Here is a 115,343-nt window from a genome sequence, read left to right as displayed (position 1 = left end):
TTGTGCATCATCGACGTCAGCAAGCAACTGTATAGCCCGCTCATAAAGCTGCTCTCCTTCACCTGTGAGCAAAACGCGTCTGGTGGTCCGGTGCAGAAGGCGCACTCCGACACTGTCTTCCAGGGCGTTAATCGCGCTTGTCACACCGGGACGAGTCAGCCGCAAAGCTTCCGCAGTCCGGGCAAAGCTGCGTTGCTCTGCAACACCGACGAAGATCCGAAGCTGTTGAATAAAATCCATGCTCGACACCTTAATTGTTATCGATACTCATAACAATGAAATCAGGATATCGGCGGTTCTGATCCAGGGATGACGCGCCTAGATATGTGTGAGATGGCGGCCTCCGCCGCCACATTTTCTGACTCTACGTCCTGAGAGGAGAGAACGCGCCATGTCACGTGTTGTCCGTTTCCGCGAATTTGGTGATGCAGATGTTTTGCATATCGAGGACATCGACGTTGCGCCGCCAGCTGCCTATGAAATCCGGATCGCCGTCAAGGCGATCGGATTAAACCGCGCCGAAGTGATGTTCCGGCGGAACGCCTATGTCCAGAAAGCGGCATTTCCGAGCCGACTCGGCTATGAAGCTGCGGGCACAGTCGAGGCAGTTGGAGACAACGTTACCGGGTTTTCCATCGGTGATGCGGTCAGCGTCATTCCGACCGAAGACATGGCCCGCTGGGGTACGTATGGGGAACTCATCAACATTCCAGCCCGCCATGTCGTGAAGCATCCCGCCAATCTGTCCTTCACGCAGGCGGCCGCTTCATGGATGATGTATGTCACAGCCTGGGGCGCGTTGATTGAGCAGGCGAAGCTGACAAGCGAGGATTTCGTGATCGTCTCAGCAGCGTCAAGCAGTGTCGGCATAGCGTCATTTCAGATTGCTCATGCCGTGGGAGCCAAGATCATTGCAACGACGCGAAGTAGCGTAAAACGTCAGGCATTGCTCGATGCTGGTGCTGATCACGTCATCGCCACGGCAGAAGAAGATCTGGTCACAACTGTCATGGCACTCACGAAGGGTAAGGGCGCGCGCGTCGTATTCGATCCTATCGGCGGGCCGGAAATCGCCATTTTGACAGAAGCAATGGCTCACCGAGGCATTCTGCTCGAATATGGCGCCCTTAGTCCGGATACGGGGATATTCCCGCAATTCACAGTTCTCGGCAAAAGCCTTACTTTAAAGGGCTATCTCTACAATGAAATAGTCGATGATGACGATATGCTTGCGCGCGCAAAGACATTCATTCTTTCTGGCCTTGGAAACGGCTCCCTGAACCCGTTGATCTCGAAAACTTTTCCTTTCGATGAGATTCAAAATGCCACCCGCTTTCTTGAGTCAAACGAACAGATTGGAAAGATCGTCGTCATCGTCTGACACCCGAGATGTCAGCTTCGAGGACAAAGCAGGCGTATTCAAACACACCATCACCCCATAAAAAAGCCCACGACGCAGCAAAGCGTCGCAGGCCCGACAACCACGGAGAAGAGCGCCGCCCTCCCCCGCCGGATGTGTCTTAGTTCTTCGCCTTGTCGACCAGCTTCGACTTCGCGATCCACGGCATCATCGCGCGCAGCTTCTCGCCGACGACTTCGATCTGGTGCTCGTTGTTGCGGGCGCGGATGGCCTTGAAGCCGATGTTGCCGGACTGGTTCTCCAGCAGGAAGTTACGAACGAACGTGCCGTCCTGAATGTCGGTCAGAACGCGCTTCATCTCCGCCTTCGTCTCCGCCGTGATCAGACGCGGGCCGGTGACGTACTCGCCGTATTCGGCGGTGTTGGAGATGGAGTAGTTCATGTTCGCGATGCCGCCTTCATAGATCAGGTCGACGATCAGCTTCACTTCGTGCAGGCACTCGAAATACGCCATTTCGGGAGCGTATCCGCCTTCGACCAGCGTCTCGAACCCGGCGCGGATCAGATCGACGAGGCCGCCGCACAGAACCGCCTGCTCACCGAACAGATCCGTCTCGACCTCTTCCTTGAAGGTGGTCTCGATGATGCCCGCGCGGCCGCCGCCGTTGGCCGAAGCATAGGACAGAGCGATTTCGAGCGCGCTGCCCGAAGCGTCCTGCGCCACCGCGACGAGGGAGGGCACGCCGCCGCCGCGCTGGTACTCGGAACGCACCGTGTGGCCGGGGCCCTTCGGCGCGATCAGGAACACGTCGAGGTCAGGACGCGCCTCGATGATGCGGAAATGGATCGACAGACCATGCGCGAAGGCGATGGCGGCGCCCTGCTTCAGGTTCTTCTCAAGCGAGTCCTTGTAGAGCTGGCCCTGCCCCTCGTCCGGCGTCAGAACCATGACGACGTCGGCCCACTTCGCCGCCTCGTCCGGCGTCATGACCTTGAAGCCGGCGCCTTCGGCCTTGGCGATCGCCGTGGAGCCCGGACGCAGACCGATGACGATGTCCTTGACGCCGCTGTCCTTCAGGTTGTTGGCGTGGGCGTGGCCCTGGCTGCCGTAACCGAGGATCGCGACCTTCTTGGACTTGATCAGGTTCACATCGGCGTCGCGATCATAATAGACACGCATCTTCATTCTACCTTTCGTTGAAAATCTTCACGAGGCGGCGCAGGGAACGCGTCCCGCGCCGTCAGTCGTATGGGTGTATCCTCAGAGCGAGCGCGGCCCTCTGGTCAGGGCTGCGACGCCGGTGCGGGAAACCTCGGCCAGCCCGAGCGGGCGCATCAGCTCGACAAAACTGTCCAGCTTTTCCGATGCGCCTGTCAGCTCGAACACGAACGAACTTGCGGTGGTGTCGACGGCGCGGGCGCGAAACGCCTCGGCGATGCGCAGGGCTTCCGTGCGCGCCTCTCCGGTGGAGACAACCTTCACCAGAACCATTTCGCGGGCGATGTGCGGGCCAAGCGTCGTCAGATTGGCGACGCGGCAGACAGGCACAAGGCGATCGAGCTGCGCGCGAATCTGCTCGATGATCGCGGGCGTGCCGGAGGTGACGATGTTGATGCGCGAGCGGGCGCCGTCATCTTCGACCGGAGCCACGGTCAGGCTCTCGATATTGTAGCCGCGGCCGGAGAAAAGACCGACCACGCGGGCGAGAACACCGCTTTCGTTGTCGACCAGCACGGAAATCACCGCGCGGTATTCGTCGTTGTCACGTCCCGAAGGAGAGGTGGAGGTCGTCGCTGACGACGCCCCTGCTGCGTGTTTCATCGTTTTGATCCGCGATCCGCCCCGCGACGAGAATTGATGGCCTGTACTCGCCACGGCGGCAAAAGAAAAGGGCGTCCCGGCGCGGAAACCTGCCGCGCGCGGGAGGGAAGCCCGACGGCGACGGTCCAACACCGACGCCGCAAGGCGATGCCTGCGACTATGTCAGACGAGCATCTTGCCCTCGTTCGTCACGACAGCGCCCTGCGCCTCCTGCTCCGGCCCAAGGATCATTTCGTTGTGAGCGGCGCCCGACGGGATCATCGGGAAGCAGTTCTCGCCCTCGGCCACGCACAGATCGACCACCACAGCGCCGTCATGCGCCAGAGCCGCGCGGATGGTGTCGTCGAGTTCCGCCATCGTGCGTGCGCGGAAGCCTTTCGCATGGAAGCTTTCGGCCAGCTTCACGAAATCAGGGAGCGCAGAGCTGTAGCTTTCCGAATACCGCGAACCGTGCAGCAATTCCTGCCACTGCCGCACCATACCCATATACTGGTTGTTGATGATGAACAGCTTCACCGGCAGGCGGTACTGCGCGATCGTGCCCAGTTCCTGAATGTTCATCAGGGTGGAGGCCTCGCCCGCGACGTCGATGATCAGCGCATCCGGATGTGCGAGCTGCGCGCCGACCGCCGCGGGCAGGCCGTAGCCCATCGTGCCGAGGCCGCCGGAGGTCAGCCAGCGGTTTGGCTGCTCAAACTTGAAGAACTGCGCCGCCCACATCTGATGCTGACCGACTTCGGTAGACACATAGGTGTCGCGCCCCGTCTCCAGAGCCAGTTCGTAGATGCGCTGAATCGCCTTCTGCGGCTTGATGATCGCGTCTGGCGCCGGGTCCTGCGTGAACCGCAGGCAGTCCAGCGCGCGCCATCCCTCGATATGCTCCCACCAGTTCTTCAGGGCAGCGGCATCGGGCGCCGGGCCTTCGGCTCGCTCCCATTCCTCGATCATCGCTGCGATCGTCCGACCGGCGTCGCCGATGATCGGGATGTCGACGGTGATGATCTTGTTGATCTGCGACGGGTCGATATCGGCGTGAATCTTGAAGGAACGCGGCGAGAACGCATCGACGCGGCCCGTCACGCGATCATCGAAACGCGACCCCAGAGCGATCAGCACGTCGCAATCATGCGTGGCGAGATTCGCCTCGTAAGTTCCGTGCATGCCGAGCATGCCGACGAACTGCGGGTCGCTGGAAGGAAACGCGCCAAGGCCCATCAGCGTGGACGTGCAGGGGAAGCCGGTCATGTGCACAAGGCGCCCCAGCGCCTCGCACGCCTCCGGTCCCGCGTTGATCACACCGCCGCCCACATAGAAGAGCGGACGCTTGCTTTTACGCATCGCCGCGACCGCTTCGCGCACTACCTCACGGTCAGGCTCGACCCGCGGCTGGTAGGACCGGCGACCCTGCGTCGAAGGCGGCGCATAAGGGGCCGGACCAACGGTGATGTTCTTCGGCAGATCGATCAGAACCGGACCCGGCCGACCGGAACGGGCGATCTCGAACGCCTCATGCACCGTGCGGGCCAGATCTTCCGGCTTCTTCACAAGGTAATTGTATTTCGTCGCGGGTCGCGTGATGCCGGTGGTGTCGGCTTCCTGAAACGCGTCGTTACCGATCAACTGCACCGGCACCTGCCCCGAAAGGCACACCAGCGGCACGGAATCCATCAGCGCGTCGAGCAACCCCGTCACGGCGTTGGTCGCGCCGGGACCGCTGGTCACCAGCACGACGCCCACGCGGCCTGTCGAACGGGCGTAGCCTTCCGCCGCATGCACGGCGGCCTGCTCGTGGCGGACCAGAATGTGACGAATTCGGTCCTGCTGGAACAGGGCGTCGTAAATCGGAAGGACTGCGCCGCCAGGATATCCAAAGACGACCTCGACGCCCTGCTCCTCAAGCGCGCGCAGAAGCACTTCGGCGCCGGAGAGCGTCGTGCTTGCGTTGGGCTGGGCGGCGGTCGTCTGAGTGGCGGCGTTCATTGTCCTCTGGCTCCCCCGACGTTCGACGGCGCGTCTGATTGCGCTGACGTTCATTCGGTATCTGGCCCGGCGCGCCTCTCCATCCGGCGGCGCCATGGCGATTTGACCTGCCGGAAAACCCGACAGGGAGCGCGGGTTTAACCCTGCTCCCCGGCCGCGTCAATCGCCTCTTTCGCAAAAGATACAATCGACGTTATTTTTCTTTCCATAAATTGCGCGTCATCGCCAATTCTCTTTTCGATTGTAATCACATCACCCTCGCTCGCCAGAGCGTGATGGTTAAACCACGTGGCCTGACGCCTCGTGTAACGCCCAGTAGCCAGCACTGCGCGGTCGCGCGCTTCGGTCACGTCGAACTCGCCCCGCAACATCGCCGTCAGTTCCGGCACGCCATGCGCCCGCATGACCGGGCAGGCCGGGTCGAGTCCGAAAGAGAGCAGACGCTGCACTTCCTCCACCGCTCCCGCCGCGATCATCACATCGAACCGCCGGGCGATGGCGGCGCGAAGCTCACTGCGATCCGGGTGCAGCCGCACCGCAAGAAAACGGCACTCCGCAGGGGGCAGGCCGGGTTGACCTCGCCACCAGGCGAGGCCACGCCCTGTAGAACGCCAGACCTCCCAGGCGCGCGCCAGACGCTGCGCATCGCTCGGACGCAGTTCCCCACCAGTCTCCGGATCGACCTCAAGAAGGCGCGCATGCAGCGCCGCCGGTTCAAGCGCGAGGAGGCGCGCCTCCTCGCGCGCCTCCGCCGTCGGCGCGGGCACTTCGGCGAGCCCCTCGATCAGCGCACGCAGATACATTCCCGTGCCGCCGCACAGCACGGGCGTCCGGCCTTCGGCCCAGGCAGCTTCCATGGCGGCGAGGGCTTCGGTCCGCCACCACGCGACGCTACCGACATCCCTTGCAGGCAGCACTCCGTACAGCCGATGCGGAACCCGCGCCTCTTCCTCTGGCGTCGGACGCGCAGTCAGAATGCGAAGTTCGCGGTAAACCTGCATCGAGTCCGCGTTGATCACGACGCCGGGCAATCGCTCCGCAACGCCGAGCGCCAGAGCGGATTTGCCCGAACAGGTCGGCCCGGCGACGATCAGCGCGACGCGCGCACGCGATCCAGAGCTATCCGACCGCGAAACGTTCTCGGGTTTGTCGCCTTGCCTCACACCGCCATCCCTGCCACACGCATTTTTACCATGGACTGCATTTTGACTCTGGTCGCCGACCGGCGAACGACCGCTCTCTCCACCGCCGACATCGACACTGCCCTTGCTCTCAGCGAAGGACGCAGGGATCGCACGCTGTCAGCCGAAGAGGCGGAGGACATCGCCTGCCCCCGCCTGCCACACGACCGTTTCGAAACGATTCGCGCCGCGCTGGCCTCCCGTCGGATCGACGTTCTGATGACGCCCGCCGACGGGCGGCGCAAGCAGCTTCTCGTTGCTGACATGGACAGCACCATGGTGGCGAACGAAACGCTGGACGACATCGCAGCCCACGCAGAGGCGTTGCGCCCCGGCGTGGGAGAAGACGTCGCCGCCGTCACCCGCCGGTCCATGAACGGCGAAATCGACTTTGCGACCGCCTTGCGTGACCGGGTCGCGGTGCTGGCAGGACTGCCGTCCTCCCTGCTGGAAGAGGCTTGGAAGAGCCTGCGCCTTAATGAAGACGCCCGCACGCTGGTCGCCACCATGAACGCGCACGGCGCGCGCACGGCCCTCGTCTCCGGCGGCTTCACGTTTTTCACCGCACGGGTCGCGAAGCTGTGCGGCTTTTCGGAACATCACGCCAACCGGCTGGTCGTAACCGGAGACCAACTGGACGGAACCGTGGAGGACCCCATCCTCGGCCCGGATGCCAAGCTGGCGCAATTGCGACGCCTTCTGGCTCTCGACGGGCGGTCTGACAGCGCCGCCCTCGCCATCGGCGACGGGGCGAACGACCTGCCAATGTTGCGGGCGGCGGGACTTGGTCTGGCTTTCCACGCAAAGCCCGTCGTGCGTCAGGAAATCGGCAACCGCATCGACTACACGTCTTTGCGGACGGCCTTATTCGCACAGGGCTACGCAGTTTCCGATTTCGTTCTGGACTGATATCGGAGTGAACGGCGCGGCCCAATGCCAGCGACGCCATCCGGCATCGAACGCGGACAATGAATGCAAAGCGAAACAGAGCCGTATGGGCGCCCCAAACCGGCCGACGCTTTTAGATAGCACAGCGCATTTTTCGTCGCCGCGACGGGCTCACGCAACAAACACGCACAAGCCCTTCCATCCCGGCTGAGATATACAATTAATCTGGACTTTTGTGCGGACCAAAAAATCGAAAATTTCTATACAACACAAGGATAGACGTACGAAATGACGTGATACAAATTCAGTAGGCAATCGTCTTTGCACGCCACTGAATGACATTTTCATGACGCCACGATAAGTATTCGCATGAACGAATATGATAAAATTAAGGCAATCCTTGCCAGAAGCGTCCATCATTATCAAAACTTAATTCGAGACGAAATAACGCGCCTCGTGTTACGGGTGCCGCAGCCGCTCTCTACCGGTCGACACTCGCGATCGTGGGCTTTCGACTCCCGAGCAGGCGCTGTATTTTGGAGACTATCATGAAGTCAACTCGTCTTTTCGCCGCGCTCTCCCTGATCGCCATGACCGGCGTCGCTCCGGCTTTCGCTCAGACCGCCACGGATCCGACCGCTGCTGCGACGGCGCCTGCGGCCAGCGCTCCCGCTGAGACTGCGCCTGCGGCCACAACCCCCGCTGCGCCGGCCGAAGCGACGACGGCTCCGACGGCAACCGACGCCGCCGCGCCAACGACCAAGAAGCACCACAGCAAGAAGCACCATCACCACAAGAAGAAGGCTGCTTCCTCGACAACTCAGAGCAACTGATCTCCGTCGAGATCGACCCGGTCAACCGGGCCATGTGGGAAAAAAGCCGGCTCGTCCGGCTTTTTTCTTTTTGAGCGGACTACGTTACGCGCACTGCCGCAGACAATAGTCGATCGGGACTTTGCGTTCAAAACAGAGAGTTCTCTGATCCATCTGAACGACCGCCCTAAAAGACAGGACGGCGAAACAACCAACACCCTGCCCCACGAAAGAAAATACCCGACTCCTTCAGGCGAAAATCGCCGCCGTCAGATATTCTTTCGCCCCTCATTGCACCCATACTTTCGAAAACAGTAACTGATAGACATTCGTATAGAAATAGTTACCCAAGCGCGGAGAAGTCAGCGACACGGCGTTGATCTCGATAATAGGCGCGATGGGAGAGGCCCGCATCAAACGGGCGTCAGCCTGCCTCCAGAGCGCCAGCGTGCGCTCAGGTGTCAACGTAGCGTCAGATCTCGCCTGATCCATGATCTCCTGAATGGATTTGTCGCAAAATCCCGGCATGTTGATCGAACTGTCCGACCCAGGGTGAAAATTTTCACACCCGAGCAAATCGTCGAGGAAGTTCGAAGGTGACGGATAATCCGCCGCCCAGGATTTGATCGAAATTTGCACATGATTTGAACTATTCTGGATATATGAGAACATGACGCCTGGACTGAGCGCCCGCACGGAAGCCTGATAGCCGATATCCTGCAATGTATTGCGCAGGTAATTCCCCATCGCGAGATCGACAGTTCCGTTCCCGACCACAACAATCACTTTCTGCCCTGCCGTGCCGCTTTCACGCACCAGTGCGCGCGCTTTGGCGATATCGGGCGCAGCCCAACGTGGCGCGGGGTGATCGAAGTCCGCGCCTGCCGAATAAGGGCAGGCGTCCGTGTGCCCATCGATCGACGAGGGGATCATATCGCACAGCGGACGCGCGAGCGCCGGACCGCCATAGAAAATGACCATCGCCTTGCGTCCCATGGCGTAGTTGACCGCCTGTCGCGCCTTGTCGTTGTCAAATGGAGGAATATTGACGTTCATCGGGGCGAAAAACGCCATCGGGTGTGGATCGACATGCGTCTGCGCGGTATGCCGCGCGCCCAGTTCCCCGAGACGATCCAGCGGAATCGGGTCGTACATCCAGTCGTACTGACCGTTCTCGACTGCCGTCACCGCCGCTTCGTCTGGCACGCCGAACGTATAGAGAATCGCGTTCGCATATCCGTCCGGCTGCGCTTCCTCGTCCCACAGCTTGAAAAATGAATTGCGCTCAAGCTTTAGAAACCTGTTTGGGTCGTAGGAAACGACCCGATAAGGCCCGGTCCCCGGCGCAGGCGTGTTGCCGAGGTCATGCGGCGGCGTATCGGCAGGAAGAATGCTCGCGTGCGTAAAGGCCAGTTTCTGAAGAAACTCCCCGTCGGGCTCCTTCAGGTGAAAGGTGATGGTGCGTGCGGCCGCATCGCCCACGACGCCCCCGTCCAGCGTGCAGCGTGCGGTGTCTCGCAGGCACGTGTCGGCGCCGACGATACTCGAATAGAACGATCCTGCGGTGGGAGACCCGACAAGGAAAATACGTCGCATCGACGCAACGACGTCATCGACCGTCACCTCCCGCCCATCGGAAAACTTTACCCCGCGCCGCAGTGTGAAAACCCAGGTTCGCCCGCCATCCTGCGGCGCAGGCAGAGCTTCGGCAAGGTCCGCGACGACCCCGTCCCCACCGCCGCCCCGCACTTTGCGAAATCCTGTCAGCCCATCGTAAACCCCTGCGAAAAGGTCTATATATTGCGCCGAATATCCGATCTGCGGATCGAGCGTCCCGCCAGAACTCGCCGCGACAAGCCGCAAGGTCCCGCCCCGGTGAGAATCGCCGGCTCCCGCGCCAGAAGCAGGCCAGGCCAGCGACAGCGCAGCGAATAATCCTACGCCATATAAAGACTGTTTTCTACGCACGCTCGTCATTCACCTTTCCCGCACGCGGGCATCCAGATTCATTCCACGATAATCCGTTCGACGCGCACGGCAGATTCTGGCCGCCATGCCACCGCAACAAGCACACGCGCTGAATCACCCGATCATCATCAACTGCGCGTTGCCGCCCGCCGCCGTCGTATTCGTGCTGATCGTACGCTCCTGCAAAAGCCACGCGGAGGGCGTCAACCGTTCCGCCGAACAGCGGAACACCGGCGTTATCGACCCATCGCGCATGGCCACGCGCTGCGTCAGAGTCCGCAAATCGTCGTCTTCGCCAGAGAAAAGAACAAGATCGAACGGTTCGCTCTCGGGGTTTGCACTGACGATGACTCCGTCGCGCGCGCCCTCGGGCAACAGAGCGTTATCAGCCATCAGCGCGCGATTGCCGGTGCGGGCGCAGCGTTCGATTTGCGCGGCGAGATCTTCCGCCGTCGCTGCGACGCACAGAGCCACCCCGCGCCCCCGCGTCCGGTAGCGATTTTCTTCGCCCACAGGGCCGGGCATTAACAAATCCCCCTCCGTCGCCGTGAAGTCTGACGGAGCCTGCGCCAGCAACCGCACCAGATACAGCGGCCCGCCCGCCTTGGGCCCGGTGCCTGAGAGGCCATGCCCGCCGAAAGGCTGACTGCCCACGACGGCGCCCACGGTGTTTCGATTGACGTAGATGTTTCCGGCGTCCGTACGCGCCGTAACGTGACGGATCGTCCCGTCTATCCGCGTATGCAACCCGAAGGTCAGACCATAACCTGTCTCACGGATCGCCGCCAGAACTGCATCCAGCTCTTCGCGCACGTAGCGCCGAATATGCAGGACCGGCCCGAACACTTCCCGCTTCAGATCGCCCACGCGTCCGATTTCTATCAGCGTCGGCGGCACGAAAAAACCATCTGCGCAGGAAGCAGGCAGAGCGACCTGAAACACCTCGCACCCCTTGGCCCGCATTCGTTCAATATGCGCGTTAATCCCGTCGCGCGCCTCAACCGAAATGACGGGCCCTATATCGGTGGCGAATCTGTCTGGTCGCCCGACCGACAACTCCTCCATCGCGCCTTTCAACATTTCGACGACGCGATCCGCCACGTCTTCCTGCACGCACAAAATGCGCAAGGCGCTGCATCTCTGCCCCGCACTGTCGAACGCAGAAGTCAGAACGTCCTGCACCACCTGCTCCGGGAGCGAGGATGAATCGACAATCATCGCATTCTGTCCGCCAGTTTCCGCGATCAGCGTCACAGGGGACCCATCGGGGTTAACCCGATCAGCGAGCGTTCTTTGGATCAGACGCGCCACTTCGGTCGATCCCGTAAACATGACGCCGTTGACACGATGATCCGCAACAATCCTCGCTCCGACATCGCCACTGCCCGGCAGCAGACGCACCGCATCCTCCGGCGCCCCTGCCTCGACAAGAATCGCCACCGCCTGCGCGGCGATCAGGGGCGTCTCCTCCGCGGGTTTCGCGATGACAACGTTACCCGCCGCCAGCGCGGCGGAAACCTGTCCCATGAAGATCGCGAGGGGAAAATTCCACGGACTGACGCAAGCGACGACACCCAGAGGACGATGCGCGTCGTTGGAGAATCCGGTTCTGACCTGTTCCGCATAATAGCGCAGGAAATCGACAGCCTCCCGAATCTCGGCGACTGCGTTGGCCAGCGTCTTGCCCGCCTCCCGCATAATCAGGCCGAGCAGAACCGGCGTGCGTTCCTCCAAAAAAACGCTGGCGCGATCAAGAACCACCGCCCGCTCTTCCGGCGATCGGCTGGCCCATCCGGGTTGCGCCTGCGCTGCCGCGATTAACGCGACGTTGACAGCTTCCGGCGTCGATTCAACATAATGGCCGACCACGTCGGAGAGATCTGCCGGATTTAATGTCTCCCGCATCGGCGTTCCGACTTCAGCCCCCAGAGGCGTAGCGCTCCACGAAAGCTCCACAGCGCCCGCGAACGTATCAGCCAATCGGGCGAGCACGCCCTCGTCCGCGCTGTTGACGCCGCGGGAATTTTCCCTTCCGGGACGAAAAAGATCGGAAGGCTTCGCGATACGCTCGTGCGGCGCCCCGACAGGGTCCGCCGCCGCGACGACGGTCGCCGGATCGGCAGTCAGTTCCGCGATCGAGACCGCCGGGTCCTGCAAACGGTTCACGAAGGATGAGTTCGCGCCGTTTTCCAGCAAACGCCGGACTAGGTAAGCCAACAGCGTCTCATGAGAGCCTACCGGCGCATAAATCCGACACGGACGACGCAGCTTATCGGCGCCGACGATCTCCTCGTACAACGGTTCGCCCATGCCGTGCAGGCACTGGAATTCGTAATCGCCCGGCTTGAACCCTTGACCCGCCATACGCATGACAAGCGCCGCCGTGTAGGCGTTGTGGGTGGCGAACTGAGGAAACACGGCGTCCCGCGCAGCGAGAAGTTTCCGCGCGCACGCGATGTAAGACAGATCCGTATGGACCTTTCTGGTGAAGACCGGAAAGCCCTCCACGCCATCAACCTGGGCGCGCTTGATCTCGCTGTCCCAGTATGCGCCCTTGACCAGCCTGACCATCAGGCGACGACCGGTGCGACGCGCCAGATCTATGACCCAGTCCAGCACGAACGGCGCGCGCTTCTGATAGGCCTGCACGACGAAGCCGACGCCTCCCCACCCTGCAAGACCTTCTTCGAGGCAAAGGGTTTCGAGGATATCGAGGGACAGCTCCAGCCGGTCGGCTTCCTCCGCGTCGATGTTGAGCCCGATGTCGTACCGCCGAGCGAGAAGCGCCAGCGCCGTGACGCGCGGCGCCAGTTCCGCCATGACCCGCGCGCGTTGCGACCGGGAGTAACGCGGGTGCAACGCGGAGAGCTTGATCGAAATTCCCGGTCGCTCGTATGGGCCCGCACCTTTCGCCGCTCGCCCGATCGCGTGAATCGCCGTCTCATACTCGCGGTAATAACGCGTCGCGTCCTGAGCCGTCATCGCCGCTTCGCCAAGCATGTCGTAGGAGTAGCGAAAGCCCTTCTCCTCCATCCGGACGCTGCGCTCCAGCGCCTCCTCGATGGTGCGGCCTGTCACGAACTGCTCGCCCATCATCCGCATCGCGAAGTCCACGCCACGCCGGATCAGCGGCTCGCCGCCACGCGCGATCAGGCGCGTCAACGCCGCCCCAAGCCCTGCTTCGTCAACAGTGGTCGTGAGCTTGCCTGTAACGACCAGGCCCCATGTCGCCGCATTGACGAAAACCGAACGCCCTCGCCCGACATGCGCGCGCCAGTCGCCCCCGGCGACCTTGTCGCGGATCAGCGCGTCGCGCGTCGGTGAATCCGGGATGCGCAGCAACGCCTCCGCCAGACACATCAACGCCACGCCTTCCTGACTCGAAAGATCGTATTCACGAACAAGAGCCTGAACCGCGCCGCGTCCGCCCTTTTCCCGCAATGCGCCAATCAGCCGAGCGGCGAGCCCCCGCGCCTCCTCGACCACAGAAGGGGGGAGCGTCGCCTGTGGCAACAGGCGGCCGACGCAATCCGGTTCCGACGCAAGATAATGGTGCGTAATCGCCTCGCGAAGGGGCGACGACGGGGGAACGCTGTCGAGAAACGCAGAAAACGGCGCGTCGGGCGGCATTGTTGTTTAAACTCCGGAACACACGGCCAGAAACTAATTCCATTCCGTATTGGAGTTTACAATGATCTCCGCGCGGAATTCGAAGGACGCGCCGATCTCACTTGTTGGACGTCATGATTTACGGCAGAAGGGAAAAATGTTTCACAGGAGGAACAGCCGAACAATGCGTGACAGGCGAAGGGACGTCCCCCGGAAAGCGGCGTCCGCTCTATTCTTCCGCCTGCTTGCGCCGCGGCTCGTTTTCGCAACCTGCCTCGGCGCCGCATTGTTGTCCTCCACAACGCACGCGCGCGCCGAAGAGCCGGTTCTTCAGACAGAACAGAGCGATATCGCCAAACTCCCCCCAGCCGGGCCGCACCGTATCCTCGTTATGGACGCGGATTACCCGCACGCGAAGGACGGGCGCGTCTATGTCGTCGACGCAGATGCGGGCAAGCTGCTTGGCATGGTGCAGGCCGCTTATAACGGCAACATGGTGCAGGCGCCGGACGGCCGCTTTTTCTCCGTGGCCGAGACCGTCTGGTCGCGCGGCAATCGCGGCGACCGCGCCGATCTGCTCGCCACCTATGATCCCTCGACGCTGACCATATCCAACGACGAAGTCCTTCCCGGCCGTGCGCTCGTGACGCCGAAGGCGAACGATCTGGCGATCAGCGCCGACGGCGGGCGCATCTACGTCTATGACATGATCCCCAGCAACGCCGTCCATGTCGTCTCCACGGCCACGCACATGGTCGAGACCAATGTCGACATACCAGGTTGCGCGCTGATCTACCCCTGGGGCCCGGCGGGCTTCTCCTCCCTGTGCGCAGATGGCGGCCTGTCGAATGTCAGCCTCTCGGCAGGCGGCGCGCCAAAGGTCACGCACACGCCATCCTTCTTCGCTCCCGACCGGGACCCGGTATTCGAAAACAGCCCGAGCGTCGCCACGGACGGCAGCGCGCTGTTCATCGCCTATTCCGGCCTTGTCTACCCGGCCAAACTCGGCGCGAACTCCACCATCGGGACGCCGTTTTCGATTCAGGAGGCCGCTGGAATGAAGCGCGCCTCCGACGCTTCGGCGCCGTTCGAGACGACGTGGCGGCCGGGAGGCTGGCAACTCGCCGCGTATCACAAGGCGACGGGCCATCTCTATGTGCTGATGCACAAGGGAACATTCTGGACGCATAAGGAACCGGGAACCGAGGTCTGGGAGATCGACGTCGCCGCTCGCAAGCTCGTTCGCCGTATTTCTCTGCCCGCCCCAAGCGCGATGATCGGCGTCACGCAGGACGCCTCGCCGCTGCTGTTCACCACGAACGACACCGGCGACTTCTTCATCCTCGACGCCGCGACGGGCAAGTTGCGCCGCAAGATGGACCGACTGGGCACATCGCTGGTCTTCACCTTGGCGCCAGGCCAATGAACGGCGCTGCTTCCGACGTCGCCTCTGTCGCCCTCAACGTCGCTGGCGGCGTAGCAGGCGGCGCTGTCGGGGCGCTGTTTCTCGCCGCCAGCGTCTCCAAAATGCGCGACCGCGACGGCTTTCTCGGGCAACTCGCAGCTTACCGCCTGCTACCAGATGCGCTGCTGACGCCCGTCCTATGGCTTCTCATCGGAGCTGAAACGCTGCTCGGAGCGGGGCTGCTGTCCGGCGTCGCGCCGACAGCGTGCGGTCTGGCGAGCGCGGCGCTGTTGCTGGTCTTCTCGGCAGCAATGGCGATCAACGTCATCCGTGGACGGACTTCCATTTCCTGCGGCTGCCTGCCCGGCTCCGGCGGCGAAACGCTGTCATGGCGCAGCGTCGCACGCAGCGTGGCGCTGGCCGTCGCCGCCCTCTTTGTCGCCGCAGCGGGCGCGCCCGACTCGCTCGCCCTGCGCGTACAGGGCGCCATAACCGGCGCCTGCCTGCTGGCTCTGGCCATCGCGGCCAGCCGCCTGACGCTCCTTCCCGCGCCACGTCAGGAACAGACGCCATGATGACAACACTCGTGATTTCTGAGGCGCTGCTCATGGTCGCGGTGGTCGTCCTCGCGGTCATCGTTTTCGCGATGGCGCGCCAGATCGGGGTGCTGCACGAACGGCTCGCCCCCATCGGCGCGCAGACCGCCGCACCGGCGCTCTCCGTGGGGCAGGCCATCCCCCGGATCAGCATGACCACTCTGGCGGGAACCGCCTTTCCGATCGGCGAGTCCCTGAACGCGGACGCCGTACGCATGGTCCTGTTCGTCGCCCCGGACTGCCCGATCTGCAAACGCGTGATCCCGGCCGCGAATGACGTCGCGGCGTCGTCACCCGGCCTCGAACTCGTGCTGGTGGGCGACGGCGCGCTACCGGAGTTGCAGTCCATGCGCGAGCGGCTTGATCTGGGCGGCGTGCCATTCGTCACCGGGCCTGAACTCGCTCTGGTGCTGCAGGTCGCGCGCCTTCCGACGCTCGTTTTGCTGGACGAGCGCGGCGTGCTGCGCGCGCGCGAAATCGTCAATACGCGGGGGCAGATCGAAGCGATGATCGCCGCCGTGCGCGGCGGAGAAAGCAGCGCCGCCGTCAACGGGAGCGAGAAGGAACTTCTGAATGCGGTCTGATCGACGCCCAGCCGCCGCCGACGCGCCGCTCATGGACCGGTTGGTGGAAAGGGCGCTGCGCGCACTCGCCGGTCGCGCGTCCCGTCGCGGCGTCATCGCCCGGATCGGCGCCGGAATCGTCGCGGCGCCCGCTCTGCCGCTGTTACCCGCCGCGCGCGCGCACGGTCCGTCGGCCCAGCCGGCAACCGTCAGGAAAACGACGAACGAGGGCGCCAGGACGCCATTCGCAGCACAGGCGCAGGTCTCCGACGACACGAAGTGCGACTACTGGCGCTATTGCGCGATCGACGGGAACCTGTGCTCGACCTGCGGCGGCGGCGTGCATACCTGCCCGCCCGGCACGGCCCCTTCGCCTACGTCGTGGATCGGGACGTGTTTCAACCCCCATGATCGCCGTTCCTACATCGTCGCCTACCGCGATTGCTGCGGTCAGGACGCCTGCAATCAGGTCAGCTGCCTCAACACCGACGGCGATCAGCCGAGTTACAGGCCGCAGGCGAATAACGACATCATCTGGTGTTTCGGAACGACGTCACTCGTCTATAACTGTTCTACTGCCGCAATTGTTGGAAGCGCTTCATGAAGTTCAAGACTCTCGTTCTCTGCTCCGCTCTTACCGCCGCCGCGACCTTTCAGGCGCACGCGGCTCGCGCCGCTGACGGCGCGGCTCTGTACGGCGCGAACTGCGGCATCTGCCATCAGGCCGACGGAATGGGCGTTCCGGGGCAGTTCCCCACACTGAAGGGCCGTATTGGCAAGATCGCCGGCTCACCCGAAGGCAAAACTTACGTTGAGCACGTCGTCCTCAACGGGCTGACCGGCTCCATCACCGCCGGCGGCGCGAGCTACGCCGGTTACATGCCCACCTTCTCCAGCCAGTCTGACGACGACCTCGCCGCCATTCTGACCTATGTGGCCTCCCTCGGCGGCACTGGCGCGACTCCGACCTTTACGGCTGCTGAAATCAAGGCCGCACGCGCCACGCCAGTCGCCGCTCCGGCTCTGGTCGACGAGCGCAAGGCTCTGGACGCCAAGCATCCTCTCCCCTGAGACTCGCGCGCCAGAAGTGGCGCGCCCGGCAACGTTCCGCCGAGTGCGCTAACAGACGCCATGAGACCATCAAAGAATAACGCACAGCGCCTTACAAAGCCGTGTCGGCGGCTCCGTAAAGCGCTGTCGGGTCTCGCCATTGCGATCACGCTCGCGGGCGGACCTGCACTTCGCGACGCGTGCGCGCTCGACCGCACGCAAACCGCCTATCTCACCCACTGCGGCGGCTGCCATGGAATCGAGGGCAAGTCGCGCCCGAGTTTCGTGCCGTCGTTGCGTGATACTGTGGGTGTGTTCACGTGCACACCGGAAGGACGGGCCTATCTGGTGCGTGTGCCCGGCGTGTCGATGTCGCTGATTCGCGACGATGCGTTGCTGGCCGACGTGATGAACTTCGTCGTCTTTCGTCTGGGCGGCAAAAGCACGCCTTCGGGCGTCGCCCCCTACACCCCCGGGGAAGTTCATGCCCTGCGGGAACACCCTGTCGAATCGACCGACCTGCTGACCCTTCGGGGACAGATTCTCGGGCGCGCCCTGCCGAAATGCCCACCGGCGGGTTGATCGCCCGAATCTCAGCCAAAAAACGCTGGACTCCGCCATTTCGACGCCCTTCGACAGAACGGGTTTGACAATGCGCCTCCGCAGCGCGTAAAGCCCCCGCAACATCAGTCCCGCCACCTCGCGAGTCCTCGCGCAGTGGCGCGTATTCTTTTGGGGTAACCGGTTCTTGTTCGAGTCACTCTCAGGCAGGCTTTCAGGCGTTATCGACGGACTCGGCAAGCGCGGCGCGCTGTCGGAGGCCGACGTCGCCGAGGCGATGCGCGAAGTCCGTCTGGCCATGCTGGACGCCGACGTCGCGCTGCCTGTCGTCAAGGACTTCGTCAACAAGGTCCGCGAAGGCGCGGTCGGGCATGAGGTGCTGGACAGCATTTCCCCCGGTCAGGCCGTCGCCAAGATCGTCAACGACGCGCTGATCGACGCGCTCGGCGGCGCAGGCGCGGTTCCGCTGAACCTCAACGCCGTGCCGCCCGCGCCGATCCTGATGGTCGGCCTGCAGGGCTCCGGCAAGACCACCACTTCCGGCAAGATCGCCCTTCGCCTCGCGACCCGCGAGAAGAAGAAGGTGCTGCTCGCCTCCCTCGATACGCAGCGTCCCGCCGCCCAGCTCCAGCTCCAGCAGCTGGCTGAGCGCGCGGGTGTAATGTCCCTGCCGATCGTCGCCGGGCAGGCGCCGCTCGAGATCGCCGCACGCGCGATGGACACGGGGCGTCGCGAAGGTTTTGACGTCGTCATCCTCGACACCGCAGGCCGTCTGTCGATCGACGAGGCCCTGATGGAGGAGGTGCGGCAGATCCGCGCCGCCACCAGCCCGGTGGAGACGCTGCTGGTCGTCGACGCGATGACCGGTCAGGACGCCGTCAACACCGCGAAGATCTTCAACGAGGCCGTTGGCGTCACCGGCGTCGTGATGACCCGTATGGATGGCGACGCCCGAGGCGGCGCGGCCCTGTCGATGCGCGCCATCACCGGCGCGCCAATCAAGCTGACCGGCTCGGGCGAAAAGCTCGACGCGCTTGAAGAATTCCATCCGGAACGCGTCGCAGGCCGTATCCTCGGCCTCGGCGACATCGCCGGCCTCGTCGAAAAGGCCGCCGACACGCTCGACCACGAAGAGGGAGAGCGGCTGGCCAAGAAGATGATGGCCGGCAAGTTCGATCTCGACGACTACGTGTCGCAGATCAAGCAGATCAAGAAGATGGGGTCGATCTCCGGCATCCTCGGCATGCTGCCCGGCATGGGCAAGCTGAAGGACGCCATCGGCGACAAGGATCTCGATACGACGATCTTCAAGCGCCACGAAGCCATCATCTCGTCCATGACCAAGGCCGAGCGCAAGACGCCGGACATCATCAAGGCGTCGCGCAAGAAGCGCATCGCCGCCGGGTCAGGGACGACGGTTCAGGACGTCAACAAGCTGCTCAAGCAGTTCGACGACATGTCCACAATGATGAAGCGGATCAACAAGCTCGGCATGAAAGGTCTCATGCGTCAGGGCCTGTCCGCACTCATGCCCGGGGGAGCGGGCCGCCCCGGCGGCCCCGGCGGCAGGCCGTTCGGCTAAGCCCCGCCCCCGTTCGTTTCACGGTTTTTCATTCTCTGGAGTTGTCTGAATGAGCCTCAAGATCCGCCTTTCCCGCGCTGGCGCGAAGAAGCGTCCCTACTACCACATCGTTGTGGCCGACAGCCGCTCCCCCCGTGACGGCCGCTTCATCGAGAAGGTCGGCGCCTACAACCCGATGCTGCCGAGCGACCACGCCGAGCGTATCCGTCTGACCAGCGAGCGCATCACGCACTGGCTGTCGCAGGGCGCCCAGCCGACGGACCGCGTCGCGCGCTTCCTCGGCAACGCCGGCCTGATGGCGAAGCCCGTGTGGAACGAGCAGCCGAAGCAGTCCGCGCCGAAGAAGAAGGCGCAGGAGCGCGCCGCCGCCGCCGCCAAAGCGGCAGCAGCCTGAACTTCTGACGGAACGCAGGGCGCCGCCTTTCCATGACGCAGGATCGCATCCAGATCGGAGTGATTGGACGTCCGCACGGCGTGCGGGGGCTTGTGCATGTGCACAGCTTCGCCGCCGACGCGGACTCCCTCGCTTCGTACGGAACGCTGACCGACGATCGTGGCGGCGCCTGGACGCTGACATGGCGGGCCGACGGAATCGCGCTGCTGCGCGACGCCGACGGCAAGCCGGTCGACAGCCGTGAAGCCGCGCAGGCGCTTGTGAACCGCAAGCTCTTCGTGACGCGCGACACCCTGCCGGAGCCGGAACCGGACGAGTTCTACCATTCCGATCTGATCGGAATGGAGGCCGTCGAAAACGGCGCCGTCATCGGCCGCATCGTCACGGTGCATGACTATGGCGCGGGCGCGAGCCTGGAACTCGATTCCGGCTCGGTCATCCCCTTCACCCTGGCCTGCGTGCCGGAAGTCGATCTCGCGTCGCGGCGCGTGACCGTCTCCCGCCCGAACGAGGTCGTGGGGGAAGAGGAACACGCGTCGAAGCGTGACCGTGAAGCCGCCAGGGCGGCGGGAGGCGCAGCGTGAGCTGGACCGCAACCGTCGTCACCCTGTTCCCGGAAATGTTTCCGGGTCCGCTTGGTCAGTCTCTGGCCGGTCGCGGGCTGGAGCAGGGACTGTGGCGGTGCGAGACGCGCGACCTGCGCCCTTACGGGCTGGGCCGTCACAACGCCGTGGACGACACGCCGTTCGGCGGCGGTGCAGGCATGGTGATGCGTCCTGACGTCATCGACGCAGCGCTCAACGACGCGAAGCGGGCCGATGGCGCGCCCTGCGTCTACATGACGCCGCGTGGTCGGCCGCTGTCGCAGGCGGACGTTCGCCGCTACGCCGCCGGGCCGGGCGTCACCGTCCTGTGCGGTCGCTATGAAGGCGTCGACGAGCGCGTGCTCGAAGCGCACGAGATCGAAGAAGTTTCGATCGGCGACTACGTCCTTTCGGGTGGCGAAACTGCTGCGATCGTCCTGCTCGACGCCTGCGTCCGGTTGCTGCCGGGCGTCATGGGGTCGGCTGACAGCGGCGTGGAGGAAAGCTTCTCCGACGGCCTACTCGAATACCCGCATTACACCCGCCCGGCCGAGTGGAACGGTCGCGCGGCGCCGGATGTCCTGCTGTCCGGCAACCATGCCGCCATCGCAAAATGGCGGCGGGAGCAATCCGAGAGGGTCACGCGCGAGCGGCGACCCGATCTGTGGGCGGCCCGATCCGCGGATTCATCCGCGACCGGCAGAGAAACACCCGCAGCGACGCCGCGCACCGGCGCCGATTGCGGCACCAGACACCACGGCGGGCCGCATACCGGCGCTCCGTCACATGTATCGACATCATCGGTTCAGGAAGGATTCCCGATATGAACATCATCCAGCAGTACGAGGCCGACGAAATCGCTCGCCTGAGCGCCCTCCGTGCGGTCCCCGAGTTCCAGGCTGGCGACACGGTCCGCGTGTCGGTCCGCGTCAAGGAAGGTGAGCGCGAGCGCGTTCAGGCTTACGAAGGCGTTGTGATCGCCCGCTCCAACAAGGGCCTGAACAGCAACTTCACCGTTCGCAAGATCTCGAACGGCGAGGGCGTCGAGCGCGTCTTCCCGCTCTACGGACCCACGCTGGCCGACATCACCGTCGTCCGTCGCGGCAAGGTCCGTCGCGCGAAGCTGTATTATCTGCGTGGCCGCAGCGGCAAGTCGGCGCGTATTGCCGAGCGCGCTCGCGAAGTCGCTCCGACGGCGACCGCCGGCAAGTAATCGCCTCCGCCCGGCGACCGGACCCGCCTTGCGTTATGGCGGGCGGATCCGGCGCAGGGCGAACCGGCGTTTCCGGGCGGCTCTCTCTTGAGCGCGCCGCGCGGACTTCCACATAGTGGTGATGTCGTCGCAGATCGGGCCGCCTTTGGGCGGCCCGATTTCGGCTACCAGCCCGGACGCATTCACGTGTCTTTTCGTTCCGGACAACCCCGACGGGAGGCCTGACCGCCCCGGAAGCGTCGTCCGCCAAGCCAGTCAGGAACCGCACCGCCATGTCGCCGCGTACATTGTTCGACAAGATCTGGGACAGCCATGTCGTCGAAACCCTGTCCGATGGCACGGCGATCCTATACATCGACCGGCACCTCGTTCACGAAGTGACCAGCCCGCAGGCTTTTGAAGGCCTCCGCATGGCGGGGCGCAAACTGCGCCACCCCGAAGCGACGATCGCCGTCGTGGATCACAACGTCCCGACGTCCGACCGCACGCAACCGATCGAGGAGCCGGAAAGCCGGAACCAGATCGAGACGCTCGAGCGCAACGTCAAGGAATTCGGCGTTCCCTATTTCCCGCTGCTTTCGGCCAATCAGGGCATCGTCCATGTGGTCGGCCCGGAGCAGGGCATCTCCCTGCCCGGCATGACCATCGTCTGCGGCGACTCCCATACCTCGACCCACGGCGCGATGGGCTCCCTCGCGTTCGGCATCGGCACGTCCGAGGTCGAGCACGTCATGGCGACGCAGACGATCCTGCAGAAGCCCGCCAAAAACATGAAGGTCGAGGTTGAAGGCGCGCTTGCCCCGGGAGTAACGGCCAAAGACGTCGTGCTGGCGATTATCGGCAAGATCGGCACGGCGGGCGGCACCGGTCACGTCATCGAATTCTGTGGCTCCGCCATTCGCGGCCTCGACATGGCCGGGCGCATGACCGTGTGCAACATGGCGATCGAAGCTGGCGCGCGCGCCGGTCTGGTCGCGCCGGACGACACGACGTTCGAGTATGTCCGGGGTCGCCGCTTCGCGCCAAAGGGCGACGATTTCGACGCCGCCGTGGCCTACTGGCGCACGCTCCCCTCCGACGAGGGCGCAGCGTATGACACGACCGTCACAATGCGCGCTGAAGAGATCGAGCCGTCCCTGACCTGGGGCACCAGCCCGGAAAATGTCCTCCCCATCGGCGGCGCGGTTCCTGACCCGGCGAACGAGGCCGACGAGGCGAAGCGCGCGCAGCTTGAGCGCATGCTGAGCTACATGGACCTGAAGGCCGGGCAGAAGATCGCCGGGACGCCGGTTGACGTGGTGTTCATCGGCTCCTGCACCAACAGCCGCATCGAAGACCTTCGCGCCGCCGCCGCCGTCGCCGCCGGGCGCAAGGTCGCCAGCGGCGTGCGCGCCATGATCGTCCCCGGCTCGGGGCTGGTGAAGGCGCAGGCCGAACAGGAAGGTCTGGACCGCGTGTTCCTTGACGCCGGGTTTGAATGGCGGGAGGCCGGATGCTCCATGTGCCTCGGCATGAACCCGGACAAGCTGACGCCGGGACAGCGCTGCGCCTCGACCTCCAACCGCAATTTCGAAGGACGGCAGGGGCCGGGAGGCCGCACGCACCTGCTCTCTCCGGCCATGGCCGCAGCAGCAGCCGTGACCGGCGTCCTGACGGACGTTCGCGAACTCAGCGCCCTGCCCGTTTGAGGAGCCCGCACCGATGGACAAGTTCACCACCCTGACGGCAATCGCGGCTCCGCTCCCCGAAGCCAATATCGACACCGACAAGATCATCCCTGCGCGGTTTCTCAAGACCACCAAGCGCACAGGTCTGGGCGTGCATGCCTTCGACAGCATGCGCTATCGCGAGGACGGTTCAGAAAATCCGGATTTTGTTCTCAACCGCGAACCGTATCGCAATGCGCAGATCCTGATCTCGCATGAGAATTTCGGCTGCGGCTCTTCACGCGAACATGCGCCATGGGCGCTGCTCGATTTCGGCCTTCGCTGCGTGATCGCACCGTCTTTTGCCGATATTTTCTTCAACAACAGCTTCAAGAACGGCATCCTGCCGATCCGCCTGCCGCGCGAAGTGTGCGACACGCTGATGGAAGACGCCGCACAAGGCGCGAACAGCCGCCTGACCGTCGATCTGGCGCGTCAGGTGGTGATCCGCCCCGACGGGACGGAAGTTCCGTTCGAGGTCGATCGGCTGCGCAAGCACCTGCTGCTGGAAGGTCTGGACGATATCGGTCAGACGTTGCAGCAGGAGCAGTCCATCGCCGCGTTTGAAGCGAAACGCGCCAAGGACGAACCTTGGCGCACGATTATCGCGCTCGACTGATTGCCGGGCACGACGTCCCGCAGCCAAGCGGTTTTCAGCGTCGACCGATGCAGGTTTTCTCTGACGACAAACCTGTCTGGAGAGCTGAGCACTGAAGCGCCGCTCTCCAGACTTCGCCGTTATTTCGAAAGCTGGGCGCGGGCTTCGCCTTTCGGGAAAGCCTTGGTGTGCAGGTTCACATAAACCAGCCCCTTGGCCAGTTCATCTTCCTGCGCGCTGGTCAGCGTGACCTGTCCGGACAGCGGATTCTCATAAGGTCCGTCGATCGGGGCCACGACGCCCGCATCCACCCCATCCTTTGCCGGTCCGTGGAAATGCGCCACGGTCACGGGGCCGGTCAGGCCTTTCCATTTGATCGTGTATTTGAGGACGTTGGTCGTGGTGTCGAGCGTCGCCATGACGTCGCCCGTCGGCGCGTTCGTCGCGCCATGCTCGGCCTTGAATTCGCCCATATACATGATCTCTTCAGCGCGCGCCGTCGCCGTCAGCGCTGCGGCCGAAACGAGCGTCAAACCGGCGACGGTAAATATTCTGCTGATCGTGTTCATGGTGCTCTCCCTGATCGTGAAGCCGCGCGTCTTCCGCTGACGTAACACTCCGTCTCCCGCGCCGCTCCAGTTGCAAACAATTCTTACAATGTGGCCAATCGCGGAAAAGCGCCAGAGGCCGTCCGCGTTCATTGCCGCGATCTTCCTGACGTCGGCTATAACTCCTCAGGCGCCCGCTTCGTTCAAACCTAAACGTCGATCTTGAACGACGCCGTGCTTTGAGCGACAGAACTGGCCGCTTCCCTTTCTGGAAGCCCACAATCCGGATCACGCCCGTCATGACAGCCACCAAGCCCCTCGTCCTCTCCTTCGGAAGCGTCAATATCGACGTCACGGCGAAAATGGCGCGCCTCCCCCGGCCCGGCGAAACGGTTCTGGCGGATGGTTACGCCATCGGGCTTGGCGGGAAGGGCGGCAATCAGGCGGCTGCGGCCGGACGGCTGGCTGGGGCTCTCGGTCTTCGGGCGGCGCTGGCCGGGCGGATCGGGAACGACGCCTTCGGTCAACAGGCGCGACGAGAACTCGAACGATTCGGGGTCGACCTTTCCGCGCTGCGCGAGGACGAGGGCGCTCCAACCGGCGTTGCATTGATTGGCGTCGACCATAACGGGGAGAACGCGATCAGTGTCGCGGGCGGCGCGAACATGCGGATCGACGCGAGCGATATCGACCTTGCAGCCGCCCTGTTCGACGCCGCCGCTGTCCTGCTGCTGCAACTGGAAATTCCGATGGACGCCGTCGTCGCTGCCGCGGAACGTGTGCGGCGCACCGGGGGGCTGGTCGTCCTCGACCCGGCTCCGGCGCCCGCGCATGAATTACCCGAGCGCCTGTGGACGCTGATCGACGTCGTGACGCCCAACGAGACCGAAACGCAGGTCCTGACGGGCGTAACCCCAGATTCCCCGGAAAGCGCGCAACAGGCCGCCCGGACGCTGCTTGAGCGTGGGGCCCGCGCCGCCATCGTGAAAATGGGCGCGCGCGGCGTGTGGTGGCAGGACGGGAACGCTGGCGGCTTCATCCCGGCCTTTCCTGTCGTCGCAATCGATTCTGTCGCTGCTGGCGACTGCTTTAACGCCGGGTTGGCCGTCAGCCTCGCACAAGGTCGGGCTCTGGCGGACGCCGTGCGGGTGGCCGCCGCATGCGGCGCGCTGGCGACCACACGCTCCGGCGCTGCGGACGCTGCGCCAACGTGGGGAGAAGTCGAGGACCTGATGTCTCGATCCTGACGGGCGCTCTTTGAACAGAGTGGCGGCGTCGGCCTCCACACCTTCTCGCGATTTCGCCGCAGCCTCGTCAGTCCAACGGTTCTGGTCCCGATCGTTCAAGAACTACGGTCCGGGTATAATGATTACTCGGGCGCCTTCACCGGGCGACCCGACGACGACCCGGTCTTTCTCGCATTAACCAGCGCTTAGGGCGAACACACTAAGCTGGCGAGGAAAGGGGAGCGTCCAATGACCACGACCGCAGCCATCAGTGGCGCAGGATACGATCTGCTCGCGTCACACCACACAGGGCGAAGTCCGGCGGCCCCGGCCTCACTCGCCGCGACCGGTGTTTCCGTCTCGACACGCCATCATGGCGGTGGGACTTTCGCAATGGCGCTGGACGCCGCCGGGCGCATCACGACCGGCGACAGCGGCAACAGTCCGGGCGCGCAGAACGACTCCGCGTCCGCCCGTCTGTTCGGCTGATCCAGAAGAGGCGCCTTGTCAGCCGAGTTGATTGAGGCTCCAGGGCGTCCCGCCAACACTGGGAGGATCGAGCTTCAGCGGCACGGCGTTGGGCAGACGCACGTTCGGCTCCAGACTCATGGCGGATCGCAGCGCGCGGAACAGGGCGCCATGCGCCACGATCAGCACCGTCCCCTGTCCGGTCAGCGCCCGGTTGACGCCTGCGACAGCCCGGTCGCGCAGCAGCGCGAAAGGTTCTGCTCCAGGAGGGGTATAGTGCCCGGCGATCCAGTCGTCGTACCACTCCCCCATGGGCTGACCTTCCTGTTCGCCAAAGCACACTTCCTGAAGATCGGCATCGAAGCCCAGACTCGGGCGGACGCCCGACGCCGCCAGAGCCTCCACCGCGATCTCCGCCGTGCGCGCGGCCCGCACGAGCGGCGACGATATGACGCGATCTATTTTTGGGCCGCCCTGCACCGCCTCGATCAAGGTGCGCCCGGCCTGCTCGGCCTGCTCCAGGCCCGTGGCGTTTAGCGGAATGTCGGTACGACCCTGCGAGAGTCCTCTGCGATTCCAGTCGGTCTCGCCATGCCTGAGGTACCAGAATGGCGTTGGATCGATCACGGACATCGACATCTCCCAGTCGTTACAAATCCCTTGATCGCAGCCCTGCCCCCGATCAGTCAAACAATGACGAGACGGAGCTTTCGTCCGCAACAGCGCGCATGGCGCGAGCGAGCAATCCGGCGATCGTGACCTGACGAATATTTTTCGCGGCCTTCACTGCGTCCGTAGCCATAATGCTGTCCGTGATCGTCAGCATCTCGATGGTCGACTCCGCAATGCGCTCAACCGCGCGTCCCGTCAGGACGCCATGCGTGACATAGGCGCCGACCGAGGCCGCGCCATGATTGGTAATTGCCTGAGCTGCATTGCAAAGAGAACCGCCGCTGTCGACGATATCGTCAACCAGCAGACAATGCCGCCCCTTCACGTCGCCGATCACGTTCATTACTTCCGACACGCCCGCACGCTCGCGCCGCTTGTCGATGATAGCGAGATCGGTGTTCAGACGCTGAGCGATTTCGCGGGCGCGGACGACGCCACCGACGTCGGGCGATACGATCATCAGGTCGCGGTCGCCGTAACGCTCCTTGATATCGCGCACGAACAGCGGCGCTGCGTAGAGGTTATCGACCGGAATATCGAAAAAGCCCTGGATCTGCATCGCGTGAAGATCCAGCGTAAGGATGCGGTCAGCCCCGGCCTCGACCAGAAGATTGGCGACCAGCTTGGCGCTGATCGGCGTGCGAGGACCGGATTTACGATCCTGTCGGGCATAACCGAAGTAAGGCATCACCGCCGTGATGCGGCGCGCTGATCCGCGACGCAGGGCGTCGAGCATGATCAGCAATTCCATAAGATTGTCGTTCGTCGGCGTGCAGGTGCTCTGCACCACAAACACGTCCTCGCCGCGCACGTTTTCAAAAATCTCGACGAATATCTCCATGTCGGCGAAGCGCCGAACGGAAACGTTGCAGAGGGGAATATTAAGCTCGGCGGCGACCGCCTCGGCCAGAGGGGGATTGCTGTTGCACGCGACGATTTTCATTGGGGCGGCTTTTCCTGCGCTGACCGGGACGACACGAACCCTGAACAATGCGAAGGGCTTCTAGCAACGTCGCGGCCCCCTGTCATCCGCCGATATACGCCCCGCACACAAGGCGACCGCCAGAGAAATCGGTAAACAACCGGACGCCTGTCGCCCTGATCCACGCTTTCAGGCGCGCACAGGCGCCAGACGTCGTCACCCGACGCTTGACGCGGAAAAAACCGAAATGAAAATTGACCGCCGGGTGTGAAAGTTCAGTCGTCGATACGGCCCGCGCCATCGGCGACCCCGAGGCGCCAGTAGCCGCCCGCGCGAATTTGCGCGCGTGGCATGGACCAATGTTCGGCGAACCACGCGCGAAGTCCGCGCGCAGTCTCGATTTCGGCGCCGATCCACACATAGATATCCGCCGGATCCACGCCCGGCGGCTGCAACGCCTCCACAGCCCGCATCAGCAAGTCCGTAGTCCCGGCCGCCGCGCCATCGCGGACAAGCCAGGTGACGCGTGCGTTCGCCGCTGTCGGCAGATCGCGCTCTTCGCGTGCGTCCGCAACCTCAATCAATACGATCGCGTTCGTTCCTGCAGGAAGTTCCTCCAGCCGACGCGCAATTGCGGGCAAAGCCGTCTCGTCGCCGATCAGAACAAAAAGCCCATAGTCGTCAGGAACGACAAAAGAGCCGCGTGGGCCGCCGATGCCCAGCCACTGCCCAACTTTCGCCTGAGACGCCCAGCTCGAGGCTGGTCCGTGGTCATGCAGGACGAACTCGATATCGATCGTCCCCTCGCGCGCGTCGAAACGCCGGGGCGTATAATCGCGCGCCACAAGTCCGGAGGGTCGTCCGCCCGCGCCGGGGCGAAGCCAGGACTGCTCCGCAGGATTTGCGCCTGACGGTGGAAAGAAAAGCTTCACGTGATCGTCCGCCGCAAGGCTGAGGAAATCTTTCAGATCCTCGCCACGGAAAACAATGCTGCGCATTTTCGGCGAAATATCGGTGACGCTGACGACCTGCGCTGCGCGCAGTCGCGTCTCGTGGCGCACGCGCAGCGGCGTGCGGACAGGCGCGTTCATATAGACCTCCTGAATATGATTCGAAACAGAAAAAGATTGCCAGTCACTCGGCTTTCCCGAGAATTTCTGCGGCCGCCCGCTCAAGGACGCGTGCAACCCGCGACGCTTCGCTCGCTGAGCAACCTCTTTTTTGCATGAGCGCCTGCTTGAGCGTTCGACGGGCGCGATGGAGTTCCTCGCCTGCCTGCGGGTCCGCCCCGTCGACGCCCGCAAACGCGTCGCGGACTTCCGACATGCGGCTGCCGATACGCGCAAGCGCCTCAAGGATCGCATCAGCTTGCGCCTTGCGCTGCTCCAGTGTCGCGCGGCCGTCCTCGGTCAATGCGTAGAGCTTGCGGTTGCCCTCCTGCGTGACCGAAGCGTGACCGATCTCTTCAAGATAGGTCAGGGCCGGGTACACCATGCCCGGACTTGGCGCGTAGAAGCCTCCGGACCGCTCCTCAAGCAACTTGATGAGTTCGTAACCGTGGGCCGGTTTCTCCGCCAGAAGCGCCAGAAGAATGAGCTGGAGATCCTCCGAACTCAGCTTGCGTCCAGCAGAAAAGTCCCCTCCGCCGAACCCTCTTCCGCGACCGAAACCGCGGCCTGAGCCGAAGCCCCAGCCGGGCTTGTCGCCAAAATCGCGGCCTGCGCCGCGGCGGCCGCCGCCTTGGAAGAGAGGATGGAGAGAGCGTGTGTGCATATGATCTTTAAACATGTCTTACGATATTAACTATCTTAAGATATAGCGCAAGAGCTTTTTTCGCTTCTCCACGCACGACCACACAGCGCGCCCGAACGGCCCCCACTCGCGGGTCCGACCAGCAGTCCTTCACGAGCCTCGGGCGACCTCCTCGCGCCTCGCAAACAACTCACCCTGAACGATCGATAACCTCGCCATTCACTGAAGCGAGACGCCGCTCACATACCGGATCCGGCCGGGCGAGGGCTGACACGCAATGCGTGGGCAGGAACAGATCCGTTGATCGAACCGAGGCCCCACACACCGGCAACGTCGCGCAATCGGGCGCCAGTTCTCGACGAACCAGCGCGAGAAATGCCGCCGACGGCAGACAGTCGGCGCGGCCAGACGATCTTCCCAATCGTGAGAACATATTTCATGTTCGCAACATCGAACCACCCACGCGCTGATGGCTCGCACAACAAGGATAAAAACATGCTCCTTGATCGCAGGCATTTTCTGAACGGCGCCGCGCTGATGGCCGGAGGATTGCTGTCGTCCGGCCGTGTCCTGGGGCAGACGGCCTGGACGGTGCTGGGCCATCCGCTTTCCAGCCTTCTCTGGCTGCAGGACGTGCGCCGCGTCGTCATCGATACCGATCCGGGCACCGACGATCTTCTCGCCATCATGATGATGCTCAGTTCCACCCGGATCACGACCGAGGCCATCACCGTTGCTCCCGGCAACATCGGATATGAGCAGGAGGTTCGAAACGCCCTTTATCTCTCGCAAACTTTGACCAATGGAAAAATTCCGGTTCATCGCGGCGTTGACCACCCGCTGCTGAACCGTCCTTACCCGGCGGCCGGCTTTATCCACGGTCGCTACGGTCTCGGCGATATGGTTGTGCCTGAAGTCGCCCTGCGACCGGCCCCGGAGCATGCGTCCGTCGCCATCTCCAGAATCGTCTCGGCGCACCCGGGAGAAGTCGTTCTGCTGGCTCTCGGAGGCCTCTCAAACATTGCCCTGGCCCTGCTGCTCGATCCCTCCATTGCCCGCAAGGCGCGTGGTGTCGTCATAGTCGGCGGTCGTTATGAGGGAATTGGCACTGCGGTGAGTTTTAACGCGATGGTGGACCCTGAAGCGGCAGATATCGTCCTGCGCTCAGGGCTTCAGATCGCCATGACCGGCGGCCTTGGTCCGACCGAGATGCTGACGCAGGCGGACTTCGACCACATCAGGACTTTCGGCACCCAGAAAAGCGAAATTTTCCTGAAATCCAACGCCGAGCGGCTTAAATTTGAAACCGAGCAGCGCCATAAGCCGGGCGCCACCTACGCCGACCCTTTCGCCGCCGCGATGGTGCTCGACCCATCGGTGGCGTCGGAGTTCGAAGCGGTCAACGTCAAGGTGGAGTTGAACGGCGCAGAAACGCGCGGCGAATATGTGTTCGGCGGAACACATATCTACACCGGCGACGCCCTGCCGCCGAACGTCGCCATATGCTCCAGAGGATCTGCCGAGAAATTTCGCACGCAGGTCTTCAAGGCCCTGCGCTCATGATTCCCCGTGGAATTATCTGGCTTATCCTGCTCATTCCCGTCGCCGTGCAAGCGGAGCCTGCGTGCAAGATACACAAGGGCATTGGCGAGACCCTGATACAGGCGACCATTCTCGCCCAAGACCGCGTTCTCACGCCGGGCGACGTTCGCATCGATCCCGACGGCCGGATCGATTGCGTCGCCGCTCACTGCCCGACGCCACCGACCGCGACGCGCATAATCTGCACTGACGCCGTTCTGTCACCGGGCTTTATCAACACGCATGATCATCTGGACTTCAACGATACGCCGCCGAAGCCCGATACGGGAGAGCGCTTCGCCCACCGCCACGAATGGCGCGCAGGGCTGGACGGCCATCAACGACTGGAAGATTTCAAACCCAATCGCGATCCGCTCTCACTGAGCTGGAGCGAATTACGCTTTCTGGTCGGCGGCGCGACCTCCACAGTCGCCGAACGCATGGCGCCGGGTCTGCTGCGCAATCTCGACTTCCGAGCAGGCCTGGAATCTCTCGATATCACACCCGCGACCTACAATATTTTCCCTCTTGATGACGCATCCGGCGTCATGAGAACGCGGGATTGCGATTACGGCCACCACCCCGCCACCCGCGCGCAGGTAGCTGCGACCAGCGCCTTTCTCGCCCACGTCGCCGAAGGTCGCGACGAGGCGGCGCGCAACGAATTTCGTTGCCAGAGTTCGACGTCTTACGACGTCACGCCGCAACCCGGCGGCGGGGGCGTCAGCAACGACTGGCTCATGCCACAGGCGGCTCTCATTCACGCAGTCGCCCTCACGCCTCAGGACCTCGATCTCGTGGCCGCCAGAAGCGCGAGCATCGTCTGGTCTCCACGGAGCAATCTGTCGCTCTACGGCAGGACGCTCGATATTCTCGCCGCCAGAAAACGCGGCATTACAATCGCTCTGGGATCTGACTGGCTCCCGTCCGGCTCCATGAACCTCAACCGCGAACTGGCGTGTGCGCTGCACTATAATCACGCGCACTTGCACGACGCACTGAGCGACCGCGAACTCTGGCGGATGGTGGCGCATAACGCCGCGCATGTTGCCGGCGCGGAGGCGGCGATCGGGGATATCGCTGTGGGCAAACGCGCAGACCTCGTCCTCTTCGCCGACCCCGAGCATCAGAACGTCCACAAGGTTGTGCGGGCGACGCCTCAGGACGAAATGCTGGTTATGCGCGGAGGAAAGATTCTGGTCGGGCGCTCCGATATCGTGGACGCGCTCCAACCGTCCTGTGAAGCGATCGGCGTGCCGGGCGCCACACTGAAGCTCTGCCCCGAACCAGGTCGCGCCTCGGCCGATGAGATAAGCGCTTACGCGTCCAGTCGCGGGTTGTATCCGCTGGCCTTCACGGGGGTCCCCCTCAACGAGCCGCCATGCGAAGTTTCACCGTAAGGAACGCTTTTCAACTACCGCAAGAACAGAGCGCAATGTAACGACGATCGCATCCACTTCATCGCGGCACGAGAAATGCCCCGGCGGCGGCACGCCTCTGCGGCGTAATTTCTCTGGCGTCCATCCACCCCGGATTCAGTCCGCAGCTCCGGCGTCCTGGAGTTTTCCAGAATAGACGAACCGAAACAGGCGCCGGTACGGAATGCGCAGCTGCTTCAGGTGTTATGTGGATCGACGCTGTGAAATCCATAGGTTTCGTAACGGGTGCTCACCTTGCCGCCCGCAACGTCCACCACCATGAACCCCTCCGGGGTGCCATACCGCGTGCCATGCCACCAGTTGCCGCTAACCGCGCCGCCTGTGATGTAGGGAACGCCATGCCATTCCACACGCTCGAGAACATGGGTATGTCCCTGAAATACAGCGATCACATTGTAATGGTCGAACAGCGGCAGCACTTCATAGGCGTTGACGACTGACAAGCCATGATGGGCCGGAGGAATGGACGGCGGCGCAGCGTAATCTTCGATTGCCGTGACAAGCGGGATGTGCGTGACGACAATGATGGGCGTTCCCGCAGGTTGCGCCGCAAGATCCTGCGACAACCACGCGATTTGCGCGGCGTCGATCCTTCCCTCATAGGCTCGGTCAGCAGTGATTCCGATTGAATCCAGCACGACGACGTGAACGCCCTTGTGATCGAACGCGTAGTAAAGTTGTCCAAAATTGTCTTCGAAATATTTCTTGCCATACATAGGGTCCGTCGGCAGCGCGCCGCTTTTGGTATAGACGCCAAAGCAATCGTGGTTGCCGATCGTATGGCGCACCGGCAAGGTCAGATCGTCCGCCGTGCGGCGGTACAGGTCGAGCAGCATCGTCGCCCGACCCGCGTTGACGCCAAGGGCGTCGAACACATGATCGCCACCTTGAATCGCAAAGTCAGCCGGAACTGTTTTCGCTTTCCTGAAGGCCATATGGCATCCGCCATTGGCGTTTAATTCCGGTTGCAGGTGCGTGTCGGTTATGAACAGGAACGTAAACGGCTCATGAGCTAACATCGGCGGGCGAGCAGGGGCGGCGCCTCGGGCGCCGTTGACGGCGAACAGAGACGTTCCGACGGAAAGCGACAGAAACGAGCGCCTGGCAAGATGCAACATTGGGTTAACCTGTCGTGAGCGTTAGCGCCTGAAAGGCCGATACGTTTGCGCAGGGAAGGCTTTAGACTCAACCGCGTCACAAAAACTTCACGTTTTCGGCGTCCCTTCAAATAGCGTCTGTTGCGCCAAATGCCCGTAAGGCCGAGCGCCCGGTGGCGCGCTTTCCAATGAATCCCCCTTAAACCGCGATAATCATGCCTTCCCACGGTTCCAGCGTCAGAGACGGCTCTACAATCGAGCGCTCCGGCATGTTCGCAATCAGAACTCTGGCGGGTTTCACGCCCTGGGGAATGCGGAACATTTCGGGGGAATCCGAAAAATTCATGATCGTCAGCGTATCGCCCGCAGGGTGTTCGCGTCGAAAGGCGTAAATCGCGCCATTATCTGGAGAGACGTCGCGATACTTTCCATGGACCAACGCCGGTTGAGTTTTTCTGGTCCTTATCATTGCCTTATAGAAGCCAAACACGGAGTTACGATCGTCTATCTGCGCGGCGACGTTAATCGTCCGATAATCCGGGTTGACCAGCATCCATGGAGTTCCGGTCGAGAACCCTGCGTTGCGAGTCGTATCCCACTGCATGGGCGTACGCGCATTATCCCGTGTTGTAGCCGCAAGATTGACCAACATGTCAGCCGCCGTTACGTGATGGCCGCCGACCTGTTCGCTCCAGACATTATGCGCGGTGACGTCATTAAATTGGTCGATCGACGTGAAGGGGTAATTTTCCATGCCTATTTCCTGCCCCTGATAAAGGAACGGCGTACCGCGCAACGACAGAAGCATCATCGCCAGCATTTTTGCCGACCGCGATCGGAACTCGGGCGTTTGCGACCCGTAACGGGAGACTGAGCGAGGAAAGTCGTGATCTTCAAGCCAGACTACTGGCCAGACACCGAGTTTATCGTCAAACGCGTTCCCGGCGTTGAAGGCGCGCAAATCCGACAATTTACAGGGCAGCTTGCGCCAACCGTCTTCAATATCCTTCATCTGGAAGTCGAAAGGAAATCCTGCGGAGAGTTCGTGACGATCCGCCTGCGTCAGCTCAACGAACAGATTGCGATCCGCGCCCCATGTCTCCCCCACAAAGTAAAGTCTGGAATCGGCGTTGCAATGAGCGGACATATCACGCAGATGGGCGTGCAAACGCTCGCCACGATCGGCGAAAGAGCGACCCGCAGCAATATCCTGCGCCGAGAGGTCATAAAGTTCTAACGGCTTGGCAATGCTGGTGATCGCATCGAAACGAAAGCCATCGACCCCTTTGTCCGACCAGAACTTCAGAATTGCATACAGCTCGCTTCTGACACGCGGGTTTTCCCAATTCAAATCAGGCTGTCTGTTCGTAAACGTATGCAGATAATATTGATTGGTGCGCGAATCCAGCGTCCAGGCCGGGCCGCCAAACGCTGAACGCCAGTTGGTGGGCGCAGTGCCGTCTCTACCGTCATGCCAGTGGTAAAAGTCGCGATAAAAACTGTCTTTTGACGAGCTGCTTTTCATAAACCATGAATGCTTATCGCTGGTATGGTTGAAAACCATATCCAGAATGACGCGTATTCCACGTTTTTTTGCACGTTCAAGAAAATTGTCAAAATCCCGCATCCTGCCGAAATCAGGCATGATTTTACGATAGTCGCTTACGTCATAGCCGTTGTCGGCGTTCGGGCTGTCGAAACACGCTGCGACCCAGATCGCGTCAACGCCAAGATCGGCGAGATAATCCACGCGGTCAGACATGCCTATGAAGTCGCCGATCCCGTCGCCATTCCCGTCCTGGAACGAGCGCGGGTATATTTCGTAAAACACCGCCTCCTGCCACCAGACGGATTTCGGCGACGCGGCGCTTGTGAAACGAGGCGGCGCGGCGGCGCCAGCGGCGAGCGCAATCATCGCGCGTCTCGTGATCGTCATGAGTGAATTTCCTGATCCGGCGGCATAAAACATAATGATCACAAAATGATTACGCGATGTCCAGCAGCCTACGCCACCCGCCAGAAGGCTGCCCACTCCCCCGAAACGTGAAGCCGCAAAAAAAGGACACTCGACGCGCCTATTGTTCTGCTCCGGCTTCGGCAACGCCTCGCGTCGAACCCACGACCAAGTCTCCATTTTGTGCGAGACGAATGACAGGTTCGGTTCGAGACCCATGCTCCGCACACCATAAACGTGCGATAGTAACGCTTCACGTCAGCCCCAGCGAAAACGTCCGACGTGAATCCGAAAAGTCTCAGAAAAAATCCTTCAAAATTTACCGAAGGCCGAAATCCCGCATCGTCACACGCCCCCATGCTCGTTCAGAAGTGCGTCAGGCAGTTCCATGACCATCGGCGCTTCCGTCCAGACCAGACTGCACTTCACGGCGCGGCCCGGATAAAGAGCGTGCAGCAAGTCGCGATAAGCCGCCATCTGGCGCAGATAGAGAACCGGCGTGCGCTCGACAGAAACAGGCGGACGACGGTTGGTCTTGAAGTCGCAGATCATAACCGTGTCGTCGAGGACGCGCATACGATCGACCTGTCCCACCACCACATTGCCGCGCACCACACCAGCAAGGCGCTGCTCCGCTCGGGCTTCCGGCGCGAAGAGCGGCTCCAGTTCGGCGTGCTCCATCACTTCCAGCACACGGGCCACCAGCCGCGCCGCCTCGCCTTCGTCCAGACCGTTGCCCGGTCTCAGCAACCAGTCATAAGCCACCTGGGTACGGTCGGCTGCCGGTCGGTCAGGGAGAAACTGCAAAAGGGCGTGCGCAAGCGCGCCGCGCCTGAACGCCGCCTCACGCGCGGCGTCGGGCGTAATGGACGCCACCTCCAGCGGGGAGCGGGAAGCCGGGCGTTCGCCCATACCCACGTCGTCCGGTCGGCTGGGGCTGAGCGGCCGGGCGAGCGCAGGCTCCCGGGGCGGCGGAGCAGGACGCCAGTCGGGGGCGGCGCCCATCCACGTCGGCATGGGAGGCGGCGGCGTTGACGGCGCGGCGACGGCGGATTTCGCCTCGACCGTCGCCCGCTCCTCGATCACCAGATATTGGCCGCCCCACCCGAGCCCGGATGGCTCGGCGGCAGCCCCCGCAGCCTCGAAACCCGCCAGACACCGTGCGTACCAGCTCTCTTCCTGCAGTTTGCGTGGCTCCCACCCGCACACGACCAGGCGATCGCTTGCGCGGGTCAGGGCGACGTAAAGCAGCCGGTTATATTCCTCCGCCGCCTTCACCCGCATCGTTTCGCGGAGCGCCCGCGTCGCCTCCGTCCCCAGATCGCTGCGCGGCGTCAGCACCGGCAGGGGACCAAGACGGTCGTCCAGCCACAACAGGCGGGATTCCGCACGCGGCGAACCGGTCGTATCCGGCAGGATCACCAGCCGCGCCTGCAACCCCTTGGAGCCGTGCGCCGTCATCACACGCACAGCATCGCTGCTCGCCTCGGGCTCCCGTTTCACGCTCTCGTTCGATTGCCGGAGCCAGTGCAGGAATCCCTGCAACGAAGGCGCATGAGAGTCTTCGTAGCGGAGACTGGCCGAGAGCAACTCATCGATCGGCTCCCCTGCCTCTGGCCCAAGACGCGCAAGCAGACGCGCTCGTCCACCGAACGCGCCCAGGGCTTCCGACAAAAGTCCATAGGGAGACAGGTAATCCACGCGCCGGAACAGACCCGACAGAGTATGCCAGGCCGCCGTCCAGTCAGACCGTTGCGCATGACGCTCGCGTAGAACGGTCCACAGCGGCTCGCCCTCGTGCCGCTCCATGGCCAACGCCATCAGGCTTTCGTCGGCAAGCCCGCCGAGCGGCGAGGTCAGCACGCAGGCCAGCGTCAGATCGTCCTGCGGCAGCAGCAACGCGTCGCAAAGCGCCATCAAATCCTGCACGACCGTCTGATCGGCCAGGCCCGTGCGCACCAGCGTCGCGACCGGCACGTCCGCAGATTTCAACGCGCGAACAAACGCTCGCACGAAGGCGGAGCGCCGGGGCACGAGCACAAGCACGTCTCCCGGGGTCAGTTGTCGCTCGCCCGGCGCGGGCGGCTTCAGCAACTCCGCTGCGATCCAGCGCGCCAACGTATCGGCCAGTCGCTGTGGTGGAGAGACGAGCCCCGCATTGCGCGTCGGCGCAGCCCACGGATCAAGCGCGGCGTCCATATCCGACGTCGCGTCTTCGCCGCCCTGCTCCACACGAGGCGCCAGAGGCCATAGCTCTACGCGACCGCCCTGTCCCGGCCGCGCGCTTTCGTGATGCGGCGCGGGCTGACCCGGGTCGCTGACGCCACGGGCGGCCAGAGGATGCGCAAAGACATTGTCGACGAGTTTCAGAACCGGCGCCGTAGAGCGAAACGACACGTTCAGCGCCGGCTCCCGCCACTCGCTGCCTGCATCGCGCACCCGTCGTTCGAAAATCTTCCGCCAGTCACGAAAAGCGTCTGGATCGGCGCCCTGAAATCCATAGATGGACTGTTTGTAGTCGCCCACAGCGAAAACCGTGCGCGGTCCAGCCGCTGGGTCGCGGGCGCCCTCTCCCACAAAAAACTCGGAGGTCAGACCTCCCGCGATCTCCCATTGCACGCGCGACGTGTCCTGCACCTCGTCCAGCAGCAGGTGATCGACGCCTCCGTCCAGCTTGTAGAGCACCCACGCCGAACCCGGATCGCGCAGCAGCCCGAGCGTGCGGGCGATCAGATCGTCATATTCCACTTGCCCAAGAAGAGATTTGCGCGCGCCGTAAGACTCGATCACCGGGGCCGCTGCGCCCAGAAGAGCGAGAGTCAACGCGATCAACACGCGTGCACGGCGGACTTCCTCCACGCGGAGAATCCGGGCGGCCTCCGCCTCAAACGGCGCAAGAACGTCTTCGTGCGCATCGAGCAATTTTTTGTTGAGTCCGGCGTTTTTTCTCGGCTCGCCCTTGCCGGTCAGAAACAGACCCCGCCAGTCCGCCCAACGCGCCACGCGCTCCGGCGGATGCTGCGACAACCAGTCCAGCATGGACGCAGCCATCTTCTTCGCGCTTTCCGCGCCTTCCGCCGCGACAAGCGCTATGGCGCTGCGCAATCCCGCCTCGCCCGGAAGATTCGTGCAAGCCGCAAGCAGCGGATCGGCGTCTGCATCGCCCCACGCGTCCTCTCCGACGCCAAGCGCGCGCGACAGACCCCGCCGCAAACCATCGGGATCTCTACACGCCAGCTCCAGCGCGCGGGGAGCAGCCTTCGCGCTCTTCAGCGTGGTCACCAGTTCGACAAAATCGCGCAATCCTATCTGGGATGCGAGTGCGCCCACCATCGCGGGCGGCAAACGCGCCAGTTCGGTTTCCGTCGCATCTTGCAACGCAAGCGACGCGTCGGTGTCCTCCATAAGCTGGAAATGCGGATTGATCGCCGCCTCAAGCGGGAAACGTCGCAGCAGGGACTGGCAGAACGCGTGAATCGTGCCGATCCTCATGCCGCCAGGCATGTCCAGCACCCGCGCAAACAGGGCCCGCGCCTGCGCACGCGCCGCCACTGGCGCACGAAGGCTACGCAAGGCTGCGTCCAGTTTCTCATCAGGCAACGTCACCCACGCGCCAAGCGTGCGCTGAAGCCGGATCGCCATTTCCGCAGCGGCCGCCTTGGTGAACGTCAAGCACAGGATGCGCCCCGGATCTGCGCCCGGCAACCACGGACCGCCCGGATCGTCAGGGTTCACACGCGGCAGCATCAGCCGCAGCAGACGATCGATCAGCAACTTCGTCTTGCCGCTCCCCGCCGACGCGGACACAAAAACCGAAGCACAGGGATCAGACGCTTCATCCTGCTCCGCGCAGGCGATTTCAATAGCCGTCCGCGTCATTCCCCGCCCTCCTCACGCGCGGCGCTCCATTCCGCGACGCGCGCAAGCTGCGCGTAATCCGCGAACCGAGGCTCCTGTCCCGGATGCGGATGCGAGAGATAGGGTTGGTCCGGATTGTCGTAGTCCATAACGCGACGACGCAAACTTTCCCAAGCCTGCTCGGCGAGCTCTCCCACAGTGTCCACCTTTGACGTAACGGCGGTCTCCTCGCCGGGCGGCGCGCCTCCCGTCAGACGCCAGTACAGCAGGGCCGAAGGGACAAGCTCCGCATCGATCGCCTTCTCCGTGACGGTCGGAAAAGCGCCGCGCGTCAACATTGCCGCTTCCAGAGGAAGTTGCGGGCTCCAGCCTTCAAGAACGGCTTTTCCGCTCGGAACCGAGCCAGTCTTGTAATCGAGAAGCGCCGCCGAACCGTCGTCGAAAAGGTCGATCCTGTCGGCGCGGCCCTTCAACTGAAACGCGCCGCCCGGCGCGTCGGTGATCGTCGCCAGCCCGGACGCCTCCGTCAGGATGGCGCGCGGTGCGCCCGTCCCACGACGCACGCCTTCCGCCTCGGCCACCCAGTCCGCGATCCGCATCAGCCGAGGACGCCACCATGCGGCAAGCGCTGGCCGCAAGCCTGCCTCATCAAGGCAATTTTCGAAAATCCCGCGCAAACGCGCCTGTGCATCGTGCGGCCACCCGACACCAATTTCACGCAACCAACGATCAAGCGCCGCGTGCACCAGAGTTCCGTAATCCGAGGCGTCGACAGACTGCTCCAGTGGATCAAGAGGCCGCAGGCGCAGCACATGTCGCGCATAGATTGCGTAAGGATCACGAATCCAGGTCTCGATTTCGGTGACGCTCAACCTGCGTGGACGACGTGCGAGCGGCGGACGCGGCTGCGGCGGAGCCGCCGCAACGGCGGCTCCTTCCGGACGATCAAGCCGCTTGAGCCACGCCTGAGCGGGATGTTCGGGCAAAGACTGCCCACGCCCGGCGAGAAACGCATCGAGCCGCACCAGCCAGCGGGCGGGCACCGCAGGCGCGCCATCCCTGCGTCCGGGCGTGGATAAAATCACCTCGTCAGCCGCTGCGACGCAGGACGCGAAATCATGCGCGGCCTGCCCTATGGCGCGCTCCGGAGACGGCAACCCGACACGGGCGCGCATGGGGCGGCTTAGCCACGGCCCCGGATCGGTCGCAGGCGGCCACACCGCCTCCACCAGGCCGCCGAGCACCATCACCTCGACGCTCTGCAAACGCGCTTCCGTCAAACCCCAGATAAAGACACGCGGATGCAGAGTCAGGATCGCATCATCCCGCCCACGCAATACGCGCCGGGTCGCGACGCGGTCTTCGCTCAACACGGCGCAGAGCAGTCCGTCGAGCACGGCCCAGGGCTGGGGCGGCAGGATATCCGTCGCAGCGATCAACTCCGAACATCGCTGCGCCAGAGCCTCGCCTTCTTCTCCACGCCACAGCCGCTCGGCGCCCGACGTCTCCGCCGTCGTCGCCAACGCCTCGACGGTTTCCAGTAACGCCTTGACCTGCTCGGGAAGGGGCCTGCCTTCCGCCGCCGCCGTGAGCGCCGGAACCAGACATCTGTCGAGCGTATCGAGAAAAATGTCGAGCGACGCCGGGCTGTCGGGGCGATCGGCCGAGGAGCCGTCGTCCCGGTCGGCCCGCTCTCCGCGCACCGACGCCAGCCGCGCGCGCAGCCCGGCGAGTCCGGGCGCCGGCGCTGGCCCGCGCAAGAGACGGCGCTCCAGAAGGCGCGCCGAAGCGCGACAGTCTCCGACAGAAAATCCACATGCAACCAGAGGATGTTTCAAAAGCGCGAGCAGCGCCACGGGCGCCAGCGCGCTGTCGGTCGCCTGCGCGACAAGGCGCAGCAACGTGGCGGGCGGCGTGGAGAGCAAAGGCTCGCCCGCACTATCGTCCGCCAGCACGTCCCAACGTCGCAACTCGGCGGCCACCCGCGCGGCCAAAGTGCGGTCCGGGGTGACCAGCGCCGCCCGCCGCCCCGGCGTCTCGATGGCCGCGCGCAACGCCAACGCAATGGCGGCCGCTTCCTCCTGCTGATCAGCCGGCGTCAGGCGCGTCAGCCCGGCGCAGGATCCGCGTTCCTGATTCGCAGTCCAATCCCCCAGCGCCGTGGCAGGCAGCAACACGCGGGCGATCGTCGTCGCCCGACCGGCGATCCCGGCGCGCGCGCGCTCCTCCTCGCCCCCGAAAATCGAGTCCCAACGCGTCACGTCGCCGCGCGTCGTGTCCAGGTCGGCAAGTAACCGTGACAACCCGTTCTGTGGGTGTCCGTCAGGAAGGGCAGCGAAACTCTCGTCATCCATCGTGAGATCGAGACCGGGCACGACCAGCAATCCGGCCGGATGCGCCAGCACGCCGCGCAGGGCGTCCACGGTGGCGGGCAGCGCATCGGTGAATCCCACCGCCCAAAGGCGCCCGTCCTGCCCCGACAGCGCGCCCGCGCCTTCCCAGTAACGCCCCTGCGCCCTCAGAAGCGCGATCCGCCGCGCGACCGGGTTCATCAAACCCTGCTCTTCGAGCCATTGCGGCCACGCCGCCGTGACGATGCGCAGGAAATCCAGCGTCACCCGCCAGTGATCTGCGAACCCATCCTCGACTGCGTCCGGGAGCCGTTCTGCAAGATCGACGCCTGCCCATTCAGCCTCGTCCATCAGATCGGCCAGCGCCCGCGCAAGAGGCCAAGCCTGATCCAGCGTCGGGCGCGTTCCAAACGCCTGCCCGGCCTGAAGAACCAGCCGCGTCAGAACCGCCAACCGTCGCATTGTCGGAACGGCCGGAGGCAGAAGCAGACTGTCGGAACTCCCCAGCGCAATCTCCGCCTCGTCCAGCCCGCCGATTGGCATGATGCGGGGCAGCAGAACAGCGCGCCCGTCAGCATGACGCAAGAACGCCTCGGTCAGGGCGCGGGCCGCACGTCGACCTGGTAAAAGAATAGCGCCGTCGCCGATGCGCTCGACGTCGTTATCAACTCCAGCCGCCCAACGCGCCGCGATTTCGTCAAGAAAACGCAGATGCGCGGGGATCGTGAAAACGCCTGAAGCGCCGGTCACAACACGCCCTCGCCGTCGACCCAACGACCGGCCGGATCGCGATCCGGCCACCCTTCCAGCAGTGCGATACGCTGCGCGTCTTCAGCGGTGAAATCCTCTACGGATTCTGCCAGAGAGGGCGTCAGCGTCACATGCAGCGCACCCGAGGGTGCTAGCGCCCCAAGCCTCTCGGGCCATTCAACGAGCACGATCCCCGCCCGCGCGTCATCCCACCCGAGCTCCTCCAGAGCATCGGGTCCATCAAGGCGCCACAGGTCGAAATGCGCGGCGACCACGTCGGGACTCTCATACATCTGGACAAGAGTGAAAGTCGGACTGGGAACCTCCAGCGTCGGATCGTCATGCAGGGCGCGCAGAAAGGCACGCGCGAAAACGCTTTTCCCCGCCCCTAGCGGTCCGGACAACAGGATCGCGTCGCCAGGACGCGCAAGACCCGCGATGACGCGCGCCAGCCGCTCCGTGTCGACACGGGTAGGCAGTTCGACTTGTGCGACGGTCATTTCCCGACTCCTGCTGGCATGCGCCATTCTTACCCGTCACGACCGTCATGCGTCAGGGGGCAGCGCCGGAAAAGCAGGCGACCAGAAAAGCTCTGCCGGGCAGTCGGACCGCTAAGCCTTCACTCCGGTTCCGGCTCCGACGCGGACCGCACGCGACCGGCAATATCGTCGAGCGTGTTCTGCTCTTTCCGGCGACTGGCCGCCTCTTTCTCCTGACGCCTGATCTCCATCAGCTTTTCAACCGCCTCGAACGCCGCGCGTGCGAGCGTCAGGCGGGTCCGGCTCGCCTCCACCTCCATCGCCGCATCCTGCTCGAGGCCGCGGGCCCGTTCCAGCGCAGCGCGGCCGACCGGCAGCCACCGCGAGTACGCTTCGACCACGTGATCGTCTGCGGAGAAATCCATCGCCGCCTCCCGCTCGTTGAGCAGGTTCTGTTCGGCGATTTTTACCGCGTCCGCCGCGATCATCGCGCGCGCCTGTGCTGCGGCCAGCATCGTTTGTGCTTCTTCCAGCTCCTGTTTTCTCAGACGCCGCAAGGAAGGAAGAGCCGAGGAAGGCATGACAATTGTCCTGAGTTAAGGTGGAAAAGACTGCGACGCATCAGGAGGGCGTGACGTCGACAGGAACAGGCTCTTCGCGCAGGACGTCGCGCAGAGCGTCGAATGAAGCTGACAAAGTGGAGCGCTCGCGGCGATCCTGAGCCAGAACAGTCTCGATCCCGGGAACCAGAGCGATGGCTTCATCAACTCTGGGATCCGAACCGGGTCGATAGGCGCCGAGCCGAATCATATCGGCCATATCCGCGTGCACTGACATCAGACTTCGAGCGCGACGGGTCAGTGCATTCTCCGCACCGGAATTACAACCCGGCACGGAACGGGAGAGAGAGCGCAGCACGTCGATAGCGGGATAACGACCTGCCTCGCCAATCTTGCGGTCGAGCACGATGTGCCCGTCCAGAATGCCTCTTACGGCGTCGGCGACAGGTTCATTGTGGTCGTCTCCCTCCACCAGAACCGTAAACAGCGCCGTGATCTGCCCTGCCGCTCCGTCCGCCTGAGCCAGTCCCGGCCCCGCGCGCTCCAGCAATCGGGGCAGTTCGGCGAACACCGAGGGAGGATAGCCACGGGTCGCGGGGGGCTCTCCCGTGGAAAGACCGATCTCGCGCAACGCCTGACAGAAACGTGTGACGCTATCCATCAAGAGCAACGCCGACTTGCCCCGGTCGCGGAAATACTCCGCCACGGCCGTCGCCGCGTAAGCCGCCTCTCGTCGCATCAGCGGAGGCGCGTCCGACGTCGCGACGATTACGACAGAACGCGCCAGCCCTTCGGGGCCGAGATCATCCTCCACGAACTCCCGGACTTCACGCCCGCGCTCTCCGACCAGAGAGATGACGGATACGTCGCATGCGGTGTTACGGGCCAACATGGAAAGAAGCGTCGACTTGCCGACACCGGACCCGGCGAAGAGACCGAGCCGCTGCCCCTGACGGCAAGTGGTGAACAGGTTCATGGCGCGGACGCCAAGATCGATCCGCGGCCCTAACCGCGCACGAAGAGTGGCGTCGGGCGGCGCAGCCCTCACGGCTCGCCATTCAGGACCCGGCGGAAGGGGGCCCTTGCCGTCCAGCGGACGACCGAGCGGATCGACGATGCGTCCAACCCACCCGTCCGACACGCGAAGACTCCCTCCCGGCGTTGGCGCCCGGGCGCCGATGAACACAGGCAACCTCACTTCTGCTCCAGCGCCGACGCCATCGAGGCTGCCAAACGCCATCGCCCGTGCGGTCGTCGCCGAGAAGCCCACTATCTCCGCCAGCGTCTCCGACCCGTCTCTACGCACAATCGTTACGCGATCGCCGATACTGGCCAACCCCGCGAGACCGTTCACCGTCACCGCAAGGCCTGAAATCGATGCGATTTTCGCAGTAGCAACAGCAGCAGGAATACACGCACAAGTTGCCGATATTCGATCAAGAATACTCATGGACACGAGCAAATCTCCCAAAAAATCGATATTTGTCCGGAAATTTGATCAAAAATAAAACAATGTTTCTATATTTATCATCACATAGATGTCTTTATACACGCTTTACGAGAAATTTCTTTGGACACATACAACCATAAATGGTAACAATTGATCAACGCCACACCGGGGGGGGGGCGAAAAATGCGTGTATTGCTGGTTGAGGACGATATGGGCGCGGTCGGGGAGATCGCCCAAATCATGAAAAGCGCTGGTTTCACAGTGGATCACGTCGCCGCGGGCGAAGAGGCGATCGAAATGTTGCGGCATTACGACTATGATCTCGCGGTACTCGAACTGATGCTCCGCGACATGGAGGGCTATGAAGTCGTCCGCCGCGTCCGCGCCGCCCGAGTGACCACGCCGATCATCGTTCTATCCAGCCTGACGCGCCCGCAAGCGAAGGTTAAAGCCTTCTCTGTCGGCGCGGACGATTATCTGACGAAGCCTTTCGACGCAGAGGAGCTGATCGCTCGCATGCAAGCGATCCTGCGTCGCTCCAAGGGCTTCAGCGAGCCCACGCTGCGGATCGGCTCTCTGTGCCTCAGTCTCGACAGCCGGGAAGTCAAGGTTGACGAAGCTCCGGTCCATTTGACGGGCAAGGAATACGCGATTCTGGAGCTTCTGGTCCTCCGCAAAGGCATGGTTCTTACAAAAGATGCTTTTCTCAACCACTTATATGGCGGGATGGATGAACCAGAGATGAAGATCATCGACGTATTCATCTGCAAATTGCGAAAAAAATTGCAGGCGGCCGGAGCGGGCAATCTCATCACCACCGTCTGGGGGCGCGGCTATATGCTGCGCGAACCCAACCAGAGACCCGGCGTCGAAACGGCGGAACAGGTCAGCGAACTGGCGAACCTCGACCAGTTCGCCGCCTGATCGCAATACGAGGCGTCAACCACACGCGATTTCAGTAATCGCTACGCCGTGGTTGAGCGGGCCGGCCCCCGCGCCGTACCCCGGCGCGCTCTCGATCGCCGCGCGCAGATAAGCGCGCGCGTCCACCACGGCGTCTCGCAACGAACGGCCTTGCGCCAGCCGCGTGGCTATGGCGCTGGCCAACGTGCACCCGGTCCCGTGCGTGTGCCGGGTTTCGATTCTCGGAGCGGTAAACGCCTCCTCCACACCGTCGGCGATCAGCACATCCGTCAATATCGTCCCCGGCAGATGACCGCCTTTCACCAGAACCGCAGAAGCTCCCAGCGCGCGCAACTGCCGCCCGGCTTCCGCCATATCGCGCTCGTCGACGATGCGGCGACCGATCAGCCGCTCGGCCTCAGGGATATTGGGCGTGATCACCGTCGCCAACGGCATTAGAGCCCCGATCAGGGCGTCAACGGCGTTGTCGTGCAAAAGCGCGGCGCCACCCTTGGCGATCATCACCGGATCGAGAACGAACGGAACCGTGCGATAGGCGGCGATTTCCTCAGCCACAACCGCGATTTTATCGGCCCCGCCCAGCATCCCGCTCTTGAACGCGTCCGTTCCTATGTCGTCGAGCACGCATCGAATCTGCGTTCTCAAAAACTCTGGAGGCGTTTCAACCACGCCGAAAACACCCACAGTATTTTGTGCGGTCAGGGCGGTTACCGCCGTCATCGCGAAACCGCCCAAAGCCGTGACTGTCTTCAGATCGGCCTGAATCCCGGCCCCGCCGCCAGAGTCGCTACCCGCGATACTGAGAACCCGGCCTTGCAAGGGTCAGGCCGGAACGCGGGCGTTCTGGATCGCGGCGCACATATCGTCGACAGCCGCTTCCACGATGGCGGCGTCTTCGGCCTCGACCATCACCCGCACCAGCGGCTCCGTGCCACTTTCGCGCAACACAAGCCGTCCGCCATCGCCAAGCCTCGCGACAATGGCGTCCCGCGCCGCTTCCACATCCGGAAGCTTCAGCGGGCTGGGGCCGGCAAAACGGATATTTTTCAGCTTTTGCGGAAATGGCGTGAACACGCTGCAAACTTCGCTGGCCGGACGTCCGTCCTCGATCAGCACAGCGAGAACCTGCAACGCCGCGACCAGCCCGTCGCCGGTCGTTGCGAAGTCCGAAAGCACCACATGTCCGGACTGTTCCCCGCCCAGATTCGCGCCACCCTCCCGCATACGCTCCACGACGTAGCGATCGCCGACCGCAGTCCGGACGAGATCGAGGCCCAACGAGGACAGAAAGCGCTCCAGCCCCATATTGGACATCACCGTCGCCACAACTGAAGGCGTAGCCAGCCTGGCCTGCGCAGCCCACGATCGGGCGATCAGTCCGATAATCTGATCGCCGTCGATCAGCCGTCCCGTTTCGTCGGCAAGCAGCATCCGGTCTGCGTCGCCGTCCAAGGCGATCCCCAGGTCCGCACCGTGCGCCACCACCGCTTCGCAGAGCGATTCCGGGTGCGTCGAGCCGCACCCCTCGTTGATGTTTACGCCGTCCGGCGCGCAGCCAATGCGAATGACGTCCGCGCCGAGTTCCCACAGAGCAGTCGGCGCAACGCGATATGCTGCGCCGTGAGCGCAGTCGATGACAATCTTCAAGCCATCCAGACGGCGGCCACGCGGAAAGGACGCCTTGGCGTGCTCGACATACCTTCCGGCGGCGTCGTTAAGGCGGGACGCGCGTCCTATCTCGGACGGCGAGGCGAGACGTGACGACAGGTCAGCGCCCATCAGCGCCTCGATAGTCGTCTCCTCTCGGTCCGACAATTTGAAACCGTCCGGCCCGAACAGCTTGATGCCGTTGTCGCCGAATGGATTGTGCGACGCAGAGATCATGACGCCGAGGTCTGCGCGCAGCGAGCGCGTCAACATGGCGATGGCAGGCGTCGGCATCGGCCCCGCCAGCGTCACGTCCATACCGGCCGAAAGGAATCCGGCGACCAGCGCGCATTCGATCATGTAACCGGACAAGCGCGTGTCCTTGCCCACCACGACTCGATGGCGGTGCGAGCCCCGCCTGAAATGCAGCCCCGCCGCCTGTCCCAGCTTCTGAGCCACCTCAACCGTCATGGGAGAAGTGTTGGCGGTGCCCCGGATTCCGTCGGTGCCGAAGTATCGTCGTGTCGTGTTCATGCCGCGCCTGTAATGCTCGCGTGAGGGTCGATCCGCCCTCACGCGCCAGATTTACCCCTTCTTAGGCCCGGTCGCGCCGAAGAGCCACCATCGGCGCGGCAGCCTTCACGTTATCCGGCAGCCTTCGGCGCCTTGGCCACGCGCAGCGTATTGGTCGAACCGCTGACGCCAAACGGCATACCCGCCGCAATGACGATGGACTCTTCCGGCTTCGTGAAACCACCGCCGATTGCGATATCGAGCGCCGTGGAAACCATGGTCTCCGCGTCGCGCACGGGCTTGTCCGGATTGCTGACCCGAGGCTGCACGCCCCATACGACCGCAAGCCTGCGCGCCGTGTCGATGGTCGGCGTGACACCCAAAATAGGCGACATCGGCCGCTCGCGGGCGACGCGCAAGGCTGTCGGGCCGGTATGAGTGTAGGCGATGATCGCACTCGCGCCGATGGTCGCAGCCACTTGTTGTGCAGCGCCAGCGATCGCGTCAGCCACGTAATGCTCGGGCTCCAGTCGCCCGGCCTGCATCAACGTCCTCCAGCCTGCGTCAGCCTCCACGCGCTGCACGATCCGGTTCATGATCGTCACCGCCTCGCGCGGATATTGACCGGCAGCCGATTCCGCCGAAAGCATCACCGCGTCCGCGCCGTCGAAAACGGCCGTGGCTACGTCTGAGGCTTCCGCCCGCGTCGGCGTGGGCGCCGAGATCATGCTCTCCAGCATCTGCGTCGCGACGACCACCGGCTTGCCTAGCGTGCGGGCCAGACGAATGATGCGTTTTTGCGCAAGCGGCACGGCTTCCGGGGGCAACTCGACGCCGAGATCGCCACGAGCGACCATGACGGCGTCGGAGGCCGCGAGAATCGCTTCCAGATTGTCCATGGCCTGCGGCTTTTCGAGCTTGGTCATAATCCAGGCCCGGCCGTCAGTAAGGGTCTTCGCCTCCAGCACGTCTTCAACGCGCTGAACGAACGATAGCGCCACATAATCGACGCCAAGATCGAGCGCGAACGCCAGATCGGCTCGGTCTTTTTCCGTCAGCGCCGGGATCGGCAGCACCACGTCCGGGACGTTGACGCCCTTGCGATTGCTCAGCGGGCCGCCGAAGGTCACTTCGGTGTCGAGAAAATCCGGACCAACGTGCGTGACCGTAAGTTTGAGCTTACCGTCGTCGAGCAGCAGCGCGCTGCCCGGTCGCGCCGCAGCGATGATCTCATGATGCGGCAGGTTGACGCGCGTCGTATCGCCGGGCGTCGGGTCGAGATCCAGGCGGAACGGCGCACCCTGCTCCAGCACCACGCGGCCTTCGGCGAACACGCCGACCCGGAGCTTCGGCCCCTGCACATCGGCCAGAATCCCGATCGGCCTGCCGAGCTCAGCCTCAACCTGCCGAACGATCTTGTGACGGGCCGCGTGGTCTTCATGCGAACCGTGCGAGAAATTGAAACGAAAGACGTCAGCTCCCGCGAGGGTAAGATCGCGGATGACTTCGTACGTCGAGGACGCCGGACCCAACGTCGCGACGATCTTCGTTCGGCACTGCAAAGCCGCCATGCTTTTAGACCTCCCTTGGTATGCCCTCGGGACGCTGTCCGCCGCGCCGTTCGTCAGAGGCAGGGCGGCGCGAACGCATCAGGAAGGCGGATACGCCTCGTCGGCCGATACGCCCCAGACCGAAGAGCGACGCAGCCAGCCATCGTATTGGCGCACCGACACCTTGCACCAGGCAGAGCCCGCCGCACAGGTGCGTAACGTGCCGACCACGCCAGGTTTCAACACCGCGACGACCGGGGCGGTGTCGTCGCCTGACGCGCGCAGCATCACTGCGCCGGACGTCTTCAAGGCGTCGGCCTCCGTCGCCACAGACCCGATGACGCGCGGTTCCATGTGCCCTGCGGGCGGCTGGTCCGCATGTCCGGTTGACGATTGAGGCCCCGTCTGAGGCTGTGGGGCGCCGGGTGTTGCCGCCGGGGTTTCGGGGCTTGCGCCGGGCACTACAAAATCTCGCGATCCAACCAGCGTCGCCTGATGCACCCACCCTTTTACGCCGTCCGAATCCTCGACCAGGCGCCAGACGTCGAATTCGCGCTCAATCACCACCGGCAACCCCCGACGATGATACACCCACTGGATAGGGTAACGCTGCCCCGGTCCGGCCCGCATGTTGACTTCGTCGGCTCGGAAGGCCGCATAACGCGGCAGGGGCAGACCGGTATTCGTTCCCTTCTGCGCATCGGGAGCCGCTGCTGGCGCGCTGGCGTCTGGTTGCTGCGGAGCCGGCGCTCCGTCCGGAATGGGCATGGGCGTCGGGGCAACAGAGCCTGCGGCCGGAGCCGCATGGTGGTGCGGAAGAGGATGCTTCGCCGGATGATGGTGGGCAGCGGATTTATGCGCGCCCTCTGGCGTGGCCGGATGCTTCGCCTTGGGGCGCCCTTCATGCGCCGCGTGATGTGCGTGCGCGCCATGCGCCGCCTTGGCGGCGGGCGGCTTGGTGGCCACCGACTTCGCGGAAGCAGCCGCCTCTGCGTAGTGATGATGGTGATGATGCGGCGGCGTGGTCGCCGTATCGGCCGCATGGGCGCCGACGGCGAACGTGACGGATGTCGCCAGAAGCGTGGCGGCGCACAGGGAGCGAGTGGCGGTCATGCGCGCATCCGTGCCAAGCCCAGCGCCTTACGGCAAGTGGGTTCTGCAGGCGGCGCGCTGAATTCTCTTGTTTGAAAGGGCGTCTGACGCCGTTTTCACAGCGGACACGCGTGATCCTTCAGCAAAGGCAGGCGCAGCGCCGACGTTGCAGAAATGGTGCCGCGCGCCCTCTCGTCAACGCCGGAACCATGGTGACGGACGACTGTGACGCACCCCCGAAACAGGCCGAACAATACCAAGCCAGTATTAAAGACTGGCCACGAAGGTCCCGAGTCGCAACTGATCGCCGACGGCGGCGCTCATGAAGCAGAGCCCTTAAAGACTCCGGCCAGAAAAACGGGCCGAATTGTCTCTTGATGGAGCAAGGCTCAGACACATCGCACTATTGAAGGCGGCAATCGCATGAAGCTGAAAGCGCTGCGTGCTCTAAAACGCGGAGCGGTAGAGGCTGGGCAGGCATCTTCCGACCTTACGTCGCAACCGCGGCAACCTGGTCGGAAACCCCGCCGCACACCGGACAATGCGGATCACGGCTGATGCGAATCGTGGTGAAGCGGGTCGCAAGCGCGTCCCAGAGAAGAAGCCGCCCATCCATGCTTTCCCCGAGATCAAGCAGTTCCTTAAGGGCTTCAGTCGCCTGAAGCGTTCCAAGAACGCCTGTCACTGCGCCGAACACGCCTGCGTCGCCGCAACTCGGCGCGTCAGGCGCGGCTTGCGTCTCCGGATAGAGGCAATTGTAACAAGGGCCGCCGAGATGCGGACGAAAGGTCGTCAGTTGTCCCTCGAAACGTGTCACGGCCGCAGAAACAAGCGTGCGCTTCGCTGTTATGCAGGCCCTGTTGACCACGTAACGCGTGTCGAAATTGTCGCAGCCGTCGCATACGAGGTCATACCCGCCGACCAGCGCCGCCGCATTGCCGTCGGTCAGGCGCACCGCATGCGTTTCGATCGCAACCTCGGGATTAAGCGCAGAAAGCGCACGAGCGGCGGACTCGACTTTCGCGACGCCGACGCGGTCGGTCGTGTGCAGGATCTGCCGTTGCAGATTGGACAGTTCGACCCGATCGTCGTCGACAAGGCCGATCCGTCCGACGCCCGCCGCCGCAAGATAACAGGCGAGCGGGCTCCCAAGCCCTCCGGCGCCAACGATCAGGACCGAGGCGCTGCGCAGGCGCATCTGCCCTGTTCCGCCGACCTCGGGCAGAAGAATGTGGCGGGAATAGCGCTGAATCTCGCTCTCGGTCAGATCGGCAAACACAGGCGCCTCGCACGTCGGAAGACAGGCCGGGACCTCGCGCCCTGATAGAGACGCGACGGTAACTCAATGATTTTAAGCGTATGCGTCGTAAAATCTCCAGCACGGCTCCGTGACGTATCGACGCAAACCACACGCTGCGCCGCGATCACGTATTCCCCCAAGACAACTTCACGTTTTCGTGATATTGAATGCCCGAAGCAGGGCCATGAATGCATGGCTGCGTTGCGCATGTTATGGTGGGGCTCAGTCAACAGGATTCAACCATGAAGGCCGCCGAGATCATTCCCTATACATTCATGACGGAATGCCCGCGCCGGCGCAGCGCACGCAAGGTTTGCGTCGCTGCGTTCCTGACATCGTTCGCGATCTACGCGGCGTCGCCCTTCATGGCGATGTGGTCGATCGCGACGTCGGTCCGGCAGCACGACATGGTGACGCTAGGCCATGCGATTAACTGGGGCCTGCTCGACGCTTCGCTGAAACAGCAGGTGCTGGCGGATCTCAACCTCCAGCCGACGAACGCGTCTGACGACCTGCCGGCTTTTGGCGAATCCTTCGCGACCAACGTCGTGTCCAACGCCGTCGATATCCACGTTACGCAGAACAACCTCGGCGTCGTAGTGGACGAAGCCATGGCCGCCATCCCCAAGGCGACCGGCGGCGGGACAATTTTCGGAACGCTGAGACACGCCTCCGGCCACTTCACGCGTCTCGACGCGTTTCAGGCGCAAGTCACGCTTCCGGGACACGAAAACGACACGCCGCTAGCCATCGAACTGCGGATCGAAGGCTGGCGCTGGAAGCTGACGCGCATCGACCTTCCCGCGCCCAAGCATCCCGTCATGGAAGCCTCGGCGACCCCGCATAACGCCTGAGCGCCCTGAGGCGGGGCAGGGAATGCTCCCACCCGCCCTGACCCCACGTTCCGGTCGATTCTTACTTGCCAGCGGTAGCGGGCAGATCTTCTTCCAGCACGACCAGATTGATCGCGTAAGACACTTCGCCCTCGTCTTCGTCGCGATGAACGGTGCCGACCACTTCGCCGTTAACAGCGATCTCGACGGACAATCCCGGACGCGGCGGAGCGTTGACGGTCAACCCCTTCGAATCCAGCAGACGACGTAGGCAAACTTGCAGCCGGGCAATTTCGGATGATGAGATCGTGCTCAAGGTCGGGTCTCCGGAATAGAATTCTGGTCGTCACGCCGCCGGTCGAATGGCGCGCCGTTCATGTGACGCCCCCCCCCCCACTCGAGGTCGGAGAGGCAAAAAGCAGGTTCAGCTGGGCTATAGGTGCTGCGCTCCGACATCGCAACCACGTTCTCGGACGACCATCCATCAGCAAGCCCAGACCCGATTCGGGCTACAGTCGTCACACCCCCCATGACTTTCCGTCTGGCCTTCAGGCCCTTGCGCGACGTGCGTTTTGTTATCGACGACGGCAGGTTTGACCGAAGAGAGCCTGAGGATTCTCGATCAACGCGCAAAGCGCAACTGAGCATGACCGACCATGGCAGAGCCGCGCGCCTCAGATCCGTGAAAGCGTCAGGTGCCCCGGAACAATGGTAGCGCGCGTATGCGGCGAGACGCCAGGTCCATCGCCAGAGTTCAATGTCACCTCCACGCCGCCACAGTGCGCCAAGGCTATTGCGAACCTGAGCCTTTGCAGTCGCCAAGCCTGCGCTTAACGGCTGGCAAGCCAGCGAAAAGGATTTGCGGCATCGCTTTTGGGAGTTCCGCCGGGCGAGAAATACGCGGGATTTCTGGGGGACTGCGCCACAATGGCTCGCGGACTAACTGTTGGACGTTTGAATTTTCGTATCCAACACACCCCGGCAAAAAACACATCGTATTTCATCATAATTAAGATTATTTGCCCACAAGGTTTTCAAAACGACAGATAGCCTGACAGGATTGAAACGATGTCTGTTGCGGATAGTAATAATATCAACATTGTCAGATGTCGCCGCATAGCTCGCTCCCCTATAATTCTCTCCAGATTTATTGTGTTTTTTAAATCGACCCGGATTAATTTCGCTATTCATATATTTAAACAACAAGTAATCCGGGGATGTGTCCGGCGTGAGAGTTTCAAAATCACTCTCCCTGTCGCTCGTATACTCAGGCAAGCCCGCGTCATTAACAACATGATGATGAGCCGAATAATAGCGCAATTTCACATTATTATGACCAAGCCGCATGGGGGCCCCAAAAGTGGTGGACCAAAGGCCATGAGCGCTAATGACGCATGTTCTCGACTTCGCCTCAGGATTGTAGAAGCGATACAGGTTGTCGCCTACTTCAGCCTTATTTTGGATAATCGCCATTTTACATAAATCTCGCGCAGAAGTTTCGAAACATCGGAACACTTGCACGGTCATGGCGTCACAAACACCGGGATTACGTTACAGATGAAATAACGTCCGCTAAGATTCGCCTGCTTTTCCAACATCAAAAGCACATAGCCTGTTCGGCGCCGAGAAATGGCCGCTACCGCAATATCTCCCCGATCACCCGCGCCGTATAATCCACCACCGGGATAATCCGCCCGTAATTGATCCGCGTGGGGCCGATCACGCCAATGGCGCCGACGATGCGGTTCGCCTCGTTTCGCGCCGGCGCCACCACCATCGCCATGCCGGACACGCCGAAAAGCCCGCTCTCCGCTCCGATAAAAATACGCACGCCGTCGGATTTTTCCGCAAGCTCCAGCAGACGCAACATGGAATCCTGTGTCTCCAGACGCTCGAACAGCATCTGGATCGTCGACAGGCGTTCGATCTCCGTGATGTCGGACAACAGCCGCCCCTGCCCGCGCACGATGAGCGTGCCGCCGCGCCCCTCCGCGCCCCATGTCGCAAGGCCGCTCGCTACGACTTCCGCCGTCAACTGGTCAAGTTCCGTGCGATTTGCGGACATTTCCTCATTCACGCGCCCGCGCAGTTCCGTCAGCGTCTGACCCGCCGCGCGCGCATTGAGGTAATTCGTAGCTTCGACCAAAGTCGATGGCGGCGTCCCGGCGGGCGTCTCGATGACGCGATTTTCTACCTGCCCATCGGCGCCCACCAGCACCACGAGCGCGCGATTACCGCCCAGCGCCACGAACTCGATATGCTTCACCGAGCCTTCGCCTTTCGGCGCGATGACCAGACTCGCCGCCTGTGAAAGACCGGACAGCATGGAGGACGCCTCAGTCAGCGTGTCCTCGAGCGAGCGTCCGCGCGTCTCCAGCGACTGGCTGATGGACTCCCGCTCCTCATCGCTGAGGCTGCCGAACTGGAGAAGGCCGTCGACAAACAGCCGCAGGCCCTTTTCGGTCGGCAGGCGACCGGCCGATGTGTGCGGCGAAAACAACAGCCCGGCGTCCGTCAGATCGGCCATCACGTTGCGGATGGTGGCCGGAGACAGCCCTATCGGCAGGCGCTGCGACAAGGTGCGGCTGCCCACCGGGTCGCCCGTGGCGACGTAGTGCTCGACCAGTTCCCGCAGGATGGTTGCGGATCTGGGGTCAAGCCCCGGCGGCAGCGCTCTGCGTTCCATGCCCAGTTTACCGTTCATGCGGTCGATGATCCGCCTCCCTGAGACACCGGACGCTCTCCACTCAGAGCAGATCGCCGCCATGCGCTTACACGTTCACTTCTGAGTCTGGGGAACGTCCGGCCTCCTGACAAGGGCGTCGTTTCCTCGAACGTGGCGGCGGCTAAACCCCCCACGCATCGGCCCCGTCGGGGTGGCCAGCACGCCGCCGCCCGGCTATGCAGCGGCCATATTGTTTTTTGCGAAGGATCCTTCCATGCGCCCTTCAGGCCGCGCCCATGACGCCATGCGCTCCGTCACTATCGAGACCGGTTTCGCCCATCACGCCGAAGGCTCGGCCCTGATCCGCGTCGGCGGAACCGAGGTTCTGTGCGTCGCCAGCATCGAACAGCGCGTGCCGCCCTTCCTGAAGGGCAAGGGGTCGGGCTGGGTCACGGCGGAATACGGCATGCTTCCGCGCGCCACGCACACGCGCGGCAGCCGCGAAGCGGCGAAGGGCAAGCAGTCGGGCCGTACGCAGGAAATTCAGCGCCTGATCGGCCGCTCCCTGCGCGCCGTCACCGATCTGAAGGCGCTTGGCGAGATGAGCATCACACTCGATTGCGACGTTTTGAACGCCGATGGCGGCACCCGCTGTGCTTCCATCACCGGCGCCTGGGTCGCGTTGCGGCTGGCTCTAGGCAAGCTGCACCGCGAACGCGTGCTGACGACCGTACCCCTGATCGGACAGGTCGCGGCGGTGTCCTGCGGCTTGACGAATGCTGGCGCGGTGCTGGACCTCGACTACGTCGAAGACAGCGCGGCGGCGGCGGACACCAACTTCGTCCTGACAGCGGCAGGCGGGATCGTCGAAATTCAGGGCACCGCCGAAGAAAAGCCGTTCTCTGAAGAGGAATTTCTCACCCTGCTCGGGTTGGCGAAAAGCGGCGTGAAGACCCTGTTCGCCGCGCAGGACGCAGCCGTCGCCGCCGCCGAGGCGGCGTGAGAGCCCCCGCCGGGCTGGAGGCGGGAAGCCGCCTCGTCCTTGCGAGCCACAACAAGGGCAAACTGGCTGAGTTCTCCGCCCTGCTCGGCGGGTTTGGAATCACTGTCATTTCGGCGAGCGAACTCGGCCTGCCGGAGCCAGATGAGACGGCGACGACGTTCACAGGCAACGCCGAACTGAAGGCTCTCGCCGCCGCCAAAGCGTCCGGACTTCCCGCACTTGCTGACGATTCCGGTCTTTGCGTGTCGGCTCTGGGCGGCGCACCCGGAATCTACTCGGCGCGCTGGGCCGGTCCGGACAAGGATTTCGATGGGGCGATGCGCCGCATCGAGGAAGGCATCGGCAGCGACGAGCGCGATGCGTGGTTCGTCTGCGTGCTGTGTCTGGCTTTCCCCGACGGTTCGATCCGCAGCTTTGAGGGACGGATTGATGGCGTGATTGCGCCCGCCCCGCGCGGCGCCGCAGGACACGGCTACGATCCGATCTTCATCCCGGCTGGCGAGACGCGGACGTTCGCCGAGATGAGCGACGACGAGAAAAACGCGATAAGCCACCGTGCGCGCGCCTTCGCTGCGTTTCGCGCCGCCTGCCTCCCTTGAGGCGTAAAAGCAGCCAACGCTCTCAGAATACAGGCGACTATACGACGGCCCGGCGCCGGACGCAGGAAATACGCGCCGGGTCGTGCTGACGCGTATGTCCCTGCGTTACGCTCAGTAGCCGCTGGTGCTTGTCGCCGCCGACTGGGTCTTCGTGGCCTTTGTGGGCAATTGCAGAACGCCCGGCTTTGGGGAGAGCGTTTTCTTTGCCGTGTCGGGCGCGCCGGGATCGCCGCTCGGGAATATCGCGTCGGGTTCGGCTGAAGCCGCCGGGGCGGCGCTTGCAGCGGCTGCGGGCGCGCCAACAGGCTCAGCGGTTGCAGCGGAGCCAGTTCCGTCCGCAACAGGAGCGTTTGCAGTCACTGTGGCGCCCACGCCCGCCGCGGACACAGCGGGAGATGCGACGGAGGCGGCAGCTGCAGTCGCAGGCTGGCTTTGCTGCGGCGAACCGTCCAGGGACTGGGTCTGGATGGCGCCGTCGGTCGGCATGCCCCCCGCGTCCACGAGCCAGTCCCGCAGGTTGCGCTTGATCTGGAATTCCAGTTCAACGTTCATATCCTGCGTCATCTGCTTCGTCAGATCGTAGAGATTGCCCTCGCTGTCGGCGTTCCCTGAATCGAGATTCGGCTTGAAATCGCGGGTCACATGCGCTTCGGCGACGCCCAGTTGTTGCCCGGTTGGCGACAGGACGTCGATATGCACGTCCATACGACCGGACAGGGTCCCGCCAGGCCCGTGCACGATGGACGCCTGATCGATCGTAAAGGTGGCTGAGCCGCTTTGTCCGGTCGCCGCGAGACGATCCTGAGCCAGCTGCAGCAAAGCCTGATCCGGGGGGATGGGCGCACGTGACGCTTCGTCGCCAGCGGACGGCGTCGCGTGATCGATGGGCTGCAACGTCGCGACGTTCAGATGGATCTGGCCAAGGTACCCGAACTGGTATGGCGGGAACGACCGGGGCTGCTCGTCTGAGCACGCGGATAGAAAGGCCGGGGCGCCCAAAGCCGTCACGCAGAGCAGCGATACTCGGGCGAACGAAAGGAAACCGGCGTACCGGCGGCGATCACGTCTCATCCGAACTGTCTCCGTATCGGGATCGCGGCCAGCATCGAGAAGCCGGCCAAATGCGGTATGATAGTTTGATCACTCAGCGCAATCCGTCCAGACGGATAATGCTGATAGGCGACCCAAGGCCGCCGGGCGCCCACTCGCCAGCGTCGAGTCCCGACGGAAGTGGTCTCGATGAGACCGCCAGTGGCCGCGTGGTATAATCAGTGCCGCGCGACAATGCCCACCCGTCCGGCGTCCACCCGATCATGCTTCCGGAACTTCGCCTATGGCGGCCTCATCCTCTGGCGTCGCGTGCTGCGCTCCGACGACACGCCCCTGAAACGCGTCCCCGACCTGAGCTGCGTTCAGCAGATCCTCGACACGCCCGTCTATCGCTACGCCCGCCGCCGGACGAGCCGCAGCGACGCCCGCTCCCTCAAGAGACAGCGAAGATGCCGACCCGAGGGAAAATCCTGCGGACATTCGCACGACTGTTTGCTTCGGAATCGCCGCCGATCGCGCGGGATCGCCAGCGAACCACGACAGCAGGCGAAGCGGAAGAGCGTCGAACGCCCCGGCTGACGCATCGCCGACGATCATATCAACCTGAGGACAATATAGAAAAGGCGCTGCATCTTCGTTCATTCCGCGCTCATGGACAGCGCCAAGGTAGAACACGGCATTCACTTCCGGATCGACGAAACGCGTCACGTTCAGGCCGTTTTCCGCCAGAACGTGGTGCCCCCGCAGAACCGAGCGACCAGTGGGCGACAGCACGACCGGCGCAGCCTGTTCGGCCAATCCGTAGGCTGCAGGGAGCATCTGCCTCAAAACCGCAGTCTCGAACACGACGCCATCAGGCAAGGTCAGGGCGGAACGATCCCCGTCGTCCGCTACGCCGACGTGGCGCATGGAAGGCAGAGACGCCAGCCAGCAACGCAACAGATCATCGCGCAGGAGTGCGGGCATCCGCGCGACTGCGGCGGGCGCGGCGCCCGTCATCGGACCCGGGCACATCTCGCAAAAGACAGACTCGCGTAGCGCATGAAAGAACGGCGCAATCGCGCCAACGATCACCGACCGCTCCTCGGGCGTCAGATCCGCAAGGGCGCTGGCCCGGTAGTTCAGCGTGCGGTCAAACAGCCAGAACGCGTCGCGTCCTTCCTCGTCCTGCAGATACAACACCGGCATCGGCAGCAACGCAGGCTCGAACGCCACCGCGCGCCATCCCGGATACAGGCGCGTGACGGGCTTCCCCCGGATACGCAGGGGGTAGTCCACCTGCCCCACACGCACCATGAGGGCGCCCTTTTCGGGTTGGGCGCCTTGCTCGGGAGTCGATCGACCCGGGCTCCGGTCGGTCACGGGCCTCTCCTCCACAATCATGCCCATCGGCGTTTCTCCTGCGGCCGGATCTGGCGCCGAGAGACGGCAACCCGTTCATGGGCTGTCCGGCTACGGCGTTAGCGGCGCCCATTTGAACCCGCAAGCCCCTATGATTGTGTTACCGCGCTCACGCCGAACGCGGACCAACCTCTTCACGAGAAAAGCGGAAATCGACGTTGCAGAATTCACAGGTCATCACGATCCGGTCCTCGACGACCATGTGATCGAGATCCTCCTCGGAAAAACGCCCCAGAATATCGACCAGCTTGGCGCGTGAGCAGCGGCAGCCATACGCGAGCGCCCTCGGCTGCCCTACACGCAGCGACTCCTCATGAAACAGCCTGTTGAGCAGTTTCTCGGGCGGAAGTCCGTCGTCCAACAACTCCGCGGCCGTCAGGGTGCGCGCGAGGATTGTCGCCGTTTCCCAGGCGTCTTCGTCTTCAGGCGCGGAAACCCGCCTCGCGCCGTCGTCGAAATCATCGGTTACAACACCGCCTTCAGAGGCTATGCGCTCCAGAATCAGCCCGCCGGATCGCCATCCCTCCGGCGTCCGTTCGCACGCCAGCATCAGCCAGCACGCATGCTGCTCGCTCGTTTCGAAATAATGCGTGGCCATGGCGGCGAGGTCGTCGCCGACGATTTCAACGATCCCCTGATGCCGATCCATGTCCGCGCCCTGGTCGACGGTCAGGGCCAGATACCCATTGCCGAACAGGTCGCGATCGGAAGGCCTCGAAACTTCGCCCAGCAGAGCTGGCAGAGTCTCGTCGTCGCTACGGGCGTAGAACCGCAGTGAACCGGCGTCCGTGCAGTCCGCAGCGAGCAGGCTCACCGGCCCGTCGCCCTTCACCTGCAGCGAGAACGACCCCTGAAACTTCAACGCCGACGACAGCCCCGCGACCAGCACCAGAGCCTTGCCCGCCAGGGTGTTGACCTCGGGCGCGTTGTCATGCCGCGACAACAGCGCGTCAGCCAGCGCGCCCAGACGAACCAGGCGCCCGCGCACCGGACGCCCCTCCAGATGGAACGGGGTGACGCCGCGAGGGACAACCATGTCAGGAACGTCCGGACGTCCACGGTCCAGAAAAGCCGGCGTGTCGATCATCGTTGATACTCCTGCGAACGACCGAGGCCGATCGCCACCTGAAACATCCTCACCCGCGTCAGACCTCGCTGACTGACCGGCCAGGAGTGCTGACCAAAATAAAAACCGGAGCCGCGTCCGCTCACCGGAGCGGACGGACAAGGCCCCAAGACCGGGACATGCCGGCCAACGCCATATGCATTTTGCCGAAATGGCGCGGAAGGTTGGTCGTCGACGCGCGCTCCACCCGGATCCGCCTTACCGTGGATCCGGCGGCCAGCCACTGCCAACGCCTGACGCACCTGACTTGCCCCAGCCTGAACCGCTTGGCCGCTCAGAGCGAAGCGGTCAGATCCGCCTCGACGGCTTCAAGCGACTGTTCGAACGCCATAAGCGCCTCCGGCGACAACGTAAAGCCAGCCTTCAACGCGCGCAGCAGCCCTTTGCGACAGGCATCGTGCGCGACGTCCAGATCGACCGGGCCGGTCGCGTTGGCGATGCAGCCGACGTAAGAGTCCTTCAACGGACGCAACGCCTCCGCAGGCAGACCGAGCGTCGCAAACGCCTTGTCGACTTCCGGCTCCAGCCATCCCGGTCCCGCTGGCACGTCCTCAGTCGCGGACGGGCGCAGCGGCCCATCCTCCGGACCGCTTCCCGAAGCGCCTTTCCGTTCGTCCGTCACTTCTCCTCCTCGCCGAAGCGGGTCCAGTTCTCGCCGCAGAGAGACCAGATCAACAGGCCTTTCTGGGCGTGCAGCCGGTTCTCGGCCTCGTCAAACACAACCGATCGGGGGCTTTCGAACACCTCTTCGGTCACTTCATCCCCGATATGGGCAGGCAGGCAGTGCATGAAAAGGGCGTCAGACGCAGCGCAGGCCATCAGAGCGCGATCAACACGATACGGCTCCAGCAAGGCTATCCGTTCAGCCGCGTCTTCGTCCGACATGCTGACCCATGTGTCGGTCAGAACGCAGTCGGCGCCGTCAACCGCCTCACGCGGGTCGCGGGTGACATGTATCGCTCCGCCCTGTTCAAGCGCCCAGGCGACGACATCCTTGTTCGGCGAAAACTGGGAAGGCGTGGCGAGACGCAATGTGAAGCCAAACCGCACTGCGGCCTCAATCAGCGAGGTCGCGACATTATTGCCGTCGCCGACCCACGCCAGCGTGCGGCCCGCGATCGGTCCGCGATGCTCTTCGAACGTCATGACGTCGGCGAGAATCTGCACCGGGTGAGAGGCGGGCGTCAGGCCGTTGATGACCGGAACGCTGCTCCACTGCGCCAGCTCCCGAAGGGCTGCGGCGCGACCGGTCCGCAGAACGATGGCGTCAAGGAAGCGCGAGAGGACGCGCGCCGTGTCCGGCACCGACTCGCCGCGCCCGAGCTGCGTCTCGGACGCTGACAGCACGACGACCTCCCCACCCAGTTGGCGCACGCCGACTTCGAACGACACGCGCGTCCGGGTGGACGGTTTGGACAGCAGCAGGCCGACGCTGCGTCCGGCCAGCGGTGCGGCAGGATGCAGGGGGCGGGCGCGGTTGCGCTGCATCCGCTTGACCCCTGAGGCGACGTCGAGAATCTGCCGCAGCGTAGCGGCGTCCAGATCGCGCAGCTCGAGGAAATGCCGCGGCCCTGACGGCGGCGGCTCTGACGCCACCTCTACGGTCGCGCCTCCCCATACCGCCGCTGCGGCTGAAGCGGCGCTCATTGCGCCGCCTCCAGAACTGTCGAGCGGATCGCCGTCGCCGCCTGCCGCAGACGCGCCGCCGCTTCCTCACAGTCCGTCTCGGTGATCACCAACGGCGGCGTCAGGCGCAGGACGTTGTCGCCCGCTGTAACGACCAGCAGACCCGCGTCACGCGCCGCGGCCTGCACGTCGCCGACCTTCGGAACGCAACGCAGCCCGATCAGCAGCCCCATGCCACGTCGCTCCGAGAACACCTCGGGGAAGTCACGCACGACGTCGTCCAGCAAACGACCGAGAAGCGCCGCCCGGTCATTGACCTGATCCAGAAATCCGGGCGCCAGCAGCACGTCAAGAACAGCGTTGCCCGCAGCGCAGGCCAGTGGATTGCCGCCGAACGTCGTGCCATGCGACCCGGCGACGAGGTGGCGCGCCACCTCCTCCGTCGCCAGAATCGCGCCAATCGGAAAGCCGCCGCCAAGCCCCTTGGCGCTGGACATGACATCCGGCGTCACGCCTGCCCATTCATGGGCGAACAGACGTCCGGTGCGCCCCATGCCGGTCTGAACCTCATCAAAGCCGAGGAAAAGTCCGAACTCGTCACACGCAGCCCGCAGTTCGGTCAGGAAACGACGGTCCGCCGCTCTGATTCCGCTTTCGCCCTGAATCGGCTCCAGCATGATGCCCGCAGTCTCCGGCGTGATGGCGTCGCGCACGGCGTTCATATTGTTCAGCGGCACATGGTCGAAGCCGGGCGCGCGCTCTCCGAACCCGTCTAGATAGGTCGCATTGCCGGTGGCGGAGAGCATGCCGAGCGTACGCCCGTGGAAAGCCCCGTCGAAGCAGAGGATACGCGTACGCTCCGGGTGGCCGGATTTCGCTTGCGCGCGGCGGATGGCTTTCACCATGCCTTCGTTCGCCTCTGCGCCCGAGTTGCAAAAAAAGACGCTGTCGGCAAAGGAATTGGCGACCAGACGCTCAGCCAGGCGCTCAGCCTGCGGAACACGAAACAGGTTCGAGACATGCATCACCTGCGCCGCCTGCTCGGTGATGGCTGCGACCAGATGCGGGTTGGCGTGCCCCAGAGAGCAGGTGGCTATGCCCGCTGCGAAATCGAGAAATCGTCGCCCGTCCGTCGCGTACAGCCAGGCGCCCTCGCCCCGCTCAAAAGCGAGGTTGGCGCGGTTGTAGGTCGGCATCAGGGCGGGAATCATCGAATTTTACGCTTCTGTGTTACGTTAAAAGGAAGAAACGAAAACAGCCCGCTGCCGAAAGCAGTCGGGTGGCTCATTTCATGTCTATGATGGCGGCGCGATGGCGCGGAAGTCAAACGTCGTCGCCCCCGGAGACCGCATTTTTACGCGCGGTTATCCGGCGAATGAGCTGTAAAGCAGCTGCAGATTGAGCACGAGGATGATGGCCGCCACGACCCAGGCCACCGCCGCGCTCCCCCGCGAGATCGCGAACGCGCCCATACGTTTCCGATTCGAGACGAACCAGACCAGCGGAATGACTGCGAAGGGCAACTGCATGGACAGCACGACCTGGCTGAACATCAGCAGTTTTCCGACGCTCCGGTCTCCGAACAGAACGGTGGCGGCTATGACGGGCAGAATCGCCAGCCCGCGAGTCAGCAGCCGACGCGCCCATGGCGGCATACGCAGCCGCACGAATCCCTCCATGACGATCTGCCCGGCAAGCGTGCCGGTAATGGTCGAGTTCGTGCCAGCCGCGAGCAGCGCCACCGCGAACAGGGTGGAGGCGATCCCCATGCCCAGAACCGGAGACAGCAGCCTGAACGCGTCTTCCAGCTCCGCCACGTCGCTGTGCGGACCGCCGTGAAACGCGGCCGCCGCGACGATCAGGATGGCTGCGTTGACGAACAGCGCGAGAGTCAGGGCGATAGTGCTGTCCAGCGTCGCCCAACGAAGCGCTTCCCGCCGACCAGAGGGAGTCCGCTCATAAGCGCGGGTCTGGACGATCGACGAGTGCAGGTAAAGGTTATGCGGCATGACCGTTGCGCCGATAATGCCAATCGCAACGTATAGCATCTTCGGGTCCGTCACGATCTGCGTCGTCGGGATGAAACCGCGCACGACGGCTGCGACCAGCGGCGCGGCGGCGACAAGCTGCACGGCGAAACACAGGGCGATCACCATCAGAAGCGCGATGATCATCGCCTCCAGATAGCGAAACCCCCGCCCCATCAACCCCAGCACCAGAAAGGCGTCGAGAGCCGAGACGAGGGCCCCGGCAAGCAGCGGTAGACCGAAGAGAAGTTGCAGGGCGATGGCCGCGCCTATCACCTCGGCCAGATCGCAGGCGATAATCGCCAGTTCGCACGCGAGCCACAGCAAAAGATTGATCGGACGCGGAAAGTAATCGCGGCACGATTGCGCCAGATCGCGATCGGTGGCGATGCCCAGCCGCGCCGACAGCGCCTGAAGGATCACCGCCATGATGTTGGAGAGCAGAATTACGCTGAGCAGCTGATAGCCGAACCCGGCGCCGCCCTGCAGGTCGGTAGCCCAGTTGCCTGGGTCCATATACCCGACCGACACCAGATAGCCCGGTCCGACAAAGGCGAGGAAACGACGAAAGGCGGACGCGCCGCCAGACGGAACGCCGACGCTGCCGAACAGCGTGGACAGGCTCCGTTCTTCCAGGCGGACGTGAGAACCGTCAGGGGATGACGGCGTCGACCAAAGCTTCAGCACGTGTGACTTCTCCGCAGGAACCCGGCTTGTCTACGCCCGACTCCGCACTTTATGCAGCATGCTATATTTTTGCGTCGCGTCAAAGCGCCGTATGCGCCGTCATCTCGCCACGTTTGCTCCCAAGGGTCGGGAGCGACGACGCGAGCGCGGAGAACTCATCATGGAAGAATCCAGCGCCATAACGGGATTTGGCTGGGGGCGGCGTGGCGACGAGCCACTACCGGACACGCCTGTAACGTGGCTCCGCGCGCAGACGCTCGCACCGGACGCCGCGATCTTCACCGGCCTTGGCGAAAGCGCCGACGGTCTGATCGCCCTGCGCACGCAGCGCCGCGAAAAAATCCGGGACAATTCTCTGGTCAAACCCGTCTTTCAGGCGGAAGTCGTAGCCCAGATGGAGCAGCTTCTGATTTCGGAACAACCTTTCCGGGAGAGGCTCGCCTGGTTCTGGTTCAACCACTTTACCGTCAGTCTGCGTCAGGGCGATACCCGCGCGGTGATCGGCGCCTACATGCGCGAGGCGATCCGCCCCAATGTCACCGCGCGTTTTTCGGACATGACGCTGGCGGTCATGCGTCATCCGGCCATGCTCATGTATCTCGACAACACATCCTCGACGGGCCCTTCCAGCCCAGTCGGGCTGAAAGCCCATCGCGGCCTCAATGAGAACCTCGCGCGGGAATGTCTGGAACTGCACACAGTCTCGCCGCAGGCCGGGTACACTCAAGCGGACGTGACCGCGTTCGCCGCGGTCCTGACCGGCTGGACGGTGAACATGAACGCCGAGCGTCCGGGGTTTCAGTTTCGAGCCAACGCCCACGAACCCGGCGAAAAAACCATTCTGGGCCGAACTTTTCCCGAAGGAGAGGAGGGCGGCGTCGCGGCGTTGCAATTTCTGGCGACCCATCCGGCGACGTATCGTCACCTCGCCACGAAGCTGGTGGGGCATTTCGTCTCGGATGCCCCGCCGCCTGCGGACGTCGCGCATGTGGCGGCCGCGCTGCACGATACGCAGGGCGATCTGAGCGCGGCCGCTCTGGCGCTGATCGAACTGCGTCGCGCGCCCCGCAGGCGCGCCGTCGGGGAACGGACCGACAAGTTCCGTACGCCGATGGATTTCGCCGTAGCCGCGATGCGGGCGCTCGACCGGGCTGGACCACGCCCTTCTCCCGATGCGCCCCACTCTCCCGCCCACACGCTCGCCGGGGCGCTGGGCGCGTTGGGACAGCCGCTGTGGACGGCGCCCCTGCCCAATGGCTGGAGCGACCGCGCCGCCGACTGGTCGGCTCCCGCCGACATGATGGCTCGCGCAGACTGGGCTTATCGCATTTCGGCGGGCATACATGAGGGAAATCCCCTCGACATCGCGCACGCCACCCTCGGCCCCGCCCTGCGGCCCGCCACCATCGAGGCGATCCGCCACGCGGGCTCCCGTCAGGCCGGGTTGACCTTGCTGTTCTCGTCACCCGAATTTCAGAGACGCCAGACATGTTGAGGCATTCCCTGCTGATCCGTCGCCGGTCCGCCCTGCTCGGCCTCGCCGCAAGCTGGGCGCTGGGCCGGTCCTCCCTCGCGCTCGCCGGGACGGCGGACGGCGCCGACGACCCGCGTCTGGTCGTCGTCATTTTGCGCGGCGCGCTGGACGGCATGGCCGCGGTGACGCCCTATGGCGACCCCTCGCTTGCGGCGCTGCGCAGAGACCTGCTGCCGCCCGAGCCCGGCAGGGACGGCGGGCTGCTCGACCTTGGCGGGTTCTTCGGGTTGCACCCGTCCCTTTCAGGGATGCAGCGCCTCTATGCCGCCGGCCAGATGCTGCCGTTTCATGCCGTGGCCGGTCATTATCGCAGCCGCTCGCATTTCGAGGCACAGGACTACATGGAAAGCGGCGCCGACCAGAGGCTCAGCAGTGGCTGGCTGAACCGCGCGGTCTCCGCCCTTCCGAAAAACAGGCATGGCGCGGAAGGCGCCGGGCTTTCCCTCGGACTTTCGGTCCCGCTGTTGCTGCGCGGTCCGACCACTGTCGCCAGCTACGCGCCCGAGGGCGGCCGACGACCGGACGCAGACCTTTACGCCCAGATCGCCGCGCTGAATGCGAAAGACCCCGTCACCGGACCTGCCTTTCGCAACGGCCTGACCGCCCTCGGTTTTTCCGCCAAGGTGCTGGCCGGAGACGCGCCTCCGCCTGCCCCCAACGGGCAGAAACCCGGCTCGTTCGCAATTCTCGCGGACGCGGCAGGGCGCATGCTTGCCGATCGAAGAGGGCCACGCGTCGCGGCGCTTGAAATGGGCGGATGGGACACGCACGCCGCTCAGAAAGGACGCCTTGCAGGTCCCCTGCGGCAACTGGATATGGGCATGGACGCCATGCGTCTGGCCCTTGGTCCCGAGTGGGATCGCACCGTGGTTCTGGTGATGACAGAATTCGGCCGCACCGTTCGCATGAACGGCACCGGAGGCACCGATCACGGTACCGCGACGGCGGCGTTTTTGCTCGGCGGCGCGGTTGCGGGCGGGCGCGTAGCCGGCACATGGCCGGGGTTACAGGCGACGCAACTGTTCGAGCACCGCGACCTTGCGCCAACAACCGATCTTCGGGCGGTCGCGAGCGGTGTGCTGCGCGACCATCTGCGGCTAGGTCCCTCGGCGCTGACGAACGTGTTCCCCGGCCCTGCCGTGACGCCGGAGAACGGTTTGGTGAAGGTTTAGGCGCGTGAACGCATGCGTCCCTTAGAAGGACGCCGCGATCGTGCCGTAAAACTCACGAGGCGCCCCGACAAACAGGTTGGCGTTGTCGTCGCCGGACACCGACGCCGCGCCATAGGCGCTGCTGATGTAGTTTTTGTTGAACAGGTTTGTAATGCCGAAAGACGCCTTGATATTGTTCGCAAAGCCGATCTTGCCGAAGTCGTAGGCGAAGCTGGTCGTCGCGAGCCAGTAAGCGGGGATGTATTCGTCATTCATGTAGGTCATCGGACGCGAGCCGATATAATTGACGTTGAAATTGAACATCGCCCCGCGCCACGTGTAGTTCAGATTCGCCTTGTACGTGAATTTTGGATAGTAAACCTGATGTTTTCCATGAATGTCGTAGCTCTGGCCGCCGTAATTGATTGAATGGGTCAGATACTGCGCGTCATTCCAGCTGAAGCTGTTGGTAATCTCAAGCCCGCGCACCGGCCGGATCGTCGCCATGACGTCGACACCGTCCATGGATTCACGCCCGACGTTCATGTAGGCGCTGTTCGCTGTCGCCGAACTGCCTTCCGTAATGGTCGCCAGACGATTGTAGTAGTCCGTGTGATAATAATCGACCGACCCTGAGAAGAACCGGGAATCGTAGCGGTATCCGACGACGTAGTTCCAGGTCCGCTCAGGCCGGAGGACTTTCTTGTTCTCGTTAAACACCGTCTGCGCCGAGATCGTGGAGTTACCGAGACCGCCCCACGCCGTGCCGGATTGCGTCTGGGAATAATAGTCGTACGCGCGGAGGTTTTCTGCGATGTCGATATAAAATTCGTGATGATCAAGAAAGTGATAATCAAAATTGAAATGCGGCAAGAACGCACCCGAGGACGTCAGTGTGCCGTTGGCGGCGTGACGGTAATAGGTGTTCCAACCCTCTGCATCGAGTTCAGATGTGTAATCATCCTTTGTGCCGCCATGCGTCGTCTGCGTGAGCGACTTGAAACCGGCGAGCAGGGTCATGCCCGGGATGATCGTCCAGCGATCCTGCAGGAAGAACTGGAACGTATTTGTATTGTATGTGTCGTTAAACCACGTATGCCCTGTACCCGCCTTGAAATCCGAGTTCCAGTTGTGGGCTTCGTTGAGACCGTCCTCGTAGAGGCGCTGATTGTAAATCCAGTGATTATTCTCGTACCACACGCCTGCTTCGATGTGGTTGTGGTGCGGCGCTTCGTAAGAGAATTTCTGTGTGAACCCGAGACGACGCATAAAAGCGTGCGCCATCTGCAGCGCCATGGGGACGCCAGTCACGGTGCCATCGGGCTGAAGCGTGACGGCTCCGTAGCTAGGCGACGTCACAAAATTGTTCGTGCCGCCATGAATGTCGCTGCTCACGTTGCCATAGATGACGGTGTCTGACGTCACGTTCTTGAACAGATCATAATGAGTGTTGATCGACGAAAGATACGTGCGCTGAACCTGGGACGCGTCCCATGCGTAATCGCCGATTTCGTCGTTCGACAGAACGCCTTCATAGCCGGGAGGCACTTCGCTGGTGTATTGCGCGTAATACGCCCACAGCTTGGCCTTCGTGTAATCGGGTTTCAGATAGGTCGAATAACGCCCCATCTTCTCCCACATGTTTTTAGTCATCGTCAGGTAGTTGCCCTGCGTAAAGTTACCGTACCCAAAAAACGCAGTGACTTTTCCCTTGTCGCCCAGCGGCTGAACGACTTTCGCATCTGCCTGAATTTCGCTCTGGTAGCCCTGACCTTTCCACATATCGGTGTTTGTGCGCGCGAAAGACGCGTAAAATTTCGTTCCCGTAGAATTAAGAACGCCGCTGTCTACACGGGCATAAGTGCGATATGCGTTGTAGCTGCCAAAGGTCTGGCTGACTTTACCGCCAGCCTTATCCGCCGGATCGGACGACACATAAGTCATGGCGCCGCCGAGATTTTGAGCCGAGAACGAGTCAAGGGCGCCGGCGCCCTGCGACATCGTCATTCCCCCGATGTCGTCCTGAATCATGGCCTGCGTAATCGACACGCCGTTATAGTTGGCGAAACCCTGCGTCCCGAGCGGAATGCCGTCGAGCGTGGCGCCGATCTGCATCTGGCTGAAGCCGCGCACGTATAACGTGTTGCCATATGTGTCGAGGCCGAACGCGTCCGTTGACGCGAAGACTGCGCCCGGCGTGGTTTGCGCCAGAACCTGCATGGGATTCGTGCCCGCAACGAAATGATCCATGGTCTTGCGCGTTACGGCGACTTCCGCGCTGTGACTGCGGACACGATCAGTGCGGACTTCTATCGCCTCCTGATCGTGACTGGTCATCGAGGTTGCGCGCTTATGCGCAGCGACACGGCGAGCGGGAGCCGGGGCAATGGGGGAGCCGCCCTGCGCGGCGACTGCGTGAGAGACGTGCTTCTTGTGCGCCGACGCCTTCCCATGAGTCGCCTGTCCTGCATCGGACGGCGCGGCCAACGCCGCTGACTCCATCGCCGTTACCCCTGCTATCGCCGTTCCCAACAGTAGAAAAAAACTTGAGCAGCGGGCGCGGCGCGTCAGCGGAGTCACGGTCATAGTCAGAACAGCCCCATCGAAAAAGCGAGAATCACGACATGGCGAACCAAAATCAGGGCTGCACGCGCTCAAACGCCGGCCGTCCACATCGTTGCGATTTCGAGATTACGTATTCGTTACGAACTGTCAATCTCCCACAAACAACGGTTTGAGCGACCCAGGCTCAGTGTTGCCTAAATACCAAAACCGTCATTGTTTCCGGCACGGATAACAGACTTAAGGAAACGAAATACGCCGCCCGCCGGAGCATTTCACCCGGACAGAAAGGCGAGACGCGCCGCTTATGCAACAAAGACAAAAGGTCTCGTCGAAACCGCTTTCAGCAAGCGGCGCGCATCAACGTGCGTTCCGTCAGTTCGACGAGCAGCGCCGCGCCATAAGGAATCGTTGCGTCATTGAAATCGTAGGCGGGGTGATGCAGGCCCGCCGTCGCGCCGTTGCCGACCCTGACGAACGCGCCGGGCACTTTTTCGAGCATGAACGCGAAGTCCTCGGAGCCCAGAACAAACGGCGCGCTCCCCTCTACCGCTTCCGCGCCGACGATCGCGCGTGCCGTGTCGGCGGCGAAAGCCGTTCGCTCGGGGTTGTTGATCATCGGGGCGAACATTTCCCCAAACGTGATTTCCGCCGTCGTACCGAAACCGGCGGCCAGCGCCTGCGTCATGTGCTCCAGACGTTCCCGCACGAGATCAAGCGTCGCCCAGTTCATCGCCCGAAAAGTGCCGCCGAACGACGCAGTCTGCGGAATGACGTTATGGGCCTCTCCGCCGGAAATCTTGGTGACGCTGAAGACCACCGGATTGCTGGGAGAGATCGTACGCGACACGATGGTCTGCAACGCCGTGACGAGCTGACATACCGCAACGACGGGATCGACCCCCGCTTCCGGCCTCGCCGCGTGGGCGCCGACGCCGGTGAGCGTGGCGTCGAAGAAGCCGCCACCGGCCATTGCCGGACCAGGCGTCATACGGTACCTGCCGACGTCCAGCCCCGGCTGATTATGCAAACCATAGATGGCGTCACACGGGAAACGATCGAACAGACCATCGTTGAGCATGGCGAGCGCGCCGCCGCACCCTTCTTCACCCGGCTGGAAGATGAAATTCACCGTGCCGTTGAAGCGGCGCGTCTCCGCCAGTTGCCGCGCCGCCGCCAGCAACATCGTCGTATGTCCGTCATGTCCGCACGCATGCATCAGACCCGGCGTCTGGCTGCTCCACGCCGCTCCCGAAGCCTCGAAAATGGGCAGCGCGTCCATATCGGCGCGCAGGCCCACGGAGCCTTCTCCATTCCCTGCCCGCAGCACGCCGACTACGCCCGTGCCGCCTACGCCGCGATGCACCTTGATCCCCCAGGCCTCCAGACGCTCCGCCACGAGAGCCGACGTCCGGTGCTCGACCAGCCCCAATTCCGGGTGCGCGTGAATATCGCGGCGGATGGCCGCGAATTCTTCGAGACGCGCGGAAATTTCGGCAAGGGCTTCGGACATCAAGGGCACTCCAGTAAAATTCAGGCGGCCTGCACAGCCCTGACGACGAGAGGCGGCTGCACGTCAGGCGGTATCGGGCTGACATACGGCGTCTTCGCGACTTTCTCCGCATGCTCTCGCTTCACTCTGGCAAGCAGTGTTTCGTCGCGCAACACGTCGATCGCCGTGCCGGCCATCGCCTTGGCCACATGCACCATGCCCTTATGCGCGAGAGGCGATTTCCCCTGCGCCGTCATCTGCCATGTGTGAAACGGCGTCCCAATCGCACAGGTCGCGCCCAGCGCCTGCGCCGTCGGCACAACCCAGCTGACGTCGCCAACATCGGTCGAACCCATCATCGTGCGGAAGCTGTCGCTGCGATAAGGCAGGATCGCATCACACAGCGGTTTTTCCGGATCTATGGGAAGACAGGCCGCAACGAACGGGGCCGCGATATCTTCAGGCGTCAGACTTTCGCGGATGGAGCGGGCGAACGCACGATCCGCCTCGTCAAACTGCGGCGGACCCAGACGTTCGAGATTGGCCTGCAGAACATGCTCGAGTGTGGCGTTGCCAAGGAGATTGGCCATGCCGCTCAACACCGCGCTGCTGACCGTCGTCTCCGTCATCAACGCCGCGCCGTCGGCAATTTTTCTGACTCGCGCGGTCAGACGCAGCAGCTCGTCGAGTTCGGTCGCACGAACGGTGTAGCGGATCACCGTCCGCGACTGCACGACGTTCGGCGCCACCCCGCCAGCGTCCTGATAGGCGTAGTGAATGCGCGAGCTGGGCAGCATATGCTCGCGCATGTAGTTCACGCCGACATTCATCAGTTCCGCCGCGTCCAGAGCGGATCGTCCCAGATGCGGCGCGGCTGCTGCATGGGACGCGCGTCCAGTGAACGTGAAGTCGATGATCTGGTTGGCGAGCGACGCCGCGGGAAACACGCCCGCGAAATGCGCCGGATGCCAGGTAATGGCGATGTCCACATCGTCGAACACGCCCTCCCGCACCATAAACCCTTTCCCCGCGCCGCCTTCTTCGGCCGGACACCCGTAATACCGGACACGGCCAGGAGCCCCGGTTTCGGCAAGCCAATCCTTTACCGCAGTGGCAGCGAGCAGCGCAGCTGAACCGAGAAGATTATGGCCGCATCCATGCCCGCTGCCGTCGCCCGGCAGCGGCGTGTGCGTGGCCTCTCCGGCGGCCTGACTCAACCCCGGCAACGCGTCATACTCGCCCAGAATGGCGATCACCGGACCACCCGCCCCAGCCTCTCCCATGACCGCCGTCGGCAAGCCGCCAACATTCGTCGTGACACGAAAACCTTGAGCTTCAAGAGCGTTTTTATGCAGGGCGCAGGATGCGAATTCGCCGTAATTCAATTCGGGAACGTCCCACACGGCGTCGCTGAGGCCGATCATCGGCTCGGCCTTGCGCTCCACATATGACCAGATCTGATCCTGATTTTCCATCGTGCCTGCCCCTGTCTATTGCGGTTTCGTTCAGCCCGCCGCTCTGGCGGGAAGCGTTCTTTCCACAATCGTCGCATAAAGCGCCGCGCCATACGGCGTCGTCGCGTCGTTGAAGTTGTAGCGCGGGTGATGCGGCGCGGCGCCTTCGCCTCCGCCAACGAGGATATAAGCGCCCGGCGTTTTCTCCAGCATGAAGCTGAAATCTTCCGACCCCATCGCAGCTTCTGTGTTGCGGTCGACCGACGCTTCGCCGACCAGAGACTCAGCGGCGCCAGCGAACGCGTCGGCATGTTCTGGATCGTTGATCGTCGGAGCAAAAATCAGACGAAAATCAAGAGACGCGCGCGCGCCGAATGCAGCCGCAACATTCGTAATCGTGCGTTCGATCAGCTCCTGAATCTGCGTCATGATGGCAGAACTGAAGCAGCGCACGGTGCCGCCCAGCGTCGCCGTATCCGGGATGATGTTGTACGCGTCGCCACCGGCCATTTTCGTGATGCTCAGCACCGCGACTTCGGACGGTGGAATGTTGCGCGAGACAATGGACTGGAGCGCCGTGATCATATGTCCCGCGACCATGACCGGATCCACGCCATCCTCAGGTCGTGCGCCATGAGCGCCCTTGCCCTTGATCGTGATGTCAAAGAACGCGCCCCCGGCCATCGCCGGACCTGACCGGATCGCGAATTTTCCGACCGGCAAACCCGGCTTGTTGTGCATCCCGAACAGCGCATCAGAAGGAAAGCGTTCCAGTAGGCCATCCTCCAGCATAGCCTTGGCGCCGCCCACGCCTTCCTCCCCCGGCTGGAAGATGAAGTTCACCGTCCCGTCGAAATTCTTTGTCTCGGAAAGATATTTCGCGGCGGCAAGCAACATCGTGGTATGACCGTCATGCCCGCACGCATGCATCATGCCCGGGGTCGTGCTGCGATATTCGACCGTATTTTCCTCCTGCATCGGCAGGGCGTCCATATCCGCACGCAAACCAACGGAACGATTGCCGCTGCCTGAACGCAGCACGCCGACAACGCCGGTGCGACCGATATTTCGATGAACCTCTATTCCCCATTCGGCGAGTTTTTCCGCCACAATGGCGGAGGTTCTGTGCTCTTCAAGTCCGATCTCCGGATGAGCGTGCAAGTCGTGCCGGATAGCGTCGAACTCGGCGCTGTTGCGGTTCATGAAATCGAATGCAGTCATTATATTTCCTTATGGCGCACGGAGGAGGTTACGCTTCCGAAAACGCCGACACGGGGACTTCAAAACTCCGAAGACCTGCCTCGCCATTCACCTCCTGCGCGCTGCGCTTCGCCGCGCGGCGCGACAGGGCGAGCAACGCGATCGGCGCGACAGGAATCACGATCGACGCAAGATATCCGGGAACCATGGCGTTCCCGGTCATGAGAATCAACCATGTCACGAAGGGCTGCGTCGCGCCGCCGAACACCGATACGGTTATGGAATAGACGACGCCAAAAACAAAACTGCGCTGCGCCGCAGGAATGGAGCGCAGGACCAGTTCGGAGCTTACTGCGGACAAAAGTCCGGGCATGACGTTCGTCACGACGTTGAGCACGATGAGGCTCGCAAGGCCGGGGCTATGAACCGAGAAATGATACACAGGAAGGATAACGATGAGATAAACGCCAGACACGCCGAGGATCAGTGGCCGCGGGCGGCAGGAGCGTTGCAGATGGATACCCGTCACAATCGCAGCGAGCCCCGCTATCAGGCCAATCGACATCGCCGCCATGCCCAGCGTTGGCGACAGATGCAGCACGGAGATCGCATAACTGGCGCCGAAGGCGCGGAGATAGGTCGTGACGGTTCCCGTCAGGATCACACAGAAAGTCAGTGCGATGACCAGCCACGGGAACGGCTCGCGCGACGATTCCGTCACGACCGGCTGTGCAGCCGCCTGATCCAGCCCGCCTAGTGCGAGGCGTCGGAAGAACAGGCCGAATGGAACGATGGCCAGTCCGAGAACGAAGGGCACGCGCCAGCCCCAGGCATAGAGTTGTTCGTGCGAGAGCGTCGCCGATAACACGAGACCGATCGCCACCGCCGCCAGTTGAGACATGAACTGCGTCAGCGCCTGCGCGGACGCCATCGCGCCCGCATCTCGCTCCCCCCGTAATGAATAGATAAACTCTGTGGCCGGGCCTACCTCTCCGCCCTCCGAAAACCCGTGCAGCAAGCGTGAAATCAACACCAGTACAGGCGCCCACACGCCTATCGTCGCATAATCAGGCGTCACCACCAGAAGCGCTGACCCTGCGGCCATCATCAGAAACGTCGCCATCAACGTGCTTCCGACGCCCATCCGCTGCGTATAGAACCCCATGACCAGCGATCCCAACGGGCGGGCGAGAAAGCCTGCCGCGAAGGTGATAAGCGCCGCCAGAAGCTGCATAAGCGCGCCTTTGACCGGAAAGAACGCCTGCCCGATCATCGGCGCGAAAAACGCGTACGCCATAAAGTTATAGAATTCGAGAAAATTTCCGATGCTTCCGGCTGCAAGACATACGACCTTGCTGACCGGCGGGCTGGGCTGGACGGCGTCCGACGTTGTGGCGCCGGATTTGAACTGGCTGGACATCGACGCCTCCCCACGACTTTTGCTCTATGTGAAGATCAAACTCAGAAATTGGCGCTCAGACGGCCGCCGATGAAACGCGGCGCGCCGGGAATCCAGAAATACGTCGTCGTCGCCTGTCCACCGGCCACGAAATACTGCCGGTTCAGAAGATTCGACGCATAGATCGTCGCCGACCAGCGATCGCTGACGGGATGGAACGTCATATGCGCGCCCATCAGAAAATACGCGGGGAGACGATACGAGCCAAGACCGCCCGCAACCAGCGCCTGAGAGCCGCGATACATCCAGTCGAGGCCGGTCTCCAGCTCATAATGGCGCAACGGATTGAAGCGGTAATCAGCCGTACCGTTCAGCGTCAGCTTCGGGATGCCAGAATCAACGCCGCCGTAATCGGTATAAATTCCCTGCCATACATGATTGGCAGTGTAATAGGCGTTCGTGGCTGTCGAGTTCAGCGCCAGAAATTTCTGATATTTTCCTCTCTCGTATCCGAGATTCTGCATCAGATATACATGAGGGAGCGGGTGTATATTCGTAGTGAATTCCACCCCCCATATCTCGGATTTGGGAATATTCACGAACATACCGAGCGGCCCGTAGCTCGGCACCAGATACGAACTGATATACTGCTGGTTATGGTAATCGTAATAAAAGGCTGATGCGTTCAGGCGAAACACGTTCGGTATGATGTCGCTCTTGAACCCGGCTTCGTAGGCGAGAAGGCTCTCCGGTCCGAACGGAGCCAACTGCGCCTGCACGACGGTGTTGTTTCCCGTGAACCCGCCCGGTTTGAAGCCCTTGCTCATCTTGTAATAGAACATCAGGTTTTTGGCGGCCTGCCACTGGATGCCTACAGTTCCCGCGAACTGGTTGGCCGCCGCGCCTTCGTTATTGAAATTCAGATTATTGATCCCGAAGTGCACCGTCCGCAATCCAAGAAGCTGCCGGTCGTCGGCTTCGTGGTTGATGCCGCCGAACAGCGTGATGTTATACGGCAGGCGATAGGATACATGCGCATACTGGTTGAACGTCTGCTGGTTCTGCCGGAAAGAGGTTTCAGACAGGTAGCCGCGCAACGGCACGTAATCCGTAAAATCGAAATAAAATTGCTGAGACATGCGAACCCGATTGTAGGTCATGCCCACAACCCATTGCAGGCGCTGTCCATGGTCATTTGATTTGAGATTGACCTCCTGCGTGAAAGAGTTCGCGACGATATTGCGATACTGATCTCCGCTGGCGTAGGTGGTCCCGTCCTGATCGGTGTACTCACCCTCTCGTTCCGTTTCATAAGCGCTGATGCTGCGCAGTGTCGCAAAACCGAAGTCGTGCGACATATTCAGATCGAAACCCCAGAACGTGTTATGCTCCGACGGCATCGTATTCGCTGAACGCCCGATAAGTTTCGCGAACTGGGGGCGCAGATCCCAGTTCGCCTGCTGATAGCCCAGCGTCGGAATGGACTGCGCCGCCGGAAGAAAATTCAGAACGGGCTTACCGACGACAACGCCCGAATTGTCCTGCGTCCAGTGCCCGGTAAGTTTGATTTCCGTATGCTCGTCCGGTTTCCAGAGCAGCTTGGCACGTAGCGCGCCTTCATTCGCGTCCCCAAGATGCGTGTGGTTGGCCGGACTATACTGCCACCCTCCGCCGTGCATCGTCTGTCCGGCTATCCGGAACGAAAGCTTGTCCGTGATCGGGCCGGAAATGTAGAGATCGGTCCGGCTGCGAGCGTAACTCGCAATGTCCTGCGTCACGCCTCCGTGCCATGTCTCGGTCGGATCGGCCGTCCGGATATTCACCTCACCGCCCGAATCCGTCAGACCGTGCGTCGTCCCCGACGGACCGGGCTGGATGTCCACGTCAGCGATATCGAACATCATGCCTGACGCCATGGTGCTCAGGGGAAAAGGCACGTCGTCAATATAGGTCATGATAGATGACGTGTTATTCTGGGTGTAATCGTTAAATCCAACGCCGCGAATAAAGAAATTCGTGCTGGCCGTTCCCATGAGACTCTGGATTGTCACGTTCGGCGCCAGATTCTGAAGTCCCGTCAGACCAACGACGCCATGGCGGACCAATGTTTCCGCCGTAATGCGCGTGGCGGAATCGGCCGTGCGCTGCGCCTGGGAAAAGTGGAATGCGCGCCGTGCGCCGCTAACACTCAACGTTTCGGCGGCGCCGTTGACGTGAGCCGGATGGGTCGCAGGGCGGATCGCAGCGGCGGGAAGCCCATGGGCGCCCGTCGTCGCGCCTGCATGCGTGGTCTTGTCGACGTGGCGAGAGCGAGGCGTCCCTTTAGCCTCTCCATCAACCAGGCACCCGATCAATGGAAGCAGCGCGGCGGACACCGCCCCGACCCTTATTCGGCCCTGCGGCGCCCTGCCGCGCAGGGCCAAAACTCTGCCATGTGGCCTATGCGATGTCGCGTCACGCCCAGATATCATTCCATATCCTTTAATTTCGCGCGTTCATGCCTACGCGTGTGACAAAATGCGTCTTTTACTGGAAATGTATGGAAAATTTGGCGCCATACCCTGGCCCCGATTTCGAAAACTCCGCTTTGAAAATTATGAAACAATCGAAACGTTTTCTCCTAAGGAAATCTTGTTGCGCGTCGTTAACCATCTGGTTGATAACCAAAGCTGGAGGGCGCCATGCAGAAAGCAAATGATTTCCCGGACGTCAGACGCTTTTTGAAATTGCGTCACATCACGCTTCTCCATGCGCTCGACACCACCCGCAGCATGAAGGCCGCCGCTCTGCGGCTTGGCGTCTCCACTGCCGCCGTATCGAAAAGCTGCATAGAAATCGAAGAACTTCTCGGGGCGAAACTGTTCCGGCGTTTGGGCGGGGCGCTCGAACCCACGGAACTTTGCGCCCGCGTGCTGACCGCCTGCCGTCGTATCGACGCCGAGTTGATCGCCCTGAACGAAGACATCGTGCACATGGGCAAGAGCCTCCGGGGCACAGTGTCCATCGGCTTTCAGGCGCCCGCCCTGCACACCCGTCTGCCGAACTGGTGCGCCACGGTGAAGCGGGAGCATCCATACCTGACTCTCCGCTGCGAATACGGCATGCGCGCGACGCTTCTATCGGAGCTGGAGGCGAACCGCCTGGACATGCTGCTGATCGACCTGCACGAGATCGACGTGCATCCGCGCTTCGCCTGCGAACCTCTGACGACCGAATTCTGCGTCGTGGTGGACAAGGACGCGAACCTGCGCTTCTCCGACGTGCTGCGTCGATGGCCAGAATTCGTCAGCAGGATCTGGGTTTTGCCCGTTCACGGCATGGCGATGCGGGGTCGTTTCGATTCCCTGCTGAAGTCGCGGGGACTGGCTCTTCCCCGGCGGATCATCGAGGTCAACTCCCCCATCGCAGCGGCGGAGATCGGCGCAGCAGCGGAGGCCTTGATGTTCGTCCCCGCCTCGATGCTGACGCATCCGCATAATCTGGCCGTTACGCTCGACGACGCTTTTTTTCAATCGGAGATGTTCATGACCATGGGCGTCGCCTGGCTTTCGGACACGCGGATGACTCCGTCAGCCCGCTTCGTCTTCGACGCCATCCTCGCCGATCGTCCCATGGAGGCGTTGCAGAGCTGACGCGACAATGACGCGTCAGGCTTGCGTCTCTCCATGCGTCGCGTCATGGCGAAAAATAGCCACGATCTGCCCCGCGATCTCACGACGCGTCAGGCGTCCTTCGTGATACCATTCGTCGGCCGTGTTCAGCAGCCGCAACAACAGGATGCGGTAGATGCTGCGGTCCAGTTCCGCCGGGAGAGGCAGGCCCTCCACTATGGCGCGGAAAATTGTTTCAAATTCGTCGCGCTTTCGAAGCAGGGCGACCTTCACCTCCGGAGGAACCGAACGGAAGATGTTCATGATCGGCAACGTCAGGGAACTGGGATTGAGCTGAATCTCGACCATCTCCTCGCACGCCGCCAGCAGGCGATCCCAGGGGTCGGCGAGGGGTTCTATGGCGTTGCGTACCCGGATCGCCGCAGCGTCGAGCGCCTTGTCGTGGATTTCCACGAACAACGCCTCTTTCGAGCGTATGTGGTAGTACAGAGATCCCGGCAGCATGCCCACACGGTCGGCAATGTCGCGAATAGACGTGGACCTGTAGCCATGTTCGGCGAAGAGCTGGGCCGCTACCTCCAGAATTTCCTGACGTCGCTCCCCCGCCTGCCCGTCATCCGCCGTCGGGGCGTCCTGCGCCGTTCCACCGTGCTCGCGTGCAGTGCGCTGGCGACGCGGAGCGGCGCGGCGCATTTCGTCAGAATTCGCTACCATTAAGTTGTTTTGCCGCCATCTCCGGCTGTTGCCAACATTTAAAGGCGAACCAGCGTGCAGCGGGCGCGTTTCCCGGTCCGGCGGACGGGCGTGCGTCGAGGCATGTGCGCAACGGCGCCCATCGCAATGGAGAACTCGACGTGACCGATCTCGTCAAAGTCCACAAGTCGGACGGCGTGCTCACGCTCGTCATGAACCGCCCGGAAAAGAAGAACGCGCTGACGGACGTCATGTACGGCGTTCTCGCAGACGCGTTGCTTGACGCACAGACCGACGCCTCGACCCGCGCGATCCTGATCAGGGGAGAGGGAGAAGCGTTCACCGCCGGCAACGACCTTGGAGAGTTCGCAGCCATGGCGGCGGGGAGCGGCTTGCGCAACGTCACGCGCTTCCTCCAGGCGCTGGCGACCAATGTGAAACCTCTGGTCGCGGCCGCGCACGGTCACGCGGTCGGCGTCGGTATGACGATGCTGCTGCATTGCGATTATGTGCTCCTCGCGGACGATATCCGACTGAGCACCCCGTTCGTCAGCCTCGCCCTTGTGCCGGAAGCGGCGTCGAGCTTTCTCCTCCCCGCCCGGATTGGTCATGCGCGGGCCTTCGCGATGCTCGCGCTGGGCGAGACTGTCGGGGCGGAGGACGCACTGGCTTGGGGGCTCGCGAACCGGATCACGTCGCGCGAAGGGCTGACAGGAGCCGCTGAGGCGATCGCCGCGCGCCTCGTCACTCTGCCTGCCGGAGCAGTGGCGGCCACCCGCCGCCTGATGCGCGACACCGACACCATTCTGGCCCGAATGAACGCAGAGAGTGAGGAGTTCGCCCGCCGCCTGATTTCCCCTGAAGCGCGGGAGGCGTTCACCGCGTTCGCTGAGCGAAGAGCGCCGGACTTCTCCCGCTTTTCCTGAATCATTCACACGCAGGTCTTTCCGACTTCTGCGGCAAGGGCGAACGCGCCGCCGTCGAGCGCGTTCGTAGACTTGCAGCGCGACGCGCCGCACCGCTAGCCTCCCCCGCAAAGGTTGGTCAGCGAGAGGCCCGCCCACATATAAGGAAGAACAAAAACATGCGCCGTATCTGGAGATCGACCCGCCACTCGTTCCTTGCGTGCGCCGCGCTCCTGACGGCCTACGGCGCGGCGGCTGCCGACAGCGTCGATCACGGCTCTACGCCAACCAGCAATGTGACCGTAATGGGTCGTTTCGATCGCGCGCAGCCGTCGGGAATCGCCCTGTTGCCGGATCGTCGCCTCGTCCTCGCCTTTCCTACCAGTGCGCAGAAGCACCCCGGTCCCGTGCTGGCGACCTGGTCAGACCGCGACGGCAAACTGTCGCCCTTCCCCGACGTCGCCGCACAGAAGACGCTGGTCTCCCCGCTCGGCATGACCGTCGACGGCAACGGCCAGCTCTGGCTGGTCGATGAAGGTCTGCGCGCGGATTCGACGGCAAAATCCCATCCCGCGCTGATCCATATCGACCCGGCGAGTAACCGGATCGTCCGCCGATACGCCCTGACTGAGCCTGTCGCGACCCCCAAAACGCATGTCAACGACGTGCGCATCGACCTTACGCATGGGCCGCAGGGCACAGCGTTCGTCACCGACACCTCTTTCGACGATCATCCGGCGTTGATGGTCATCGACCTGGCCTCCGGCAAGGGAAGGCGCGTCCTCTCCGGCACGCGCTACGTCAACGCCGATCCAGATCTGGTGATGGAAGTGGATGGGCGTCTGGCCCACTATGACGCCGAGCACCCGACGATGGCGCAGGGCGGTCTGGACGGCCTGACGCTCAGCGCGGACTCCAGCCGCCTTTACTGGTCGCCACTTTCAGCGCGCAGACTCTACAGCGCCCCGACCGCGATCCTGGCCGATCCGACGCAGAGCGAAGCCGCAATCGAGGCGTCCGTCAAAGACGAGGGCGAAGTCGGCGTCATGGACGGCATGGCGACCGCGCCGGACGGCTCCCTGTATCTGACGGACATAGAACGCCACGCCGTCCTGCACCGTGCCCCCGACGGAACGCTGTCTATCGTAGCGCAGGACCCGCGCCTGATCGCGCCGGACGGCCTCGCTCTCGACGGAAATTCACTCTGGATGACGGTGGGGCAGTGGTCGCGTCTGCCCGCGTTCCATGACGGCCGCGACATGCAAGAACGTCCGTATATTCTGGTCCGCATCACGCCGCTGACGCCTGCGCCGCGTGCCGCGCAATAATAGCTTCCGGCGAAGACGTTAGATCCAGAGCACTCCTCACGAAAACCCCTTGATCGCGCAAAGGCGATTGGAGAGCCGACCGACGGGGGTTGCATTTACCCAATCGAGAAAAGGGGTTTTCCCGGCATGAGAGCCCCTTGCGATGACGACGCGATTGGCGCTCGCTGCCCTTAGGGTCGCGGATAGATCGATTACAGGCGATCTTCCTCTGTTTTTCGTCCCTGCAGTCACAGCTGCAGATTATGTGGTGAAACGGACGCCAGTCCTGGCCGCCAGCGTTTCCGAGGCCGCGATGTAGCGCTGCGCATACGCTTCGGTCATACCATTGGACGGAAGAATAGCCTGCGCCTTGCGGTCGAAGAACGCCCCGCTGCGGTGATCAAGATCAGGCGAAAATAACAAAGGTAAAATCCGCGCCGCGTACTCGTCGGCGCTCGGGGCCAGCTTGCCGATCAGCCATTCCATGATCCGATGCTTCAGGCTGTCCGCGCCCATCAGGTTACTGCGGATGCTCGATTTAATCAGACCCGGGTTGAGACCGAATACGTCGAGATCGGGATAACGATGAGCGGCGTCAACCACCAGCGCCTCGTTACCGGCAACGGTGTTCATATGCGCGGACATTACCGTGTAGGTCTGCTCTGAATTCAGGTCGTTCGGCGCGCCTAGCTGACCGGTGCCCGGATAGCCCATGACGAATGCCCGCGCGCGTGACGCATCCTCACCACGCCGCTTACCCAGACGGGGAGCAAGATCGCGCAGCATCACCAGACGGTTCAGGTAGCTGACCGCCATGTCCCTCTCGATACCCTCCGCCGTCGTCTGACGCTTCGGCGCTGCAAAAATGCCGGTCGTGAACAACAACAGGTCGCTGCGTTCTGCCGGCAGCTCACGCGCGACACGCTCCGCCTCCTTCAGCAGGCTGAGATCCGCCTGCACGAAGCCGATATTGGCGACATCCTTGTCGCGGAACGTCTGCCCCACCACTGTGACGGCCACGCCGCGTCCTGCCAGCGCCTGGCTGATAGCCCGGCCCAGACCACCCGTCCCACCGATCACGATGGCCTTTCGAGCAGCCAGGGAGCCGGGGTCCACTTTACGCCAGTTCAGGTTAGGATTGCGCTTCATAGTTGGATGCCTCTTTATTTCTTTCTGGACAGAAAGATATTATGCAGAGGTGAATCGTCAAGTCGGAATCAGGAATGAAAATCGGACGCCCCAAAGAAGTACCGGACGACCACATCCTCTCCATCGCCCGGCGCTGCTTTTTGGAACGCGGCGGGAGCATCTCGGCGGCGGACATCGCACGGGAAATCGGCGTCAGCCATACGACCCTCTTCAACCGCTTCGGTTCCAAGCAGGGCCTTATGTTGGCGGCGCTGGGAGCGCCGAAGGAAATTCAATGGATCGCAACGCTTGAGTCTGGTCCCGACAACCGGCCAATCAGGGAACAGGTTATCGAAATCGCCTGCACGATCTCGGCTTTCTTCGAAGATCTGCACGCTGGTTTCACGGTCCTTCAGACCAGCGGGATTGCGACGGGCGCCTTGTGTTCGGAGGAAGATCCTGAGGAGTCTGCTCCGGCACGAGCCTTCAGGGCCCTGACTGAATGGATCGGACGGGCGCAGGATCAGGGAAAACTGGCCCGGAGCGATGCGCAGGTGCTCGCTTCGACCCTGCTTGGCGTACTGCACAACCGGGCTTTTTCCAGCCGCATCTGCGGCGATCCAGATTCCGAAAAGACAACTGACGCAACTTATGTCGCTAATGTGGTCACCTTGCTATGGGACGGAATCAAGCCGCCACGATAGCGCCCCCCTCCATCGGAAGTTGTGACCGCGCCACGTCAGACGGGCAACAGATGAACATAGCGGGCATCTGGCGCCCCACCCGGATGATCTTCATGAGTTGAGACTTCACGGTGGGCGCCGGAGCATCCTGCTCCTGAACAAGATGAATCGGAGCATTTGCATCGACGGAATTGAAAAAATATCTGAAAATTTTTCATTTGATTTATTTAGTTAAAATAAAAATACATTACGACGATGCCGATATCTTCGCGACCAACACTCCCCCCGATGTCCGTTGCTCGCCTCGAAATATCGTCGTCACCCGCACACCTGACCAGTTCTGTTAAAATCTCAAAAATCAAAAACAGCGGAGAAAAACGTCCCGCGCCTCTGTCCATATTGGGCCTGATAGACGCCGACCCCGCTTCCATCTCGAAGCTGGTAGCGTTTGTCGAAGAGATTCATCACATCAGCCCGAATTTTTATATCTTTCCCCACGACGACCTTCGAAAAGGTGTGTTGATAGCCAATATTGAACACTTCATATTGCGGTTCTTTTTTCAGATTGGCGAAACCGCTGCGTAAACCATAGCCATAGACAAAGTCGATATACGCCATGTCACGCTTCGCGGTCCATGACAGCCCTGCCGTAGCGGCGTATTCTCCCTGATGATCAAGCTGGATATTATGCGCCCGGATATAGGCCAGTTCTTCCGGATCGAACTGATACTGCGCCGAGTTGATGTCCCGCGCCGCCGTCTTGACGTATGAGAAATTGCCGAACGCTGACCAGGCTCCATGTTTCCACGAGCTTCCGAATTCAGCGCCGTAAACTCGCCCGCGCCGATAACTGAATGGGGCGAGGATGACCGCGCGCCCGAATTGCCCGAGATCTGTCAGGTCATGCGCCCATTTGGCATAGGCGTCGAGCGTAATCTGAAGTTCGGGTGTTATGCGTTGCAGGAGTCCGACGTCCACATAATGGGATTTTTCGACCTTTGTCGCGTCATCAATCATGTTGGCGGCGGCGTTGGTCGTCCCGGAAAACTTCGCCAATGTCGAGGGGTAGACGTATTGCGGTGAGGGCGGTGCGAAATACCGAGAATATCCAGCATGAAGAGTGGTGGCGGGATTCGGTCTCCAGACCAGATTGGCCCTTGGACTCAACTGTCCTTCATTGCCAAAAGACGACGCAAAACGATCGTAACGAATCCCGTAATTGAGAGTCAAAGTCCGGGTGATCTTGTACTCGTCCTGAATATATGCACCCGCTTCAACCGACCAATTTCCTGTGTTGTCTATCACCCGCACAGGTATGCTGGAACTCTGGCGCCCTGTCGTATCGACAGGAAACACCAGTGTGTTGGTGTCCAGTCGTTCGGACGTATACTGACCCAGGACGCCTGCCCGTATCGTGTGATTTTTCGTGACATCGCATGACAAATCGGCCTGCATGCCGCCCGTGGCGAAGTCGTTGACTTCATGTTCCGAGACGCCTTGATAGATCAGATCGCGATCACGGTCTGGCGTGTAGTCGATCCGTCCGTAGCGAAAATATGGCGACGCCTGAAAATTCAGCCTCTCAGTCGTGCGCTGATAAGACAAAACGGCGTAGTAATTTTGCTCCGTCTGGCTGTCGTTCAAATTGGCCCAGTTCATGGCAGGATCAAGCACATTGACGCCAGCCAGATCATAGATGGTCGTATAGCGCGGACTGGACTGATCGAAGGTTTTGAACGAATTCGGAATCTCGAAATCCGCATAGGATACGCTGCTCAGCAGGCTCACACGACTGGCGTCATCGATCTGATACGAAAGATACGAGAAAGCCTTTTCCTGCCGGGTGACATCATGAACGGCGCGGAAGGCGGCGCTCGGGTTTTCGATGCCAATATTGCTGCGTGTGAAAGATATGGTCGTGAAGTAATCCAGCTTTCCGTGCTGACCGCCCAACTGAACAGAAGGGACAAAAGTGTTATAACTTCCGCCATACAACGACATTTGGTTGTGCTTCAGACTCTCCCCACTCTTGGCCGTAACGTCCACCACCCCGGCCGTGCGAAATCCGAACTGCGCAGGCAATGCGCCGGTCAGCAGGTCCACGGACCCGATCATGCGCGTATCCAGTTCCTGCCCGAAGCCGTTCAGCCCTTCGGGCAGAAGCACGCCGTTGACGCGGTAGGTCAGGCCTCCGTGTTCTCCGCGCACATGCACTTCGCCATAACTGTCGAGAACGACGCCGGGCGTCCGCAACAATATCTGATTGAACGCCGCGTTCTGGCCGCCTGGGGTAACGCCGATCTGATGCTGGTCGATATGGTAATCGACTGCGCCCAGACCAGAAAAAATACGAGCGCGTTCTCGATTGAGGTGACCGACGACGTCAACATGTTCAGGGCGCGTTTGCTTCGAAATAGCGGATCCCTGACGCGACGCGTTCGCCCCGGTGGTGGCGTCACTCTGCGCGCGGATCCGGATCGACGGCTGGTGACTGACGTCGGTCCCTTGTGACGAAGACGAAGAGTCCTCCGCGAGAGGCGCCGCGCAGGCGCCGCCCGCGGAGGGGAGAGCCAAGCTGGCGGCCAACCACAGCGGGGCCCATGATCGACGCGCGCCGAATGGCCATTCACCAGAAATATAGCATATACTATATTTCTGTATATCAGTAGTTGATCTTCTTCGTTTCGCAGGAAGCATGAGAAATAGCCTCTAAAGACGCGCCATTCCGGCCGGACGCCGGAGTGAAGGTTTTCTCTAACGCAAGCGTGTCGAAATATGCAATATGCTATATTTCGGTGCGTAGGAAAATTTCACGAACATGCTTGCAATCCCCCCCTTCAAGAGCGGGCGCCGTAAATTCGACTGGTTGCGACGTCGGGCTCCCTCAGCGTTTGCTCCGCATTTACGGAGCACCTGCCAAACACCGCGCAATCGTCACTTCCAAACCGCCATGTTGGCGACGCATATCGTCAGCGTCGGCACGGCGAAAGGACGTCGCCGCCCCATAGCGGCAAGACAACGATCATGTCCGACCTTGCCCACAGCCACCCAGCTTCGGTAAAGTCGGAGAGACGTTCCGGCGACGATCGCCGGAGCCACGCGTGGAAGAGGTTGGGTGTGACGAAGCGTCGCCCGGAGCAAGTTGGACGCCTTCTCGCCGCGCTGCTGATCGTGGCGGCGTTGGTGATCGCGCCCCTGTTCGCAGGCCCCGCATCCGCGACGTCTTGCGACGCCATGACCTCGGCCAATCATGGCATGGCGACCTGCATGAGCGCGCCTTGTCACAAAGCGGCGACGACCATGCACATGAGCGGGCCATCGGCGCATCCCCACACGGGAGACCACCCTTACCATCCGGGCATGTGTTGCACGCAGAGCGCCGCTGTCCCTCTCGCCGCCGCGCCGCTGCGTCTGGTACTGACGTTCGCGCAGCGTCCCGTCGTGTATGCGTTGCATCCGACCCCCGGCACGCCGGGCCTGACCGGTGCGCCCGACCTGCCTCCGCCCAGAATCACGGTCTGACGCGGCCTGCGCCGCGCTCCCCTTCGCCAGCACGCGATGAGGCCGCCCGGACGGATAGATCCGGGTAACCGCCCAACGTCCTGAACCCTGCTGGCGCGACCGAACCTTTCGCGGATTTCCATCATGCTCCGTACCATATCGCGACCGCCGGGCGCGCTGCCGCGCCGACGTTTCGTAACCGGCGCCGCCCTCGCCTGCGCCGCGCCGCGCTTCCTTCAAGCGTCGCCCGCCCTCGCCAACGCAGGACTCGCCAACGACGTTGTCATCCCGAAGACGCCGCAACCCCCGCCTTTGGCCTCGTCGTCGTTCAGCCTGACTGTCGAAACCGTACCCATGACCATCCATGGCTCACACCTTGACGCCGCCGGAGTGAACGGTCTCGCCCCGGCCCCAGCCATGCGCTGGCGCGAGGGAGACAATGTGCGGATCGACGTGACGAACCGTCTGGACGAGGCGACTTCGATCCACTGGCACGGATTGCGGCTCCCGGCGGATATGGATGGCGTGCCCGGCCTCAGCTTCGGAGGCATCGCGCCAGGCGAGACGTTCACGTACCGCTTCCCGGTCCGCCAGAGTGGGACATACTGGTATCACAGCCATTCCGGCGGGCAGGAGCAGGGCGCGCTCTACGGCGCTCTGGTCATCGACCCTGCCGCCGGCCCCGTCCATCAGACAGAACGCGATTACGTCATGGTCCTGTCCGACTGGACCGACGTCGCCGCGCGAGACATCGTCTCCAACCTCAAGTTCAACAGCGACTATTACAATTTCCGCCAGCGCACCGTCGGAACCTTCGCGCGCGACGCTCGCCGCGACGGATTGGGAAGCGCAGTGCGTGACCGCCTGCGCTGGGGCGCCATGAACATGGCTCCGACAGATATCTCCGACGTCTCCGGCGTGATCTACACTTACCTGCTGAACGGGCAGCCGCCGGATATTGGCTGGACCGGTCTGTTTCGTCCCGGAGAGCGCATCCGCCTGCGCTTCATCAACGCCGCATCCATGACGCTCTTCGACGTACGAATTCCGGGTTTGTCGATGACTGTCGTGGCCGCCGACGGCAACGATGTCGAACCTGTGCCGGTGGATGAATTCCGCATCGGCCCGGCGGAAACATACGACGTGATCGTGCAGCCACAGAGCGCAGGGCCGCACACGATCTTCGTGCAGTCGGAGGATCGCACCGGCTACGCGCGCGGCGTGCTCGCGACGCAACCCGGCCTCTTGGGTCCCATTCCACCAATGGACCCCCGCCCTCTGCGCACGATGGCGGATATGGGGATGGCCGGAATGACAGGCATGAACATGGGCGGCGCCCAGAACGAGCATGATGCCGCAAACATGGACATGCCCGGTATGGCCATGCCTTCCGCCCACAGCAAAGGGCGCGCTCCGCTCCCAATAACAACGCCCGCCGCGCTCAGAACTGGCGTCGAAGTCCAGAACGTCGCGCCGACGCCTATGAACCGCCTGACCGAACCAGGGGACGGGTTGGAAAATAACGGACGGCGCGTCCTCACCTACGCCGATCTCCGCGCGACGCGCCCCGGCACGGATCCGCGCCCTCCCTCTCGGGAGATCACTCTCCATCTGACGGGCAACATGGAGCGCTTCATCTGGGGCTTCGACGGCAAGAAGTTTTCAGAAGCTGAACCTATACGTCTCGCCCTCGGCGAACGTGTCCGCTTCGTCCTTATCAACGACACGATGATGGAGCATCCGATCCACCTTCATGGGTTATGGAGCGAACTGGAAAACGGCCACGACACATTCCGCCCTTACAAGCACACGATCACTGTAAAGCCGGGCGAGCGTCTTAGTTATCTGGTCTCCGCCGACACGCCTGGTCTGTGGGCCTATCACTGCCACCTGTTGTACCATATGGACACGGGCATGTTTCGTACGGTGGTTGTGTCGTGAGCCGCCGTCGCACGACGTCGCTCGCCGCCCTCATGACGCTGGCCATAAGCCCCGCGCCCATCGGCCACGCCACCGAACCAAACGACGCGATGCAAGGGATGGACATGCCGGGCATGACGATGCCCACCCGAAGCATTGTACACGTACCAAAACCCGGCGCCGAGAACCAAACGAAGGCATCTGCGACTGGCAAGAAAACGCAAACACAGTTGATGCGCTCCCCACCGGCACCGAACACGGCGCAGGACGGCGCGACCCCGCGCCTTAGCGGCATGAGCGGCATGAGCGGCATGAGCGGCATGAGCGGCATGAGAGTGCGATCGCCGGGTCGGACTGCCCCTGCAAGCGTCGCCAACACGCCGGTCCATTACATCAACGGCGTCATGCCGGTGATGGATCAGAACCGATATTTTCATGGCCTGCTTGATGAATTCGAAGCCCGTTACAGTGGCCGCGGCGGCGAGTTCCGTTATGACGCGCAGTCCTGGTACGGCAGCGATTACGATAAGCTCTGGCTAAAGTCCGAAGGAACGGTCGGGACAAGCGGACGCTTCGGCGATGGCGATCACGAGGCGCTCTACGATCACGCGATTTCCCGGTACTTCGACCTGCAGACTGGCGTGCGCGTCGATATCGACAGCGGCCCCACACGCGCCTGGGGCGCAGTCGGCGTGCAAGGGTTGGCTCTCTATTTCTTCGATCTGGAGGCGACAGCCTATTTCAGTGATCGCGGCGCAGCCGCCCGGCTTCAGGGATCTTACGATATCCTGCTGACCAATCGCCTGATCCTGCAACCGCAGGCGGAACTGAATTTTTATAGTGAGTCAGATCGCGCCAGAGGCGTTGGAACCGGCCTGTCGGACATCGATGCCGGGCTGCGCCTGCGCTACGAATGGCGCAGAAAGTTCGCGCCCTATATCGGCGTGACCTATTCCGGTGTTTTCGGACAGGCTGCAGCGATGGCGCGTTCGGCAAACACCACAGTTCACAATGTGAACTTCACATTCGGTATCCGTACGTGGTTTTGACGAAAAATAAATACGAGCATTTAAAATTAGTATTCGAAATTCTTTAAAATACCCCTGTCCGCAATGAAATGTGGACAGGGGTATTTTACCTCAGAAGTTCATGCCAGCCTGCAGGAAGAAGTAACGACCGTTGTAATAACTGCCATACATGCCGCCGACGCTGTTGTCAGTCGCACTGGCCACAAACGGGGGCTTCTTGTTGGCGATGTTCTGAATACCGCCTGTGAACGCCCATCTGTTGAAAGTATACGTCATGCTCAGATCCTGCAGATACATGCCGGGCGTTTTGATACGCTGCGTCCCGACCGGCTGCAGATTGGCGGTACCGTTATTCCAGCGCATGCCACTGATGTAATTGACCATGTAGCTCACGGACAATGGACCATGCTGCCAGGACAATGTCAGGTAATCACGCGTGATGGGCACGCCTGACGTCTCACCCGCCGTATTTTGATACAGCAAAGAGCCCATGTAGTTGTACCACTGGCCGCCAGCCGTATTCTGCTGCTTGTATGATAGCAGGCGTTGGAAGTTGTTTTCGATGGAAAACACATCGCGCGTGGTGACCATGAGGTGATAACTCAGATCCCAGTCAATGCCGCTGGTGATCATGTTCCCCAGATTTTCGTCAATGGCGTTGACGTTGGTGAGCTGACCGCCGGAATTACGTGTAATATACGAACACTGACCTGTGTCGGCGCCGGTATAGCACGAGTCCAGGATGTACTGCGTGCCCAGGCTGTCGATCATGTGCTGCAGCGTGTAGTGCCAGAATTCGACCGAGGTAGAGAACCCCTTGATCCAGCGGGGCGTCAGCACAGCGCCGAACGTGTAGGTACGGCCGGTTTCCGGCCGCAATTTGGTGTTGCCACCCGTTGTCGTGGCGACCTGTCCGCTGCCAGCCTGCGTAAACGTCGCGGTGTTGATACCGCGTTTGGCGCAACTCGCCTGCACTGCGTTGGAAAGTGTACCATAGGATGAAACCTGCGCGCAGGGATCCGTCGCGGTTTCATAGCTGAGAGCCTGACCGCCGTACATTTCATACACATTCGGCTGACGGAAAGACGTTCCCAGGGTGGCCCGGAAGCTGATGTCCTGAGTCGGCGCCCAGTTGATGGACGCTTTCCAGTTTTTGGTGCTGCCGAATGTGCTGTAGGACGAGTAACGGCCCTGCGCGTCAATCGTCAGATCACGCGCAAGGAACGCGTTGCGCAGCAGTTCAAGGCGACCTTCAAGGTACCCTTCCGTCACATTGAACCCACCCGACGTAATGCCCTGCGTGTTGGTCAATGTATTGCCGGAAACTACGTTCGGATCAGGTGTATAGTTCAGGGACTCGCCACGGTGTTCCATGCCGAGAGCAAGGCCGAACGAACCGCCGTTTTTCCAGGGCATTTTCGCGACATGGTTGTTGTTGATGCGCAGGTTCAGGTCACGAAGCTGGTAGAGAGAGTGGTTGATGGTCGTGTAATTGGAATACGCGGCTCCCTGCTGGGACAGCGTGGAGAATGCGCTTGACTGCTGGCAGCCAGCGCTACCGGCGCAGCTGTTTGGATTATATGTGAACGTCGTATTCGGGTCCTGAAGATTCCCGAGATTGCTGGGTTCAAGTCCCCACTCCTGAAGCAGCTTCAGGTAGTTGCCGGCGCCCTCCGTCTGGTCCGTCTCACGGCTCATGCCGTAAGTGTAGGATACATCGTACTTCCAGTCCCCGACGATATCGCCTTTGAGACCAGCCATACTTGTCCAGGTATCAAGCGCCGTTTCGAAGCGACGTTCCCCCACTCCATCATCCGTTTATAGACCTGCAGCGGCTCACCGGTCGTGTTGCCCGGATAATTGGTGGGCAGGAGGATTGTCGTCGGGCTGCCTGCGATAGGCTCCGGCGCCATGTAGTAGTTCGACGTCTTATGAGAATAACGAGAATTCATATAGAAGTCGAAATGACGATTCACGGCATAATGCGCATCGACAGACATCGTCGAGTTTTGCAGGGCGTTTTCCAGAGACTGCGCCTGCCCGTACTGATAACGCTGGCCGTTATAATCGGTCACGCCATTAGAGCCGTTGCCGGAGTATGCGTTGCCCGTATTGTTGCCGTAAAACAGGCCATCTCCCGTTATGCTTGAACCATGCAGCACGCCTGAAGACGATGTCGGGTTGTTGGTCTGCGCGTTTGCAGCCCATGAGCGATTACGCTGCAGGACGCCGCCCTGACTCATATAAGACCCGAAGACCGTTATATTGCCCTTGTCGTGATCGAAGTTCCAGCCTTTGTAGCCGGAAATCTGACCCGTAAGGTTATCGCCTTGCCCGGTGACGCCGCCTTTGATGGTAATATTGCCCGTCGTCAGATCGTGACGAAGCTTGATATTGATAACGCCCGACACAGCGTCTGCGCCGTAAAGTTCGGAGCCGCCGTCTTTCAGGATTTCGATGCTGGCGATTTGCTGAACAGGAATGGTGTTCAGGTCGACGCAAGCCGACGCGCCATTAAGAGACGTGCGCTTTCCATCGATCAACACCAACACTCGGCTTTGACCCAGATTGCGGATGTCGGTGCATGATGCGCCCCCGCCCCCGTTGGTCTGCGAGTTGGTGGTTCCCGAAGATCCAATCGACGGCAGGCGTTGCAGGAAGTCCCCAAGATTCGTCATGCCAGTTGCATTGATCTGCTTGGCAGTTACGATCTGGACAGGATTTGCGTTGTGATTTGCCGATGTGCTCAAGGCGGAACCGGTAACAACGACGCTTTCGTTGGTATTGCTTTCAATCGACGGCAATACGGTGGGTGCAACAGTTCCTGTTCTAGCCTGAGAATACTGATGCGACACAGGAGCGTTTATCTTCGCAGGAGCACTTTGAACCTTTGATGTGGGTGCAGGATTTGCCCTTTTCTTCGTAATCCTATGTGACTTTCCAGATTGTATCTGGGTAGACGATGCGGCGGCGGCAATTTCGCTTTGTACACAAAAACTTCCCGTCGCCAGAAAAGAAAAACATAGAAATATAGCTTTTCTTTGGTGTGTCATATTTTTCGCCATGTATCGGGTTCATCACTAAGCGCAACATGTTTTTGTTGAACTCGTGTGTCCACGGCGAATTCAAAATTCGCTTCCCAATTGCCACAGCCTGTTGCGAAATTAACACTAAATTAATATGATTATTACCAGTTAACGCCAAATTGTAATTTCTTGTATCGTTTATTTATTTTATGTTTGTAACATAGCAGAATCGAAACATGATGATTTGGACTCAAAATATCTTTTCAGAATCCACGCCAACTCGAGAAGCTGTTTCTTTTTTGCACGACGCGGCAGGTTGTATATTACCACCTGCCGCGCCCAGCCGAACGGGCGATCAACCCCTTCGCGTCACGTTATGATCGGCTCGCAGGCGCGACGCTGTCCCCGGAATCGAACACCAGCATAACCTCTCCCGCGATCGGAGATGGCGTGCGGTCTTTTCTCAACAGCGCACGAAACCTGCCGTCATAGCTCGCGGCCTGTTCGTACTGGACGTCCAGCAACCCGTGCCTGTCGAGAAACACATTGAACGCCGCAGGAACACGCACGCATCCCTCTGAGCCAGTGTGACCCAGCCGCCGTTCAAGGAAGTCGGGGTCCGTAGCATGCATCTCCAGACGGATGTCGCCGGTCTCGCCATCGGTTCGCCAGCCCTTGACCGCGTTCCGCCAACCGAAATCCCAGACCCGCATTCCTTTTGCGCCGATGCCACGAATTCCGTTCTCGTTCTTGGTGCCCTCTGCGCGATAACCCAGCCGGTCGGTTGTGTTGTCGAACACGCCTGTCGGCGTGATGTAGTAGTATTTGCGTCCCTTGGTCCCGGTCGAAACCTTGACGCCGCCGATCACCTCCCAGTCGTCGGAGTCCGGCAATGCGAGCACCAGAGCGAGCCTTTGCACGGCTGGATTGCGGTCCACGACGACCAGAACCTGCGCGCGCGTGATCCGGTAGCCTCCCTGCTCGACGCCATTTCTGGCGGCGGCCACCCAACGAGCGCGCTGTTGGGCGGTGAATGATTGCAAATTCTGCACTTCCCGCTTCAGCGCCGCCTGCAATTTGCCCGCCTCCTGCCGGGCGGCTGCATCGTCAAGCGCAGGCAGTGGAGGAATTTCAACAGGGGGAGCGGGATTTACAACCGGGTCGGACGGCGTCGTGGGCGCCGGAATCGCCGCCGCAGACGGGGTCACGCCTGATGCACCTGCGCTCGGTACGGCTGGTTGCTCCGGGCCGCCAGACGCGGGTTGCGCGGCAAGTGCTGGCGTGGACATCAAGAGCGCAGCCGCAATGGACGTCGCGATCATTACGGAGTTCATCGATGGCGCCGATCCCGCCTTAGGCCATGCTTTTACGCTGCGCTTCAACGCCAATCCCCCCGATACGTCCCTGGCCAGTAAAGCGTATGTCACTACGAAGACAATAGCCAGAAAATCGCCTTTTTTATCAGGAGCGAACGAGTATTGACGAGCAGTCCGCCGTGTCCCGGCTCTGACTGCACGTCACAGGCAGCGCCAGATACAAAAAACGCGCGACCAGCATTGCCGGTCGCGCGCTTCAAGCGACAGGGGGCTGCCCCTGCCGCGTCTCTCTCTGTGGCTTAGATATTCAGAGACATGCCGTTGACGCCAAGCGCCGCTTCCTTGACCGCTTCGCTCAGCGTTGGGTGCGCATGGCAAACACGGCCGATATCTTCGGAAGAGGCTCCGAACTCAATCGCCATGGTGCATTCGGCGATCAGTTCTCCCGCACCCGGGCCAAGGATATGGACGCCCAGAACCCGATCGGTCGTCGCATCGGCGATGACTTTCACGAACCCGTCCGTCGTGCCCAGAGCGCGCGCACGGCCGTTGGCCATGAACGGGAACTTGCCGACCTTGTAGGAGACGCCCTTTTCCTTGAGCTGCTCCTCGGTGAGGCCCACCGTGGCCAGTTCCGGCCATGTGTAGACGACGCCCGGAATGGCGTCATAATTCACATGCCCGGCCTGCCCGGCGAGGATTTCGGCGAGGGCCACGCCCTCCTCCTCCGCCTTGTGCGCCAGCATCGGTCCCTTGATGACGTCGCCGATGGCGTACACGCCGGGGACGTTGGTGGCGAAGTGCTCGTCAACCTCGACCCGCCCACGGTTGTCCACCGCAATCCCGGCCTCTTCCAGACCAAGGTTCTTGCTGGCCGCAGTGCGCCCGATGGCGAGCAGAACGACGTCCGCCTCCAGCGTCTGCGCGTCGCCGCCCTTGGAAGCCTCGACCGTCAGGGTCACGCCCTTCGCGGTCTTCTCGGCCTTCGTCACCTTATGACCGAGCTTCATCTTCAGACCCTGCTTGGTCAGGATCTTGCGGAACGCGGCCTCGACCTCGTTATCCGTGCCGGGAACCAGACGGTCGAGGAATTCGACGACCGTCACCTCCGCGCCCAGACGCTGCCACACGCTACCCAGTTCCAGACCGATGACGCCGCCGCCAATCACGACCAGACGCTTCGGCACAGCCGAAAGCTCAAGCGCGCCAGTGGACGTGACGATCACCTTCTCATCGACGTCAACGCCTTTCAGGCCGGCGCTGTCACTGCCCGCGGCAATGACGATGTGCTTCGCCGTGACCGGCTTGCCCGCAACCGTCAGACGGCCGGTTCCCTGAACCTTGCCCTCGCCCTTCAGCCAGGTGATCCCGTTCTTCTTGAACAGGTACTCGACGCCCTTCACGTTGGCTTCGACGATCCCGGCCTTGCGCTTCTGCATCTGCGCGAGATTGAGCTTCACGCTGGCGATATCCACGCCGTGAGCGGCGAAGTCATGCGCAGCGGCATGAAAGTTCTCTGACGAATGCAGCAGCGCCTTCGACGGAATGCACCCGACGTTCAGGCAGGTGCCGCCAAGGGTCGCACGCTTCTCGACGCACGCAACCTTGAAGCCCAGTTGCGCCGCACGAATTGCGCACACATAACCGCCCGGACCGGCGCCGATCACCACGACATCGTAATCGGTCTCGGCAGGAGCTTCCGTCGCTTTCGCGGGCGCAAGGGCCGCAGCTTTCGCAGGAGCGGGCGCCGCTTTTTCCTCAGACTTCGCAGCGGGAGCTTTCGCAGCAGGCTTGGCCGCCGCCTTGCCGCCTTCGGCCAGAAGCGCCAGCACCGCGCCAACCTCGACCTCGTCGCCTTCCTTGACCACGTGGCTCTCAAGCACGCCAGCCGCAGGAGCCGGAACCTCGACGCTCACCTTGTCGGTCTCCAGCTCAACGATCGGATCGTCCACCGCCACAGCGTCGCCGGGCTGCTTGAGCCATTTGCCAACTGTTGCGGAGGAGACGCTCTCGCCCAGCGCCGGAACCTTGATCTCGATAGCCATATTTTCCCGTCCCGATTGAAGCCGATGAACGTCGAGCATACCGCCCGTCACGTTGATCGCCCTAATGCGCCTCCCGGCAGGAAGGCCGCCGCGTTTCCGATGCGAAACGCCGTTAAATCGTCACGCGTCCCGCGCCACATATATGGCGCGGGACGCGACGGATTGTCAGAGGCCTAGCAGAAGGCTGCGCGGGTCCTCGACGTATTTCTTCACGCTGACGAGGAAGCTCACCGCTTCCTTGCCGTCCACGATGCGGTGATCATAGGACAGCGCAACATACATGATCGGCCGGATTTCGACCTTGCCGTTCACCGCGACCGGGCGGTCGACGATGTTATGCATGCCCAGAATGCCGGACTGCGGGGCATTCAGGATCGGCGTCGAAAGCATCGAGCCGTAGATGCCGCCATTGGTGATCGAGAACGTGCCGCCGGCCAGATCGTCGATCTTCAACGTGCCCTCACGCGCCGCCTTGCCGAAGCCCGCTATGCGCTTCTCGATCTCGGCGTGGCCAAGATTCTCCGCGTCACGCAGCACCGGGACGACCAGACCGTTCGGGCCGCCAACCGCGATGCCGAGGTTGATGAAGTTGCGGTAGATGACGTCTTCGCCGTCGATCTCCGCGTTGATCGCCGGGAACTCCTGCAGCGCCGCGATGACCGCCTTCGAGAAGATCGACATGAAGCCCAGCTTCACGCCGTATTTCTTGACGAAGCTGTCCTGAAATTCGACACGCATCTCCTTGGCGGCGGTCATGTCGATTTCGTTGAACGTCGTCAGCATCGCCGCGGTGTTCTGCGCGTCCTTCAGGCGACGCGCGATCGTACGACGCAGGCGCGTCATCTTCACGCGCTCTTCACGCGGATCGTCCTGACGCGGGGCCTTCGGGGCGGCCGCCGGCGCGCTGGCCGCAGGCTGCGACACGAACGCCAGAACGTCGCCCTTCGTGATGCGGCCGTCCTTGCCCGTGCCCGCGCCGACCTGCTCGGCCGAAACGCCCTTCTCCGCCATCAGCTTGCGCGCAGCCGGAAGGGCTGCCGCGGCGTCAACCGGAGCGGATTTCACGGCTGGAGCCGCAGCCGCCTTCGCGACAGGGGCGGGAGCCTTCGGCGCCGCTTCCTTCGGGGCCTCGGCCTTGGCGGGAGCCGCAGAGGCCTTGCCGCTCGGGTCCAGCGTGATCAGCAGGGCGCCGACTTCGACCTCGTCGCCCTCTTTCGCCGCGGGCGTTCCCAGCACGCCAGCCTGCGGCGCCGACACTTCGACGCTCACCTTGTCGGTCTCCAGCTCCACGAGCGCTTCATCAGCGGCAACCGCCTCGCCAGCCTTCTTCAGCCACTTGCCGACCGTCGCCGTGGTGACGCTCTCGCCCAGTGCCGGCACCTTGATCTCGACAGACATCTCGCTTCCCACTTCCTTTTTATCCCACGCGCCTGCGACGCTTCAACCAGGCGCCACAGTCACGCTACGACCGGCGACATACACCGCCGGAGCATCTCTCGACGCCGCCTGTCCCCCCGTTCGCAAAATTACGAAAGGGCGACCTGCAAGACGGCGCGTTGAGCGGTCACGCCACCGGGCGCGGCCGCTCCAAACCCCCGACGTCAGCCCAGACCGAGCGCCGACTTGACCAGCGCAGCCTGCTCCGCCGCGTGAATTCTGGCCAGACCTGTCGCAGGACTCGCCGCCGCCGCGCGGCCGACGTAGGCCGGACGCGTGACCTTGTGCCCGGCCACGCCAAGCGCGCCCTCGATCAGGCGATCGACAAAATGCCAACCGCCGCCATTTCGGGTTTCTTCCTGACACCACACGATATCGGTGGCGTTCGGATATTTCTTGAACTCGGCGGCCAGTTCCGCTTCCGGGAACGGGTAGATCTGCTCGAGGCGCAGGATCGCCGTGGTATCGAGCTTCTGGTCGCGCCGCTCCTGCAGCAGATCGTAATAGACCTTGCCCGAGCAGATCACGATACGCTTGACCTTGTCCGCCGCCAGATCGTCGACCTCACCAATGACCGGCTTGAACGACGTGCCCGTCTCGAACTCCGCCAGTTCCGACACCGCGAGCTTGTGACGCAACAGCGACTTCGGCTCCATCAGGATCAGCGGCTTGCGATACGGCAGTTTCAGCTGACGACGCAGTGCATGGAAGTAGTTCGCCGGCGTGGTGATGTTGCAGACGAACATGTTGTCTTCGGCGCAGAGCTGCAGATAGCGCTCAAGGCGGGCGGACGAATGCTCCGGACCCTGCCCTTCGTAACCGTGCGGCAGCAGCATCACCAGACCGGACATACGCAGCCATTTCGTCTCGCCCGAGGCGATGAACTGGTCCACGATCACCTGTGCGCCGTTGGCGAAGTCGCCGAACTGCGCCTCCCACAGCACCAGATTGTTCGGGTTGTGCATGGTATAGCCGTATTCGAAGCCGAGCACGGCGAATTCGGACAGATGCGAGTTGTAGATATCGATTTTCGCCTGCCCCTCCTCAATGTGGTTGAGGAAGGTGTAATCGCCCTGCGTCGTCTGGTCCTTAACCGTCGCATGACGCTGACTGAACGTGCCGCGCTGCACATCCTCGCCCGACAGACGAACGCGGTGCTTCTCGATCAGCAGCGAGCCAAAGCCGAGAGCCTCGCCCGTCGCCCAGTCGATGCCTTCGCCCGTCTCAATCGCCTTGGCCTTGGCCTTGAGCTGACGCGCGATCTTACCGTTCAGGTCGAAGCCTTCCGGCGCAGTGCTGATCGCCGCACCGATTTTCGCGAGCACGTCCTTTGACACGCCCGTCGCAACCGTCGGGTATTCACCCTCCTTCGGAGCCTGCAGGTCGGACCAGGCGCCTTCCAGCCAATCAGCCTTGTTCACCTTGTAGGACTGGGCTGCGGTGTATTCGGCGTCGAGGCGCGCATGGAACGCGTCCCACTGGCTCTTCGCTTCTTCCTCGGTCACGACGCCAGCTTTAATCAGATGTGCCGCGTAGAGCGTGTGCGGCGTCTCATGCGTGGCGATCGCCTTGTACATGATGGGCTGCGTGAAGGCGGGTTCATCCGTCTCGTTATGACCGTTGCGGCGATAGCAGACGATGTCGAGGATGATGTCGCTGGCGAATTTCTGACGATAATCAGCGGCCAGACGGGACGCGTAAACAACCGCTTCCGGGTTGTCGCCATTAATGTGCAGGACCGGCGCTTCGATGGCTTTGGCCATGTCCGAACCATAGACGCCGGAATGTCCGTTCACCGGGTTGGTGGTGAAACCGACCTGATTGTTGACGATGATATGCACCGAACCACCGGTGCGGTAGCCAACAAGCTGCGACATCGACAGCGTTTCATACACCACGCCCTGACCGGCGAACGCAGCGTCGCCATGAATCTGGATCGCCATGTGCGACAGGCGCGTCTCGGTGTCGCCGTCATCGTCCTGCGCCGCGCGAATCTTGCCGCAGACGACCGGATCGACAGCCTCGAGGTGCGACGGGTTGGGCTGAAGCGAAATATGCACCGAACGTCCGGCGATCTCGACGTCCGTCGACGTTCCGAGATGGTATTTCACGTCGCCCGAGCCCGCGACATTGTCGGGCTTGAAAGAACCACCGGCGAATTCGTTGAAGACCGCGACATACGGCTTGCGAACGACGTTCACGAGCGTGTTGAGGCGTCCGCGATGCGCCATGCCGATGGCCACGGACTTCACGCCCTGCTGCGCCGCCTGATCGATGATCGCATGGAGGGACGGGATCGAGACCTCGCCGCCCTCAAGACCGAAACGCTTGCCGCCGACATAACGCTTCGCGCAGAACGCCTCGTATCCTTCCGCTTCGGTCAGGTGCTTGAGGATCGCCTTCTGCTCGGTCGCCGTAACGCCAGCCTGCCAGTTGTCACCCTCGATGCGCGCGCGGAACCACTCCCGCTGCTCCTCGCTACGGGCGTAGATGTATTCGGAGCCGATCGCCCCGCAATAAACGTCGCGCAGCGCCGCCACAATTTCCTTGACCGTCGCCGTGTCGCGCCCGGGAAGCAGCGGGGACAGCAGGGAACCGACATAAACCGGACGATCCAGATCCGCCGGACCAAAGCCGTAAGTGGCTGGGTCCAGTTCGACGGCGGGCTTCGGAACCTTCAGGCCGAGCGGATCGGTCTGCGCCTCCAGATGCCCGAACTCACGGAACGCGCGCACCAGCTGCGCAGCGGCGAGGCTGTCCGAAGCGGCCAGACCGGCGGCCTTTCCAGCCGCAGGCTTCCCAGCCGGGACGGCCACAGGCTCTTCGCCCGTGATGATGGATTTGCGCGGAGCCCACGACGCGCCGGAGGCGTCCTGCAGGATCGAAGCCGCTTCGTCATCGAGAGAGCCGAAAAGGCTGGCGAAAGACGGATCGACGCTGGAGGGGTTTTCAGCCCACCGCGCGTACAGATCAGCCACGTAGGCGATGTTGCTGCCGCTTAGAGCGGCGGTAAGGAGATCGGCGCCCGCCATCTTCAGAACACTCCCATATCTAGTCGCAATCCCGCGGACTCGGGCTCATGACCGCCGTCAGACGGTCGGCTGCAACTCCGACCTCCGGCGACCATGATCCGCAATGTTGAAAAACCGATGAGTCGGAAGGAAGCGTCAGACCCGACGACGCTGCGTCCCGTTACCAAAGACCCCGATACCCAAGGCTTAGTAGAGCCTGCACCCATATCCGGCGCGCCTCCGTCCCTCATCACCCGGTCAGTGACCTGTTTGCGCCCGACAAGGCGGGCGATGCAGGAATTTTGCTAGACCGCGCAGGGAAGACCGACAAGACCGGCGTCTGTCACGCTCTAGCGAGGCGGCCATGCGCGTCGCGCGCGCGGGTGAGCCAGCTCTCGCTGCCCATTTCCATCAGACGCGACGCCGTCCGGGCGAAGGCGTCCGACCCCTCCCCCTCCGGAAACAGCGCGTCGGGCTTCTCGTCAGCAGACACGAACAGCAGATTGCCGTTGTCGTACAAGGCGTCGATGAAGGTGATGAAGCGCCGCGCGACGTTATAGTCGTCCGGTCCTAGCGACGGCATGTCCTCCACCACGACCACCGGAAACTGCTTCGCGATGGCGAGGAAATCGTTCGGTCCCAGAGGGCGTCCACACAGAGATGTGAATTCGAAACGCGCAACCGGACCCTGCGCATGATCCACCGGCAGGTCTCGCCCGTTGAAATGCAGCGTCACCTTTTCAGGGGTATGCCCCTGACCATACCGCTCGACGATCTTGTCCAGCCTGCGACGCGCGGTCTCATCCGCGGGTACGATCCACGTCGTGTCGTCCTGTTCGCGCCCGCGACGATAGTCGTTCTGCGAGTCGAGCTCCGCGGTATCCAGCTCCGAACGGATAATAGCGATGAACGGCTTGAACGCGTCCGCCCCGGGTCGATTCTGGAACAGGTCGCCCGGAACCGTATTGGACGTCGCGACAATGATGACCTTCAGCTTGAACAGCGCCTGAAACAGCCGCCCGAGCAACATTGCGTCAGCGATGTCGTTGATCTGGAATTCGTCGAAGCACAGCAGCGTCGCTTCATCCGCGATCGTCTTGGCCAAGGGTGGGATCGGGTCGGAAATGCCGGGGTTGGCCTGTTTCAGTTCTTTCAGCCTCTGGTGAACCTCACGCATGAAGCTTAGGAAGTGGATGCGCTGCTTCTTCTTCACCGGGACGCAGGAGAAGAAGAGGTCCATCAGCATCGTCTTGCCGCGCCCCACGCGGCCGACGATGTACACGCCACGCGGCGGGGCGACGTCTTCCACCTTCTGCCCAAGCGAAGGCAGGCGGCTGACGACGGCCGAGAAAAGCCCTTTCTTGCGGACAGGTTCCGGCGCAGGCGCCGGATTGTACGCCTTCAACTCGCTCCACAGGCGATCCAGACGCCGGGCTACACGCTCCTGATCCGGATCGGGCTTGAGCTGCCCTCTTGCGACACGCTCCTTATACAGAGCAAACGGTCCCGCGCCCTGCGCCGCCGGGACGGATACGGACGCACGCGTGGATGCGCGCTCGGAAGAGGTGTCGTTCATGGCGTTCATCCTTTGCCGATAGCGAGCCGCCGCCGCCTCAGCAAGAACCTGCCCCTCCCGTAACCGTGTCGTGACACGCCGCTCACGCTCTGGTGACTATAGCCCGGCGGGTTCGATACGTCCGGACGCTCGCACGGAGTCCTCCGGCCAGCCGAATCCCTCAACAGCACAGGATGACGAAGAATGAGTGACTGGGCAGACTGGGGCGCACGCCGCGAACATCTGGGCAAGGCCATCGGCGGCTACGCGCAGCTTTCCCCCGCAACGGTAGAAAGCGTGCTGGCGCTGAACGCCGCCGGAGAGAAGACCAATCACCTCGACGCCAAGACCCGCGAACTGATCGCGCTGGCTGTGGCGGCGACCACGCGTTGCGACGGCTGCATCACCATTCACGCCGCCGAAGCCGTGAAAGCGGGCGCCACACGCGACGAGATCGGGGAGGCGCTGAGCGTCGCGATCGCGCTGAACGCCGGCGCAGCGCTGGTGTATTCGACGCGCGTGCTCGACGCTTTCGACGCGGTGAAGAAGGGCGAGTAACGGTGTTTGTCCGGGGCGGCGAGAGAGCCGCTCCGGGCTAGCACAGATTTTGAGAGGAGCCCGACCCGATATTCGCGGCGCCATCGTCCAAAAAAATTGTCAAAATTCATTTAACGACACACAAGCCGCGTCTCCACGTGTAGGGTCACCAGATTGACTCGCTGGAAGCCACAGGCGCCACGCGACAGAACATATGCGTTGGTGAAGAGGCGATGAGCGACGAAACGACTCTGACCGATCTGAAAACCCGGCTTGCCGCTTGGGACGTCGAGCCGATCATGGCGACCATGGACGGCGGTTTTTTCGACGATCTGCCCGCCCTGCTGGCAAGCGCAGGCTTCCGCTTTCGATCGCTGTTCATCGAACAGACGGAGGCAGAGGCCAAACGCCACAGCCCAGTGCTTGTCCCCGTCCCTAAAACACGTGTCGACGAATTCCTTGCGTTACCGGAGGCTGCGACCGGATCCGTGTTCTGGAACGCGCCGGGTTGCGAGGAAATGGCGTTTTTCCGGCATCTGCGCAGCCTGACCATGGTCCGCATTCCGGTCGACGAGAAAATCGACGACGGTCGGACACATATGTGCGTCTTTCGGCATTTCGACCCGGCGACTGTCGCGATCACGCTGCCGGCCATGCGTGACGCCCAGCGCGCCAGAATGTTCGGACCAGCCATCTCCATTCTGGTCAATGCGCCTGAGGGTGTGCTGGAGGCGCGCAAGCGCGAGAACTGGCCGACAGAGGAGCGTGGCGTTCTGGTTTTTGAACCCAGCCAGATGGCTATGATTGCACTCGCACTCAATGACCGTTCACAAAGAAAAATTATTCAATGGTTAAGGGGAAAAGAGCCTGATCTTACATCCAAATATGATGACGTCGCCCTGCATGCACTCGTAACGGACATCGTACGCTATGCGCGATTATGGAATATTTCCAGCGAGGAAGGACTCGCATGGTTCACGTGGCTTTGGGTAACGACTGACGGCGAGGTTCATGAAGACGAGAATGTGAAAGAATTTATTTACGATTTCGGAAACGATGGTGCTGATATCCGTCTCCTTGATCTTATCGAAGAAATCAACACCCAAGACTCCCTATCAGACTTCGCTTAATACTAAAAACAACAAAAAATCTATAATTTATAAAGGGAATCACACAATGGCACGTGTTCAAAAAAAACAATCGCAAAATAACAAGGCATATAGAAATAGAAAAAAATCGAAAGCAGCTTCTTCAATCAGAGCATCGCAAAGAAAGAAAAGAAAACAGGGACAGGGACAGGGACAGGGACAGGGACAGGGACAGGGACAGGGACAGGGACATAATAACGTCAAACCTGGCAAAGCTAAAGATGTGATACCGGGATACGCCGCCGCAGAACAAAAAGCCCGACGTGATCAACAAAATAAACCCACCAAAGAATATCAAGATTTTCTTGATAAGGAAGAAAAACATAAAGCGGAAGGCAAGCCCTTCACCGACCACCCACCTCCAGCAGATATGGGGCCCGCCACATCAACACTCGCACCCCACGACGTTACTAAGCCATGCACCCATTGCGATGCCGCCGCAAGAAAAAATAAGAAAAGTCGAGAGCAAAAATACAAAGAACGAATACAGGATAGCAAGAAATCAAAAGATTCAGAAAAAAATTACTTTATGGATCACACCGAAAATCTTGGAAATGACAATAGCGTTACTTATCAAAAACTTCACCCCAATGGAGCTGCCTCTGGGACGCAAGCAACCTTGATCGGGGGACCTCAACGCCAAGGAGCGCACGCCGCCTCCCACCTCTCCCCTCCAGGAGCTTATCAAAATCTTCAAGCTCACGGCCAAGCTCGCGCCCATTCATTTGCCAACCGCTTTGGCGGAAGCGGCGACGACCCAAGAAATTTTGTTACAACATCTCAAAACCCAACAAATGTTTCTGCAAAAGGTCGGCACGACGGAATGAGCACCTACGAAATACTTCAGCAGCAACATCTCGACGCGAACGAAAATTCGGGGAAAGTATTCAAAGCCAATACCACTTTTCTTTACCCTGGCAGCGTGAAAGAAGGGACATCCGCATCTCCACCGACATCTATCCAAATGACATTTTACCAATTAAAAGATGGAAATAAAGCAAACGACGTTTATTCAAATAGAGATTATATATTCAATGTAAAACTCCACAATGTTCCCGGGTATACTCAGCACAAATCTTCAAAATAAAACCAACACATTGACTAAAATTATTCCTCAAGTTACAAATAAAAAAACACTGGAGTTGGGTGATGCATAAACTCTTTCAGAGCATTGACACAAAAGAGAAAGCTGAAGCTGCCTGTGATGACGGGAGTTTAGTCAAAACTTTGCTTTTGCCCGAAGAGTTGGGGGGGAAAGATATCCCTCCAAATGTCGTCTATATCCCTCTTTTCGCTGAGGCTCTCAAAAAACGCTCGTTAGACGCGTTAATCGCAGCCATTGAAAAAGGCATGGCTCAAGTCTCCATTATACCAGACTACAAAGACAACAGTTTCGTACCTTTCAGGATCGTTACCACCGCCTCCTACCCGGATCGATCCACCGGGGGTTATCATTACGAACTCAACATCTGGTGAACACGCAGCCTACGGCAATGGCACGTCTTTAAGTCACCCCCCTTGCCTTCCGGCCGTTCATGCCCGACATCACCGCGCATGACATACGCGGTCAAAGAACTCTTCCACACGTTGCAGGGCGAAGGCGGCCAGACGGGCCGCAGCGCCGTGTTCTGCCGTTTCGCCGGGTGCAATCTCTGGACCGGGCGGGAGGCAGACCGCGCGACCGCCGTGTGCCAGTTCTGCGACACGGATTTCATCGGCACGGACGGCGATGGCGGCGGGAAGTTCGAGAGCGCCGCGTCGCTGGCCACAGCCATCGCCGCAGCCTGGCCCGCGCCGGGGCGAGACCGCCGTTTCGTCGTATTCACCGGGGGGGAGCCCCTGCTGCAACTGGACAAGGCGCTGATCGACGCGGTCCATGCGGAGGGCTTCACCATCGCGGTAGAAAGTAACGGCACGCTCGCGGCGCCCGCCGGGATCGACTGGCTGTGCGTCAGCCCGAAAGCGGGCTCCACGATTGTGCAGAAGAGCGGGCAGGAACTGAAGCTGGTCTACCCGCAATCAGGGTTCGATCCGGCCGATTTTTTGAAGCTCGATTTCGAGCAGTTCTGGCTGCAGCCGATGGACGGCCCGCAGCAGGCCGCCAATATCGCCGCCGCGACGCGCTACTGCCTTGAGAATCCGCGGTGGCGTCTGTCCCTGCAGACCCACAAGATGATCGGAATTCCCTGAATGACGCGCGCAGCGACAACGGGCGCCACCACGAAGGGGACGACCGGAGCCATGCCCGCCCCCGCAGGCGGCGCGCACGAAGCCGCCCGCAACAAGGGTGCTCTGGTCGTGTTTTCCGGCGGGCAGGATTCGGCGACCTGCCTCGCATGGGCGCTGGGCCGGTTTGAGCGCGTGGAGACGCTCGGCTTTGACTACGGACAGCGTCACGTCGTGGAACTCGCCTGCCGCGACGCGCTGCGTGACGGCATGGGAGCGCTCGATCCCGTCTGGAAGGCGCGACTGGGCGAAGACCATACGCTCAACCTCGACGCGCTTGGGGCTGTGTCGGACACGGCGCTGACCCGCGAGACCGAGATCACGATGTCGGAAAGCGGCCTGCCAAGCACGTTCGTGCCGGGGCGAAACCTGATTTTCCTGACCTTCGCGGCCGCCCTCGCCTACCGGCGCGGCCTGCGTCACATCGTCACCGGCGTGTGCGAAACCGATTACTCCGGCTATCCCGACTGCCGCGACGACACGATCAAATCTCTTCAGGCGACGCTCAACCTCGGCATGGAGACGCGCTTCGTGCTGCACACGCCGCTGATGTGGATCGACAAGGCGCGGACCTGGGAACTGGCGCGCAGTCTGGGCGGCGACGCGCTGGTGGACCTGATCAACCGGGACAGCCACAGCTGCTATCTCGGGCAACGCGGTGAGTTGCATCCATGGGGCTATGGCTGCGGCGAATGTCCCGCCTGCAAGCTGCGCCGCGCCGGATGGGAGCAGTACCAGACCCTGCGCGCGGAGAGCGTCGGCAATGTTTGACATGCTCTTCACCCGCCGGTTCTCGATGGGGCACCGGCTGATCCACGGCGCGAGCGAAAGCTGCGCCCTGCCGCATGGCCACAATGAATTCGTCACCGTTCGTCTTCAACCGACCAGCGACGAGCCGCTGGACGGCAAGGGCAACATGCCCGTGTCGTTTCAGCGAGCGAAGGGCGCGTGGCACAAATTCATCGACGAACGGCTCGACCACGCGTTGCAACTGGCGGAGGACGACCCCCTTCTGGAGTGGTTCCGTGTCCATGAACCCGCGCGCGCGGCGCGGATCGTTGTTACGCCCGGCGACCCGACGACTGAACTTATGGCCTGCCTGATGATGGCCAAGCTCAACGCCATGCTGGCGGCGGACGGCGGCGTGCTGCGCTGCACCGCGATCACGTTGCAGGAGACGCCGACCAATACGGTGGAGTTCTCCGGCGATCCGCTCGCCATGCTGCCCGCCCCGCGACCCGCCGGGCAATGCTGGTGGCGAAGGGCCGATATGTCGATTTCGGACATCGCAACGGCCATTTGACGCACTGGCCTCAGCAATGCAGACGTCCGACCGGCTGATTTCCAGCGCGCCCGGAGCATGTCCGCTAAACGCCATCCCGACACACATATCTAAGACAACCTCGACTGAGCCTGCTCGCCCTCGCAGACGATTTCGTCTGAACGAGATACGCTCTAGGTAAAGATCGAGGTCATGACCGACGCGCAGCCGATGGCGCGCGTCGGCCCTCTGGCCGGTCGGAGCGAAAGGTTGCGCCGGGCAGCCTCGCCATAGAGAAAGACGAAATCCGCCGTGTTGAAGTCCCTGCTGAAACGCCCCCGGAAAGTTTCCAACGCCAGTCGTCCGTTCATCCAGACGCTTGAGCGGATCACCGGCGCAGAACACGTCCTGACCGATCCGGGCGCGACGGCGCAGTATCGGCGCGGGTACCGTTTTGGCGACGGCAAGGCGCTTGCGGTCGTGCGGCCCGGTTCCCTGCTGGAGCAATGGCGCGTGTTGCAGGCCTGCGTGGCCGCCGACAAGATCGTGTTGATGCAGGCGGCCAATACGGGGCTGACTGGCGGCTCTACTCCCGACGGCGACGGCTATGACCGGGACATTGTCATCATCAGCGGCATGCGCATGAAGACGATCTCCGTGATCGGCGACGGCAGGCAGGTCGTGTGCCTGCCCGGCGCCACACTGGACCAGCTGGAGCGCACTTTGGCGCCGCTGGGGCGCGAGCCGCATTCCGTCATCGGCTCTTCCTGCCTGGGCGCTGGCGTGTTCGGCGGCGTCAGCAACAACTCCGGCGGATCGCTTGTCCAACGCGGCCCGGTCTTCACCGAGATGTCGCTGTTCGCGCAGGTTGGAGAAGACGGGGCGCTGCGTCTGGTCAATCATCTGGGCGTGGACCTTGGTTCCACGCCCGAGGAAATTCTGACCAATGCGGATCAGGGGCGCTTCCCCCCTGACGCCATCCGCTGGGATGCGGGCAAGGGGCATGACGACACCTACCGGGACCATGTACGCGACGTGGACGCCGACACGCCCGCGCGCTTCAACGCCGATCCGCGCCATCTTTTCGAGGGCGCTGGATGCGCCGGACGCGTCGCGCTTTTTGCTGTCCGGCTCGATACTTTTCCGGCCGACCGTAATCCCGCAGTGTTTTACATCGGCACGAACAGCGCGAGAGAACTGGAAGACATTCGACGCCACATACTGACGTCGTTCACGAAACTGCCAATCGCGGGCGAATATATGCACCGCGACGCCTTCAACATCGCCGAAACCTATGGAAAGGACACGTTCCTTATCATCCGCGCGATCGGCACGCGTCGCCTGCCCGCCATGTTCGCGTTGAAAAATCGCTTTGACAGGCTGGCTGAAAAACTCCCCTTCCTGCCTGCGCATTCAAGCGACAGACTTTTACAATGGGGAAGCTCCCTGTTTCCGCAGCACCTGCCACAACGCATGCTGGAATACCGGGACAGGTTCGAACATCATCTGATGCTGAAGGTCGAAGCCGGCCTCGTCGGCGAGACGGCGGCGTTTCTGCAAACATTCAAGACGACGCACGGCACGGATTACTTCCAGTGCACGCCGGATGAGGGGTCGAAGGCGTTTCTGCACAGATTCGCCGCCGCCGGGGCCGCCATCCGCTATCGCAGCGTACACACCAGGACGGTCGAGGACATCGTGGCGCTGGACATAGCGTTGCGGCGCAACGATCAGGATTGGTTCGAGACGTTACCCGAAGAAATAGACAGGTTTTTTATTTCCAAGCTCTATTACGGTCATTTTCTATGTCACGTCATGCATCAGGACTACATCGTCCGAAAAGGCAACGATTGCGTCGAGATTGAACATCGGATGCTGCCGCTGTACGACGCCCGAGGAGCCCGATATCCGGCCGAACACAATTACGGCCATCTGTATGAAGCTCCGCCAGAACTCGCCTCGCATTACCGAACGCTCGATCCATGCAACTGCTTCAATCCCGGCCTTGGTAAGACCACCAAGGCCCGAAACTGGAAAGCCGAAAGCGCAGGCTAACCACCTGATTAGAGCATGAGCGGCGCGCTAGTCGAGACATACTTCGTCATCAAAGGGACGCGAAGAATTACGCTACGGACGCTTTGCCGAGAGAACGGATGTTTAGAGTGCCTCGCAGTTAGCCACCCTTGTGGCGACCAGGCGCGCATCATCCTTGCGTGCCGCCGAAGAGGAGTCACGCGGCGTGCAACAGCGGATGCGGCTGAAACAAACGCTCTCCAGCGCAGGCAAGATCGCGCTGGCGAAGTCGTTCAACGTCAGGCTTTTTTCTGACATCCACGAGCGTGGAGCGGAGTTCGGAGCACCTCTGCCGGACGGTCGCAAGCGTCGCGCCCGCCATGCCCTCATCGCGAACACTGGCGTTCTCTTTATCCATGTCCCGAAGAACGCCGGCACCTCCATCTGCCGTTCACTTTACGGGCAGGAAATGGAGCATCGCAGCATCCGCTATTTCGCCGCCCGGCAGCCTGAACTCACAAAGCTTCCCAGCGTCGCCGTGGTGCGCAATCCCGTCGACCGTTTTATCTCAGCTTTCCGGCACGCGCGCAGCGGCGGCGGACACGACCGCGCCTTGGCGGACACGTTTACCGCGGAATATGCGGCGTTCCGATCTCTCGACGACGCACTGGACCATGTCGAAGCGGCCAGGAACTGGTATCAGGTCGACCATATCTTCCGTCCGCAAAGCTGGTACGTCTGTAACGCCGATGGGCGCATCGCCGTGCAGCGCCTGTTCGATATGAGCAATATGGACGCGTTACGCTCTTTCCTGTTCCCCAATCGGCAAGAAGACATTCCTCGCGTGAACGCTTCGATCTCGCCTACAGTAACCGCGTCCCCTGCACAGATTGAGCGCATTCGCGGCATTTACTCTCAAGATTACGAGCTTCTGCGCAGCCCGGCTTATCGCCCCGCCCCAACCGCCTCGGCAAAGCAGATGCGCGGTCGTGGCCACACATCGCCTGCGTGGCCCGGGGACTTGTCGCCCGCCGCCACCTGACGACTTTGCACATGACACCGTGGCAGACGTAATTTTACGCAAGACTCACCGTCTCGCCAGATAGGTGGGGCACGCACCTCGCTCGGACGCTCACCCGATGAGGAACTCATGCCGCTCACGATTGTCGACGCGTCTGCACTTCACACCCGGGCGAACCGCCCGTGTATTCCGAGCGCTCGCGCATCGTCATCTTGACCCGCAGTTACGCTGCAGGCTCGTCAGATGCGATCGGTCCTCTTTGTGCAAGATAGGAGAGGCGCTTCAGTTCCAGACGTCCGAGCGTGACGCTGTCGAGGATCAGGCCGCAGACCAGTGACAAAGCCGCGAGAATCATGAAGCCGGTCGCGAGGACCGCCGTCGGCAGCCGGGCCACCATCGCCGTCTCCATGAACTCCACGACGACAGGAATGCCCAGAGCCAGTCCGCACAGACACGCCAGCGCCGCCAGAACAGAAAAGAACATCAACGGCTTTTCCTGCTTCACCAACACGACGATGGTCCACAAGATGCGGAAACCGTCATGGTATGTGCGCAGTTTCGACACGGATCCTTCAGGACGCTCGATATATTTGGTCTGCAATTCGGAGATCGGCATCGCCAGCTCAAGCGCGTGCACGGTGAGTTCAGTCTCGATCTCGAATCCACCCGAGAGCGCGGGGAAAGACTTCACGAAGCGTCTGGAGAACACACGATAGCCGGAAAGCATGTCCGACAGTCGTTTGCCGAAAATCGCGTTGACCAACCCGGTCAGAACCCGGTTACCCAACTGATGGCCGGGTCGGTATGCCGCGACACGATCCGTTACGCGGGCGCCATTCACCATGTCGAGTTGCTCTCGCCGGGCGAGCTCGATCAGAGCGGAAGCGGCTGCGGCCTCGTACGTAGCGTCGCCATCGACCAGCACATAGAAATCGGCTTCGATATCGGCGAACATGCGCCGCACCACGTTGCCTTTGCCCTGCAGCGGCTCGCTCCGCACAAGCGCTCCCGCCGTCCGGGCGACTTCCACGGTCCTGTCTGACGAGTTGTTGTCGTAGACATAGATCGCCGCGTCGGGCAGCGCCGCACGAAAATCTCTCACGACCAGACTGATCGCTGCCTCTTCGTTATGGCAAGGAATCAGGACGGCGATCCGCGGAGCGGCTTCTATATTCGAAGGCATACTTCAGTAGAGTCCAGAAGATAGGGAACCGGTCACCAGCATTCGATATATGGCGACTACGGCGGGTCTGGCCAGATATTGCAGGCCGAGCAGCAACGCCAACGGCGCCAGATCCACGTTGCCAAAAGTCGGCAGCACCCGGCGGATGGGGTTGAGGGCAGGTTCGGTAAGGCGAGAAAGTATATTGCCTATCTGCCAGACGGCACGATTGCGACCATCCAGAACGCCGAACGCGTAGAGCATGCTGAAAACGCAGTAAGCAATAACGACCCACTGATACAGCTGGATAATCGTAAGAAGCAGCTCGAACACGCCGGTAAGCAAATTGGTCAACCCTTAGCCATTAAGCAGTCACGCCGCCTCAACGGGGGCGGCGTGACGACGGGCAACCCTATCGTCCCCACGTTCGCCAGACAATACGCGCTGCGCGACGAAGGATGACAATACGACTTGACACCCCTCGCCCAAACGCTATGTATCGCCGCACACAAGGCGGGGCTGTAGCTCAGTTGGGAGAGCGCCTCGTTCGCAATGAGGAGGTCAGGGGTTCGATTCCCCTCAGCTCCACCAGCCGCCTTGGAATTTCCAAGTAAAATCAAACACTTAACGAACATACGTGAATGCGTCACCACCATGTTGTCCATCTTAAAGATTGACATCGTGGGACGCAAAGAGACGCACTGAGATACGATTCTCGATCGTCGGTGAGCGTGTTAAAATCCGAAAATCATGTATCTCGGCCCCCGCCGCTTCAGCCTTAAACGCCGCATCTCGGCCCGCACGTCGTGGAAACGCTACGTGCGGCATAGCCTCGGCGTGAGGGCCCCACGGGGATATGGTTGGCCGACCAATCCGAAGCGTGCGGCCTATAACCAGGTCTACTATCGGAAGAACAAGGCGTGGGGAAAAGCCGGTCCATACGTGGCGGGCGGCTTTGCTCTGTTCGTACTGTTCTCGCTGCTTGCCGGATAGCCTCAGTTCTGGAACGCCAGCCCCGGCATGCGCGATGGTCCGAGATCCGGATATGCGCCGCCCGATCGCAACTCCTGCATCGCGTTCGAGTAGTCGATCTTCTGTAGGTGCTCATGGATCTTCTTTCCGTCGAGATGCAGGGACACATGGATCGTCTGTGTCCCCTGCCCCTGCCTGCTGACTTGCGCAGGTGCCCCGGTCGTAGGCACTGCGGAAGGCGGCGCAGCCTGCTGATGCGCCGTGATCCTACAACTCTCTGAGCCCTATCAGCGTCGAGCCTGTGACGGCCTCAGCCGCCGTTCCAGCGTTGGGAACGACTGCCCCCCTCGGAGTGACAGCGGAAGGCGTTGTTTATAGAGATAAAAATCATTATCAATAGTTTAAGTAAATTTAGTCTATTTCCAGTGAATTATATTTATTAATTTTGTCTAATATTTTTTTATTTTCGCGATACTTTTCTTTCAATTTATCTTTGTTATCTTTAACATAGTGACAATATTTTTCGACATCTTTCTGCATTTTCTGTTTGTCGTCTGCAGCCAGCGAATCATCGTATTCACCACTGAGAAATTGGCAGGTGTATGCGGCGTTGAGAAATTTCTTAACATCCGCAGGCGGAGCGGCAACGGCTGTCGGCGCGCAGGCGAGAACCGATAAGCACAGCATACCTGCGTAGAGATAATTTTTCATATTTCACCAGCCATCGATTGACCAATGTGGTCTATCTTTATCACCGCCATGGAATTTGATGACTCCATATGAACGGCCTACGGCCTGCAAGTCCTTATTCATCCCGGTTCGAGGCGCAGAAGAGATTGTGACCTCCTGACCCGCTTGACTCCTTATGGTCAAATTGCCTGCCCATGAAATATTCATGTCGATGGCGCTCTTGGTCAGGTGCCTACTTGTGGCGTTCAGAGCGGGAGCAACGGCCAAACTGGCTATACCGAACGCGACCGCCATTTGCGTAGCTGCCGCTATATCTGCGCCAACGTTCCCGCTGTTCCAAGTGATATCGACGCCCGTCATTGGCGGGACATCGGCTGGTTGGCACTTTCTCTTAAAGATCATCCACGACCAATGCATTAAATAGATGCGTTCTGGTGGTCGGTATGTGTTGGCGATTGTAACTGTCGCACCGGCGTTAGTTAGAGCGTCAATAAATCGTTTTGCGTTTTCACGAAACGGCGAAGATAGATCCGACAAGGACTTGCTAGCTGGAAATCTCGTTATCCATATTGCTCCACTCTGTTGCGCCATTATCTCTATCCATACCTTCGTTCTCTTGGTTTCCCTTCATCCTTTCGCCCGTTCGCTTGAGAGTCAATTATTTGTCGACGGAGTTTTTCCAAGAGCGAATCGCCCCAGCATCGCCGCCTCGGCCCGACCGTCATCCTTCTTCCGCTTGAACAGGTCGGCGCACGTCGGGAAAAGCTGCATGGCCCGCGTCCGCGCCCCGTCCTTGTCGGCAGGGCAGTGCATGGCCTTCTTCCAAACTGCCGGGATCACGGTAGTAAGAGGCAGGCCCAGCGTGGCGACGACGCCCTCGATCACGCCGACGCCGCGCCCGAACGTGAATGCGCCAGCCGGTCCTTCGCCCGGTCTCGCGTTCACCTTCTCAAGCCACACCTCGGACGGATCATTTGCGCGGATCATGGTCGCCAGAAGCGGGGCAGACACGACGTTGCGGATCTTGCCAGAGACCGTGACCGCGCTTGTCGGCATGTCGAGAATTTCGATCAGCCCGCCACGGTCATTCAGCACGGCGATGGCGCCCGTAATGCCGGGATCTATGGCGATGACTGGCCGGGTCATCAGGGGCTCCCCGTATAAGTGCTGCCGATCGGATACTTGCCGTCAGGGTCGGCGACGGCAACACTGCCAGTGGGGGGAGACCATGTGGATGTTCCGTCCCACAGGATGCGGTTCCAGACGTAGCCTGCACTTCTTGCGAATGTCTCGGAAGATCCATTCGACTCAGTCATCGTCTCGTTCGCCGCCG

The 115,343-nt window shown here is 61.9% G+C and carries 99 protein-coding genes, 1 tRNA gene and 2 pseudogenes (1 of these 102 running past the window's edge); 45 read left to right on the top strand and 57 right to left on the bottom strand.

Annotated elements, in window-relative coordinates:
• Window positions 1–240, bottom strand: the start of a protein-coding gene (locus J2D73_RS00505; protein ID WP_207878369.1) for a LysR family transcriptional regulator. Its footprint begins 678 nt before the window's first position; only the first 240 of its 918 coding nucleotides appear in the window; the start codon lies at window positions 238–240; its stop codon lies beyond the left edge, outside the window.
• A gap of 151 nt (window positions 241–391) precedes the next feature.
• Here J2D73_RS00505 and J2D73_RS00500 point away from each other — a divergent pair, with 151 nt between their 5' ends.
• Window positions 392–1,381, top strand: a complete 990-nt coding sequence (locus J2D73_RS00500; protein ID WP_207878367.1) for a zinc-dependent alcohol dehydrogenase family protein — start codon at window positions 392–394, stop codon at window positions 1,379–1,381.
• Window positions 1,382–1,520: 139 nt separating this feature from the next.
• On the opposite strand, the gene ilvC is transcribed toward J2D73_RS00500, so the two are convergent.
• The 4 genes from ilvC to miaA form a co-directional block, all read right to left on the bottom strand.
• A complete protein-coding gene (gene ilvC, locus J2D73_RS00495; RefSeq protein ID WP_026396933.1) occupies window positions 1,521–2,540 on the bottom strand; it encodes a ketol-acid reductoisomerase in 1,020 nt (339 codons plus the stop codon).
• An 81-nt stretch (window positions 2,541–2,621) separates the two neighbouring features.
• Complete coding sequence (ilvN, locus tag J2D73_RS00490; protein ID WP_035376147.1) at window positions 2,622–3,182, bottom strand: acetolactate synthase small subunit; 561 nt, start codon at window positions 3,180–3,182, stop codon at window positions 2,622–2,624.
• A 162-nt stretch (window positions 3,183–3,344) separates the two neighbouring features.
• The gene (ilvB, locus tag J2D73_RS00485; RefSeq protein ID WP_207878365.1) at window positions 3,345–5,162 is read right to left on the bottom strand and encodes a biosynthetic-type acetolactate synthase large subunit; all 1,818 of its coding nucleotides are present in this window, start codon (window positions 5,160–5,162) and stop codon (window positions 3,345–3,347) included.
• 137 nt (window positions 5,163–5,299) lie between these two features.
• Complete coding sequence (gene miaA, locus J2D73_RS00480; protein WP_207878363.1) at window positions 5,300–6,325, bottom strand: tRNA (adenosine(37)-N6)-dimethylallyltransferase MiaA; 1,026 nt, start codon at window positions 6,323–6,325, stop codon at window positions 5,300–5,302.
• 30 nt (window positions 6,326–6,355) lie between these two features.
• Here miaA and serB point away from each other — a divergent pair, with 30 nt between their 5' ends.
• On the top strand, window positions 6,356–7,252 hold the full coding sequence (gene serB / locus J2D73_RS00475; RefSeq protein ID WP_207878361.1) for a phosphoserine phosphatase SerB: 897 nt from the start codon (window positions 6,356–6,358) through the stop codon (window positions 7,250–7,252).
• 527 nt (window positions 7,253–7,779) lie between these two features.
• Window positions 7,780–8,064: a hypothetical protein gene (locus tag J2D73_RS00470; RefSeq protein ID WP_207878359.1), complete on the top strand. Its 285-nt coding sequence runs from the start codon at window positions 7,780–7,782 to the stop codon at window positions 8,062–8,064.
• A gap of 267 nt (window positions 8,065–8,331) precedes the next feature.
• Here the strand turns inward: J2D73_RS00470 and J2D73_RS00465 are convergent, their stop codons facing one another.
• Both J2D73_RS00465 and putA read right to left on the bottom strand, forming a co-directional pair.
• Window positions 8,332–10,020, bottom strand: a complete 1,689-nt coding sequence (locus tag J2D73_RS00465; protein WP_207878357.1) for an ABC transporter substrate-binding protein — start codon at window positions 10,018–10,020, stop codon at window positions 8,332–8,334.
• A 105-nt stretch (window positions 10,021–10,125) separates the two neighbouring features.
• On the bottom strand, window positions 10,126–13,641 hold the full coding sequence (putA, locus tag J2D73_RS00460; protein WP_207878355.1) for a bifunctional proline dehydrogenase/L-glutamate gamma-semialdehyde dehydrogenase PutA: 3,516 nt from the start codon (window positions 13,639–13,641) through the stop codon (window positions 10,126–10,128).
• A 163-nt stretch (window positions 13,642–13,804) separates the two neighbouring features.
• Here putA and J2D73_RS00455 point away from each other — a divergent pair, with 163 nt between their 5' ends.
• The 13 genes and pseudogenes from J2D73_RS00455 (at window position 13,805) to leuD (ending at window position 23,893) form a co-directional block, all read left to right on the top strand.
• Window positions 13,805–15,046, top strand: a complete 1,242-nt coding sequence (locus J2D73_RS00455) for an amine dehydrogenase large subunit (RefSeq protein WP_207878353.1) — start codon at window positions 13,805–13,807, stop codon at window positions 15,044–15,046.
• A complete protein-coding gene (locus J2D73_RS00450; RefSeq protein ID WP_207878351.1) occupies window positions 15,043–15,600 on the top strand; it encodes a MauE/DoxX family redox-associated membrane protein in 558 nt (185 codons plus the stop codon). Before J2D73_RS00455 ends, J2D73_RS00450 begins: the two co-directional genes overlap by 4 nt.
• Window positions 15,597–16,205 (top strand): thioredoxin domain-containing protein, encoded by a 609-nt coding sequence (locus J2D73_RS00445; protein WP_243429501.1) that lies wholly within the window; start codon window positions 15,597–15,599, stop codon window positions 16,203–16,205. Before J2D73_RS00450 ends, J2D73_RS00445 begins: the two co-directional genes overlap by 4 nt.
• The gene (locus tag J2D73_RS00440) at window positions 16,195–16,788 is read left to right on the top strand and encodes a methylamine dehydrogenase light chain (RefSeq protein ID WP_207878350.1); all 594 of its coding nucleotides are present in this window, start codon (window positions 16,195–16,197) and stop codon (window positions 16,786–16,788) included. Before J2D73_RS00445 ends, J2D73_RS00440 begins: the two co-directional genes overlap by 11 nt.
• Window positions 16,785–17,255 carry a c-type cytochrome gene (locus tag J2D73_RS00435; protein ID WP_026396945.1) on the top strand — a complete coding sequence of 157 codons (471 nt, stop codon included), beginning with the start codon at window positions 16,785–16,787 and terminating at the stop codon, window positions 17,253–17,255. The genes J2D73_RS00440 and J2D73_RS00435 overlap by 4 nt, the downstream gene beginning before the upstream one ends.
• A gap of 60 nt (window positions 17,256–17,315) precedes the next feature.
• A complete protein-coding gene (locus J2D73_RS20605) occupies window positions 17,316–17,816 on the top strand; it encodes a c-type cytochrome (RefSeq protein WP_243429500.1) in 501 nt (166 codons plus the stop codon).
• A 166-nt stretch (window positions 17,817–17,982) separates the two neighbouring features.
• Window positions 17,983–19,377 (top strand): signal recognition particle protein, encoded by a 1,395-nt coding sequence (gene ffh / locus J2D73_RS00425; RefSeq protein ID WP_207878349.1) that lies wholly within the window; start codon window positions 17,983–17,985, stop codon window positions 19,375–19,377.
• A 49-nt stretch (window positions 19,378–19,426) separates the two neighbouring features.
• A complete protein-coding gene (gene rpsP / locus J2D73_RS00420) occupies window positions 19,427–19,771 on the top strand; it encodes a 30S ribosomal protein S16 (RefSeq protein ID WP_026396948.1) in 345 nt (114 codons plus the stop codon).
• A 32-nt stretch (window positions 19,772–19,803) separates the two neighbouring features.
• Window positions 19,804–20,355, top strand: coding sequence for a ribosome maturation factor RimM (rimM, locus tag J2D73_RS00415; protein ID WP_207878348.1), 552 nt, complete (start codon window positions 19,804–19,806; stop codon window positions 20,353–20,355).
• Window positions 20,352–21,029, top strand: a pseudogene (gene trmD / locus J2D73_RS00410) (tRNA (guanosine(37)-N1)-methyltransferase TrmD); the annotation flags it as partial. The gene rimM and the pseudogene trmD, both read left to right, overlap by 4 nt.
• A 149-nt stretch (window positions 21,030–21,178) precedes the next feature.
• Entirely contained in the window at window positions 21,179–21,568 is a 390-nt protein-coding gene (gene rplS, locus J2D73_RS00405; RefSeq protein WP_086642848.1) for a 50S ribosomal protein L19, read from the top strand.
• Window positions 21,569–21,840: 272 nt separating this feature from the next.
• A complete protein-coding gene (gene leuC, locus J2D73_RS00400) occupies window positions 21,841–23,256 on the top strand; it encodes a 3-isopropylmalate dehydratase large subunit (RefSeq protein ID WP_207878345.1) in 1,416 nt (471 codons plus the stop codon).
• A gap of 13 nt (window positions 23,257–23,269) precedes the next feature.
• Complete coding sequence (leuD, locus tag J2D73_RS00395) at window positions 23,270–23,893, top strand: 3-isopropylmalate dehydratase small subunit (RefSeq protein ID WP_207878343.1); 624 nt, start codon at window positions 23,270–23,272, stop codon at window positions 23,891–23,893.
• A 119-nt stretch (window positions 23,894–24,012) separates the two neighbouring features.
• Here leuD and J2D73_RS00390 read toward each other — a convergent pair whose 3' ends face one another.
• Window positions 24,013–24,573 (bottom strand): CHRD domain-containing protein, encoded by a 561-nt coding sequence (locus tag J2D73_RS00390; protein WP_341534993.1) that lies wholly within the window; start codon window positions 24,571–24,573, stop codon window positions 24,013–24,015.
• Window positions 24,574–24,719: 146 nt separating this feature from the next.
• Here J2D73_RS00390 and J2D73_RS00385 point away from each other — a divergent pair, with 146 nt between their 5' ends.
• Complete coding sequence (locus J2D73_RS00385; protein ID WP_207878341.1) at window positions 24,720–25,667, top strand: ribokinase; 948 nt, start codon at window positions 24,720–24,722, stop codon at window positions 25,665–25,667.
• A 228-nt stretch (window positions 25,668–25,895) separates the two neighbouring features.
• Complete coding sequence (locus J2D73_RS00380; protein ID WP_207878339.1) at window positions 25,896–26,135, top strand: hypothetical protein; 240 nt, start codon at window positions 25,896–25,898, stop codon at window positions 26,133–26,135.
• 18 nt (window positions 26,136–26,153) lie between these two features.
• Here J2D73_RS00380 and J2D73_RS00375 read toward each other — a convergent pair whose 3' ends face one another.
• The 4 genes from J2D73_RS00375 to J2D73_RS00360 all read right to left on the bottom strand — a co-directional run bounded on the left by J2D73_RS00375 (window position 26,154) and on the right by J2D73_RS00360 (window position 29,481).
• Complete coding sequence (locus J2D73_RS00375; protein WP_207878337.1) at window positions 26,154–26,747, bottom strand: histidine phosphatase family protein; 594 nt, start codon at window positions 26,745–26,747, stop codon at window positions 26,154–26,156.
• A 49-nt stretch (window positions 26,748–26,796) separates the two neighbouring features.
• Window positions 26,797–27,729, bottom strand: a complete 933-nt coding sequence (locus tag J2D73_RS00370; RefSeq protein WP_086642843.1) for a ribose-phosphate pyrophosphokinase — start codon at window positions 27,727–27,729, stop codon at window positions 26,797–26,799.
• A gap of 254 nt (window positions 27,730–27,983) precedes the next feature.
• A complete protein-coding gene (locus J2D73_RS00365) occupies window positions 27,984–28,799 on the bottom strand; it encodes a siderophore-interacting protein (protein ID WP_207878335.1) in 816 nt (271 codons plus the stop codon).
• 43 nt (window positions 28,800–28,842) lie between these two features.
• A complete protein-coding gene (locus J2D73_RS00360; protein ID WP_207878333.1) occupies window positions 28,843–29,481 on the bottom strand; it encodes a PadR family transcriptional regulator in 639 nt (212 codons plus the stop codon).
• Between the two features lie 474 nt (window positions 29,482–29,955).
• Here J2D73_RS00360 and J2D73_RS00355 point away from each other — a divergent pair, with 474 nt between their 5' ends.
• Both J2D73_RS00355 and J2D73_RS00350 read left to right on the top strand, forming a co-directional pair.
• Window positions 29,956–31,023 (top strand): nucleoside hydrolase, encoded by a 1,068-nt coding sequence (locus J2D73_RS00355; RefSeq protein ID WP_207878331.1) that lies wholly within the window; start codon window positions 29,956–29,958, stop codon window positions 31,021–31,023.
• Entirely contained in the window at window positions 31,020–32,441 is a 1,422-nt protein-coding gene (locus tag J2D73_RS00350; protein ID WP_207878329.1) for an amidohydrolase family protein, read from the top strand. The genes J2D73_RS00355 and J2D73_RS00350 overlap by 4 nt, the downstream gene beginning before the upstream one ends.
• 215 nt (window positions 32,442–32,656) lie before the next feature.
• Here J2D73_RS00350 and J2D73_RS00345 read toward each other — a convergent pair whose 3' ends face one another.
• From J2D73_RS00345 to fliI, 7 genes are all read right to left on the bottom strand, one after another.
• A complete protein-coding gene (locus J2D73_RS00345) occupies window positions 32,657–33,598 on the bottom strand; it encodes a metallophosphoesterase family protein (protein WP_207878327.1) in 942 nt (313 codons plus the stop codon).
• Window positions 33,599–33,776: 178 nt separating this feature from the next.
• Window positions 33,777–35,513 (bottom strand): alpha-glucosidase, encoded by a 1,737-nt coding sequence (locus tag J2D73_RS00340; RefSeq protein WP_207878326.1) that lies wholly within the window; start codon window positions 35,511–35,513, stop codon window positions 33,777–33,779.
• A gap of 363 nt (window positions 35,514–35,876) precedes the next feature.
• Window positions 35,877–39,410, bottom strand: a complete 3,534-nt coding sequence (addA, locus tag J2D73_RS00335) for a double-strand break repair helicase AddA (protein ID WP_207878324.1) — start codon at window positions 39,408–39,410, stop codon at window positions 35,877–35,879.
• A complete protein-coding gene (gene addB, locus J2D73_RS00330) occupies window positions 39,407–42,490 on the bottom strand; it encodes a double-strand break repair protein AddB (RefSeq protein ID WP_207878322.1) in 3,084 nt (1,027 codons plus the stop codon). Before addB ends, addA begins: the two co-directional genes overlap by 4 nt.
• Entirely contained in the window at window positions 42,487–42,990 is a 504-nt protein-coding gene (gene tsaE, locus J2D73_RS00325; protein WP_207878320.1) for a tRNA (adenosine(37)-N6)-threonylcarbamoyltransferase complex ATPase subunit type 1 TsaE, read from the bottom strand. The genes addB and tsaE overlap by 4 nt, the downstream gene beginning before the upstream one ends.
• Before the next feature lie 119 nt (window positions 42,991–43,109).
• Window positions 43,110–43,550, bottom strand: coding sequence for a flagellar FliJ family protein (locus tag J2D73_RS00320; RefSeq protein ID WP_086642833.1), 441 nt, complete (start codon window positions 43,548–43,550; stop codon window positions 43,110–43,112).
• A gap of 40 nt (window positions 43,551–43,590) precedes the next feature.
• Window positions 43,591–44,979, bottom strand: a complete 1,389-nt coding sequence (gene fliI, locus J2D73_RS00315) for a flagellar protein export ATPase FliI (RefSeq protein ID WP_207878318.1) — start codon at window positions 44,977–44,979, stop codon at window positions 43,591–43,593.
• Window positions 44,980–45,162: 183 nt separating this feature from the next.
• On the opposite strand from fliI, the gene ctrA reads away from it, so the two are divergent.
• Window positions 45,163–45,903 (top strand): response regulator transcription factor CtrA, encoded by a 741-nt coding sequence (gene ctrA / locus J2D73_RS00310; RefSeq protein WP_207878316.1) that lies wholly within the window; start codon window positions 45,163–45,165, stop codon window positions 45,901–45,903.
• A 15-nt stretch (window positions 45,904–45,918) separates the two neighbouring features.
• Here the strand turns inward: ctrA and thiD are convergent, their stop codons facing one another.
• The 5 genes from thiD to J2D73_RS00285 form a co-directional block, all read right to left on the bottom strand.
• Window positions 45,919–46,722, bottom strand: a complete 804-nt coding sequence (gene thiD / locus J2D73_RS00305) for a bifunctional hydroxymethylpyrimidine kinase/phosphomethylpyrimidine kinase (protein ID WP_207878314.1) — start codon at window positions 46,720–46,722, stop codon at window positions 45,919–45,921.
• 3 nt (window positions 46,723–46,725) lie between these two features.
• Window positions 46,726–48,084, bottom strand: a complete 1,359-nt coding sequence (glmM, locus tag J2D73_RS00300; RefSeq protein WP_207878312.1) for a phosphoglucosamine mutase — start codon at window positions 48,082–48,084, stop codon at window positions 46,726–46,728.
• Window positions 48,085–48,194: 110 nt separating this feature from the next.
• The gene (gene pyk, locus J2D73_RS00295; RefSeq protein ID WP_207878310.1) at window positions 48,195–49,634 is read right to left on the bottom strand and encodes a pyruvate kinase; all 1,440 of its coding nucleotides are present in this window, start codon (window positions 49,632–49,634) and stop codon (window positions 48,195–48,197) included.
• Window positions 49,635–49,712: 78 nt separating this feature from the next.
• On the bottom strand, window positions 49,713–50,726 hold the full coding sequence (locus J2D73_RS00290) for an SH3 domain-containing protein (RefSeq protein WP_207878308.1): 1,014 nt from the start codon (window positions 50,724–50,726) through the stop codon (window positions 49,713–49,715).
• A 469-nt stretch (window positions 50,727–51,195) separates the two neighbouring features.
• Window positions 51,196–51,984 carry a molybdopterin-synthase adenylyltransferase MoeB gene (locus tag J2D73_RS00285; protein ID WP_207878306.1) on the bottom strand — a complete coding sequence of 263 codons (789 nt, stop codon included), beginning with the start codon at window positions 51,982–51,984 and terminating at the stop codon, window positions 51,196–51,198.
• A gap of 263 nt (window positions 51,985–52,247) precedes the next feature.
• Here J2D73_RS00285 and J2D73_RS00280 point away from each other — a divergent pair, with 263 nt between their 5' ends.
• A complete protein-coding gene (locus J2D73_RS00280) occupies window positions 52,248–52,859 on the top strand; it encodes a DUF2939 domain-containing protein (RefSeq protein WP_086642859.1) in 612 nt (203 codons plus the stop codon).
• Window positions 52,860–52,920: 61 nt separating this feature from the next.
• On the opposite strand, the gene J2D73_RS00275 is transcribed toward J2D73_RS00280, so the two are convergent.
• The 3 genes from J2D73_RS00275 to hrcA all read right to left on the bottom strand — a co-directional run bounded on the left by J2D73_RS00275 (window position 52,921) and on the right by hrcA (window position 55,542).
• Window positions 52,921–53,154, bottom strand: coding sequence for a DUF3126 family protein (locus J2D73_RS00275; protein ID WP_086642858.1), 234 nt, complete (start codon window positions 53,152–53,154; stop codon window positions 52,921–52,923).
• A 623-nt stretch (window positions 53,155–53,777) separates the two neighbouring features.
• A complete protein-coding gene (locus J2D73_RS00270; protein WP_207878305.1) occupies window positions 53,778–54,311 on the bottom strand; it encodes a putative adhesin in 534 nt (177 codons plus the stop codon).
• 163 nt (window positions 54,312–54,474) lie between these two features.
• Entirely contained in the window at window positions 54,475–55,542 is a 1,068-nt protein-coding gene (hrcA, locus tag J2D73_RS00265) for a heat-inducible transcriptional repressor HrcA (protein WP_207878304.1), read from the bottom strand.
• A 235-nt stretch (window positions 55,543–55,777) separates the two neighbouring features.
• Here hrcA and rph point away from each other — a divergent pair, with 235 nt between their 5' ends.
• Window positions 55,778–56,506: a ribonuclease PH gene (rph, locus tag J2D73_RS00260; RefSeq protein WP_207878302.1), complete on the top strand. Its 729-nt coding sequence runs from the start codon at window positions 55,778–55,780 to the stop codon at window positions 56,504–56,506.
• Window positions 56,503–57,105, top strand: a complete 603-nt coding sequence (gene rdgB / locus J2D73_RS00255; RefSeq protein ID WP_207878299.1) for an RdgB/HAM1 family non-canonical purine NTP pyrophosphatase — start codon at window positions 56,503–56,505, stop codon at window positions 57,103–57,105. Before rph ends, rdgB begins: the two co-directional genes overlap by 4 nt.
• A gap of 111 nt (window positions 57,106–57,216) precedes the next feature.
• Here rdgB and J2D73_RS00250 read toward each other — a convergent pair whose 3' ends face one another.
• The 8 genes from J2D73_RS00250 to J2D73_RS00215 all read right to left on the bottom strand — a co-directional run bounded on the left by J2D73_RS00250 (window position 57,217) and on the right by J2D73_RS00215 (window position 65,019).
• Window positions 57,217–58,176: a hypothetical protein gene (locus J2D73_RS00250; RefSeq protein ID WP_243429498.1), complete on the bottom strand. Its 960-nt coding sequence runs from the start codon at window positions 58,174–58,176 to the stop codon at window positions 57,217–57,219.
• Window positions 58,177–58,249: 73 nt separating this feature from the next.
• On the bottom strand, window positions 58,250–58,420 hold the full coding sequence (locus J2D73_RS00245; RefSeq protein ID WP_207878295.1) for a hypothetical protein: 171 nt from the start codon (window positions 58,418–58,420) through the stop codon (window positions 58,250–58,252).
• Window positions 58,417–59,517, bottom strand: a complete 1,101-nt coding sequence (locus J2D73_RS00240; protein WP_207878293.1) for a hypothetical protein — start codon at window positions 59,515–59,517, stop codon at window positions 58,417–58,419. The genes J2D73_RS00245 and J2D73_RS00240 overlap by 4 nt, the downstream gene beginning before the upstream one ends.
• Window positions 59,518–59,665: 148 nt before the next feature.
• A complete protein-coding gene (gene hslO / locus J2D73_RS00235; RefSeq protein WP_207878759.1) occupies window positions 59,666–60,640 on the bottom strand; it encodes an Hsp33 family molecular chaperone HslO in 975 nt (324 codons plus the stop codon).
• Between the two features lie 316 nt (window positions 60,641–60,956).
• The gene (locus J2D73_RS00230; RefSeq protein WP_207878291.1) at window positions 60,957–61,304 is read right to left on the bottom strand and encodes a hypothetical protein; all 348 of its coding nucleotides are present in this window, start codon (window positions 61,302–61,304) and stop codon (window positions 60,957–60,959) included.
• Window positions 61,301–62,329 (bottom strand): ornithine carbamoyltransferase, encoded by a 1,029-nt coding sequence (argF, locus tag J2D73_RS00225; protein ID WP_207878289.1) that lies wholly within the window; start codon window positions 62,327–62,329, stop codon window positions 61,301–61,303. The genes J2D73_RS00230 and argF overlap by 4 nt, the downstream gene beginning before the upstream one ends.
• The gene (locus J2D73_RS00220; protein WP_207878287.1) at window positions 62,326–63,519 is read right to left on the bottom strand and encodes an aspartate aminotransferase family protein; all 1,194 of its coding nucleotides are present in this window, start codon (window positions 63,517–63,519) and stop codon (window positions 62,326–62,328) included. The genes argF and J2D73_RS00220 overlap by 4 nt, the downstream gene beginning before the upstream one ends.
• A gap of 153 nt (window positions 63,520–63,672) precedes the next feature.
• Window positions 63,673–65,019, bottom strand: a complete 1,347-nt coding sequence (locus J2D73_RS00215; RefSeq protein WP_408736810.1) for an Nramp family divalent metal transporter — start codon at window positions 65,017–65,019, stop codon at window positions 63,673–63,675.
• A 163-nt stretch (window positions 65,020–65,182) separates the two neighbouring features.
• Between J2D73_RS00215 and J2D73_RS00210 the strand changes: the two genes are divergently transcribed.
• Together J2D73_RS00210 and J2D73_RS00205 are read left to right on the top strand one after the other, a co-directional pair.
• On the top strand, window positions 65,183–66,517 hold the full coding sequence (locus J2D73_RS00210; RefSeq protein WP_207878283.1) for a DUF1800 domain-containing protein: 1,335 nt from the start codon (window positions 65,183–65,185) through the stop codon (window positions 66,515–66,517).
• A gap of 8 nt (window positions 66,518–66,525) precedes the next feature.
• Window positions 66,526–67,728, top strand: coding sequence for a DUF1501 domain-containing protein (locus J2D73_RS00205; protein WP_207878757.1), 1,203 nt, complete (start codon window positions 66,526–66,528; stop codon window positions 67,726–67,728).
• A 21-nt stretch (window positions 67,729–67,749) separates the two neighbouring features.
• On the opposite strand, the gene J2D73_RS00200 is transcribed toward J2D73_RS00205, so the two are convergent.
• The 6 genes from J2D73_RS00200 to J2D73_RS00175 form a co-directional block, all read right to left on the bottom strand.
• Window positions 67,750–70,293, bottom strand: coding sequence for a TonB-dependent receptor domain-containing protein (locus J2D73_RS00200; protein ID WP_243429496.1), 2,544 nt, complete (start codon window positions 70,291–70,293; stop codon window positions 67,750–67,752).
• A gap of 319 nt (window positions 70,294–70,612) precedes the next feature.
• Entirely contained in the window at window positions 70,613–71,782 is a 1,170-nt protein-coding gene (locus tag J2D73_RS00195) for a M20 aminoacylase family protein (RefSeq protein WP_207878281.1), read from the bottom strand.
• 20 nt (window positions 71,783–71,802) lie between these two features.
• Complete coding sequence (locus J2D73_RS00190) at window positions 71,803–73,236, bottom strand: M20 family metallopeptidase (protein ID WP_207878279.1); 1,434 nt, start codon at window positions 73,234–73,236, stop codon at window positions 71,803–71,805.
• A 30-nt stretch (window positions 73,237–73,266) separates the two neighbouring features.
• Window positions 73,267–74,436 (bottom strand): M20 aminoacylase family protein, encoded by a 1,170-nt coding sequence (locus tag J2D73_RS00185; protein WP_207878277.1) that lies wholly within the window; start codon window positions 74,434–74,436, stop codon window positions 73,267–73,269.
• 28 nt (window positions 74,437–74,464) lie between these two features.
• The gene (locus J2D73_RS00180; RefSeq protein WP_207878275.1) at window positions 74,465–75,835 is read right to left on the bottom strand and encodes an MFS transporter; all 1,371 of its coding nucleotides are present in this window, start codon (window positions 75,833–75,835) and stop codon (window positions 74,465–74,467) included.
• A 41-nt stretch (window positions 75,836–75,876) separates the two neighbouring features.
• The gene (locus tag J2D73_RS00175; protein ID WP_341534992.1) at window positions 75,877–78,189 is read right to left on the bottom strand and encodes a TonB-dependent receptor; all 2,313 of its coding nucleotides are present in this window, start codon (window positions 78,187–78,189) and stop codon (window positions 75,877–75,879) included.
• A 306-nt stretch (window positions 78,190–78,495) separates the two neighbouring features.
• On the opposite strand from J2D73_RS00175, the gene J2D73_RS00170 reads away from it, so the two are divergent.
• Window positions 78,496–79,446 carry a LysR family transcriptional regulator gene (locus J2D73_RS00170; protein WP_207878271.1) on the top strand — a complete coding sequence of 317 codons (951 nt, stop codon included), beginning with the start codon at window positions 78,496–78,498 and terminating at the stop codon, window positions 79,444–79,446.
• Between the two features lie 15 nt (window positions 79,447–79,461).
• Here J2D73_RS00170 and J2D73_RS00165 read toward each other — a convergent pair whose 3' ends face one another.
• On the bottom strand, window positions 79,462–80,139 hold the full coding sequence (locus tag J2D73_RS00165) for a TetR/AcrR family transcriptional regulator (RefSeq protein ID WP_243429495.1): 678 nt from the start codon (window positions 80,137–80,139) through the stop codon (window positions 79,462–79,464).
• A 140-nt stretch (window positions 80,140–80,279) separates the two neighbouring features.
• On the opposite strand from J2D73_RS00165, the gene J2D73_RS00160 reads away from it, so the two are divergent.
• A complete protein-coding gene (locus J2D73_RS00160) occupies window positions 80,280–81,044 on the top strand; it encodes an enoyl-CoA hydratase-related protein (protein WP_207878269.1) in 765 nt (254 codons plus the stop codon).
• A 158-nt stretch (window positions 81,045–81,202) separates the two neighbouring features.
• On the top strand, window positions 81,203–82,351 hold the full coding sequence (locus J2D73_RS00155; protein WP_207878267.1) for an L-dopachrome tautomerase-related protein: 1,149 nt from the start codon (window positions 81,203–81,205) through the stop codon (window positions 82,349–82,351).
• Window positions 82,352–82,591: 240 nt separating this feature from the next.
• Here J2D73_RS00155 and J2D73_RS00150 read toward each other — a convergent pair whose 3' ends face one another.
• Complete coding sequence (locus tag J2D73_RS00150) at window positions 82,592–83,479, bottom strand: Rossmann-fold NAD(P)-binding domain-containing protein (RefSeq protein ID WP_243429494.1); 888 nt, start codon at window positions 83,477–83,479, stop codon at window positions 82,592–82,594.
• Window positions 83,480–83,553: 74 nt separating this feature from the next.
• On the opposite strand from J2D73_RS00150, the gene J2D73_RS00145 reads away from it, so the two are divergent.
• Entirely contained in the window at window positions 83,554–84,162 is a 609-nt protein-coding gene (locus J2D73_RS00145; protein ID WP_207878265.1) for a TetR/AcrR family transcriptional regulator, read from the top strand.
• Window positions 84,163–84,492: 330 nt separating this feature from the next.
• On the opposite strand, the gene J2D73_RS00140 is transcribed toward J2D73_RS00145, so the two are convergent.
• Window positions 84,493–86,715, bottom strand: coding sequence for a TonB-dependent receptor (locus tag J2D73_RS00140; protein WP_243429493.1), 2,223 nt, complete (start codon window positions 86,713–86,715; stop codon window positions 84,493–84,495).
• 450 nt (window positions 86,716–87,165) lie between these two features.
• Here J2D73_RS00140 and J2D73_RS00135 point away from each other — a divergent pair, with 450 nt between their 5' ends.
• The 3 genes from J2D73_RS00135 (at window position 87,166) to J2D73_RS00125 (ending at window position 90,611) form a co-directional block, all read left to right on the top strand.
• A complete protein-coding gene (locus tag J2D73_RS00135; protein WP_207878263.1) occupies window positions 87,166–87,663 on the top strand; it encodes a hypothetical protein in 498 nt (165 codons plus the stop codon).
• Window positions 87,664–87,786: 123 nt separating this feature from the next.
• Window positions 87,787–89,583 carry a copper resistance system multicopper oxidase gene (locus J2D73_RS00130; RefSeq protein WP_207878261.1) on the top strand — a complete coding sequence of 599 codons (1,797 nt, stop codon included), beginning with the start codon at window positions 87,787–87,789 and terminating at the stop codon, window positions 89,581–89,583.
• Between the two features lie 308 nt (window positions 89,584–89,891).
• Window positions 89,892–90,611 (top strand): copper resistance protein B, encoded by a 720-nt coding sequence (locus tag J2D73_RS00125; RefSeq protein WP_243429526.1) that lies wholly within the window; start codon window positions 89,892–89,894, stop codon window positions 90,609–90,611.
• A gap of 90 nt (window positions 90,612–90,701) precedes the next feature.
• Here the strand turns inward: J2D73_RS00125 and J2D73_RS20600 are convergent, their stop codons facing one another.
• The 3 genes from J2D73_RS20600 to J2D73_RS00115 all read right to left on the bottom strand — a co-directional run bounded on the left by J2D73_RS20600 (window position 90,702) and on the right by J2D73_RS00115 (window position 94,905).
• Entirely contained in the window at window positions 90,702–92,351 is a 1,650-nt protein-coding gene (locus J2D73_RS20600; protein ID WP_243429492.1) for a TonB-dependent receptor domain-containing protein, read from the bottom strand.
• Window positions 92,285–93,655 carry a TonB-dependent receptor plug domain-containing protein gene (locus J2D73_RS20595; protein ID WP_243429491.1) on the bottom strand — a complete coding sequence of 457 codons (1,371 nt, stop codon included), beginning with the start codon at window positions 93,653–93,655 and terminating at the stop codon, window positions 92,285–92,287. Before J2D73_RS20595 ends, J2D73_RS20600 begins: the two co-directional genes overlap by 67 nt.
• Before the next feature lie 335 nt (window positions 93,656–93,990).
• Window positions 93,991–94,905: a L,D-transpeptidase gene (locus J2D73_RS00115; protein ID WP_243429490.1), complete on the bottom strand. Its 915-nt coding sequence runs from the start codon at window positions 94,903–94,905 to the stop codon at window positions 93,991–93,993.
• A gap of 16 nt (window positions 94,906–94,921) precedes the next feature.
• On the opposite strand from J2D73_RS00115, the gene J2D73_RS00110 reads away from it, so the two are divergent.
• The gene (locus J2D73_RS00110; RefSeq protein WP_207878815.1) at window positions 94,922–95,098 is read left to right on the top strand and encodes a hypothetical protein; all 177 of its coding nucleotides are present in this window, start codon (window positions 94,922–94,924) and stop codon (window positions 95,096–95,098) included.
• 133 nt (window positions 95,099–95,231) lie between these two features.
• Here J2D73_RS00110 and lpdA read toward each other — a convergent pair whose 3' ends face one another.
• From lpdA to zapE, 4 genes are all read right to left on the bottom strand, one after another.
• On the bottom strand, window positions 95,232–96,977 hold the full coding sequence (gene lpdA / locus J2D73_RS00105; RefSeq protein WP_207878747.1) for a dihydrolipoyl dehydrogenase: 1,746 nt from the start codon (window positions 96,975–96,977) through the stop codon (window positions 95,232–95,234).
• 165 nt (window positions 96,978–97,142) lie between these two features.
• Window positions 97,143–98,375, bottom strand: a complete 1,233-nt coding sequence (odhB, locus tag J2D73_RS00100; RefSeq protein WP_207878257.1) for a 2-oxoglutarate dehydrogenase complex dihydrolipoyllysine-residue succinyltransferase — start codon at window positions 98,373–98,375, stop codon at window positions 97,143–97,145.
• A 203-nt stretch (window positions 98,376–98,578) separates the two neighbouring features.
• Complete coding sequence (locus J2D73_RS00095) at window positions 98,579–101,446, bottom strand: 2-oxoglutarate dehydrogenase E1 component (RefSeq protein ID WP_207878256.1); 2,868 nt, start codon at window positions 101,444–101,446, stop codon at window positions 98,579–98,581.
• Between the two features lie 322 nt (window positions 101,447–101,768).
• On the bottom strand, window positions 101,769–103,001 hold the full coding sequence (zapE, locus tag J2D73_RS00090; protein WP_207878254.1) for a cell division protein ZapE: 1,233 nt from the start codon (window positions 102,999–103,001) through the stop codon (window positions 101,769–101,771).
• Window positions 103,002–103,184: 183 nt separating this feature from the next.
• On the opposite strand from zapE, the gene J2D73_RS00085 reads away from it, so the two are divergent.
• The 9 genes from J2D73_RS00085 (at window position 103,185) to J2D73_RS00045 (ending at window position 111,207) form a co-directional block, all read left to right on the top strand.
• Window positions 103,185–103,538 (top strand): carboxymuconolactone decarboxylase family protein, encoded by a 354-nt coding sequence (locus J2D73_RS00085; RefSeq protein ID WP_026397008.1) that lies wholly within the window; start codon window positions 103,185–103,187, stop codon window positions 103,536–103,538.
• A 212-nt stretch (window positions 103,539–103,750) separates the two neighbouring features.
• Window positions 103,751–104,647, top strand: coding sequence for a DUF4123 domain-containing protein (locus J2D73_RS00080; protein ID WP_207878252.1), 897 nt, complete (start codon window positions 103,751–103,753; stop codon window positions 104,645–104,647).
• A 46-nt stretch (window positions 104,648–104,693) separates the two neighbouring features.
• Window positions 104,694–105,752: a hypothetical protein gene (locus tag J2D73_RS00075; protein ID WP_207878250.1), complete on the top strand. Its 1,059-nt coding sequence runs from the start codon at window positions 104,694–104,696 to the stop codon at window positions 105,750–105,752.
• A 62-nt stretch (window positions 105,753–105,814) separates the two neighbouring features.
• Complete coding sequence (locus J2D73_RS00070; RefSeq protein ID WP_207878248.1) at window positions 105,815–106,141, top strand: hypothetical protein; 327 nt, start codon at window positions 105,815–105,817, stop codon at window positions 106,139–106,141.
• A 78-nt stretch (window positions 106,142–106,219) separates the two neighbouring features.
• Complete coding sequence (gene queE / locus J2D73_RS00065) at window positions 106,220–106,855, top strand: 7-carboxy-7-deazaguanine synthase (protein WP_207878246.1); 636 nt, start codon at window positions 106,220–106,222, stop codon at window positions 106,853–106,855.
• Between the two features lie 51 nt (window positions 106,856–106,906).
• Complete coding sequence (gene queC, locus J2D73_RS00060; protein WP_207878745.1) at window positions 106,907–107,662, top strand: 7-cyano-7-deazaguanine synthase QueC; 756 nt, start codon at window positions 106,907–106,909, stop codon at window positions 107,660–107,662.
• Window positions 107,655–108,194: a 6-pyruvoyl trahydropterin synthase family protein gene (locus tag J2D73_RS00055; RefSeq protein WP_207878244.1), complete on the top strand. Its 540-nt coding sequence runs from the start codon at window positions 107,655–107,657 to the stop codon at window positions 108,192–108,194. The genes queC and J2D73_RS00055 overlap by 8 nt, the downstream gene beginning before the upstream one ends.
• A 270-nt stretch (window positions 108,195–108,464) precedes the next feature.
• Window positions 108,465–110,207 carry a D-lactate dehydrogenase gene (dld, locus tag J2D73_RS00050; protein ID WP_408736809.1) on the top strand — a complete coding sequence of 581 codons (1,743 nt, stop codon included), beginning with the start codon at window positions 108,465–108,467 and terminating at the stop codon, window positions 110,205–110,207.
• A gap of 196 nt (window positions 110,208–110,403) precedes the next feature.
• Window positions 110,404–111,207, top strand: coding sequence for a sulfotransferase family 2 domain-containing protein (locus J2D73_RS00045; protein WP_207878242.1), 804 nt, complete (start codon window positions 110,404–110,406; stop codon window positions 111,205–111,207).
• Window positions 111,208–111,409: 202 nt separating this feature from the next.
• Here the strand turns inward: J2D73_RS00045 and J2D73_RS00040 are convergent, their stop codons facing one another.
• Window positions 111,410–112,369 carry a glycosyltransferase family 2 protein gene (locus tag J2D73_RS00040; protein WP_207878240.1) on the bottom strand — a complete coding sequence of 320 codons (960 nt, stop codon included), beginning with the start codon at window positions 112,367–112,369 and terminating at the stop codon, window positions 111,410–111,412.
• Between the two features lie 3 nt (window positions 112,370–112,372).
• Entirely contained in the window at window positions 112,373–112,702 is a 330-nt protein-coding gene (locus J2D73_RS00035; protein ID WP_307188540.1) for a YggT family protein, read from the bottom strand.
• A gap of 161 nt (window positions 112,703–112,863) precedes the next feature.
• Here J2D73_RS00035 and J2D73_RS00030 point away from each other — a divergent pair.
• Both J2D73_RS00030 and J2D73_RS00025 read left to right on the top strand, forming a co-directional pair.
• Window positions 112,864–112,939 (top strand) — tRNA-Ala (locus tag J2D73_RS00030).
• Window positions 112,940–113,167: 228 nt separating this feature from the next.
• Complete coding sequence (locus tag J2D73_RS00025; protein WP_207878238.1) at window positions 113,168–113,341, top strand: hypothetical protein; 174 nt, start codon at window positions 113,168–113,170, stop codon at window positions 113,339–113,341.
• Between the two features lie 2 nt (window positions 113,342–113,343).
• On the opposite strand, the gene J2D73_RS00020 is transcribed toward J2D73_RS00025, so the two are convergent.
• The 4 genes and pseudogenes from J2D73_RS00020 to J2D73_RS00005 form a co-directional block, all read right to left on the bottom strand.
• On the bottom strand, window positions 113,344–113,550 hold the full coding sequence (locus J2D73_RS00020) for a hypothetical protein (protein WP_207878236.1): 207 nt from the start codon (window positions 113,548–113,550) through the stop codon (window positions 113,344–113,346).
• Window positions 113,551–113,731: 181 nt separating this feature from the next.
• Window positions 113,732–114,031 (bottom strand): hypothetical protein, encoded by a 300-nt coding sequence (locus J2D73_RS00015; protein ID WP_207878234.1) that lies wholly within the window; start codon window positions 114,029–114,031, stop codon window positions 113,732–113,734.
• Window positions 114,032–114,664: 633 nt separating this feature from the next.
• The gene (locus J2D73_RS00010; RefSeq protein WP_207878232.1) at window positions 114,665–115,156 is read right to left on the bottom strand and encodes a RuvC family protein; all 492 of its coding nucleotides are present in this window, start codon (window positions 115,154–115,156) and stop codon (window positions 114,665–114,667) included.
• Window positions 115,156–115,343 (bottom strand): annotated as a pseudogene (locus tag J2D73_RS00005) (hypothetical protein); the annotation flags it as partial. The pseudogene J2D73_RS00005 and the gene J2D73_RS00010, both read right to left, overlap by 1 nt.

The sequence above is a fragment of the Acetobacter sacchari genome, from assembly GCF_017377715.1.
GTDB lineage: Bacteria > Pseudomonadota > Alphaproteobacteria > Acetobacterales > Acetobacteraceae > Acetobacter > Acetobacter sacchari.
The sequence above is the reverse complement of the archived record's forward strand: the minus strand, read 5'-3'. Positions and strand labels throughout refer to the sequence as shown.

Bases quoted from the DNA above. Each gene is read 5' to 3' on its own strand.
- J2D73_RS00500 (WP_207878367.1), top strand. From the start codon at position 392: ATGTCACGTGTTGTCCGTTTCCGCGAATTTGGTGATGCAGATGTTTTG.
- ilvC (WP_026396933.1), bottom strand. From the start codon at position 2,540: ATGCGTGTCTATTATGATCGCGACGCCGATGTGAACCTGATCAAGTCC.
- ilvN (WP_035376147.1), bottom strand. From the start codon at position 3,182: ATGAAACACGCAGCAGGGGCGTCGTCAGCGACGACCTCCACCTCTCCT.
- ilvB (WP_207878365.1), bottom strand. From the start codon at position 5,162: ATGAACGCCGCCACTCAGACGACCGCCGCCCAGCCCAACGCAAGCACG.
- serB (WP_207878361.1), top strand. From the start codon at position 6,356: ATGGACTGCATTTTGACTCTGGTCGCCGACCGGCGAACGACCGCTCTC.
- J2D73_RS00470 (WP_207878359.1), top strand. From the start codon at position 7,780: ATGAAGTCAACTCGTCTTTTCGCCGCGCTCTCCCTGATCGCCATGACC.
- J2D73_RS00465 (WP_207878357.1), bottom strand. From the start codon at position 10,020: ATGACGAGCGTGCGTAGAAAACAGTCTTTATATGGCGTAGGATTATTC.
- putA (WP_207878355.1), bottom strand. From the start codon at position 13,641: ATGCCGCCCGACGCGCCGTTTTCTGCGTTTCTCGACAGCGTTCCCCCG.
- J2D73_RS00455 (WP_207878353.1), top strand. From the start codon at position 13,805: ATGCGTGACAGGCGAAGGGACGTCCCCCGGAAAGCGGCGTCCGCTCTA.
- J2D73_RS00450 (WP_207878351.1), top strand. From the start codon at position 15,043: ATGAACGGCGCTGCTTCCGACGTCGCCTCTGTCGCCCTCAACGTCGCT.
- J2D73_RS00445 (WP_243429501.1), top strand. From the start codon at position 15,597: ATGATGACAACACTCGTGATTTCTGAGGCGCTGCTCATGGTCGCGGTG.
- J2D73_RS00440 (WP_207878350.1), top strand. From the start codon at position 16,195: ATGCGGTCTGATCGACGCCCAGCCGCCGCCGACGCGCCGCTCATGGAC.
- J2D73_RS00435 (WP_026396945.1), top strand. From the start codon at position 16,785: ATGAAGTTCAAGACTCTCGTTCTCTGCTCCGCTCTTACCGCCGCCGCG.
- J2D73_RS20605 (WP_243429500.1), top strand. From the start codon at position 17,316: ATGAGACCATCAAAGAATAACGCACAGCGCCTTACAAAGCCGTGTCGG.
- rpsP (WP_026396948.1), top strand. From the start codon at position 19,427: ATGAGCCTCAAGATCCGCCTTTCCCGCGCTGGCGCGAAGAAGCGTCCC.
- rimM (WP_207878348.1), top strand. From the start codon at position 19,804: ATGACGCAGGATCGCATCCAGATCGGAGTGATTGGACGTCCGCACGGC.
- rplS (WP_086642848.1), top strand. From the start codon at position 21,179: ATGAACATCATCCAGCAGTACGAGGCCGACGAAATCGCTCGCCTGAGC.
- leuC (WP_207878345.1), top strand. From the start codon at position 21,841: ATGTCGCCGCGTACATTGTTCGACAAGATCTGGGACAGCCATGTCGTC.
- leuD (WP_207878343.1), top strand. From the start codon at position 23,270: ATGGACAAGTTCACCACCCTGACGGCAATCGCGGCTCCGCTCCCCGAA.
- J2D73_RS00390 (WP_341534993.1), bottom strand. From the start codon at position 24,573: ATGAACGCGGACGGCCTCTGGCGCTTTTCCGCGATTGGCCACATTGTA.
- J2D73_RS00385 (WP_207878341.1), top strand. From the start codon at position 24,720: ATGACAGCCACCAAGCCCCTCGTCCTCTCCTTCGGAAGCGTCAATATC.
- J2D73_RS00380 (WP_207878339.1), top strand. From the start codon at position 25,896: ATGACCACGACCGCAGCCATCAGTGGCGCAGGATACGATCTGCTCGCG.
- J2D73_RS00375 (WP_207878337.1), bottom strand. From the start codon at position 26,747: ATGTCCGTGATCGATCCAACGCCATTCTGGTACCTCAGGCATGGCGAG.
- J2D73_RS00370 (WP_086642843.1), bottom strand. From the start codon at position 27,729: ATGAAAATCGTCGCGTGCAACAGCAATCCCCCTCTGGCCGAGGCGGTC.
- J2D73_RS00365 (WP_207878335.1), bottom strand. From the start codon at position 28,799: ATGAACGCGCCTGTCCGCACGCCGCTGCGCGTGCGCCACGAGACGCGA.
- J2D73_RS00360 (WP_207878333.1), bottom strand. From the start codon at position 29,481: ATGCACACACGCTCTCTCCATCCTCTCTTCCAAGGCGGCGGCCGCCGC.
- J2D73_RS00355 (WP_207878331.1), top strand. From the start codon at position 29,956: ATGCTCCTTGATCGCAGGCATTTTCTGAACGGCGCCGCGCTGATGGCC.
- J2D73_RS00350 (WP_207878329.1), top strand. From the start codon at position 31,020: ATGATTCCCCGTGGAATTATCTGGCTTATCCTGCTCATTCCCGTCGCC.
- J2D73_RS00345 (WP_207878327.1), bottom strand. From the start codon at position 33,598: ATGTTGCATCTTGCCAGGCGCTCGTTTCTGTCGCTTTCCGTCGGAACG.
- J2D73_RS00340 (WP_207878326.1), bottom strand. From the start codon at position 35,513: ATGACGATCACGAGACGCGCGATGATTGCGCTCGCCGCTGGCGCCGCC.
- addA (WP_207878324.1), bottom strand. From the start codon at position 39,410: ATGACGCGGACGGCTATTGAAATCGCCTGCGCGGAGCAGGATGAAGCG.
- tsaE (WP_207878320.1), bottom strand. From the start codon at position 42,990: ATGACCGTCGCACAAGTCGAACTGCCTACCCGTGTCGACACGGAGCGG.
- J2D73_RS00320 (WP_086642833.1), bottom strand. From the start codon at position 43,550: ATGCCTTCCTCGGCTCTTCCTTCCTTGCGGCGTCTGAGAAAACAGGAG.
- fliI (WP_207878318.1), bottom strand. From the start codon at position 44,979: ATGAGTATTCTTGATCGAATATCGGCAACTTGTGCGTGTATTCCTGCT.
- ctrA (WP_207878316.1), top strand. From the start codon at position 45,163: ATGCGTGTATTGCTGGTTGAGGACGATATGGGCGCGGTCGGGGAGATC.
- glmM (WP_207878312.1), bottom strand. From the start codon at position 48,084: ATGAACACGACACGACGATACTTCGGCACCGACGGAATCCGGGGCACC.
- pyk (WP_207878310.1), bottom strand. From the start codon at position 49,634: ATGGCGGCTTTGCAGTGCCGAACGAAGATCGTCGCGACGTTGGGTCCG.
- J2D73_RS00290 (WP_207878308.1), bottom strand. From the start codon at position 50,726: ATGACCGCCACTCGCTCCCTGTGCGCCGCCACGCTTCTGGCGACATCC.
- J2D73_RS00280 (WP_086642859.1), top strand. From the start codon at position 52,248: ATGAAGGCCGCCGAGATCATTCCCTATACATTCATGACGGAATGCCCG.
- J2D73_RS00270 (WP_207878305.1), bottom strand. From the start codon at position 54,311: ATGGCGATTATCCAAAATAAGGCTGAAGTAGGCGACAACCTGTATCGC.
- hrcA (WP_207878304.1), bottom strand. From the start codon at position 55,542: ATGAACGGTAAACTGGGCATGGAACGCAGAGCGCTGCCGCCGGGGCTT.
- rph (WP_207878302.1), top strand. From the start codon at position 55,778: ATGCGCCCTTCAGGCCGCGCCCATGACGCCATGCGCTCCGTCACTATC.
- J2D73_RS00250 (WP_243429498.1), bottom strand. From the start codon at position 58,176: ATGAGACGTGATCGCCGCCGGTACGCCGGTTTCCTTTCGTTCGCCCGA.
- J2D73_RS00245 (WP_207878295.1), bottom strand. From the start codon at position 58,420: ATGATCGGGTGGACGCCGGACGGGTGGGCATTGTCGCGCGGCACTGAT.
- argF (WP_207878289.1), bottom strand. From the start codon at position 62,329: ATGAGCGCCGCTTCAGCCGCAGCGGCGGTATGGGGAGGCGCGACCGTA.
- J2D73_RS00220 (WP_207878287.1), bottom strand. From the start codon at position 63,519: ATGATTCCCGCCCTGATGCCGACCTACAACCGCGCCAACCTCGCTTTT.
- J2D73_RS00210 (WP_207878283.1), top strand. From the start codon at position 65,183: ATGGAAGAATCCAGCGCCATAACGGGATTTGGCTGGGGGCGGCGTGGC.
- J2D73_RS00200 (WP_243429496.1), bottom strand. From the start codon at position 70,293: ATGACCGTGACTCCGCTGACGCGCCGCGCCCGCTGCTCAAGTTTTTTT.
- J2D73_RS00195 (WP_207878281.1), bottom strand. From the start codon at position 71,782: ATGTCCGAAGCCCTTGCCGAAATTTCCGCGCGTCTCGAAGAATTCGCG.
- J2D73_RS00190 (WP_207878279.1), bottom strand. From the start codon at position 73,236: ATGGAAAATCAGGATCAGATCTGGTCATATGTGGAGCGCAAGGCCGAG.
- J2D73_RS00185 (WP_207878277.1), bottom strand. From the start codon at position 74,436: ATGACTGCATTCGATTTCATGAACCGCAACAGCGCCGAGTTCGACGCT.
- J2D73_RS00180 (WP_207878275.1), bottom strand. From the start codon at position 75,835: ATGTCCAGCCAGTTCAAATCCGGCGCCACAACGTCGGACGCCGTCCAG.
- J2D73_RS00170 (WP_207878271.1), top strand. From the start codon at position 78,496: ATGCAGAAAGCAAATGATTTCCCGGACGTCAGACGCTTTTTGAAATTG.
- J2D73_RS00165 (WP_243429495.1), bottom strand. From the start codon at position 80,139: ATGGTAGCGAATTCTGACGAAATGCGCCGCGCCGCTCCGCGTCGCCAG.
- J2D73_RS00155 (WP_207878267.1), top strand. From the start codon at position 81,203: ATGCGCCGTATCTGGAGATCGACCCGCCACTCGTTCCTTGCGTGCGCC.
- J2D73_RS00150 (WP_243429494.1), bottom strand. From the start codon at position 83,479: ATGAAGCGCAATCCTAACCTGAACTGGCGTAAAGTGGACCCCGGCTCC.
- J2D73_RS00145 (WP_207878265.1), top strand. From the start codon at position 83,554: ATGAAAATCGGACGCCCCAAAGAAGTACCGGACGACCACATCCTCTCC.
- J2D73_RS00135 (WP_207878263.1), top strand. From the start codon at position 87,166: ATGTCCGACCTTGCCCACAGCCACCCAGCTTCGGTAAAGTCGGAGAGA.
- J2D73_RS00130 (WP_207878261.1), top strand. From the start codon at position 87,787: ATGCTCCGTACCATATCGCGACCGCCGGGCGCGCTGCCGCGCCGACGT.
- J2D73_RS00125 (WP_243429526.1), top strand. From the start codon at position 89,892: ATGAGAGTGCGATCGCCGGGTCGGACTGCCCCTGCAAGCGTCGCCAAC.
- J2D73_RS20600 (WP_243429492.1), bottom strand. From the start codon at position 92,351: ATGGCTGGTCTCAAAGGCGATATCGTCGGGGACTGGAAGTACGATGTA.
- J2D73_RS20595 (WP_243429491.1), bottom strand. From the start codon at position 93,655: ATGGCGAAAAATATGACACACCAAAGAAAAGCTATATTTCTATGTTTT.
- J2D73_RS00115 (WP_243429490.1), bottom strand. From the start codon at position 94,905: ATGTCCACGCCAGCACTTGCCGCGCAACCCGCGTCTGGCGGCCCGGAG.
- J2D73_RS00110 (WP_207878815.1), top strand. From the start codon at position 94,922: ATGGACGTCGCGATCATTACGGAGTTCATCGATGGCGCCGATCCCGCC.
- lpdA (WP_207878747.1), bottom strand. From the start codon at position 96,977: ATGGCTATCGAGATCAAGGTTCCGGCGCTGGGCGAGAGCGTCTCCTCC.
- odhB (WP_207878257.1), bottom strand. From the start codon at position 98,375: ATGTCTGTCGAGATCAAGGTGCCGGCACTGGGCGAGAGCGTCACCACG.
- J2D73_RS00095 (WP_207878256.1), bottom strand. From the start codon at position 101,446: ATGGCGGGCGCCGATCTCCTTACCGCCGCTCTAAGCGGCAGCAACATC.
- zapE (WP_207878254.1), bottom strand. From the start codon at position 103,001: ATGAACGACACCTCTTCCGAGCGCGCATCCACGCGTGCGTCCGTATCC.
- J2D73_RS00085 (WP_026397008.1), top strand. From the start codon at position 103,185: ATGAGTGACTGGGCAGACTGGGGCGCACGCCGCGAACATCTGGGCAAG.
- J2D73_RS00080 (WP_207878252.1), top strand. From the start codon at position 103,751: ATGAGCGACGAAACGACTCTGACCGATCTGAAAACCCGGCTTGCCGCT.
- J2D73_RS00075 (WP_207878250.1), top strand. From the start codon at position 104,694: ATGGCACGTGTTCAAAAAAAACAATCGCAAAATAACAAGGCATATAGA.
- J2D73_RS00070 (WP_207878248.1), top strand. From the start codon at position 105,815: ATGCATAAACTCTTTCAGAGCATTGACACAAAAGAGAAAGCTGAAGCT.
- queE (WP_207878246.1), top strand. From the start codon at position 106,220: ATGACATACGCGGTCAAAGAACTCTTCCACACGTTGCAGGGCGAAGGC.
- queC (WP_207878745.1), top strand. From the start codon at position 106,907: ATGCCCGCCCCCGCAGGCGGCGCGCACGAAGCCGCCCGCAACAAGGGT.
- J2D73_RS00055 (WP_207878244.1), top strand. From the start codon at position 107,655: ATGTTTGACATGCTCTTCACCCGCCGGTTCTCGATGGGGCACCGGCTG.
- J2D73_RS00045 (WP_207878242.1), top strand. From the start codon at position 110,404: ATGCGGCTGAAACAAACGCTCTCCAGCGCAGGCAAGATCGCGCTGGCG.
- J2D73_RS00040 (WP_207878240.1), bottom strand. From the start codon at position 112,369: ATGCCTTCGAATATAGAAGCCGCTCCGCGGATCGCCGTCCTGATTCCT.
- J2D73_RS00015 (WP_207878234.1), bottom strand. From the start codon at position 114,031: ATGAAAAATTATCTCTACGCAGGTATGCTGTGCTTATCGGTTCTCGCC.
- J2D73_RS00010 (WP_207878232.1), bottom strand. From the start codon at position 115,156: ATGACCCGGCCAGTCATCGCCATAGATCCCGGCATTACGGGCGCCATC.